At 70.0% G+C, this 112,884-nt stretch carries 102 protein-coding genes, 1 tRNA gene and 1 pseudogene (1 of these 104 only partly in view); 37 read left to right on the forward strand and 67 right to left on the reverse strand.

From position 1 onward, the window contains the following. From ACIQPR_RS00005 to glgB, 4 genes and pseudogenes are all read left to right on the forward strand, one after another. A pseudogene (locus tag ACIQPR_RS00005) lies at positions 1-795 on the forward strand (alpha-1,4-glucan--maltose-1-phosphate maltosyltransferase); the annotation flags it as partial. Next, entirely contained in the window at positions 792-2,492 is a 1,701-nt protein-coding gene (gene treS / locus ACIQPR_RS00010; RefSeq protein ID WP_403639486.1) for a maltose alpha-D-glucosyltransferase, read from the forward strand. The pseudogene ACIQPR_RS00005 and the gene treS, both read left to right, overlap by 4 nt. A 96-nt stretch (positions 2,493-2,588) precedes the next feature. Beyond that, positions 2,589-3,956, forward strand: a complete 1,368-nt coding sequence (locus ACIQPR_RS00015; RefSeq protein ID WP_403639489.1) for a phosphotransferase — start codon at positions 2,589-2,591, stop codon at positions 3,954-3,956. Positions 3,957-3,985: 29 nt separating this feature from the next. Continuing rightward, the gene (gene glgB, locus ACIQPR_RS00020; RefSeq protein ID WP_403639492.1) at positions 3,986-6,439 is read left to right on the forward strand and encodes a 1,4-alpha-glucan branching enzyme; all 2,454 of its coding nucleotides are present in this window, start codon (positions 3,986-3,988) and stop codon (positions 6,437-6,439) included. Here the strand turns inward: glgB and ACIQPR_RS00025 are convergent. From ACIQPR_RS00025 to ACIQPR_RS00040, 4 genes are all read right to left on the reverse strand, one after another. After that, positions 6,436-8,673, reverse strand: a complete 2,238-nt coding sequence (locus tag ACIQPR_RS00025) for a HelD family protein (protein WP_403642781.1) — start codon at positions 8,671-8,673, stop codon at positions 6,436-6,438. The two genes, glgB and ACIQPR_RS00025, sit on opposite strands and share 4 nt — an antisense overlap. Before the next feature lie 162 nt (positions 8,674-8,835). Continuing rightward, positions 8,836-9,150 (reverse strand): thioredoxin, encoded by a 315-nt coding sequence (gene trxA, locus ACIQPR_RS00030; RefSeq protein WP_403639495.1) that lies wholly within the window; start codon positions 9,148-9,150, stop codon positions 8,836-8,838. Next, complete coding sequence (locus ACIQPR_RS00035; RefSeq protein ID WP_403642782.1) at positions 9,147-9,533, reverse strand: MerR family transcriptional regulator; 387 nt, start codon at positions 9,531-9,533, stop codon at positions 9,147-9,149. Before ACIQPR_RS00035 ends, trxA begins: the two co-directional genes overlap by 4 nt. 29 nt (positions 9,534-9,562) lie before the next feature. Next, positions 9,563-10,072, reverse strand: a complete 510-nt coding sequence (locus ACIQPR_RS00040; RefSeq protein WP_403639498.1) for an Lrp/AsnC family transcriptional regulator — start codon at positions 10,070-10,072, stop codon at positions 9,563-9,565. A 45-nt stretch (positions 10,073-10,117) separates the two neighbouring features. Between ACIQPR_RS00040 and ACIQPR_RS00045 the strand changes: the two genes are divergently transcribed. Beyond that, positions 10,118-11,029, forward strand: a complete 912-nt coding sequence (locus tag ACIQPR_RS00045; RefSeq protein ID WP_403639501.1) for an NAD-dependent epimerase/dehydratase family protein — start codon at positions 10,118-10,120, stop codon at positions 11,027-11,029. Position 11,030: 1 nt separating this feature from the next. Continuing rightward, entirely contained in the window at positions 11,031-11,930 is a 900-nt protein-coding gene (locus tag ACIQPR_RS00050) for an aldo/keto reductase (RefSeq protein ID WP_403639503.1), read from the forward strand. On the opposite strand, the gene ACIQPR_RS00055 is transcribed toward ACIQPR_RS00050, so the two are convergent. Together ACIQPR_RS00055 and ACIQPR_RS00060 are read right to left on the reverse strand one after the other, a co-directional pair. Beyond that, positions 11,920-12,684, reverse strand: coding sequence for a DUF2127 domain-containing protein (locus ACIQPR_RS00055; protein WP_403642785.1), 765 nt, complete (start codon positions 12,682-12,684; stop codon positions 11,920-11,922). The genes ACIQPR_RS00050 and ACIQPR_RS00055 overlap by 11 nt on opposite strands. A 203-nt stretch (positions 12,685-12,887) precedes the next feature. Continuing rightward, positions 12,888-14,315 carry a cation:dicarboxylate symporter family transporter gene (locus ACIQPR_RS00060; protein WP_403639506.1) on the reverse strand — a complete coding sequence of 476 codons (1,428 nt, stop codon included), beginning with the start codon at positions 14,313-14,315 and terminating at the stop codon, positions 12,888-12,890. Between the two features lie 172 nt (positions 14,316-14,487). Here ACIQPR_RS00060 and ACIQPR_RS00065 point away from each other — a divergent pair, with 172 nt between their 5' ends. Both ACIQPR_RS00065 and ACIQPR_RS00070 read left to right on the forward strand, forming a co-directional pair. Then, entirely contained in the window at positions 14,488-16,179 is a 1,692-nt protein-coding gene (locus tag ACIQPR_RS00065; RefSeq protein WP_403642787.1) for an ATP-binding protein, read from the forward strand. Beyond that, positions 16,176-16,859, forward strand: coding sequence for a response regulator (locus tag ACIQPR_RS00070; RefSeq protein ID WP_390156958.1), 684 nt, complete (start codon positions 16,176-16,178; stop codon positions 16,857-16,859). Before ACIQPR_RS00065 ends, ACIQPR_RS00070 begins: the two co-directional genes overlap by 4 nt. Here the strand turns inward: ACIQPR_RS00070 and ACIQPR_RS00075 are convergent. Both ACIQPR_RS00075 and ACIQPR_RS00080 read right to left on the reverse strand, forming a co-directional pair. Then, the gene (locus ACIQPR_RS00075; RefSeq protein ID WP_403639509.1) at positions 16,747-19,236 is read right to left on the reverse strand and encodes a tetratricopeptide repeat protein; all 2,490 of its coding nucleotides are present in this window, start codon (positions 19,234-19,236) and stop codon (positions 16,747-16,749) included. The two genes, ACIQPR_RS00070 and ACIQPR_RS00075, sit on opposite strands and share 113 nt — an antisense overlap. Before the next feature lie 77 nt (positions 19,237-19,313). Continuing rightward, complete coding sequence (locus ACIQPR_RS00080) at positions 19,314-19,850, reverse strand: hypothetical protein (RefSeq protein WP_403639512.1); 537 nt, start codon at positions 19,848-19,850, stop codon at positions 19,314-19,316. A gap of 26 nt (positions 19,851-19,876) precedes the next feature. Here ACIQPR_RS00080 and ACIQPR_RS00085 point away from each other — a divergent pair, with 26 nt between their 5' ends. Further along, positions 19,877-20,749: a nucleosidase gene (locus ACIQPR_RS00085; RefSeq protein ID WP_403639515.1), complete on the forward strand. Its 873-nt coding sequence runs from the start codon at positions 19,877-19,879 to the stop codon at positions 20,747-20,749. Between the two features lie 103 nt (positions 20,750-20,852). Continuing rightward, complete coding sequence (locus tag ACIQPR_RS00090; protein WP_403639519.1) at positions 20,853-22,805, forward strand: tetratricopeptide repeat protein; 1,953 nt, start codon at positions 20,853-20,855, stop codon at positions 22,803-22,805. Positions 22,806-22,931: 126 nt separating this feature from the next. Here ACIQPR_RS00090 and ACIQPR_RS00095 read toward each other — a convergent pair whose 3' ends face one another. The 6 genes from ACIQPR_RS00095 to ACIQPR_RS00120 form a co-directional block, all read right to left on the reverse strand. Next, a complete protein-coding gene (locus tag ACIQPR_RS00095) occupies positions 22,932-23,585 on the reverse strand; it encodes a class I SAM-dependent methyltransferase (protein WP_403639522.1) in 654 nt (217 codons plus the stop codon). Positions 23,586-23,678: 93 nt separating this feature from the next. Then, a complete protein-coding gene (locus tag ACIQPR_RS00100; protein ID WP_403639525.1) occupies positions 23,679-24,179 on the reverse strand; it encodes a hypothetical protein in 501 nt (166 codons plus the stop codon). A 214-nt stretch (positions 24,180-24,393) separates the two neighbouring features. Then, on the reverse strand, positions 24,394-24,930 hold the full coding sequence (locus ACIQPR_RS00105) for a hypothetical protein (protein ID WP_403639528.1): 537 nt from the start codon (positions 24,928-24,930) through the stop codon (positions 24,394-24,396). Positions 24,931-25,078: 148 nt separating this feature from the next. Continuing rightward, a complete protein-coding gene (locus ACIQPR_RS00110; protein ID WP_403639531.1) occupies positions 25,079-25,387 on the reverse strand; it encodes a hypothetical protein in 309 nt (102 codons plus the stop codon). Beyond that, positions 25,388-25,933: a hypothetical protein gene (locus tag ACIQPR_RS00115; RefSeq protein ID WP_403639533.1), complete on the reverse strand. Its 546-nt coding sequence runs from the start codon at positions 25,931-25,933 to the stop codon at positions 25,388-25,390. Positions 25,934-26,369: 436 nt separating this feature from the next. Further along, a complete protein-coding gene (locus ACIQPR_RS00120; protein ID WP_403639536.1) occupies positions 26,370-27,017 on the reverse strand; it encodes an HAD family hydrolase in 648 nt (215 codons plus the stop codon). Between the two features lie 528 nt (positions 27,018-27,545). On the opposite strand from ACIQPR_RS00120, the gene ACIQPR_RS00125 reads away from it, so the two are divergent. Next, a complete protein-coding gene (locus tag ACIQPR_RS00125; RefSeq protein WP_403642789.1) occupies positions 27,546-28,184 on the forward strand; it encodes a helix-turn-helix domain-containing protein in 639 nt (212 codons plus the stop codon). A gap of 76 nt (positions 28,185-28,260) precedes the next feature. On the opposite strand, the gene ACIQPR_RS00130 is transcribed toward ACIQPR_RS00125, so the two are convergent. Both ACIQPR_RS00130 and ACIQPR_RS00135 read right to left on the reverse strand, forming a co-directional pair. Continuing rightward, complete coding sequence (locus ACIQPR_RS00130) at positions 28,261-29,280, reverse strand: phosphotransferase (RefSeq protein ID WP_403639539.1); 1,020 nt, start codon at positions 29,278-29,280, stop codon at positions 28,261-28,263. Between the two features lie 18 nt (positions 29,281-29,298). Then, a complete protein-coding gene (locus tag ACIQPR_RS00135; protein ID WP_403639542.1) occupies positions 29,299-30,324 on the reverse strand; it encodes an ATP-dependent 6-phosphofructokinase in 1,026 nt (341 codons plus the stop codon). A gap of 211 nt (positions 30,325-30,535) precedes the next feature. Between ACIQPR_RS00135 and pta the strand changes: the two genes are divergently transcribed. The 3 genes from pta to pyk all read left to right on the forward strand — a co-directional run bounded on the left by pta (position 30,536) and on the right by pyk (position 35,347). Further along, positions 30,536-32,635 (forward strand): phosphate acetyltransferase, encoded by a 2,100-nt coding sequence (gene pta, locus ACIQPR_RS00140; RefSeq protein ID WP_403639544.1) that lies wholly within the window; start codon positions 30,536-30,538, stop codon positions 32,633-32,635. Next, positions 32,632-33,843, forward strand: coding sequence for an acetate kinase (locus ACIQPR_RS00145; protein WP_403639547.1), 1,212 nt, complete (start codon positions 32,632-32,634; stop codon positions 33,841-33,843). The genes pta and ACIQPR_RS00145 overlap by 4 nt, the downstream gene beginning before the upstream one ends. A gap of 73 nt (positions 33,844-33,916) precedes the next feature. Next, positions 33,917-35,347 carry a pyruvate kinase gene (pyk, locus tag ACIQPR_RS00150; protein ID WP_403639550.1) on the forward strand — a complete coding sequence of 477 codons (1,431 nt, stop codon included), beginning with the start codon at positions 33,917-33,919 and terminating at the stop codon, positions 35,345-35,347. A gap of 101 nt (positions 35,348-35,448) precedes the next feature. On the opposite strand, the gene ACIQPR_RS00155 is transcribed toward pyk, so the two are convergent. The 4 genes from ACIQPR_RS00155 to ACIQPR_RS00170 form a co-directional block, all read right to left on the reverse strand. Further along, positions 35,449-36,762: a hypothetical protein gene (locus ACIQPR_RS00155; RefSeq protein ID WP_403639553.1), complete on the reverse strand. Its 1,314-nt coding sequence runs from the start codon at positions 36,760-36,762 to the stop codon at positions 35,449-35,451. Beyond that, entirely contained in the window at positions 36,752-37,393 is a 642-nt protein-coding gene (locus ACIQPR_RS00160) for a DUF6114 domain-containing protein (RefSeq protein WP_403639555.1), read from the reverse strand. Before ACIQPR_RS00160 ends, ACIQPR_RS00155 begins: the two co-directional genes overlap by 11 nt. 118 nt (positions 37,394-37,511) lie before the next feature. Then, positions 37,512-38,096, reverse strand: a complete 585-nt coding sequence (locus ACIQPR_RS00165) for a DUF6230 family protein (RefSeq protein ID WP_403639558.1) — start codon at positions 38,094-38,096, stop codon at positions 37,512-37,514. A 698-nt stretch (positions 38,097-38,794) separates the two neighbouring features. Continuing rightward, positions 38,795-39,772 carry a tetratricopeptide repeat protein gene (locus ACIQPR_RS00170; protein ID WP_403639561.1) on the reverse strand — a complete coding sequence of 326 codons (978 nt, stop codon included), beginning with the start codon at positions 39,770-39,772 and terminating at the stop codon, positions 38,795-38,797. 249 nt (positions 39,773-40,021) lie between these two features. On the opposite strand from ACIQPR_RS00170, the gene ACIQPR_RS00175 reads away from it, so the two are divergent. Continuing rightward, positions 40,022-40,663 carry a TetR/AcrR family transcriptional regulator gene (locus ACIQPR_RS00175; protein ID WP_403639565.1) on the forward strand — a complete coding sequence of 214 codons (642 nt, stop codon included), beginning with the start codon at positions 40,022-40,024 and terminating at the stop codon, positions 40,661-40,663. A 216-nt stretch (positions 40,664-40,879) separates the two neighbouring features. Here the strand turns inward: ACIQPR_RS00175 and ACIQPR_RS00180 are convergent, their stop codons facing one another. The 4 genes from ACIQPR_RS00180 to ACIQPR_RS00195 all read right to left on the reverse strand — a co-directional run bounded on the left by ACIQPR_RS00180 (position 40,880) and on the right by ACIQPR_RS00195 (position 44,825). Continuing rightward, the gene (locus tag ACIQPR_RS00180) at positions 40,880-42,580 is read right to left on the reverse strand and encodes a methylmalonyl-CoA mutase (RefSeq protein ID WP_403639568.1); all 1,701 of its coding nucleotides are present in this window, start codon (positions 42,578-42,580) and stop codon (positions 40,880-40,882) included. 74 nt (positions 42,581-42,654) lie between these two features. Beyond that, the gene (locus ACIQPR_RS00185; protein ID WP_403639571.1) at positions 42,655-42,993 is read right to left on the reverse strand and encodes a DUF3817 domain-containing protein; all 339 of its coding nucleotides are present in this window, start codon (positions 42,991-42,993) and stop codon (positions 42,655-42,657) included. Between the two features lie 43 nt (positions 42,994-43,036). Further along, entirely contained in the window at positions 43,037-43,546 is a 510-nt protein-coding gene (locus tag ACIQPR_RS00190; RefSeq protein ID WP_317880792.1) for a MarR family transcriptional regulator, read from the reverse strand. Between the two features lie 22 nt (positions 43,547-43,568). Continuing rightward, a complete protein-coding gene (locus ACIQPR_RS00195; RefSeq protein WP_403639574.1) occupies positions 43,569-44,825 on the reverse strand; it encodes an MFS transporter in 1,257 nt (418 codons plus the stop codon). Between the two features lie 85 nt (positions 44,826-44,910). On the opposite strand from ACIQPR_RS00195, the gene ACIQPR_RS00200 reads away from it, so the two are divergent. Then, positions 44,911-45,897, forward strand: coding sequence for a DUF5937 family protein (locus tag ACIQPR_RS00200; protein WP_403639577.1), 987 nt, complete (start codon positions 44,911-44,913; stop codon positions 45,895-45,897). Between the two features lie 87 nt (positions 45,898-45,984). Next, the gene (locus ACIQPR_RS00205; RefSeq protein ID WP_403639580.1) at positions 45,985-46,977 is read left to right on the forward strand and encodes a glycoside hydrolase family 6 protein; all 993 of its coding nucleotides are present in this window, start codon (positions 45,985-45,987) and stop codon (positions 46,975-46,977) included. An 18-nt stretch (positions 46,978-46,995) separates the two neighbouring features. Here ACIQPR_RS00205 and ACIQPR_RS00210 read toward each other — a convergent pair whose 3' ends face one another. Together ACIQPR_RS00210 and ACIQPR_RS00215 are read right to left on the reverse strand one after the other, a co-directional pair. Next, positions 46,996-48,951, reverse strand: coding sequence for a galactose oxidase-like domain-containing protein (locus ACIQPR_RS00210; RefSeq protein WP_403639583.1), 1,956 nt, complete (start codon positions 48,949-48,951; stop codon positions 46,996-46,998). Between the two features lie 3 nt (positions 48,952-48,954). Continuing rightward, positions 48,955-50,739 (reverse strand): glycosyltransferase family 2 protein, encoded by a 1,785-nt coding sequence (locus ACIQPR_RS00215; RefSeq protein WP_403642792.1) that lies wholly within the window; start codon positions 50,737-50,739, stop codon positions 48,955-48,957. Positions 50,740-50,971: 232 nt separating this feature from the next. Here ACIQPR_RS00215 and ACIQPR_RS00220 point away from each other — a divergent pair, with 232 nt between their 5' ends. Then, positions 50,972-51,940 carry a phosphotransferase enzyme family protein gene (locus ACIQPR_RS00220; protein WP_403639586.1) on the forward strand — a complete coding sequence of 323 codons (969 nt, stop codon included), beginning with the start codon at positions 50,972-50,974 and terminating at the stop codon, positions 51,938-51,940. 8 nt (positions 51,941-51,948) lie between these two features. Here the strand turns inward: ACIQPR_RS00220 and ACIQPR_RS00225 are convergent, their stop codons facing one another. Next, positions 51,949-52,242, reverse strand: a complete 294-nt coding sequence (locus tag ACIQPR_RS00225; protein ID WP_019073144.1) for an MTH1187 family thiamine-binding protein — start codon at positions 52,240-52,242, stop codon at positions 51,949-51,951. After that, entirely contained in the window at positions 52,239-52,589 is a 351-nt protein-coding gene (locus ACIQPR_RS00230) for a DUF3817 domain-containing protein (protein ID WP_403639590.1), read from the reverse strand. The genes ACIQPR_RS00225 and ACIQPR_RS00230 overlap by 4 nt, the downstream gene beginning before the upstream one ends. A gap of 130 nt (positions 52,590-52,719) precedes the next feature. On the opposite strand from ACIQPR_RS00230, the gene ACIQPR_RS00235 reads away from it, so the two are divergent. The 5 genes from ACIQPR_RS00235 (at position 52,720) to ACIQPR_RS00255 (ending at position 55,815) form a co-directional block, all read left to right on the forward strand. After that, positions 52,720-53,043 (forward strand): DUF6191 domain-containing protein, encoded by a 324-nt coding sequence (locus ACIQPR_RS00235; RefSeq protein WP_403639593.1) that lies wholly within the window; start codon positions 52,720-52,722, stop codon positions 53,041-53,043. A gap of 124 nt (positions 53,044-53,167) precedes the next feature. Continuing rightward, the gene (locus tag ACIQPR_RS00240) at positions 53,168-53,800 is read left to right on the forward strand and encodes an AIM24 family protein (RefSeq protein WP_403642794.1); all 633 of its coding nucleotides are present in this window, start codon (positions 53,168-53,170) and stop codon (positions 53,798-53,800) included. A gap of 1 nt (position 53,801) precedes the next feature. After that, positions 53,802-54,452, forward strand: coding sequence for an AIM24 family protein (locus ACIQPR_RS00245; protein ID WP_403639596.1), 651 nt, complete (start codon positions 53,802-53,804; stop codon positions 54,450-54,452). Next, positions 54,449-55,246, forward strand: a complete 798-nt coding sequence (locus ACIQPR_RS00250; protein ID WP_403639599.1) for an AIM24 family protein — start codon at positions 54,449-54,451, stop codon at positions 55,244-55,246. The genes ACIQPR_RS00245 and ACIQPR_RS00250 overlap by 4 nt, the downstream gene beginning before the upstream one ends. A 92-nt stretch (positions 55,247-55,338) precedes the next feature. After that, positions 55,339-55,815: a MarR family winged helix-turn-helix transcriptional regulator gene (locus ACIQPR_RS00255; protein WP_403639601.1), complete on the forward strand. Its 477-nt coding sequence runs from the start codon at positions 55,339-55,341 to the stop codon at positions 55,813-55,815. A 173-nt stretch (positions 55,816-55,988) separates the two neighbouring features. Here the strand turns inward: ACIQPR_RS00255 and meaB are convergent, their stop codons facing one another. Then, positions 55,989-56,945 (reverse strand): methylmalonyl Co-A mutase-associated GTPase MeaB, encoded by a 957-nt coding sequence (gene meaB, locus ACIQPR_RS00260; protein WP_403639604.1) that lies wholly within the window; start codon positions 56,943-56,945, stop codon positions 55,989-55,991. 35 nt (positions 56,946-56,980) lie between these two features. Beyond that, positions 56,981-58,183, reverse strand: coding sequence for an acetyl-CoA C-acetyltransferase (locus ACIQPR_RS00265; RefSeq protein WP_403639607.1), 1,203 nt, complete (start codon positions 58,181-58,183; stop codon positions 56,981-56,983). A 149-nt stretch (positions 58,184-58,332) separates the two neighbouring features. Here ACIQPR_RS00265 and mce point away from each other — a divergent pair, with 149 nt between their 5' ends. From mce to ACIQPR_RS00280, 3 genes are all read left to right on the forward strand, one after another. Further along, a complete protein-coding gene (gene mce, locus ACIQPR_RS00270) occupies positions 58,333-58,773 on the forward strand; it encodes a methylmalonyl-CoA epimerase (protein WP_403639610.1) in 441 nt (146 codons plus the stop codon). Between the two features lie 209 nt (positions 58,774-58,982). Then, positions 58,983-62,831, forward strand: coding sequence for a polarized growth protein Scy (gene scy, locus ACIQPR_RS00275; protein WP_403639613.1), 3,849 nt, complete (start codon positions 58,983-58,985; stop codon positions 62,829-62,831). Between the two features lie 193 nt (positions 62,832-63,024). Continuing rightward, positions 63,025-63,960, forward strand: a complete 936-nt coding sequence (locus ACIQPR_RS00280) for a cellulose-binding protein (protein WP_401728820.1) — start codon at positions 63,025-63,027, stop codon at positions 63,958-63,960. A 53-nt stretch (positions 63,961-64,013) separates the two neighbouring features. Here the strand turns inward: ACIQPR_RS00280 and ACIQPR_RS00285 are convergent, their stop codons facing one another. Further along, positions 64,014-64,580: a TetR/AcrR family transcriptional regulator gene (locus tag ACIQPR_RS00285; protein WP_403639617.1), complete on the reverse strand. Its 567-nt coding sequence runs from the start codon at positions 64,578-64,580 to the stop codon at positions 64,014-64,016. A 100-nt stretch (positions 64,581-64,680) separates the two neighbouring features. Between ACIQPR_RS00285 and ACIQPR_RS00290 the strand changes: the two genes are divergently transcribed. The 5 genes from ACIQPR_RS00290 (at position 64,681) to ACIQPR_RS00310 (ending at position 70,072) form a co-directional block, all read left to right on the forward strand. Next, positions 64,681-66,027, forward strand: a complete 1,347-nt coding sequence (locus ACIQPR_RS00290) for an MDR family MFS transporter (protein WP_403639620.1) — start codon at positions 64,681-64,683, stop codon at positions 66,025-66,027. 9 nt (positions 66,028-66,036) lie between these two features. Then, positions 66,037-67,005 (forward strand): ABC transporter ATP-binding protein, encoded by a 969-nt coding sequence (locus ACIQPR_RS00295; protein WP_403639623.1) that lies wholly within the window; start codon positions 66,037-66,039, stop codon positions 67,003-67,005. A gap of 1 nt (position 67,006) precedes the next feature. After that, positions 67,007-67,777, forward strand: coding sequence for an ABC transporter permease (locus ACIQPR_RS00300; RefSeq protein ID WP_403639626.1), 771 nt, complete (start codon positions 67,007-67,009; stop codon positions 67,775-67,777). 151 nt (positions 67,778-67,928) lie between these two features. Beyond that, a complete protein-coding gene (locus ACIQPR_RS00305) occupies positions 67,929-69,203 on the forward strand; it encodes an ATP-binding cassette domain-containing protein (protein WP_403639629.1) in 1,275 nt (424 codons plus the stop codon). Beyond that, positions 69,200-70,072, forward strand: a complete 873-nt coding sequence (locus ACIQPR_RS00310) for an ABC transporter permease (protein ID WP_403639632.1) — start codon at positions 69,200-69,202, stop codon at positions 70,070-70,072. Before ACIQPR_RS00305 ends, ACIQPR_RS00310 begins: the two co-directional genes overlap by 4 nt. Before the next feature lie 13 nt (positions 70,073-70,085). Here ACIQPR_RS00310 and ACIQPR_RS00315 read toward each other — a convergent pair whose 3' ends face one another. Continuing rightward, positions 70,086-70,418, reverse strand: coding sequence for an ATP/GTP-binding protein (locus tag ACIQPR_RS00315; protein ID WP_262063561.1), 333 nt, complete (start codon positions 70,416-70,418; stop codon positions 70,086-70,088). A gap of 221 nt (positions 70,419-70,639) precedes the next feature. On the opposite strand from ACIQPR_RS00315, the gene ACIQPR_RS00320 reads away from it, so the two are divergent. Further along, a complete protein-coding gene (locus ACIQPR_RS00320) occupies positions 70,640-71,668 on the forward strand; it encodes an LLM class flavin-dependent oxidoreductase (RefSeq protein WP_403639635.1) in 1,029 nt (342 codons plus the stop codon). Between the two features lie 79 nt (positions 71,669-71,747). On the opposite strand, the gene ACIQPR_RS00325 is transcribed toward ACIQPR_RS00320, so the two are convergent. Further along, positions 71,748-72,140, reverse strand: a complete 393-nt coding sequence (locus ACIQPR_RS00325; RefSeq protein ID WP_019060740.1) for an SCO5389 family protein — start codon at positions 72,138-72,140, stop codon at positions 71,748-71,750. 308 nt (positions 72,141-72,448) lie between these two features. Between ACIQPR_RS00325 and nucS the strand changes: the two genes are divergently transcribed. Further along, positions 72,449-73,120 carry an endonuclease NucS gene (nucS, locus tag ACIQPR_RS00330; RefSeq protein WP_403639638.1) on the forward strand — a complete coding sequence of 224 codons (672 nt, stop codon included), beginning with the start codon at positions 72,449-72,451 and terminating at the stop codon, positions 73,118-73,120. A gap of 74 nt (positions 73,121-73,194) precedes the next feature. Here nucS and ACIQPR_RS00335 read toward each other — a convergent pair whose 3' ends face one another. The 3 genes from ACIQPR_RS00335 to ACIQPR_RS00345 all read right to left on the reverse strand — a co-directional run bounded on the left by ACIQPR_RS00335 (position 73,195) and on the right by ACIQPR_RS00345 (position 77,239). Then, entirely contained in the window at positions 73,195-75,702 is a 2,508-nt protein-coding gene (locus tag ACIQPR_RS00335) for an ATP-binding protein (protein WP_403639640.1), read from the reverse strand. A gap of 219 nt (positions 75,703-75,921) precedes the next feature. Further along, entirely contained in the window at positions 75,922-76,245 is a 324-nt protein-coding gene (locus ACIQPR_RS00340) for an STAS domain-containing protein (RefSeq protein WP_043683078.1), read from the reverse strand. Between the two features lie 145 nt (positions 76,246-76,390). Beyond that, positions 76,391-77,239: a 3-hydroxyacyl-CoA dehydrogenase family protein gene (locus ACIQPR_RS00345; protein ID WP_403639644.1), complete on the reverse strand. Its 849-nt coding sequence runs from the start codon at positions 77,237-77,239 to the stop codon at positions 76,391-76,393. 193 nt (positions 77,240-77,432) lie between these two features. Between ACIQPR_RS00345 and ACIQPR_RS00350 the strand changes: the two genes are divergently transcribed. The 3 genes from ACIQPR_RS00350 (at position 77,433) to ACIQPR_RS00360 (ending at position 80,363) form a co-directional block, all read left to right on the forward strand. Next, positions 77,433-78,005 carry a cob(I)yrinic acid a,c-diamide adenosyltransferase gene (locus ACIQPR_RS00350; protein WP_403639647.1) on the forward strand — a complete coding sequence of 191 codons (573 nt, stop codon included), beginning with the start codon at positions 77,433-77,435 and terminating at the stop codon, positions 78,003-78,005. Between the two features lie 115 nt (positions 78,006-78,120). Next, positions 78,121-79,947, forward strand: a complete 1,827-nt coding sequence (locus ACIQPR_RS00355) for a glycosyl hydrolase family 18 protein (RefSeq protein ID WP_403639651.1) — start codon at positions 78,121-78,123, stop codon at positions 79,945-79,947. A gap of 206 nt (positions 79,948-80,153) precedes the next feature. Further along, positions 80,154-80,363, forward strand: a complete 210-nt coding sequence (locus ACIQPR_RS00360; protein ID WP_403639654.1) for a hypothetical protein — start codon at positions 80,154-80,156, stop codon at positions 80,361-80,363. On the opposite strand, the gene ACIQPR_RS00365 is transcribed toward ACIQPR_RS00360, so the two are convergent. The 26 genes from ACIQPR_RS00365 to ACIQPR_RS00490 all read right to left on the reverse strand — a co-directional run bounded on the left by ACIQPR_RS00365 (position 80,350) and on the right by ACIQPR_RS00490 (position 108,689). Beyond that, positions 80,350-80,796 carry a DUF2550 domain-containing protein gene (locus tag ACIQPR_RS00365; RefSeq protein ID WP_403639657.1) on the reverse strand — a complete coding sequence of 149 codons (447 nt, stop codon included), beginning with the start codon at positions 80,794-80,796 and terminating at the stop codon, positions 80,350-80,352. The genes ACIQPR_RS00360 and ACIQPR_RS00365 overlap by 14 nt on opposite strands. Positions 80,797-80,936: 140 nt before the next feature. Beyond that, on the reverse strand, positions 80,937-81,311 hold the full coding sequence (locus ACIQPR_RS00370) for a F0F1 ATP synthase subunit epsilon (protein ID WP_403639660.1): 375 nt from the start codon (positions 81,309-81,311) through the stop codon (positions 80,937-80,939). Positions 81,312-81,421: 110 nt separating this feature from the next. Next, the gene (gene atpD / locus ACIQPR_RS00375; protein ID WP_403639663.1) at positions 81,422-82,858 is read right to left on the reverse strand and encodes a F0F1 ATP synthase subunit beta; all 1,437 of its coding nucleotides are present in this window, start codon (positions 82,856-82,858) and stop codon (positions 81,422-81,424) included. After that, on the reverse strand, positions 82,858-83,775 hold the full coding sequence (locus ACIQPR_RS00380; protein ID WP_403639665.1) for a F0F1 ATP synthase subunit gamma: 918 nt from the start codon (positions 83,773-83,775) through the stop codon (positions 82,858-82,860). Before ACIQPR_RS00380 ends, atpD begins: the two co-directional genes overlap by 1 nt. A 21-nt stretch (positions 83,776-83,796) precedes the next feature. Then, complete coding sequence (gene atpA, locus ACIQPR_RS00385) at positions 83,797-85,386, reverse strand: F0F1 ATP synthase subunit alpha (protein WP_403639668.1); 1,590 nt, start codon at positions 85,384-85,386, stop codon at positions 83,797-83,799. A 129-nt stretch (positions 85,387-85,515) separates the two neighbouring features. Then, a complete protein-coding gene (locus tag ACIQPR_RS00390) occupies positions 85,516-86,331 on the reverse strand; it encodes a F0F1 ATP synthase subunit delta (protein WP_403639671.1) in 816 nt (271 codons plus the stop codon). After that, positions 86,328-86,870 (reverse strand): F0F1 ATP synthase subunit B, encoded by a 543-nt coding sequence (locus ACIQPR_RS00395; RefSeq protein ID WP_093629142.1) that lies wholly within the window; start codon positions 86,868-86,870, stop codon positions 86,328-86,330. Before ACIQPR_RS00395 ends, ACIQPR_RS00390 begins: the two co-directional genes overlap by 4 nt. 53 nt (positions 86,871-86,923) lie before the next feature. Beyond that, complete coding sequence (locus ACIQPR_RS00400; protein WP_043683105.1) at positions 86,924-87,160, reverse strand: ATP synthase subunit C; 237 nt, start codon at positions 87,158-87,160, stop codon at positions 86,924-86,926. 74 nt (positions 87,161-87,234) lie between these two features. Beyond that, positions 87,235-88,071, reverse strand: coding sequence for a F0F1 ATP synthase subunit A (gene atpB, locus ACIQPR_RS00405; RefSeq protein ID WP_403642797.1), 837 nt, complete (start codon positions 88,069-88,071; stop codon positions 87,235-87,237). A gap of 210 nt (positions 88,072-88,281) precedes the next feature. Next, the gene (locus ACIQPR_RS00410) at positions 88,282-88,695 is read right to left on the reverse strand and encodes a hypothetical protein (RefSeq protein ID WP_381242762.1); all 414 of its coding nucleotides are present in this window, start codon (positions 88,693-88,695) and stop codon (positions 88,282-88,284) included. Between the two features lie 294 nt (positions 88,696-88,989). Then, positions 88,990-90,309: an MraY family glycosyltransferase gene (locus ACIQPR_RS00415; RefSeq protein WP_403639676.1), complete on the reverse strand. Its 1,320-nt coding sequence runs from the start codon at positions 90,307-90,309 to the stop codon at positions 88,990-88,992. 129 nt (positions 90,310-90,438) lie between these two features. Continuing rightward, complete coding sequence (glyA, locus tag ACIQPR_RS00420; RefSeq protein WP_403639679.1) at positions 90,439-91,677, reverse strand: serine hydroxymethyltransferase; 1,239 nt, start codon at positions 91,675-91,677, stop codon at positions 90,439-90,441. Between the two features lie 96 nt (positions 91,678-91,773). Then, a complete protein-coding gene (locus ACIQPR_RS00425) occupies positions 91,774-92,442 on the reverse strand; it encodes a protein-tyrosine-phosphatase (protein ID WP_359602192.1) in 669 nt (222 codons plus the stop codon). Then, positions 92,439-93,086, reverse strand: a complete 648-nt coding sequence (locus ACIQPR_RS00430) for an L-threonylcarbamoyladenylate synthase (RefSeq protein WP_403639682.1) — start codon at positions 93,084-93,086, stop codon at positions 92,439-92,441. The genes ACIQPR_RS00425 and ACIQPR_RS00430 overlap by 4 nt, the downstream gene beginning before the upstream one ends. Before the next feature lie 55 nt (positions 93,087-93,141). Then, a complete protein-coding gene (gene prmC, locus ACIQPR_RS00435) occupies positions 93,142-93,987 on the reverse strand; it encodes a peptide chain release factor N(5)-glutamine methyltransferase (protein WP_403639685.1) in 846 nt (281 codons plus the stop codon). 38 nt (positions 93,988-94,025) lie between these two features. Then, positions 94,026-95,102, reverse strand: coding sequence for a peptide chain release factor 1 (prfA, locus tag ACIQPR_RS00440; protein ID WP_403639688.1), 1,077 nt, complete (start codon positions 95,100-95,102; stop codon positions 94,026-94,028). A gap of 108 nt (positions 95,103-95,210) precedes the next feature. After that, complete coding sequence (rpmE, locus tag ACIQPR_RS00445) at positions 95,211-95,435, reverse strand: 50S ribosomal protein L31 (protein WP_030049623.1); 225 nt, start codon at positions 95,433-95,435, stop codon at positions 95,211-95,213. A 147-nt stretch (positions 95,436-95,582) separates the two neighbouring features. Beyond that, positions 95,583-96,722, reverse strand: coding sequence for an LCP family protein (locus ACIQPR_RS00450; protein WP_403639691.1), 1,140 nt, complete (start codon positions 96,720-96,722; stop codon positions 95,583-95,585). A gap of 196 nt (positions 96,723-96,918) precedes the next feature. After that, positions 96,919-98,754: a trypsin-like serine protease gene (locus tag ACIQPR_RS00455; protein WP_403639694.1), complete on the reverse strand. Its 1,836-nt coding sequence runs from the start codon at positions 98,752-98,754 to the stop codon at positions 96,919-96,921. Positions 98,755-98,905: 151 nt separating this feature from the next. After that, entirely contained in the window at positions 98,906-100,972 is a 2,067-nt protein-coding gene (gene rho / locus ACIQPR_RS00460) for a transcription termination factor Rho (protein WP_403639697.1), read from the reverse strand. Positions 100,973-101,374: 402 nt separating this feature from the next. After that, on the reverse strand, positions 101,375-102,316 hold the full coding sequence (gene thrB / locus ACIQPR_RS00465; protein WP_403639699.1) for a homoserine kinase: 942 nt from the start codon (positions 102,314-102,316) through the stop codon (positions 101,375-101,377). Positions 102,317-102,607: 291 nt separating this feature from the next. After that, positions 102,608-103,666: a threonine synthase gene (thrC, locus tag ACIQPR_RS00470; protein ID WP_403639702.1), complete on the reverse strand. Its 1,059-nt coding sequence runs from the start codon at positions 103,664-103,666 to the stop codon at positions 102,608-102,610. 6 nt (positions 103,667-103,672) lie between these two features. Beyond that, positions 103,673-104,965, reverse strand: a complete 1,293-nt coding sequence (locus tag ACIQPR_RS00475) for a homoserine dehydrogenase (protein WP_403639705.1) — start codon at positions 104,963-104,965, stop codon at positions 103,673-103,675. 161 nt (positions 104,966-105,126) lie between these two features. Then, positions 105,127-106,524 carry a diaminopimelate decarboxylase gene (lysA, locus tag ACIQPR_RS00480; protein ID WP_403639708.1) on the reverse strand — a complete coding sequence of 466 codons (1,398 nt, stop codon included), beginning with the start codon at positions 106,522-106,524 and terminating at the stop codon, positions 105,127-105,129. Between the two features lie 62 nt (positions 106,525-106,586). Beyond that, complete coding sequence (gene nrtL / locus ACIQPR_RS00485) at positions 106,587-107,858, reverse strand: ArgS-related anticodon-binding protein NrtL (RefSeq protein WP_403639711.1); 1,272 nt, start codon at positions 107,856-107,858, stop codon at positions 106,587-106,589. A 234-nt stretch (positions 107,859-108,092) separates the two neighbouring features. Beyond that, positions 108,093-108,689, reverse strand: a complete 597-nt coding sequence (locus tag ACIQPR_RS00490) for a response regulator (RefSeq protein ID WP_403639713.1) — start codon at positions 108,687-108,689, stop codon at positions 108,093-108,095. 59 nt (positions 108,690-108,748) lie between these two features. Between ACIQPR_RS00490 and ACIQPR_RS00495 the strand changes: the two genes are divergently transcribed. After that, positions 108,749-108,820, forward strand: a tRNA-Arg gene (locus tag ACIQPR_RS00495). A gap of 265 nt (positions 108,821-109,085) precedes the next feature. Here the strand turns inward: ACIQPR_RS00495 and ACIQPR_RS00500 are convergent. From ACIQPR_RS00500 to ACIQPR_RS00520, 5 genes are all read right to left on the reverse strand, one after another. Further along, entirely contained in the window at positions 109,086-110,471 is a 1,386-nt protein-coding gene (locus ACIQPR_RS00500; protein ID WP_403639716.1) for a tyrosine-type recombinase/integrase, read from the reverse strand. Beyond that, the gene (locus ACIQPR_RS00505) at positions 110,468-110,680 is read right to left on the reverse strand and encodes a helix-turn-helix transcriptional regulator (RefSeq protein WP_403639718.1); all 213 of its coding nucleotides are present in this window, start codon (positions 110,678-110,680) and stop codon (positions 110,468-110,470) included. Before ACIQPR_RS00505 ends, ACIQPR_RS00500 begins: the two co-directional genes overlap by 4 nt. After that, positions 110,670-112,040: a replication initiator gene (locus ACIQPR_RS00510; protein WP_403639721.1), complete on the reverse strand. Its 1,371-nt coding sequence runs from the start codon at positions 112,038-112,040 to the stop codon at positions 110,670-110,672. The genes ACIQPR_RS00505 and ACIQPR_RS00510 overlap by 11 nt, the downstream gene beginning before the upstream one ends. Before the next feature lie 361 nt (positions 112,041-112,401). After that, positions 112,402-112,692, reverse strand: coding sequence for a hypothetical protein (locus ACIQPR_RS00515; protein ID WP_403639724.1), 291 nt, complete (start codon positions 112,690-112,692; stop codon positions 112,402-112,404). Between the two features lie 35 nt (positions 112,693-112,727). Then, a protein-coding gene (locus ACIQPR_RS00520; protein WP_403639727.1) for a hypothetical protein crosses the window boundary here: on the reverse strand, positions 112,728-112,884 show its 3' portion. It continues 38 nt past the right edge of the window; the window shows 157 of its 195 coding nt (coding positions 39-195); the start codon falls outside the window, past its right edge; it ends in the stop codon at positions 112,728-112,730.

The raw sequence follows: 112,884 nt of genomic DNA on the forward strand, positions 1-112,884 counted from the left end.
GTCAACGCCACCGACCCCGACGTGATCTTCCTGGCCGAGGCGTTCACCCGCCCGGCGATGATGGCCACCCTCGCCCAGGTCGGCTTCCAGCAGTCGTACACCTACTTCACCTGGCGCAACACCAAACAGGAACTCACCGAGTACCTGACCGGGCTGGCGGGCGAAGCCGCCGCCTACATGCGGCCCAACTTCTTCGTCAACACCCCCGACATCCTGCACGAGTTCCTCCAGCACGGCGGCCGGCCCGCCTTCGAACTCCGCGCGGTCCTCGCCGCGACCCTCTCCCCGACCTGGGGGATCTACAGCGGGTATGAGTTGTGCGAGAACACTCCGCTACGGCCCGGTAGCGAGGAGTATCTGGACTCCGAGAAGTACCAACTCCGGCCGCGCGACTGGGCGTCGGCCGAGCGGGAAGGACGCAGCATCGCGCCGTTGCTGGGCAGGCTGAACGACATCCGGCGCCGGAGCCCGGCGTTGCGGCAGTTGCGCGACCTGCACTTCCACGCCGTGGACCAGGAGGCGGTGATCGCCTACTCGAAGCGGAGCGGTTCGAACACGGTTCTGGTGGTCGTCAACCTCGACCCCCACCACACCCAGGAGGCCACGGTCTCGTTGGACATGCCGCAACTCGGCCTGGAATGGGACGAGTCGGTGCCGGTGCGCGACGAGCTCACCGGTGAGACCTATCACTGGGGCAGGGCCAACTATGTGCGCCTGGAACCGGGCAACCGGCCCGCACACATCCTCACCGTCCTGCGACCGTCCCCGCAGATCGGAGGGTCACCCACAATATGATCGTCAACGAGCCCGTCCCGGACACCTTCGAGGACACTCCCGCCAAGGACCGGGACCCCGAGTGGTTCAAACGCGCCGTCTTCTACGAGGTCCTGGTCCGCTCCTTCCAGGACAGCAACGGCGACGGCATCGGTGACCTCAAGGGCATCACCGCCAAACTCGACTACCTCCAGTGGCTCGGCATCGACTGCCTCTGGCTCCCGCCCTTCTTCAAGTCCCCCCTGCGCGACGGCGGTTACGACGTCTCCGACTACACCGCCGTCCTCCCCGAGTTCGGCGACCTCGCCGACTTCGTGGACTTCGTCGACTCCGCCCACCAGCGCGGCATGCGGGTCATCATCGACTTCGTCATGAACCACACCAGCGACCAGCACCCGTGGTTCCAGGAGTCCAGAAAAGACCCCGAAGGCCCCTACGGCGACTACTACATGTGGGCCGACGACGACAAGCAGTACCCCGACGCCCGCATCATCTTCGTCGACACCGAAGCCTCCAACTGGACCTTCGACCCCGTCCGCAAGCAGTACTACTGGCACCGCTTCTTCTCCCACCAACCGGACCTCAACTACGAGAACCCGGCCGTGCAGGAAGAGATCATCTCGGCGCTGAAGTTCTGGCTGGACCTGGGCATCGACGGCTTCCGCCTCGACGCCGTCCCGTATCTGTACGCGGCCGAGGGCACCAACTGCGAAAACCTTCCGGCAACCCATGAGTTCCTGCGCCGGGTGCGGAAGGAGATCGACGCCCAGTACCCCGACACGGTGCTGCTGGCGGAGGCGAACCAGTGGCCCGAGGACGTCGTCGACTACTTCGGCGACTACCGGAGCGGCGGCGACGAATGCCACATGGCGTTCCACTTCCCCGTCATGCCGAGGATCTTCATGGCCGTACGCCGCGAGTCCCGCTACCCGGTGTCCGAGATCCTCGCCAAGACCCCGGCCATCCCGTCGAGTTGCCAGTGGGGCATCTTCCTGCGCAACCACGACGAGCTGACCCTGGAGATGGTCACCGACGAGGAACGCGACTACATGTGGGCCGAGTACGCCAAGGACCCCCGCATGCGCGCCAACATCGGCATCCGCCGGCGCCTGGCCCCGCTCCTGGACAACGACCGCAACCAGATCGAGCTGTTCACCGCCCTGCTCCTGTCGCTGCCCGGCTCGCCGATCCTCTACTACGGCGACGAGATCGGCATGGGCGACAACATCTGGCTCGGCGACCGCGACGCCGTGCGCACGCCGATGCAGTGGACACCTGATCGCAACGCAGGTTTTTCGTCCTGTGACCCCGGCCGGCTGTCGCTGCCGACCATCATGGACCCCGTCTACGGCTACCAGGTCACCAACGTCGAGGCGTCGATGTCGTCGCCCTCCTCGCTGCTGCACTGGACCCGCCGCATGATCGAGATCCGCAAGCAGAACCCGGCCTTCGGCCTCGGCACCTACACGGAGCTGCCGTCGTCCAACCCGGCGGTGATCGCGTTCCTGCGCGAGTACGAGGACGACCTCGTGCTGTGCGTGAACAACTTCTCCCGGTTCGCGCAGCCGACGGAACTCGACCTGCGGGCGTTCAATGGAAGGCACCCGGTCGAACTGTTCGGCGGGGTGCGCTTCCCGGCGGTGGGAGAGCTGCCGTACCTGCTGACCCTGGCGGGGCACGGCTTCTACTGGTTCCGGCTCCGCAAGGAAGCGGCCTAGTCGCCCCGTGGGGCGGGGTGGATCCGGTTTCCCCCGCCCCGACCGGGGCACGCAACAGTGACACCCCGACCACCCCGGGGAAAGGAGCGTGACGTCATGGCGGAAACAGTCACCCTGTCCGGCCGGACCAGTCCCGGCCTCCTCGCGTCCCTCGACCCCCTTCTGCGGGAGTGGCTGCCGAGGCAGCGGTGGTTCGCGGGCAAAGGCCGCCCCGTCACCGGTTTCTCGTTGGTCGCCGCCACCGAGCTGCTGCCCGTGGACGGCCCGCTCGGCCTCTACCACCTGCTGGTCCGCGCCCGGCAGTCCCCCGCGCCCGGCGACTGCTACCAGCTCCTCATAGGGGTGCGCGAGGCGCTGCCGCCCCGGCTCGCGCCCGCGCTGATCGGACATGTCGAGGAGGGCCCGCTCACCGGCCGCACGGTGTACGAGGCCCTGTACGACCCCCGGCCCGCCGAAGTGCTCCTGGAGGCCCTGCGCACCCAGGCCCACATCGGCGGGCTGCGCTTCGAACGGGACCCGGACCAGGACATCGCAACCGGCCTGGCCCCCCGCCTGATAACCGCCGAACAGTCCAACTCGTCCGTCGTCTACGGCGACTCGTTCATCCTGAAGCTGCTGCGCCGGATCGTCCCCGGCACCAACCCCGACCTGGAACTCCCGCTCGCCCTCGCCCTGGAGGGCTGCCCCCGGGTGCCCGCGCCCACGGCGTGGCTGCGGGCGGAGTTCGCCGAGGAGCCGTACGTCCTCGGGGTGCTCCAGCCGTTCGTGCGGGGCGCGTCCGACGGCTGGGAACTGGCGCTGCGCGAACTGCGCAAGGGCGAGGACTTCGGCGCGCAGGCGCGGGCGCTGGGCCGGGCCACGGCCGAGGTGCACGTGGCCCTGGCCCGCGCCCTGCCGACCACGACCCTGGGCCATGCCCAGCTGGACCTGCTGGTGACGGGCATGACCGAGCGGCTCGACGCGGCGGCCCAAGCGGTGCCCGCGCTGCGGCCGTACGCGCCCGGACTGCGTACGGCGTTCTCGGCGCTGGCCGATCTCGCGGCCGAGGGCCACACCTGGACCGCCCAGCGCATCCACGGCGATCTGCACCTCGGCCAGTGCCTGCGCTCGCCGTCCGGGGAGTGGTCGCTGATCGACTTCGAGGGCGAGCCGTCCCGGCCGCTGGCGGAACGCCGGCTGCCGCAGCCGCCGGTGCGGGACATCGCGGGGATGCTGCGGTCCTTCGACTACGCGGCCCACTCCGCCGACCCGCCGGCCCCGGGCTGGGCGGCGCGCTGCCGGGCCGCCTACTGCTCCGGGTACGCGGAGGTCGGCGGCGCGGACCCGCGCACCGACCCCGTCCTGCTGCGCGCGTACGAGACGGACAAGGCGGTCTACGAGGTCGTCTACGAGGCCCGGCACCGCCCCGACTGGCTCCCGGTCCCGCTCTCCGCCGTCCGCCGCCTCGCCAACCCCACCACCTGACCCACCCCGCCGCCCAGGAGGCCCCGCCCGTGACCCCGCGCCCCCCGTCCAACGGTCCGGACCCGAAGAAGGCCGCCGCGAAGAAGCCTTCGGCCAAGAAGGGTGCCGGTGCCGCTGCCAGTGCCGGTACCGGTGCCGGGAAGAAGGGCTCCGGGAAGAAGAACTCGACGAAGAAGAACGCGCTGAAGAAGGCGGCGGTGAAGAAGACCTCGGTGGAGAAGGCGCCGGTGAAGAAGACGGCGGTGAAGAATCCCCCGGCCGAGAGGCCCCCGGCCGAAACGGCGCCGGTCGGGGCGGTCGCGCCCGAGATCGCCGTCTCCCCCGCGCTCGACGCCGTGGACCGCGACCGGCTCCTGCACGGCACGCACCACGCGCCCCACTCCGTGCTCGGCGCCCACCCGGTGCCCGGCGGTGTCGCGTTCCGGGTGTTCCGTCCGTTCGCGCTCGGCGTGAGCGTCGTGGTGGACGGGTCGACGGCCGGGCTGCACGACGACGGTGACGGGTTCTTCTCCGGGCTGCTCCCGCTCCCCGACGTCCCCGCGTACCGGCTGCTCGTGGCCTACGACGGCACCGCGCAGGACGTCGAGGACGCGTACCGTTTCCTGCCCGCGCTCGGTGATCTGGACCTGCATCTGATCGGCGAGGGCCGGCACGAGCAGCTGTGGCGGGCGCTCGGCGCGGAGCCGATGACCCACCAGGGGGTCACCGGCACCCGGTTCACGGTGTGGGCGCCGAACGCCCGGGGCGTCCGGCTGGCCGGCACCTTCAACTTCTGGGACGGCACGGGCGCCCCGATGCGCTCGCTCGGCGGCACCGGGGTCTGGGAACTGTTCATGCCGGGCATCGGCGAGGGCGAGCTGTACAAGTTCGAGATCACCCGGCCCGACGGTTCCCGGACACTGCGTGCCGACCCGATGGCCCGCCGCACCGAGGTCCCGCCCGCCACGTCCTCCATCGTGACGGCCGCGCACCACGAGTGGGACGACGCCGAGTGGCTGGCCCGCCGCGCCGAAGTCCCGGTCCATGAGGCGCCGTTCTCCGTCTACGAGGTCCATCTCGCGTCCTGGCGCCCGGGTCTGACGTACCGTCAGCTCGCCGAGCAGCTGCCCGCCTACGTCAAGGACCTGGGCTTCACGCACGTGGAGCTGATGCCGGTCGCCGAGCATCCCTTCGGCGGCTCCTGGGGCTACCAGGTCACCGGCTTCTACGCCCCGACCGCCCGCCTGGGCACCCCGGACGACTTCAGGTTCCTGGTCGACGCCCTGCACCGGGCCGGCATCGGTGTGCTGATGGACTGGGTGCCGGCCCACTTCCCGCGCGACGACTGGGCGTTGGCCGAGTTCGACGGCCGCCCCCTGTACGAGCACGAGGACCCGCTGCGGGCCGCGCACCCCGACTGGGGCACCCTGGAGTTCGACTTCGGCCGCCGCGAGGTGCGCAACTTCCTGGTGGCGAACGCCGTCTACTGGTGCGAGGAGTTCCACATCGACGGCCTGCGCGTGGACGCGGTCGCCTCCATGCTCTACCTCGACTACTCGCGCGAGCCGGGCCAGTGGACCCCGAACGAGCACGGCGGCCGGGAGAACCTGGACGCGGTCGCCTTCCTCCAGGAGATGAACGCGACCGTCTACCGGCGGGTGCCCGGTGTCGTGACGATCGCCGAGGAGTCCACCGCGTGGGACGGCGTCACCCGCGCCACCGACACCGGCGGACTCGGCTTCGGCTTCAAGTGGAACATGGGCTGGATGCACGACTCGCTCGACTACATGACCCACGAGCCGGTCCACCGTCGGCACCACCACGGCGAGATGACGTTCTCGATGGTGTACGCGTACAGCGAGAACTACGTGCTGCCCATCTCGCACGACGAAGTGGTGCACGGCAAGCGGTCGTTGGTGTCGAAGATGCCCGGCGACTGGTGGCAGCAGCGCGCGAACCTGCGCGCCTACCTCGCCTTCATGTGGGCCCACCCGGGCAAGCAACTCCTCTTCATGGGCCAGGAGTTCGCCCAGGGCGCCGAGTGGTCCGAGACGCACGGCCCCGACTGGTGGCTCCTCGACCCGGCCTACGGCGCCGAAGCCGACCACCGGGGCGTGCGCGACCTGGTCCGCGACCTCAACACGGTCTACCGCACGACCCCCGCGCTCTGGCAGCTCGACACCAGCCCCGCCGGCTTCCGGTGGACGACGGGCGACGCGGCCGAGGACAACGTCCTCGCGTTCCTGCGGCTCGACGCCGAGGGCGTGCCGCTGCTCGCCGTCAGCAACTTCTCCCCCGTCGTCCGCCACGACTACCGCCTCGGCGTCCCGGACGACACCCCCGCCTGGCACGAGACCCTCAACACGGACTCCGTCGCCTACGGCGGCAGCGGTGTCACCAACCCCGACCCGCTCAAGCCCGAACCGACCTCGTGGCACGGCCACGCGGCCAGCATCCGACTGACACTGCCACCACTGGCGACGATCTGGCTGCGGCCCGCCTAGGCCGTGTCCGCCACCTCGGCCAGCGCTCGCGGCAGCGCCCCGGTGTGCACCACCCCGAGCCGTTGTGTCGCCCGGGTCAGCGCCACGTACAGGTCGCTCGTGCCGTACCGACCCGGCTCGACGACGAGGACGGAGTCGAATTCGAGGCCCTTGGCCTGGCGCGGGTCGAGCAGGACGACGGCGCGGGTCAGGTCGGGCTCCGCGCCCGCCGTCACTCCGTCGAGTCGCGCGGCCAGCCGCCGGTGCAGGTCGCGCGGGGCGATGACGGCCAACCGGCCTTCGGAGGGGGTCAGTTCGCCGACGGCCTTCGCGACCGCGCCGGGCAGGTCGTCGGTCGCGCGCACCCAGGGCCGTACACCTGTGGACCGTACCGAACTCGGCGGTTCGAAGGACGGGTTCTCGGTGCGGACGACCGCTGCCGCGAGGTCCATGATCTCGGCGGGGGTGCGGTAGTTGACGCCGAGGCGGGTGTGGGTGAAGCGGTCCTCGACGTAGGGGGCGAGGATCTGCGACCAGGAGCCGACGCCCGCCGCCTCGGCCGTCTGGGCCGGGTCGCCGACCAGGGTCATCGAGCGGGTGGGGCTGCGCCGCATGAGCAACCGCCAGGCCATCGGGGAGAGTTCCTGTGCCTCGTCGACGATGATGTGGCCGAACGCCCAGGTGCGGTCGGCCGCCGCGCGCTCGGCGGCGCTGCGGTGGTCCTCCTCCTCGTGCCGCTCGGCGAAGCGTTCGGCGTCGATGATGTCGTGCGCGGACAGCACCTCGGAGCCCTCGGGGTCGTCCTCCTCCTTGTCCTCGAACTCGAAGGTCCGGGAGGCGAAGGACACGTCCAGCACGCCCTGCGCGAACGACACCTGTTCCGCGCGCTCGCGTTCGGCCCGCGCCCGCACCACCCGGTCGTCGGTGCCGAGGAGTTCGGCCGCCTCGTCGAGCAGCGGTACGTCCGCCACGGTCCACTCGCGGGTCACCGGGCGGCGGATGGCGTCCGCGTCGTCGTCGGAGACGTGGCCGACGGGGTCGGCGAGGAAGTCCGCGACGAGGTACTGCGGGGTCAGCCGCGGCCACAACTGGTCGATGGCGGCCCAGACTTCGGGGTTCTCGGCGAGTTCGTCGCGGATCTGGGTGATGTCGCTGGGGTCGAGGAGGTTGCCGCCGTCGAAGGGGTCGGTGCCGATGCGTTCGGCGACCATCTCGGTGAGCGTGTTGAGGATGTGGCCCTCGAAGTGCTCGCGGGCCGCGTTGTGCGGGAGCCGGGCCTCGCGGGTGCGGTCGCGGGCCACGCGGACCAGGCCGTCGTCGAGCATCAGGATCTCGCGGTCGTGCTCGATGGCGATCACCGGGTCGGGCAGGGACTGCCAGTCGCGGACGACCCTCGCGAGGACGTCCGCCATGTCGGCGCGGCCCTTGACGGCCGCCGCCGCCCGGCTGTCGACGGCCGTCGCCCGCACACCGGGGAACAGTTCTCCCACGGTCGCCAGCAGGACGCCGGTCTCGCCGAGGGAGGGCAGCACCTCGCCGATGTAGCCGAGGAACGCGGGGTTCGGGCCGACGATGAGGACGGCGCGTTTGGCGAGCAACTCCCGGTGTTCGTAGAGGAGATACGCGGCCCGGTGCAGCGCGACGGCGGTCTTGCCGGTGCCCGGCCCGCCCTCGACGACCAGGACCCCCCGATGGGGTGCCCGGATGATCTCGTCCTGTTCGGCCTGGATGGTCTGCACGATGTCACTCATCCGGCCGGTGCGCGCGGAGTCGAGCGCGGCGAGCAGCACCGCGTCGCCGGTCGGGTCCTCGTGGCCGGTCCGCTCCCGGTCCCCCAGGTCGAGGATCTCGTCGTGCAGGGCGGTGACCCGGCGGCCGTCGGTGGTGAGATGCCGGCGGCGGCGCAGGCCCATCGGGGTGTGGCCGGTGGCGAGGTAGAAGGGGCGGGCGACCTCGGCCCGCCAGTCGATCAGGATCGGGGTGAGGTCGGCGTCGTCGGCGCGGATGCCGATCCGGCCGATGTGGTGCCGGACCCCGGAGGTGAGGTCGATCCGGCCGAAGCAGAGCGAGCCGTCCACGGCGTTCAGCGCGGCCAGCAGCCCCGAGCGCTCGGCGACCAGGATGTCCCGCTCCAGCCGGGCCTGCATGGGGGTGTTGCCCTGTCCGAGCGCGTCCGTGACGGAGTCCTCGGTGGCGCCGCGCAGCGCGTCCACGCGTGCGTAGAGACCGTCGATGAATTCCTGCTCACCGCGAATTTCATCGCTGTTTGACAATTCCACTCCCGGGCCTATATACTGTGCTCACTAAACCTCTTCACGACCTAATTCCCGTGAAGTCGCGAACCATTGAATATACGCAGAAGAATCCCCCGAGCGCAATTGCTCAGGGGATTTTTTCGTGCCCGCGGGTCCAGTTGTTCAGATCACCTCGGCCAGTTCCTCCAGCAGCCGTCGCTTCGGCCGGGCTCCCACCATGGCCTTCACCGGCTCACCGTCACGGAACACCATGAACGTGGGCATCGAGAGAACCTTGTACGCGTTCGTGGTCTCAGGATTCCGGTCCACGTTCAGCTGCACGACCTTCAGCCGCTCGCCCTCCTCCGCGGCGAGAGCGCGCAGCACCGGCGCCATCTGCCGGCACGGCGGGCACCAGTCCGCGGTGAACTCCACCAGCACCGGCACCTCGGCCCCGATCACCTCGGCCGCGAAATTGCCGTCCGTCACATCGATCACAGTTCAGACCCTCCCAGTTCGCACAACGGCACCGGCTCCTCGACGGTCGCCAGCCGCACCCCGATCTCCGCCCGCACCGCCTGCAACTCCCCGATCAGGGAATCCAGTTCGGCCAGCTTGCGGCGGTAGACGGCGAGCGACGCCGGGCACGAGTCGCCCTGCGGGTGCCCGGCCCGCAGACACTCCACGAAGGGCCGCGTCTCCTCCAGGTCGAACCCGAAGTCCTGCAAGGTCCTGATCTGCCGCAGCAGCTTCAGGTCCCCCTCGTCGTACGTCCGGTACCCGTTGCCACCGCGCCGCGCGGGCAGCAGCCCCCGCGACTCGTAGTACCTGAGCGTTCGCGTCGTGGTCCCGGCCCGCGCGGCCAGCTCGCCGATTCGCATGTCCACGACGGTAGTCCTTGACGTCGGCGTCAGGGCAAGAGCGGTTTGCGCTCCAGCGGCGAGGTCAGCACGATCGACGTCGTGGTGCGCCCGAGCGCGGAGACCGCTTCGAGGACGTCCTCCAGGTGGACGGTGTCCCGGACGGCGACCTTGAGGATCCAGCAGTCCTCGCCGACGACATGGTGGACCTCGGTGATCTCCGGGCGCTCGATCAGCTCCAGGGTCCTTGGGTGCTTCAGGGTGTAGCCGCCGTGCGGGTTGACCCGGATGAACGCCTGGATGCCGTAGCCGAGCCGGCCCGGGACCACCTGGGCGCCGTAGCCGCTGATCACGCCCGTGCTCTCCAGCCGCCGCACCCGCTCGGTGACCGCCGCCGGGCTCAGCCGGACGCGTCGCCCCAGCTCGCTGAGCTTGATCCGGCCGTCGGTCTGGAGGAGCTGGAGGATCTGCCGGTCCAGCGCGTCGAAGGCCACCGAGGTTTCGTCGGCACCGGCCCGCGAATGCCGTGGTTCTTTCGGTACGGAGGCCGCAACTCCCATGTCTTCCCCTTCAAGCCGCCCGGGTACGCCAGCAGAATTATGGTCATGGAAAAGGCGCGAGAGGTACTGGTCATCGGCGGCAACCGCTACTTCGGCAAGCGGCTGATCGCCCGGCTGCTGGCCGCCGGGGACCGGGTCACGGTCCTCAACCGGGGTTCGTCCCCGCCGCCCGCCGCGGCCACGCACCTGATCGCCGACCGCGACGACGAGGACGGGCTGCGCACCGCGCTCGGCCCGCGCCGCTTCGACGTCGTCGTCGACCAGGTCTGCTACACCCCGCACCAGGCGGCGGTCGCCCGCCGCGTGTTCACCGGCCGCACCGGCCGCTATGTCATGACGTCGACGGTCGAGGTGTACGAGTACGAGGACTCCGCCGACCTCGTGCCCGAGACGGCCGTGGATCCGCTCACCGTCCCCGTCGACCTCGAACTCCCCTGGGACCAGCCGGAGTTCCGCGACGCGCACTACGGCGAGGGCAAGCGGCAGGCGGAGGCGGTGTTCGCGGCGGGCGGGGACTTCCCGTTCACCGCCGTCCGCGTGGCCCATGTGCTGGGCGGCGCCGACGACTTCACCGGCCGCCTCGCCCACTACGCGGACCGCATCCGCGCCGGCGAGCCGATCGCGGTGCCCACCACCGACCACCCGGCGACCTACATCCACGTCGAGGAGATCGCCGACTTCGTCGCCTGGACGGCAGGCCAGGACTTCACCGGCCCGGTCAACGCGGCCTCCCACGGCCTGCTGACCACACGGGAGTTGTGCGCGGCGATCACCGCACACCTCCCCACCGGCCGCACGGTCCTGCGCACGGTCGAGGTCGGTGAGACGTCCCCGCTCTCCTTCACCCGCCGCTACGGCATGGCCAACTCCCGCGCGGAGCGGCTCGGTTTCGCCTTCGGCGACGTACGGCGGTGGCTGCCGCGGGCGGTCGCCGAGACCATGGGAAAGGACAACTGACATGCGCCACCGCGCACTTGGCGATCTGCGGGTGAGCGCCGTGGGACTCGGCGCGATGCCGCTGTCGGTGGAAGGCCGCCCGGACGAACGACGCGCCCTGGCCACGGTGCACGCCGCGCTGGACGCGGGCGTGACCCTGCTGGACACCGCCGACTCCTACCACCTCCCGGGCGCCGAACCCGGCCACAACGAGGCGCTGATCGCCCGCGCGCTCGCGGCGTACGGCGGCGACACGTCCGACGTGCTGATCGCCACCAAGGGCGGACGCGGCCGACCGGCGGACGGCGGCTGGACGGTGACCGGCTCGCCACGCCGTCTCAAGGCCGCCGCCGAGGCCTCCCTGAAGCGGCTCGGCGTCGACGCCATCGGCCTCTACCAGCTGCACAAACCCGACCCGGCCGTGCCCTTCGAGGAGTCGGTGGGCGCCCTGCGCGAGCTGCTCGACGAGGGCAAGATCCGGCTGGCCGGTGTCTCCAACACGGACACCGGACTGATCCGGCGGGCCCGCGCGATCCTCGGCGACCGCCTGGTCTCGGTGCAGAACCGGTACTCGCCCGCCGTACGGGACAGCGAGCCGGAGCTGCGGCTGTGCGCCGAACTCGGCCTGGCCTTCCTGCCGTGGAGCCCGCTCGGCGGCATCTCCCGCAGCTCGCTGGACGGCCCGCCGGACCCGAACCGCGAACCCGGCTCCACCGCGTTCCACGCCGTGGCCCGCGAGCACGGCGTCAGCCCCCAACAGGTCTGCCTGGCCTGGCTGTTGGCGAAGTCGCCGACCGTGATCCCGATTCCCGGCGCCGGCCGCCCCGAGTCGATCCGGGACTCGGCACGGGCGACGGACCTGACCCTGACGACGGCCCAACTGACCCTGCTGGACCGGGATGTCGTGGGCGTCAGACCATGACCCCGGCGGACGTCTCCACTTCCAGCAGGGAGGCGCTCTCGCGCTCCTCGTCGAAGGCCTTCCGCCCGCCGCGCAGGCCGAACAGCCGCTTGGCGAGCGCGATGTAGACCACGGCGAGGACGTTGAGGACGAGGGTGGCGATCTTCAACCAGCTGATGTGCTCGGTGAGTTCGTAGATCTCCAGCGGCAGGAACGCGGCGGTGGCGACCACCGTCAGATACTCCGCCCAGCGCTTGGCGTACCAGAGCCCGCCGGCCTCGACGAGTTCGATCAGCGCGTACGCCAGCAGCAGTACGGCGACCAGGACCAGCGTGGAGTGCTTGTAGCCGAAGGTCTTCTGGATGGAGCCGACGACCGGCGAGTGGTCGAGGTCGTAGTGGAAGTGCTTGAAGACCGGGCGGAAGACGTCGAGGTACTCGTCGAAGAGCTTGCGCACGGAGTCCTGGCTGTTGCTGAACTTCCACACGGCGGCGGCGACCAGCACGATGAACACCCCGCGCACGGCCCGCTCGATCGCCAGGAACCGCAGGATGAACAGGTCCCGCAGCACCTTCCCGCGCGGCACCAGCGGGGCGTTCTCGGCGGGCCCCGAGGCGTGCGGGTCGCCGAGCGCGAAGTCGCCGCAGCGCAGACAGCGCCAGGCCACCCCGAGCTTGGTCTCGGCGCGCAGCCGGTCCCGCAGCACCGTCTCGTCGGGCGCGTACGTCACATGGCCGTGCCGTGCGCAGTGCCGCCGGTCCCAGTCGATCTTCATGCCCATGTCCCCCGAGACTCCCGCCGAACGCGAACGTGCCGTGCCGGAGTTTTCCGGCACGGCACGGCACGCTAGTGCATCCCCCACCAGCGCGGGGAGGTGGTCCGGGCGGCTGAGCGACGGGGGGACACCCAGCCGCCCGGAGTCCGTGGGGCGTCCGGACCTTGTTCAGGTGGGTCCGGGCGCCCCGCTCGGGGGGCCGGTCAGGCCTTGGCGAGTTCCTTCTCGCCGCCCTGCTCGGGCACACCGTCGAGGTGCTCGTCGGTGTCCGCCTCGTCGAGCAACGTCTTCTCGTCGAAGGGCAGTTCACCCGCGAGGACCCGGTTCACCCGCTCCTTGTCGACCTCGCCGGTCCAGGTGCCGATGAGCAGGGTGGCGACGGCGTTCCCGGCGAAGTTGGTGACCGCGCGGGCCTCGCTCATGAAGCGGTCGATGCCGATGATCAGACCGACACCGTCGACCAGGGCCGGCTTGTGCGACTGGAGACCGCTGGCGAGTACGGCGATGCCGGAGCCGGAGACACCGGCCGCGCCCTTCGAGGCGACCATCATGAAGAGCAGCAGCCCGATCTGCTGGCCGATGCTCATCGACTGGTCCATCGCGTCGGCGATGAACAGCGAGGCCATCGTCAGGTAGATCATCGTGCCGTCGAGGTTGAAGGAGTAGCCGGTCGGCACGGTGATGCCGACGACCGGGCGGCTGACACCCAGGTGCTCCATCTTCGCGATGAGCCGCGGCAGCGCGGACTCGGACGAGGAGGTGGAGACGATCAGCAGGAACTCCCGGCCGAGGTACTTCAGCAGGTGGAGGAGGTTGACCTTGGCGACCAGCTTGGTCAGCGTGCCGAGCACGATCACGATGAACAGGAAACAGGTGACGTAGAAGCCGAGCATGATCGTGCCCAGTGCCTTGAGCGCGTCCATGCCGGTCTCGCCGATGACGGCGGCCATCGCGCCGAAGGCGCCGACGGGCGCGGCCCACATGATCATGCCGAGGATGCGGAAGACCAGCTTCTGGATGTACTCGACCCCGCGCAGCACCGGCTCGCCGGTCCGGCCCATGGCCTGGAGCGCGAAGCCCGCGAGGAGCGCGATCAGCAGGGTCTGGAGGACCTGGCCCTCGGTGAAGGCCGACACGAAGGTGGTCGGGATGATCCCGAGCAGGAAGTCGACCGGGCCCTCGGCGGCGGCCTGGGCCTGGGTGTGCCCGACGCCCTTGACCGCCTCGGTCAGGTGCATGCCGCTGCCCGGGTGGATGATGTTGCCGACGACCAGGCCGATGGCCAGCGCCACGAACGACATCGCGATGAAGTAGCCGAGCGCGAGCCCGCCGACCTTGCCGACCTGTGCGGCCTTCCGTACCGAGCCGACGCCGAGCACGATCGTGCAGAAGATGATCGGCGAGATCATCATCTTGATCAGCCCGACGAAGCCCGTGCCGAGCGGCTTCAGCTCCTTGGCGAAGTCCGGCGCGATGAAGCCCACGGCGATACCGAGGGCGACCGCGACGATCACCGCGAGGTAGAGGTAGTGCGTACGGTCCCGCTTCGCGGGGGGTGCTGCGGGTGCGGCAGGTGCGGGAGCGGGGGTGCTGGCCACGGCTGCCCTCCTTGACGACGTCGTCGGCATCATCCGGCGTGCGGCTCACGACCGGCGGAACCCGGGCTGCGAGTGCGGCTCACGTCCGGGAAGATCCGGGAGACGGGGGCTCCCAGGGGGTTTCGGTGACTATCTCCCGGCCTGTGAGCCCGGTCACCCTTCCGTTCATTTAGTTCACGCCATGTCTGAGAGGCACACTGACGGCATGCGCTTCCCGCACGTCCCCCGCCCCCGCAGCCTCGCCGGTCAGCTCTTCGGCATGCAGGCGGTGCTGATAGCGGTCGTCGTCGCCGGGTACGCGCTGTTCACCTACGTCAGCGACCGCAGCCAGGCCGAGGACGCGGCCGGCCGCCAGGCCACCGCGGTGGCCCGCTCGGTCGCCGACTCCCCGTCGGTGGTGGCGGCGATCGGCACCTCCGACCCCACCGCGCACCTGGAGACGTACTCCCTGCGGGTCCAGCGCGACACCCAGGTCGACTTCGTCACGATCATGAACCCGAAGGGCATCCGCTGGACCCACCCGGACCGGTCCCAGATCGGCAAGAAGTTCCTGGGCCACATCGGCCCCGCCCTCAAGGGCAGGTCGTTCACCGAGACCTACACCGGTACCCTCGGCGCGTCCGTCCGCGCGGTCACCCCCGTCTACGACACCGGGCACACCCGGATCATCGGCCTGGTCAGCGCCGGTATCCGGGTCGAGGCGATCACTCAGCGGGTGCAGGACCAGGTAACGGCCCTGATCGGCGTCGCAGCCGGCGCGCTGGCCCTGGGCGCCGTAGGAACGTATGTGGTCAACGCCCGGCTCCGCCGCCACACCCACAACATGAACGCGACCGAGCTGAGCCATATGCACGACTACCACCAGGCCGCGCTGCACGCGGTACGGGAAGGGCTGCTGATGCTGGACGGGCAGTACCGGGTGGCGCTCATGAACGACGGCGGGCGCGAACTCCTCGGCGTCACCGGCGACGTGGTGGGCCGCTCGGTCGCTGACCTGGGCCTGCCCGCGCCGCTGACGGGGGCGCTGCTGTCGTCGGAGGAACGGGTGGACGAGGTGCATCTGACGGCGTCCCGGGTACTGGTGGTGAACACGTCCCCGGTGTCGGGAGGCGAGCGCCGAGGAACCGTCGTCACCCTCCGGGACGTCACCGAACTCCAGTCCCTGATGGGCGAGTTGGACTCCGAACGCGGCTTCACCCAGGCGCTCCGCTCGCAGGCGCACGAGGCGGCGAACCGCCTGCACACGGTCGTCTCGCTGATCGAGCTGGGCCGGGCGGAGGAGGCGGTGGACTTCGCGACGGCGGAACTGGAACTGGCCCAGACCCTGACCGACCAGGTCGTCTCGGCGGTCAACGAACCTGTGCTGGCGGCCCTGTTGCTGGGCAAGACGGCCCAGTCCAACGAGCGGGGCGTCGAGTTGGTGGTCTCGGGAGACAGCGGCCTGGACGACGGCCTCCTACCGGACTCCTTGCCCGCCCGGGACCTGGTGACGATCCTCGGCAACCTGATCGACAACGCGGTGGACGCGGCACAGGGAAGTCTGCGGGCGCGGGTGACGGTGACCGCGCGGACGGAGGCTGGTCCGGGGGCGGGCGGCTCCGCGCTGGTGCTGCGGGTCGCGGACACGGGGGCGGGAGTGGATCCCGCCCACGCGGAGGCGGTGTTCCAACGGGGCTTCTCCACGAAGCCGGCGGGACCGGGCGGCCGGGGCCTGGGACTGGCGCTGGTACGGCAGGCGGTCACCCGGCACGGGGGGACGTTGACGGTGGCGGAGGCGGAGGGCGGCGGGGCGGTGTTCGAGGTGCGGTTGCCGTTGCGGGGAACGGCGAGTGAGGGCGAGGACGGCGTCCGGGCGTCGTCGTCGCGGGGTTCTCTTTCCGAAGGCGGTACCTCATGACCACGGCCGAGCCGATCCGCGTCCTCGTCGTGGAGGACGATCCGGTCGCCGCCGACGCGCACGTGATGTACGTGGGCCGGGTACCGGGCTTCGTGGCGGTGGGCAAGGCGCACACCGGGGCGGAGGCGAGACGGGCGCTGGAGCGGACGCAGGTGGACCTGCTGCTGCTGGACCTGCACCTCCCGGACGCGCACGGCCTGCAACTGGCCCGGTCGCTGCGGGCCGCCGGCTACCACGCGGACGTGATCGCGGTGACGTCGGCGCGGGATCTGGCGGTGGTGCGCGAGGGCGTGTCGCTGGGCGTCGTCCAGTACGTCCTGAAGCCGTTCACGTTCGCGACGCTGCGGGACCGGCTGGTGCGGTACGCCGAGTTCCACGCGGCGGCGGGCGAGGCGAGCGGCCAGGACGAGGTCGACCGCGCACTGGCCGCGCTGCGGGCCCCTTCGCCCGCGGCCCTGCCGAAAGGACTGAGCGCGCCGACACTGGAGAAGGTGACGGTCGCGCTGCGGGACTGCGGGGAGGGGCTCACCGCGGCGGGGGTGGCGGAGGCGGTGGGGATTTCCCGGATCACGGCCCGGCGGTACCTGGAGCATCTGGTGGAGGCGGGGAGGGCTGCGCGGAGTCCGCAGTATGGGACTGTGGGGCGGCCTGAGTTGCAGTATCGGTGGGTGAAGGGGTGAGTGGGGGGTCGGGTTCGAATTCTGCGGCGAGGGTGCGGACCTCGGCGGCTTCGGCGGGCGCATTGGCGAGGGTGTAGGCGTCTATGGACATTAGGAAGGCGGTACGGGCTTCGGCGTGGCGGTGGGCGGCGACAAAAGTAAGCGCCAGGTTGCAGAGCGACAGGCCCACGTTGAACCAGTCCTCGAACTCCCCAAAGATCTCCAAGGATTTGCGAAAAGCCTCGATCGCCTCCTCCGTGCGGCCCAGCTCGCTCAGAGAAACACCGATGTTGTGCCACGCGCTGCCCTCACCAAGGCGGTCCCCGACGGCCTGGTCCAGGTCGCGGGCACGAGTGTGCGCTTCAATCGCCTCCTCCGCTCGGCCCGCCTCCCACAGGGCACCGCCAAGGTTGTCCCAGGCCATGGCTGCGCGGAGAGGATCCTCAGCAGCCTGGAAGAGGTCGCGGGCACGGGTATGCGCCTCGATCGCCTCCTCCGTCCGGCCGTCCAACTGCAGCGCGCCGCCGAGATTGGTCCACGCAGTGGCTTCATTGAGGTGGTCCCCAACGGCTTGGAAGAGGTCTCGGGCACGGATGTGAACGTCAATCGCCTCGTCCACCCGTCCCGCTCCCCGCAGCGCGAGACCCCAGTGGTTCCACGCCGCGGCTTCGCCCAGCTGATTCCCGGCGCGGTGAGTGGCTTCCTGCTCGGCCTCCGTGACGGCGATCCAGTCGTCAAAGTATCGCCGCCAATCCAAGTAGGTCGCCAGGCGCTCGGACAGCCATACCGCTGCGACCGCGAACCGCTCCTCCCGTGCCCACTGCACAGCCGCAACCAGCCCCGCACGCTCTCCATCCAGCCACGCCAAAGCCTGCGCCCGATCCTTGAACCGCTCCGGCTCCGGCCTCCCTGGCAGCCACCGCAACCTGGCATCTGCCTCAACTGCCTGTCGGCGGTAGAACTCCAGCACCCTTCCCCTCGCTGTATCCCCTTCCTCCTGCCACGCCGCGTCCCCCGCCACCACAGTCACTCCGAACGCCCGCACCAGGTCATGCAGCCGCCACCACCCTCGCCCGCTCCCCCGCTCGACGAGATGCGCCCGCGCCAAGGCCCTCAACTCCCGCGACGGTGGCGACTCCGCCCCGACCAGCGCGGCAACGACCTCGTCGCTCGCCTCCGGTCCCGGCGCCAGGGCGAGCAGCCGCAGCAACCGGGCGTGGTCCGGGGGCAGCCGGCGGTAGGAGAGGTCGAAGGCGGCGCGGACGCTCCGCTCACCGTCGTCGAGATGGTCGAGCCGGTCGCGGAACTCCCCCAGTTCCGCGACGAGTTCGGTCAACGGCTTGCCCGAGTCCTCCGCGAGCAACGCGGCCGCGATCTGTAGGGCCAGTGGCAAGTGGCCACAGAGAGAGGCGAGTTGCTCGGCGCAGTCGGGGTCATCGACGATGCGGGAGTCGTCCGGGTCGGCGATCCACAGGGCACGGTCGAGGAGTTCGTACGCCTCCTCCGGCGTGAGCTGGTCCAACGGGACGAGCCTCGCGCCCAGTTGAGGCAGCCGGTCCCGGGACGTGACCAGCACGCGGTGCGGTCCGTCTCCCGGCAACAGGGGCCGCACCTGATCCGGCGACGAAGCGTTGTCGGCCAGCACAAGCACCGGACCCCGCTCCCGCGCACGCCCCGCCAACGTCGACCGATAGAGCGCGACCCGTTCGTCCGCCGTAGCGGGAATGTGCTCCGGCGGAATGCCAAGGGCCCGCAACAACGCCTGGAGCGCCCGGTCGGAGGTCACCGGCTCCTGGTCGTACCCGTGCAGGTCGATGAACAGCACCCCACCCGGAAACCACCCCCGCCCACACGCCAGATACGCGGTCTCGACAGCGAGCGCGGTCTTGCCGATGCCGCCGAGACCGGACACCGCGGCGACGAGAACGGCCGACGTTTCCTTCGACTCCCCCGCCGGATCCAACGCCCGCAACAACGCCGACGTCTCGCTCTCCCGCCCGGTGAACCCAGCGGGCCTCGGCGGCAACCCGGCCAATGCCTCAGGCACAGCGCCCCCACCCCGCTGAATCACGACCTGTACACCGACGACCTCCCGCAGAAACACCCCACCTCGGAAGTCCGCGTGATCCCCGTCGTACCAGGAAGCCGCACCCTCACTCCCCATGGCCCGCGCAACCGCGCCGGCCACACCACCCGGATCAGCGGACAGTAGTTCGGCCAGCGCCTCCCCCCACTCCCGTACGGCGGCACGTCGAGCGGGATCATTCGCCGCCTCGGCGATCTCCCGCCCGGACGCCCCGTCGTCGAGCCCCACCTTCCGCGCGAGTTCCGCCACCGCACGACGCCCCGCGCCCCCTCCGGCCCCCGCCGACAGAGCCTCCAACAGCGCAGCCTTCATGCACCCGTCCCACCGTTCCGTACCAGGCTCCCGCCACCCGCCCCCGGAGCGTCAACGGTAGAGGCTGGGACGGGAGTTCACGCGGCCTTCGCGTACCAGACGACCTGCCAGGCCAGCCCCGCCACGGCGACCGTCTCCACCGCCGAGATCCCGACGAGCAACCCGCTCCCCGCATCCACCCAGAACACCACCAAGGCGGCCAACGGCACCGCGCAGAACGCCGTCAGGTCCACCACGACCTGGACCGCCTTCCGGGACCTGCGCCGCCGGTCCCCCCGGTGCGCGGTCTCCCACCCGAACGCCTCGAACCCACCGCCCGGCTGCGCCAACACCGCCAGCCGCGGCCCGAGTTGATCGCGGACGTACGCCCCGATCGCCGAGATCTTCTGGTCGTTCACGAGGTACGTCCACCCAAGCACGACACACACCGGCGGCAACGCCAGCAGCATCGACGCCTGCTTGGCCTGCGCGGCGGCGGCGATGACGGCGGCCACCACGCCCAAGGTGACGTAGAGCAGGTTGTCGCGGAACCCGATCCGCGCCTTCTGCTCGTCCTTGATGCTCTGGTACTCGGCGAGCAGCAACTGCCCGACCGTCACGTCCTGTTCCGGCACTCGATCCCCTTCCCCCGCAGTACCTTATGAGTGTGCCGGAGCCGCAGCCCATCGTCCTGATCCTGACCGCACTCCCTCTCGAATACGCCGCCGTTCGCGCATACGTCGAGGACCGGCGGGAACGTGTCCACACCGACGGAACCCGCGTCGAACAGGGCCGACTCGCCGACACCGCATGGCAGGTCGCCCTCTGCGAATTGGGCATGGGCGCCGACCGGGCCGCCTCCCTCACCACCCAACTCATCAACTGGCTGCGCCCACAAGCCGTGTTGTTCGTCGGAGTCGCCGGCAGCCTGAAGGACGACGTCGAGATCGGGGACGTCGTCGTGGGAACGCAGGTGTACGAGATCTACGGCGGGAAGCGGGAACCCGGGGGATTCCGGGTCCGCCCCAAGGCCCTGCCGGGTTCGCACGCGCTCGAACAGGCGGCCCGTTCCGCGGTACGGGACATGCCCGACGTGCGGGCGCACTTCATGCCGATCGCGACGGGTGATGTGGTCCTGGCGGACGCCAAGTCCGAGATCGCCCGGTTCATCCACAGCAACTACAACGACGCCGGGGCGATCGAGATGGAGGGCTTCGGGGCACTCCAAGCAGCCCATCTCAACGGCCAGTTGAACGCCCTGGTCGTCCGAGGCATCAGCGACCGCGCCGACGCCGCCAAGCACCAGGCCGACGCATCGGGTTCCCAGCAACGGGCGGCCGAGCAGGCGGCGTCGGTGACGGTGGCGCTACTGCGGAAGCACCGGCCGCGCGAGGGTTCCGGCGACGCCGAGGAGGAGCCCCATCGGGGTGGTCGGGGGGAAGCCAGAGCAACGTACGGCGGAGATCACATCGACTTCCGGGGTGGGACCTTCGACGGGCCCGTCGTCGGGAAGTGGGTCGACGGGCGGGGGTAGGGGTACGGCTCACGGGCCGGTTCCCAGTGCGAGCGCGACGTTGCCGCCGCGGCCGTTGGGGTTCATCGGGCGTACGGCCGAACTGGATCGTCTGCTCTCCCACTTGGCCCCCGGCACCAGCGACGACCCCGGGCTCCCACTGCTTGTCTTCGCCGTCACGGGGATGGGCGGCATCGGCAAGACCGCGTTGGCGGTGGAGGCGGCGCATCGGGCACGGGGCGAGTTCCCTGGCGGGACGCTCTTCGTGGATCTGCGGGGATACGACGACGATCCGGTCACGGCCGATCAGGCAGTACTGGCGCTGCTCGACGCGCTGGGTGTGCGGGGCCTGGATCTGCCGCCGACAACGGACCGGCAGTACGACGTGTACCGGGAGTTGTTGGCCGCGCGGCGGGAGCGGATGCTGCTGATCCTGGACAACGCGTCGGAACCGTCGCAGTACGTGCCGTTGCTGCCGGGCACGGATCACCACCGGGTACTCATCACGTCCCGGGACCGTCCCAACGCCCTGCCGGTGCGTCTCATCGACCTTGAGACGCTCGCCCCGGAGGAGTCCGTCGGCTTGGTGACGCGAGCTCTGCACGACACCGACGAGCGGGACGACCGGCCGGAGCAAGAGCCGGGTGCGCTACGCGAACTGGCCGACCTTTGCGGACACTTGCCGCTGGCTCTTCAGATCGCGGCGGGGATGATGCGCATGCGCAGACACCGTGACATCGCTTCGCTGGTGACCGAGATCAGGGAGGCCGGGGATCCGACGGTCGTACTCGACAAGGGTAGCCCCGGGGCGGACCTGTACGGCCGGTCACTCGTGTTGCGCCCTGTGCTGGAGACGTCGTATCGGCGACTGCGGCCCGAACAGGCCCGGCTGCTGAGGCTGTTGTGTCTTGCTCCGGGGACGGACAGCGGGGTGGAGACGGTAGCTGCGTTGGCTGATCTCGAACTGGAGCCTGTGCTTTGCCTGTTGGAGGAGCTGGCGGCAACGCATCTCGTTTCGCCCGTGCGACACACAGACGAGCTGCGGTGGCGGGTGCATGACCTGGTGCGGGCGTTCGGGGTGGGTGTGGTCGAGGGGGACGCGGGATTGTGGGAGGAGAGGGAGGCGGCGCGGGGGCGGGTGCTGGAGTTCTATCGCGGGTGGGCGAGGATGGCAGATCGCTGGCTGCGGTGGCTGCCGGGGACGCCGATGCCGGAACAGTTCAGGGACCGGGCCGAGGCGTTGGCGTGGCTGGACTCAGAACGAGCGGGACTGGTGGCGGCGGTGCAGTGGGCGCGAGAGGAGCGGTACGCGGACGGAGCGGTACGGCTGTCGCAGTACTTGGCGGAGTATCTGGACTGGCGGCGCTCTTTCGACGACAAGATCACGGTATGCGATGCCGCGAGAGAGGCCGCCCACCGCGCCGGCAACCAGGTGGGCGAGGCCATCGCGTGGAACAGCCTCGGCATCGCCCTGCGGGAGACAGGCCAGGTGGAGAAGGCAATCGACGCGAACACCCAGGCCCGCGACCTGTTTCAGTCCATCGGGGACCGCCACTACGAGGCTTGCGCGTGGAGCAACCTCGGCAACGCCCTGCAGGGGACGGACCGGGCAGGGGAGGCGATCGACGCCCACACCCGCGCCCGCGACCTGTTCCAGGCCACTGGAGACCGTCACCGCGAGGCCTCGGCGTGGGACAACCTTGGCATCGCCTTGCGGGAAGCAGACCGTGCAGGGGAAGCGATCGACGCCCACACCCGCGCCCGTGACCTGCACCAGGCCGTCGGGGACCACTATGGCGAGGCCAGGGCGTGGAACAACCTCGGCGGAGTCCTGTGGGAGGCGGACCGGATGGACGAGGCGGTCGAAGCGTGCGAGAAGGCTCTGGAGGGCCTCCGAGAGTTCGAGGACTGGTACGGGACGGGCCGTACCCTCTACAACCTGGCCCTCGCCCACCATCACGCCGCTCGCCTCGCCGAAGCCCGCACCCACTACCTCCAGTCCGCCGACGCCTACACCCGAGCCAACGCCCCCACCGAAGCCGCTCTCGCCCAATCCGCCGCAGACTCGTTGACCTGACTAGACCACCCCGTGCGCCCCACCGCCGCCCGCCCCACCGAACTGCCTTCCAAACACCCCTGGTTGGCCTCTCCCTTGCCGTGACTGCTCTCACCGCATGGCCGTCCCATCAGCCATGGACTGGCGCTAAGCCTCACCGCGTACGATCAACGTCCCGATATGGCCGGGCTCAGGCGCGTCAAGAACAGTCGCCACAGCCGATGAGAACCCGGCCCGAGTCAGCAGCCGTTCCCAGACAGCAGGCCGATAGCTGTACCGGTACGTGAACATGGCCCTGCCCGCGAAGCCCCCCTTGTACCTGCCCTGCGGACCGTACGCGCCGGGGATGGCCGACGGCTGGGAGAACACGAAGGCGCCACCTGGGTTCAACCGTGCCCGTACGAGCGGGAAAAGCCGACTCGGGTCGGTGAACCAGGCCGCACCGAAGATCGAGTAGACCGCGTCGTAGCTGTCCTCGCACGAGCCGAGATACTCCAGGACCTCCCCGCAAACGAACTTGGCGCCGGTGCCGCCCCACCGTTCGCTCACCTTCTCGACCATGACGGGTGAGAGGTCGAGACCCTGCGCGTTGACGCCCCGCTCTGCGAGGTGCGCGAGGGCACGACCGGTCCCGCACCCGATCTCCAGCACGCTGCTCGGGTCGCCGAGCAGTTCGGGACCGGGGCCATGACCGGCGTACTGCGTCCAGCAGAACGTGGGCTCGACGTCACGCTTGAACGCGGACTCGGCGAAGGCGTCCCACAGTTCGGTCTCCGCCGGGATGTCGTGGGGTACGGGCACGGCGTCGGTCCTCCGTCCTCTGCGTCATGTCGGAAGGCTGAGGCCCGCGCTCTCCTGGGGAACGGGAGGGCGCGGGCCGACTGTAGCGGGCCGTCAGTGGCTGTCGGGGACCTTGTCGTCGCACGGCGAGCAGTCCGCGCCGTCGATGGCCCACAACTCCTCGTCCACGGGCCAGCCTTGCCCCTTCAGGAAGTCACCGGTGCGCAGGCACAGGCCGTCGTTGCGGCGGTGGACGAATGGGGCGTGGTGCTTGTACCGGCCGTCGTCGTACAGGCGGCAGATACCGAACCAGACAGGGGTGTCGAGGATGAGCTGGTGCACGCCGATGTCGACCAGCCTGCCGACGCCGAGGTGTTCGCTCGGGTTCTCGATGGAGCCCATCACGTACATGACGGCGTTGCCCAGAACGCGTTCGGCCATGTCTCGGACCATTGTGTGATCCCGCAGCAGCAGGGCTGTCTCGCGATCCCAGATGCTCATGCCCGAGTCGAAGACGTTCAGGGTCAGTTCGGTGATGTGCGGAGCGACGGCGTTGAGGAGTTCTTGCGGGTCCCGGGTGCGGGTGCCTGCGGAGTGGTCGAGGGTCACGCTCATGAACATCTCCTTCTTGCCGGAAAGGGGCATCAGGCCTTGGATTTGTGGCTGGCGTGACAGGAACAGGCGCAGCGGGACTGGAGCAGGATGCGGGTGATCCCCGGCAGCGGAATGTCCTCGGTCTCACGACTGTCGCCGTGGAGCCCTTCGTAATAGGGGTGTTGAGCGAGCGTGCATTCCGCCGACCGTCGCGGGTCCTCGGCCGCGGACGTGCTCAAGGCTCGTCCTCGCTCACCAGGGAGTGGCCCACCCGTACCAAGGCCAGCACCTCGGCGGCCGTGCGCAGACCGTTCGGCCGGGACATCGGGACCGACCAGTACGAGGTACTCGTTCCGCCGTTCGACTCGACCCGGTCGGTTCGGGGTACGCCCAGGTAGGTACCCGCGGCAATGCATTCCGCGACCGGGGCACGCCAGACCGCGGCTGTGCCAGGCGGTACGAGGGCGTAGTAGCGGCGGAATCCGGGGTCACGGATGACCGGGCCGCCGTTGAGGCCCTCGGCGAGACGGGCGTTCACCGTGGCAGGGCTGTCGCTTCCCACAAAGGCGTGCACGATGTCTTCGGGAATGCGGACGGCCTCGAAGCCGCGCCCGAGCGGGATGAGTGCGAGCTGCGCATTGCCGTCCCATTCCTCCAACGCCGTGCGCGGCGACGGGTGGGCCGAGGCCAGCCATTTTTCAACAACCCCGCAGAACGGCCGGATTCTCGACGAGGTGTTTCGCGTGCTTTCAAGTCCGCTGGTCTCTGTCATGTCAGTGCTTCTCGGTGGCATACCCGGTCGCGGCGGGAGCGCATCGGACATACACGTTTCCCATCTGGTGGTTACTGCGTGTGCGACAGATGGTGAGGGAGCGAGAAGGCCGCAAGTACCCCGCACAGGGGTGGTCGGGGTGGTTCGCTCAGGTGGCGGCGCACCATTCGGTGAAATTGGTGAGGGTCTCCGAGTCGGCTCGCTTCAACCGGCGCAGCGTCGCGGCGTCTTCACGGACCCAGGGGTGCTGGCGGGTGTGTTGCGGCGCGATCCGCCGAGCGGTCTGCAACGACTCGAAGGCGTCATCGGCGAGGCCGGACCAGAGTTGCGCTCGGGCGAGTTCGATGGAGAACCCGGATCGTCGCTCGGCAGGCAGATCGAGTGACGGTTTCCATTCGGCGGCGATGTCGAGCGCGCGGCCGACATGCCCGTCACCGAGGCTGACCGCGACGGACACCTAGTGGATGCGCACCGAGTCGGGGCCGAACGCGGTGCCATAGCGCACGCCCTCGGTGACCTGGTCCGCGAGAGCGCGGGCCTCGCGCAGGTGGGTGGTCGCGGCGGCGGCGTCTCGTGCTCGTCCGGCGATCACTGCGGCTCTCATGTGGAGCGCCCCGCGGGTCGCGATCTCCGGCGGCTCATCGAGGGCAGGCGCGGCATCCAGCGCGTATTCCAGGGCCCGCAACCCGGCGGCATAGCAGCGGGCAGCGAAGAAGGTCTCGGTACGGACGTAGGCGACGGACGCGGACAGCAGAGCGTCCTCAGCCTCGGGAGCGGCCCACCGCATCAGTTCGACCAGGCGTGAGGACAGATCCCTGGCACCGTGCTTGTAGGCGACGGCGTCAGCGGAGCGGTAGGCACTGACCAGGAGGGCGGCCAGTTCAGACCGCTGATGGCCGGCGGTTCGGTGGTAGGCGCGCGTGAGTTCGGCGATCAGCTCGGGAAGTGTGCGGACGATGCGCGTGTATTGGGCACCCAGTCGCCAGGCGACAGCCTCGTCCACGGCTGCGCGTAAGCTCCGCAGCGAGCGTGTCGGGCCGTCCTCGGGTACGTCGTAGGCGGCGATGACGGCGGAAAGCGTGGGCAGCGCGTCACGGACGGCCCCCTGTGCGGGACGTCGATCAGCCCGTGGTCGGGCCGGATCGACTCCCAGCGCCTGCGCGATGGCTTCGAGTGTGGTGTCCGTGACTCCGCGTTCACCGCGTTTCGATCTTGCGGATGGTTCCGAGAGCGACGCATGCACGATCGGCGAGCTGTCGCTGCGTCATCTTCGGACGGACGACACTGCGGTAGTAGGCGATCCGCCTGCCTACTCCGTCGCTCCCGATCACGGTCATACAGGCTCCAGTTGAGAGCGTTCGCTCCGAACCGTACTCGCGTCGGCACAGGACGTGTGCGCGAACGGCCCCCACCGGGCGCACCGTCTCCGAACCAGGATGTCACGACCGGTCCACCACGATCGAAGTGAGTTGGCGCAGGGTGTCGATGCGCCAATCCGCCGCCGCCACGACCTCGAAGTCATCCGCCCACAGATGCCCCCATGGACCACGGCGGATATGCGCGACGCGCAGCCCCGCTCGCTTGGCGGGGAAAATGTCGTTGGCCGGATGGTCTCCGACGTAGACCGTCCGGTCCGGCGCCGCCTGGGCCACCTCAAGTACCCGTGCAAAGAACTCCGGCTGCGGCTTCGCGACGCCCCACTCTCCCGACGTGACGACCAGGTCCACCGGCAGGTCGAGGGCACGCAGCAACTCACCGGCGCGGGAAGTCTGGTTCCCGGCCACGACGACACGCACGCCGAGTTCGCGAAGTGCCGACAGGGCCGGGCGGACGTCGTCGTAGAGGTCGCGCTCGTCGATGCGCTCGCCGCGGCCGGCCGTTTCGCGAGCGCGGTATTCGGCTGCGATGTCGATACCCGGCCGGACCAGACGGAGCGCCTCCGCATTGTCCTGCCCCTTGGCCACCACAGCCCCGACGAGCGCGGAGACGGTATGGCGGGGAACGTCCAACCAGTCGGCCCACGACGCCCAGTACCGGTCGTCTCGGGTGATCGTCTCGCCCACGTCGAACACGATGGTCTCCATCACCCCTCGAAGCCTAGGCCGTCACAACTCCTGCCTCCGCCTCCGCCGCAACCCGTCGGCTCGAAGCCCGACTCCGCTACGGCACCGACGACTTTGCGCCACCCCTCACTTCCCCCCACACCCGATCATCACCCCCACCACAAACGCACTCCCCTTCGACCCCCGCCCACACTCCCGAGCCCGCCCCATCGACCCCCCGCCCGCCCGGCCAGTGCCCCGAACCCCTGCGAATGGCAAGGTAGATCGGCATATTCACGTCTCCTTGGCCACCGTCCGGCGCTTCCGACCGCCACGCGCCGTCACGCACCGTCACCACACAGGCCCACTCCGGCCCCCGTCGATCTCCCCCGCCCGACCGAATCCGTACGTTCCCACAATCCGTATTCCTGGCCGAACAGACCGTAGTCACCGCACTCCGGCGCCCCTAGCTTGTGGCGCGTGCGCCGACCCCCAGCTCAGTCCAGCCAGTCCACGCCGCCCACGCCACCGTTCAACGCCCCCGCCGCCCGCCGGCTCCGGACCGCGCTCGACATGGGTCCCGAACACGTCGCGTACGCGATGCGTGTCTCGTTCGGGCTGCCCTACGTCACACCGGACCTGGTCATCGCCTGGGAGCGCGGGCTCACCGCTCCGTCCAGTCCCGAACTCACCGCGCTCGCGGGCGTGTTGTGGTGTTCCGCGAGTGAACTCATCGGCAGGCCACGCACGCTGCGTGAGCATCGCCTCGCCCGCGGTCTCGCGCCGGAGGACATCGCCCGTGCCGTCGGGCTCGAACTCCTCGTGTATTTACGGATGGAGGAGAACGACGAGTGGCGCGGCACCGAGCGCCAGTCCGCCGCGCTCGCCGATCTGCTCGACCTCTCGATCCCCGACTTCATCAGCATCACCGGACGCGACGCGAAACTCGCCGAGCTGCTGCGCGGGGCTGCCACCGCACGCTGGCAGGCCTACGTCCGGCCGATCGGCAAAATGGTGCCCCTGGAACGGCATGTCCTGGAGCGCTCCCTCAAGGAACTCCACCAGGACTACCAGGGCCAGATGCTCGCCACCCTCAGCTGGGCCGGCGGCAACTCCCCCGGCGGCGCGGGCGAGCCCGACGACGCAGGCCGCGACTTCCTCGACCAGATCATCGACCGTTTCTGGGCCATGGTCGAGAGGGGTAGCTACTAGGAACAGGAACGGAACAGGAACACAGCAGGAGCAGGAGCAGGAGCAGGGCCAGCCAAGGGGTGGATCGTCCCACCGGCTACGCGTTCGCCCTCCGCAGTCGTTCCGGCCCCTGCTCCCTGACCTCGTCGCCGCACACCGGAGCGTCCCCGAACAGCGCCTCCCAGCGGGCGTTGTGCAGCGCCGGCCACAGGCTGGCCGCCCACGCGACCTCCCGCTCCCGCGCCGTGAACGTACGTCCCCGGAACTCCTGATACGCCGTCAGGAACGCGGCGGAACTCTCGACCGGGGCCAGCGTCGGCGGTGACACCGTGGAGAACGTCCCGCACGCCGCGCCCACCAGCGCCGCCTCCGGCTGCCACGCCAGGCTGTCCCAGTCGTGCACGGCCCACACCTCGCCGTCGCGCCAACGGAGGTTCTGCGCCTCGAAGTCGGCGTGCCCCAGCACACACGGCAGCTCGGCCGCCAGCAGGCACGCGCGGGCCCGCTCCGCGGTCTCGACGACGTACGCCGGTACGGCGCTCTGGTCCCGCTCGTCGAGAACGGCGATCGACGGCCACAGTCCCGGATCCGTGTGGTCCCAGCGCGCCCAGCGCGGATTCGGCAACGGCGGCACGAATGGCCCGAATGGACCGAATGGCACGAACGGAGCTTCGGACGGCTCCGCCAGCTTCGCCAACCCCGCCAACCCCGCCAACCCCGCCAATTCCCCCAGCTCCGCCAGCTCCGCCAGCTCCGCCATCAGTCGGGCGAAAACCTTCGCGTACCGCACCGCGATCTCCGGCGAGTCACCCCGCAGCATCTCGCCGCCGGGCCGGAACTCCTCGGCGTGCACACCGAGTTCACCGACCGCCGACACCGGCGTGATCGGCAGGGGGCACGGAAATCCGCGCCGCGCCAGCCGGACCTGCACGGCGACGCACGTGGCGGTCCGACCGTCGTCCTCCCGCGCCTTCACCACGACGTCCCGGCCGTCCGTCAGCCGCAGCCCGAACACCGCCGAGATCGACCGCTGTTGGAACAGCACGCTCTCCGGCTCGTGGCCCAAGTGCCGCGCGCACCAGCCGCCCAGCCACTCCGGCAGCTCCTCCGAGGTCATGGCGACGACTCTCTGGAACTAGAAAACCGACTCCGCCTCGTCCATCCGGTCCTTCGGGACCGTCTTCAGCTCGGTGACCGCCTCCGCCAGCGGCACCATCACCACGTCCGTGCCGCGCAGCGCCGTCATCCGCCCGAACTCGCCCCGGTGCGCGGCCTCCACCGCGTGCCAGCCGAACCGCGTCGCCAGCACCCGGTCGTACGCGGTCGGTACGCCGCCGCGCTGGATGTGGCCGAGGATGACCGGCTTGGCCTCCTTGCCGAGGCGGCGTTCGAGTTCGTACGCCAGTGCCGTGCCGATGCCCTGGAAGCGCTCGTGGCCGAACTGGTCGATCTCACCCTTGCCGTAGTCCATGGAGCCCTCGGCGGGGTGCGCGCCCTCGGCGACGCAGACGACGGCGAACTTCTTGCCGCGCGCGAAGCGCTCCTCGACCATCTTGACCAGGTCGGCGGGGTCGAAGGGGCGCTCGGGCAGGCAGATGCCGTGGGCGCCGGCGGCCATGCCGGACTCCAGGGCGATCCAGCCCGCGTGCCGGCCCATGACCTCGACGACCATCACCCGCTGGTGGGACTCCGCCGTGGTCTTGAGGCGGTCCATCGCCTCCGTGGCGACGCCGACCGCCGTGTCGAAGCCGAAGGTGCGGTCGGTCGCCGAGATGTCGTTGTCGATCGTCTTGGGGACGCCGACCACGGGCAGGCCCGCTTCGAACAGCATGTGCGCGGCCGTGAGCGTGCCCTCGCCACCGATGGGGATCAAGGCGTCGATACCGAAGGCCTCGACCATGTCCTCGGCGCGCTCGCAGGCCTCGCGCAGCCGGTCGCGCTCCAGCCGGGAGGAGCCGAGGATGGTGCCGCCGCGGGCCAGGATGCCGCTGACGGCGTTGAGGTCGAGGGTTCGGTAACGGCTCTCCAGCAGACCGGCGTAGCCGTCCTCGAAGCCGATGACCTCGTCGTCGTAGTGATCCACCGCTCGGTGCACGACCGATCGGATCACTGCGTTCAGGCCGGGGCAGTCGCCGCCTGCGGTGAGGACTCCGATGCGCATCGTGCTGTGTCTCCTGCTCGCTGTTGAGACCGGTGAGCCGGATCCGATTGTTTCACGTCCCCCAGGGCGGTGCCGCTCCCGTCGGACCGGCGGGCGCCTTAACCACCCTCAGAGGTATTGTCAAGAGGATTCCGCTCACCCCGGTGGGCGATTTTTATGACCACCGATACGACCACCGACACGACCACAGAAACGAAGCGAGGGAGCACGCGTGACCCGCAGCGTGTACGTGACCGGGATCGACCGCGGCGACGGCCGTCAGGTCGTCGAGCTGGGGGTCATGGAGCTCCTGACCCGGCAGGTCGACCGGGTGGGGGTGTTCCGGCCCCTCGTCCACGACGATCCCGATCGGCTGTTCGAACTGCTGCGCGCCCGCTACCGGCTCTCGCAGGACCCGGCGACCGTCTACGGCATGGACTACCACGCGGCGTCCACCCTCCAGGCCGAGCAGGGCACGGACGAGCTGGTGTCGACGCTCGTCGACCGGTTCCATCTGGTCGCCCGGGACTACGACGTCGTCCTCGTCCTCGGCACCGACTTCGCCGACACCCAGTTCCCGGACGAGCTGGCCCTCAACGCCCGTCTCGCCAACGAGTTCGGCGCCTCCGTGATCCCGGTCGTGGGCGGCAGGAAGCAGACCGCCGAGTCCGTGCTCGCGGAGACCCGCAACGCCTACCGGGCCTACGACGGGCTCGGCTGCGACGTCCTCGCCATGGTCACCAACCGGGTCGCCCGCGAGGACCGGGAGGAGATCGCCCAGCGGCTCACCACCCGGCTGCCGGTGCCCTGTTACGTCGTACCGGACGAGCCCGCGCTCGCCGCGCCGACCGTCGCGCAGATCACCCACGCGCTCGGCGGGCGGGTACTGCTCGGGGACGACTCGGGGCTCGCGCGGGACGCGCTGGACTTCGTGTTCGGCGGGGCGATGCTGCCCAACTTCCTCCGGGCGCTGACCCCGGGCGCGCTCGTGGTCACCCCGGGCGACCGCGCCGACCTGGTCATCGGGGCGCTGGCCGCGCACAGTGCCGGCACCCCGCCGATAGCCGGCGTCCTGCTCACCCTGAACGAGGTGCCGAGCGACGAGATCCTCACCCTCGCCGCCCGGCTCGCCCCGGGCACCCCGGTGATCTCGGTGGCCGGGACGTCCTTCCCCACCGCCGCCGAACTCTTCTCCCTGGAGGGGAAGTTGAACGCGGCCACCCCGCGCAAGGCGGAGACCGCGCTCGGCCTCTTCGAGCGGTACGTCGACACCGGCGACCTGCTCAGGCGGGTCTCCGCGCCGAGCAGCGACCGGCTCACCCCGATGATGTTCGAGCACACGCTCCTGGAGCGGGCCCGCGCCGACAAGCGCCGGATCGTCCTGCCCGAGGGCACCGAGCCGCGTGTCCTGCACGCCGCCGAGGTGCTGTTGCGCCGGGGCGTCTGCGAACTCACCCTCCTGGGGCCCGAGGACCAGATCCGCAAGCGGGCCGCCGACCTCGGCATCGACCTCAGCGCCGCCCGGCTGATCGACCCGCAGACCTCCGAACTGCGCGACCGCTTCGCCGAGACGTACGCCGAACTCCGCGCCCACAAGGGCGTGACGGTCGAGCTGGCCTACGACGTCGTCGCCGACGTGAACTACTTCGGGACGCTGATGGTGCAGGCCGGGCTCGCCGACGGGATGGTCTCCGGCGCCGTGCACTCCACGGCCGCCACCATCCGCCCCGCCTTCGAGATCATCAAGACGAAGCCGGACGCCGGCATCGTCTCGTCCGTCTTCTTCATGTGCCTCGCCGACAAGGTGCTGGTGTACGGGGACTGTGCCGTCAACCCCGACCCGAACGCCGAGCAGTTGGCCGACATAGCCATCCAGTCGGCCGCCACCGCCGAGCAGTTCGGGGTCGCCGCGCGGATCGCGATGCTGTCGTACTCGACCGGTACGTCCGGCTCGGGCGCCGACGTCGACAAGGTGCGCGAGGCCACGGAGCTGGTGCGGCTGCGGCGGGCCGATCTGCGGATCGAGGGGCCCATCCAGTACGACGCGGCCGTCGAGCCGAGTGTCGCCGCCACGAAGATGCCGGAGTCCGAAGTCGCGGGCCGGGCCAGCGTGTTGATCTTCCCCGACCTCAACACCGGCAACAACACCTACAAGGCCGTGCAGCGTTCGGCCGGCGCCATCGCCGTCGGGCCGGTGCTCCAGGGGCTGCGCAAGCCGGTCAACGACCTGTCCCGGGGCGCCCTGGTCTCGGACATCGTCAACACCGTCGCCATCACGGCGATCCAGGCCCAGAACCCCAAGTCCTCGAACGAGAAGGCCGCCCAGCAGTGACCGCGACCCGTGTGCTCGTCCTCAACTCCGGCTCCTCGTCGGTGAAGTACCAGCTGCTCGACATGCGCGACGGCGAGCGGCTGGCCCTGGGGCTGGTCGAGCGCATCGGCGAGGGGACCTCCCGGCTCAAGCACACCGACGTCACGACCGGCGCCGTACGGGAGTCGGCCGCGCAGGTCGCCGACCACGAGGCCGCTCTGAAGGCCGTGGCGGAGCAACTCGCCACGGACGGGCTCGGGTTGGACTCTCCCGAACTGGCCGCCATCGGGCATCGGGTGGTGCACGGCGGGCAGGCCTTCACCGCGCCGACCGTCGTCGACGCCGTCGTGCTCGCCGAGATCGAGCGGCTGGTGCCGCTGGCGCCGTTGCACAATCCGGCGAACGTCGTCGGGATCAGGACCGCCATGGCGTTGCGGCCGGATCTGCCGCAGGTGGCCGTGTTCGACACCGCGTTCCACACCACGATGCCGGAGGCGGCCGCGCGGTACGCGATCGAGGCCGCGACCGCCGACGCGTACCGGATCCGGCGGTACGGGTTCCACGGGACCTCGCACGCGTATGTGTCGCGGGCGACGGCGAGGCTGCTGGGGAAGGCGCCCGAGGACGTCAATGTGATCGTGCTGCATCTGGGGAACGGGGCGTCCGCCTCGGCGGTGCGCGGCGGGCGGTGCGTGGACACCTCCATGGGGCTGACCCCGCTGGAGGGGCTGGTGATGGGGACCCGGTCGGGAGACCTGGATCCGGCCGTCATCTTCCATTTGATGCGTGTTGGCGAAATGTCCACCGATGAGATCGACACTCTTCTCAACAAGAAGAGCGGTCTGATCGGCTTGTGCGGGGACAACGACATGCGGGAGATCCGGCGCCGGATCGACGAGGGTGACGAACAGGCTGAGTTGGCCTTCGACATCTACATTCACCGATTGAAGAAGTACATCGGTGCCTACTGCGCGGTTCTCGGCCGGGTGGACGCGGTCGCCTTCACGGCGGGGGTCGGGGAGAACGCGGGCGCGGTGCGGGAGGCGGCCGTGGCGGGGCTGGAGCCGCTGGGGCTCGCGGTGGACGGGGCGCTGAACGCCGTACGGAGCGACGAGCCGCGGCTGATCTCGCCGGTGTCCTCGCGGGTCGCGGTCGCGGTGGTGCCGACGGACGAGGAATTGGAGATCGCCACACAGACCTATGCGCTGGTCGGAAATTCCAACGCCTGAGCGCCCGCCCGCCCATTTGTATCTTCCGCCAGACGGAATATTCCGTAGCGAAACAAACCGATAGGATCGCCCCATGCGCCGTTCGAAAATCGTCTGTACTCTCGGCCCCGCGGTCGACTCCCACGAGCAGTTGGTGTCGCTGATCGAGGCCGGCATGAATGTGGCCCGTTTCAATTTCAGCCACGGCACCCACGCCGAGCACCAGGGCCGGTACGACCGGGTCCGTGCCGCGGCCAAGGAGACGGGCCGCGCCATCGGCGTCCTGGCCGACCTCCAGGGCCCGAAGATCCGCCTGGAGACCTTCGCCGAGGGTCCCGTCGAGCTGGTGCGCGGTGACGAGTTCACCATCACCACCGAGGACGTCCCGGGCGACAAGACCATCTGCGGTACGACGTACAAGGGCCTGCCCGGTGACGTCTCCCGCGGCGACCAGGTCCTCATCAACGACGGCAACGTCGAGCTGAAGGTCCTCGGCGTCGAGGGCCCCCGGGTGAAGACGATCGTCATCGAGGGCGGCGTCATCTCCGACCACAAGGGCATCAACCTGCCCGGCGCGGCCGTCAACGTGCCCGCGCTGTCCGAGAAGGACGTCGAGGACCTGCGCTTCGCGCTGCGGATGGGCTGCGACATGGTCGCCCTGTCCTTCGTCCGCGACGCCGCCGACGTCTACGACGTCCACAAGGTGATGGACGAGGAGGGCCGCCGGGTCCCCGTCATCGCCAAGGTGGAGAAGCCGCAGGCGGTCGCCAACATGGAGTCCGTGGTCGCGGCCTTCGACGCGGTGATGGTGGCCCGCGGCGACCTCGCCGTGGAGTACCCGCTGGAGAAGGTCCCGATGGTGCAGAAGCGCCTGGTGGAGCTGTGCCGGCGCAACGCCAAGCCGGTGATCGTGGCGACCCAGATGATGGAGTCGATGATCACCAACTCCCGCCCCACGCGCGCCGAGGCCTCCGACGTGGCCAACGCGATCCTGGACGGCGCGGACGCGGTCATGCTGTCCGCCGAGTCCTCGGTGGGCGCGTATCCGATCGAGACCGTGCAGACGATGTCGAAGATCGTCCAGGCGGCCGAGGAGGAGCTGCTCAGCAAGGGCCTCCAGCCGCTCGTGCCGGGCAAGAAGCCGCGTACGCAGGGTGGTTCGATCGCCCGTGCCGCCTGCGAGATCGCCGACTTCCTCGGCGGCCGGGCCCTGGTGGCGTTCACGCAGTCCGGTGACACCGCCCGCCGGCTGTCCCGCTACCGCGCCGCCCAGCCGATCATCGCCTTCACCACCGACGAGGGCACCCGCAACCAGCTGGCGCTCAGCTGGGGCGTGGAGTCGCACGTGGTGCCGTTCGTCAACACCACCGACGAGATGGTCGACATGGTCGACGGCGAGATCGCCAAGATCAACCGCTTCAACCCGGGCGAGACCGTCATCATCACCGCCGGTTCGCCCCCCGGCGTGGCCGGCACGACTAACATGCTCCGCGTCCACCACCTCGGCGGCGGCGAGGGCAACTGACGTACCGCCGAAGGCTTTTGCACAAGAACTGAGGGCGCCCCCCTGTGGCAGGGGGCGCCCTCAGTTCTTGTGCGGCTCCCGGAATGGCTCTGGTGGGGGGCTCAGTCGATGTAGTTGTGGAGCCCCGGGACGGTGAGCGTGCCGCCGAACTGGCCGGCCTGGACCACCTTCACGTTGGTGAAGTAGATCAGCGGGATGTTCAACGGCGGCGGGTTGTCCGGGTCGAACGTGATCGGGATCAGTCCGAACAGGTTGCCCGAGATGGACTCCGTGTACATCACCGTGTCGCCGTCGCGGATCGTCGACGTCGAGCCCTTGGCCGCCTGCACGTGGTAGGTCTTGCCGGACTGCTTGTCGTCCACCGTCTGGTGCAGGTCGCCGATGTCGGTCCCGCCGGAGATGACGTACTTCAGGACCTTCTTGACCTTGCCGCTGGCGGTCTTCACCTCGACGACGCCCTGGTAGTCGGCGCCCTTGAGCAGCAGCGAACTGGCACTCAGGTACCAGGGGTCGTCGGGCACCAGGATCTTGTTGTCGACGCCGCTGGTGTCGTCCGTGGCGACCGGGCAGTCCGAGGTGTCGGTGCTCGCGGACGCGCTCGGGGTGGCGGTGGCCGTGTCCTCGGCCGCCTTGGTGGCCTCGTCGGCCGCCTTGGTCGCCGTGTCCGTGGTGTCCTTCACGGTGTCGTCGACCGTGTCGGCGGCCTTCTCGACGGTTTCCTTGACGGTGTCGGACGCCTTGGAGGAGTCGTCCGAGGACGAGCCCGAGGTGGCGCTCGCCGAGGCGGACGCGGTCGGCGTCGGCGTGGCGGTCGCCGTGGAGTCCGAACTCGACGAGCTGGAACCGCCGGTGAGGATGCCGGTGATCGCGTCGCCGATGGTGTCCAGCAGGCTCTCGCTGCTCGCGGTCGCCGAGGGCGTCGCGGTGGCGGTGCTCTCCGACGAGTCGCTCGACTGCGCCGACTTGCTCGCCGTGGCGGACGGCGTGGACGTCGCCGTGTCGTCGGAACCTGAATCCGACGACGACGTCTTGTCCGTGTCCTTCGTGGCGGAGCCGGTCGCCGTGGCCGACGGCGTCGCGTCGTCCGTGGCGGAGTCCGAGGACTCGCTCGCGGACGGCGTGGCCGTGGGGCTCGCCGTCGACTCGGCGAGCGCCGAGACGCAGTCCTTGTACTCCTCCGCCGTCAGGCTCTTCGACGACGGCGAGGTCGTCGAGTTGTTGTCGGCGAGTGCCAGCGAGGACGTGAAGCCCATCCCCATGATGACGGCGGTCGGCATCGCCACCGTGGCTATCGCCTTGCCGGCGGGCATGTGGAGCCTGGTGAACAGCGGCTTCTTGGGCGCCGCGTGGCGCGGCCCGGTTCTCACACGGGACGCGTCCACGTCAGTCCCGTGGGTCACCTCGTCAGCCGGCACTGTGCCTCCCGTCCGCCCCGATGTTCACCGGGCTCGTTCCTGACAGATCCTTGGGCTCGTCCGCGTCGTCCGCGTCCTTCACGTGGTCCGCGTCCTCGGCGGACTCGTGCGACGTCGGCTCCTTGGGCGCGGCTTCGTAGTACGCGGCGGACTCGTGCGGCGCGGCCTCGTACGGTGCGGCCGCGGGCGCGCCGCCCGCTCCCTGGGTGTCCTCCGGTACCGCCTGCGGCTCCGGCGGCGCGCCCGGCGCCCACGACACGGCCAGCGCCCCGCCGACCATGGCGAGGAGGAAGCCGATGAGGAAGCCGCCGAGGTTGGACACGGGGATGGACACCAGCGCCAGCAGAATCGCCGCGACACCCGCGAAGGTGCGCACGTGCTTCTGGAACCAGAGGCTGAAGCCCAGTACGACGAGCAGCACGCCGATGATCAGGGACCCGGCGCCCGCCGTGGTGGCCATCGCCAGCGTCAGATGCCCGATCTGGAGATGCGCGTACGGGAAGTAGGCGATCGGGAGTCCGCCGAGCATGACGTACAGACCGGCCCAGAACGGCCTCGTGCCACGCCAGGCGCGGAACTGCAACCTCCGGCGGGTGAACTGACCGGGTGCGGCAGGAGTCTCGGCGCTCATGGAAAACAGCTCCCTGGTACGGCGTTGCTGTGGTGGAGAGGTGCACCTCGCGTGAAGGTGCGGTCGGAGAGATGGACGGGCGGGGGCGCCACCGGCTCCCCCGCCCGCCGTCACGTGCCTAGTAGCACTCGTGGGTGCCCGTGGACACCGACATCTTCAGCCCGCTGAGCTTGAAGGTTCCGGCAGTGGTGGCCCACGCCGTCTGCTTCACGTTGGTCAGCGTGGCCGACTCGGCCTGCTGCGCGAATCCGTACGGGTTGGCAGCTTCGCTGCCGCCCTTCATGCCCGGACCCTTGGTCGCGTTTCCGGCGGCCACACCGATGTCGATGTTGTGGAACACCGCGTCGGCGCTGAGGTCCTGGACGTCGATGTACAGGTTCTCGGCCTCGACCGGCGTACCGTCGCCGCCCGCCTTCAGCATGAGGCTGACCGATCCGAAGATCGGGATGTTGGGCGTGACCACCGACTGGCACATGTTGGTGATCGAAGCGGACTTGAACGCCGAGACGGCGACGGGGTGAGCCGTCTTGCTGCCGTCCAGGTTGTAGCCCGAGTCCAGGGCTCCGTACTGCGTGAAGCCCGTGCCGTCGAGCTGGTCGGCCGTCACCTTGAACGACTGGCCGGAAACACTGAACGACGCGGCAAGAGCGCCCTGCGCGAGGGCGACACCTATACACGCCGTAGCGGCGACGCTGGGCACCATGACCACAGCGAAGCGCTTCCATCTCGTCCCGCCACGCACCTGGGACTCCATATTTCCTCCTTCTCGGACGTACATCTCCTGGCCCTGACTGCCCCCAGATGGCGGCTCAGCCGGGCAGGGATGGGAGAAGTGCTACGTCCTCGGGAAGGGGAGCGCCTGTACCCGGAGGCGCGAACCCGCGCACCGATCACCGGCGATCACCCCCGAGCGACAACCACTGGTCGCGCCTGACGCACATCACGCACAACCTTGCTGGACAGGCTCCGCCGCACGGCGAAGACCCCCCTGCCCAAGAGCCGGCTCCACTGTCTCCGGCTCTACTCGGTGGGGACCCAGGAAACTCCGCGGACCCGACCGGCTGTCGGGGTACGGAAACGGACCGAGCGTCGCCGATCGTGGTGCATTCTCGCCGCCCGCACAAGGGGCTTCGTTACTCGGTAGTAACGACCGGATAACCGAACAACGACCCGCGGGTATCGGCCGACGACGCTGGGTGTCATCCTGGGCCAGGACAAAAACGTTGATGTCCGGACGGAATCCGACAGAACCACGCCTTCGGCTTACTCCAAGTAACAGCGACCGCGATTACCAAGATTTGGTAAAGCGCGGTCGCGGTGACACACCGTCGGCAAATCTTTCACACCGGCAACACTGTTCCCGAGGTTTACCGACTGGTCAGAACCGGCCTCGCACCCCGCTCAGAACAGCGCCCGCGCCAGTGCCCGCCGGGCCGCCGTCACCCTCGGGTCGTCGGCCCCGACGACCTCGAACAGCTCCAGCAGCCGCACCCGTACGGTGTCCCGGTCGTCACCCACCGTGCGCCGCACGGTCTCGATCAACCGGCCGAAGGCGTCCTCGACATGACCGCCCACCAGATCCAGGTCGGCGGCGGCGATCTGGGCCGGCACGTCACCCGGCTTCTCGGCGGCCTCCGTCCGCACCTGCTGCGGGTCGAGCGCCGACACCCGCTGCAACAACTCGGCCTGCGCGAGCCCGAGTTTCGCCTCCGAGTTGGCCGGGTCGTCGCTCAGCACGTTCTTGTAGGCCTGTACGGCCCCGCCGAAGTCCCCCGCGTCCAGCGCCTGTACGGCCGCTTCCAGCAGGCCGTCGTAGGGGCCCGCCGGTACCTCGGAGACGGCCTCGGGGCGGTCGCCCGGCACGGCGTCCGGGTCGACGGTCAGCCCGGTGAGACCGAAGCGCTGCTCGGCGACCTGGATCAACTGGTCGAGGGTCTGGCGGATCTGCGGCTCGGCCGCGGCCCCCTGGAAGAGCGGCAGCGCCTGTCCGGCGACCACCGCGAAGACGGCCGGGATGCCCTGCACCCCGAACTGCTGCATCAGCATCTGGTTGGCGTCGACGTCGATCTTGGCGAGGACGAAGCGCCCGTCATAGTCGAGCGCGAGCCGCTCCAGGAGCGGGCTCAGCTGCTTGCACGGCTCGCACCACTCGGCCCAGAAGTCGATGACGACCGGGACCTCGGTGGACCGCTGGAGGACCTCGTTCTCGAAGCCCGCCTCATCTACGTCGATCACAAGATCGGCCGGCGAGACGGCCCCGCCACCGCCCTGCCGGGCGGATTCGGCGCGCGCCTGCTCCGCCTTGGCCTTGGCCTCCTGGGCCGCCTTCACCGCGGCGAGGTCGACGACTCCGCTCATGGACATGTTCCGTGGCTGCATGCGTCTATCCTCCCCCGTCCGCCCGTGTGAATGAAAAGCGTTGTGAAAGCCGGTCCGGTCAGTGCTGTTCCGCAGGTCTTGTCCGGCAGGTGTTGTTCGTCAGGCGCTCGCGCCGTCCGGCGTCGGGTCCCCACCCAACACCCTGGTTTCGCTACGGGTCGTAGCGTAATCGTGCCGGGTCCCTCGCGGGAAGCAATACCCCGTGATCTCCCTCACTGCACCACAGGAACCGCCGGTTATGGTCAAGGGATGCAGAGCCGCACTCCCGTTCCCCGCGCCGCGGGCCGTCCCCGCAGCACCACCGCGGACACCGCGATCCTCGCGGCCACCCGGGAGGCCCTGGTCGAACTCGGCTGGTCCAAGCTCACGTTGGGAGACGTGGCGACCCGCGCCGGGGTCGCGAAAACCACCCTCTACCGCCGCTGGGCGGGCAAGAACGAACTCGTCGTCGACGCCGTCGCCGAACTCTTCGACGAACTCCGCCTCCCCGACCGCGGCACCCTCGCCGCCGACATCGAGGGCGTCGTCCTCCAGTTCGCCGCGATCCTGGCCCGCCCCGAGGCCAAGAGCGGCCTGATGGCGGTGGTCGCCGAGTCCGTCCGCGACGACGCCCTGCGCGAACGCATCCGCGCGTCGATCGTCGACCGGCAGAAACGCCTCGTCCTGGAGGGCAGGACACGCGCCCAGGCACGCGGCGAACTCCCCCCGGAGACCGACCCGGAGGAGGCCGCGCGCACGGCCGACCTCATCTTCGACATGGTGGCGGGCGCGGTCGTCCACCGCACCCTGGTGAGCGCGGAACCCGCCGACGAGACCTGGGTCCGCAACTTCACCCAGGTCCTGCTCCTCGGCCTGACCTCACTGAGCCAGACCGGGGTCCCGCCGACCTAGGCCCTGTCGTCACATCCCCGCCGTCCGCCCGGAGACCGGGCCGGGCCGGACCGGGCGGCGCCAGCGCATGGGGCCCGCGCACTGGATGTACGAGGGTCCGCGCGGGGTACAGCCGGCGCGGGGGCGCACCTCCCACGCCCGTCGGACAGTGCGGGAGCCCGCACGGCGCCGCGAGGCCCACCTCCCGGGCGGACGACGGGACTTCGCGGACACGGCCTAGAACCCGGCCGGCTCGGTGTACACCCCCCACTCCTCCCGCAGCACCCCGCAGATCTCGCCCAGCGTCGCCTCCGCGCGCGCCGCGTCCAGCATCGGGCGGATCATGTTCGAACCGTCCCGCGCCGCCGCGAGCATCGCGTCCAGGGCCGCCGCCACGGCCGCCTCGTCGCGGACACCCTTGCGCGTGCCCAACTCCCGGATCTGCTCCCGCTCCACCTCGTGGCTGACCCGCAGGATCTCCAGATCCCCGGTGACCGACCCGTGGTGCACATTGACCCCCACGACCCGCTTGTCGCCCTTCTCCACGGACCGCTGGTATTGGAACGCGGCCTCGGCGATCTCACCGGTGAACCAGCCGTCCTCGATCCCGCGCAGGATCCCGGAGGTGATCGGCCCGATCAGGTGCCGCCCGTCCGGATGCGCCCGCAGCCCCCGCTCCCTGATCTGCTCGAAGATCTTCTCGGCGTCCGCCTCGATCCGGTCCGTGAGCTGCTCGACGTACCACGAACCCCCCAGCGGATCCGCCACGTTGGCGACCCCGGTCTCCTCCATCAGCACCTGCTGCGTGCGCAGCGCGATCTCCGCCGCCTGCTCGCTCGGCAGCGCGAGCGTCTCGTCCAGGGCGTTGGTGTGCAGCGAGTTGGTCCCGCCGAGCACGGCCGCGAGCGCCTCCACGGCCGTCCTGACCACGTTGTTGTACGGCTGCTGCGCGGTCAGCGAGACCCCGGCGGTCTGCGTGTGGAAGCGCAGCCACTGCGCCTTCTCCGACTTCGCGCCGTAGACGTCCCGCATCCACCGGGCCCAAATGCGGCGCGCCGCGCGGAACTTGGCGATCTCCTCGAAGAAGTCGACGTGCGCGTCGAAGAAGAAGGACAGACCGGGCGCGAAGACGTCCACGTCCAGGCCCCGGGACAGGCCGAGTTCGACGTACCCGAAGCCGTCCGCGAGGGTGTACGCCAGCTCCTGCGCGGCCGTGGAACCGGCCTCGCGGATGTGGTAGCCGGAGACCGACAGCGGCTTGTAGGCGGGGATGCCGCTCGCGCAGTACTCCATGAGGTCGCCGATCAGGCGCAGGTGCGGCTCGGGCTGGAAGAGCCACTCCTTCTGGGCGATGTACTCCTTGAAGATGTCCGTCTGGAGCGTGCCGTTGAGGACGGCGGGGTCGACGCCCTGCCGTTCGGCCGCGACCAGGTACATGCAGAAGACGGGGACGGCGGGCCCGCTGATGGTCATGGACGTCGTCACATCGCCCAGCGGGATGTCCTTGAACAGGACCTCCATGTCGGCGGCGGAGTCGATGGCGACCCCGCAGTGCCCGACCTCGCCCAGCGAACGCGGGTCGTCGGAGTCGCGGCCCATGAGGGTCGGCATGTCGAAGGCGACGGAGAGGCCGCCGCCGCCGTTGGCGAGGATCTTCTTGTACCGCTCGTTGGTCTGCTCGGCGTTGCCGAACCCGGCGAACTGCCTGATCGTCCAGGTCCGCCCCCGGTAGCCGGTCGCGTGCAGTCCGCGCGTGTACGGGTACTCGCCCGGCCAGCCGATCCGCTCGAAGCCGTCGTACGTGTCCCCGGGGCGTGGCCCGTAGACCGGCTCCACGGGATCCCCCGAGAGCGTGGTGAAGTCAGCCTCACGGGTACGTGCGGCGTCGAACCTGGCCTGCCAGCGTCGGCGGCCCTCTGCGATGGCGTCAGCGTCCATGCCTTCGAATTTACTAGGACGTCCTACTAAATGTCGATGGGCGACCGCCGTACGCGACCCGTACGGCGGTGGGGTTACGCCTTCGCGGTGACCGGGGCCGACTCGACGATCTTCGGCTCCAGCTCGCGGCTGATCTTCCGCTCCACGAAGAACGCGGCCGTCGGGACGGTCCCCGCGAGCAGCACCCAGAGCTGCTTGCCGACCGGCCACTTGGCCTTGGAGCCCAGGTCGAACGCGAAGAGCAGGTACACGACGTACAGCCAGCCGTGCGCGATGGCGACGACCTCGGTGAAGCTCCCGGCACCGTCGATCTTGAGGAGGTACTTGGCGACCATGCTGAGGCACAGCAGGACCAGCAGGACACCCGTGACGTACGCCATGACGCGGTAGCGGGTCAGCACGCTCTTTTTCATGAGGACGAGCGTAACGACCGGTTCCGGGCGATCTTTCCCCGGGTCAGTCCTCGTCGAAGTCGGCGGCGGCGACCCGCAACGGCCGCAGCATCGCGAAGATCTCCGCGCACTCCTCCGCGTCGTAGGCGCCGAGTCCGAAGTCCATCTCCATCAGGTCGCGGGTGGCCGCGTCGCAGACCTCGCGGCCCTTGTCGGTGATGGAGGCGAGGGTGCCGCGGCCGTCGTTGGGGTTGGGGCGCTTGTCGACGAGCCCGGATCTGACCAGCCGGTCCACGGTGTTGGTGACGGACGTCGGATGCACCATGAGCCGCTCGCCGATCTTGGACATCGGCAGTTCGCCCGCCTTGGAGAAGGTGAGCAGCACCAGCGCCTCGTACCGCGCGAAGGTCAGTCCGTACGGTTTGACGACCGCGTCGACCTCGGCGAGCAGGATCTGCTGCGCCCGCATGATCGAGGTGATGGCGGCCATCGACGGTACGTTTCCCCAGCGCTGCTTCCAGTGTTCGTCGGCGCGGGCGATGGGGTCGAAAGGGAGACTGAGGGGCTTCGGCACGGCACCAGACCTTACCGGCCGGTCACATCGTGGTCAGCCCCGTCTCGCCTTTCGGTCCCGCGGCCGTAGCCCCGGCGGTCCTGCGGGCTTCCAGCGCGAGCAGGACGCAGCACACCGTGCCGAGCGCCCCGGCCCCCGCGACCGCCGCCCGCACCCCGGCGAACTCGGCGGCCACACCGGCCAGGGCCATACCCACGCCCTGGATGGTCATCAGCCCGGCGGTGAGCAGGGTCATGGCCCGGCCGCGCAGTTCCTCGGGCACGTCCCGTACGAACCACTGGTCGAGGCCGAGCGTGTACGCGGACCCGGCGCCCGCGAGCACCAGCAGCACCAGGGAGAGGGCGAGTCCGGGCCGGCCGGCGTAGCCGAGGTAGGGCAGCAGGGTGCAGCAGACCAGGGGCAGGGCGATCCGCGCGCGGGTGGCGGGGCGCAGCCGGGAGCCGGCGTACAGCTCGCCGGCGACGGTGCCGACGGGCAGGGCGCACATCAGCAGCCCGAGTCCGGTGGAACCGGCGCCGAGTTCGGCCGCGTAGGGGGCGGCCAGCGCCTCGGGCGCGACGGAGAACATCGCGGGGATCCAGAACAGCAGGAGCAGCGCCCGCACCCGGCGGTCGGCGAGGACCTGGCGGGCGCCCCTGAGGGAGTCGGCCAGCAGGGCGCCGCCGCCGCTCGCGCGGGCGGGGCGGCGCCGGGTGCCGAGGCGCAGCAGGGTCGCGGAGGTGAGGAAGGTGCCCACGGTGATCAGCAGGGCGTGCCGCGGGGAGACGGCGGTGAGCAGCAGGCCGCCCAGTCCGTAGCCGGCGAGCAGCGCGCTCTGCGAGACGATCCGCAGCAGCGAGCGGCCGAGGACGAAGAGGTCGCCGTCGCCGAGGATGTCGGCGAGCGTGGCCATGCGGGTGCCGGCGAACACGGGTGACACGACGGCGAGGGCGCAGCGGAGCAGCAGCAGTACGGCGATGCCGGTGCCGGGCGCGACCATCGCGGCGACGCAGCCCGCGCAGACCAGGTCGCAGACGACGAGCACGCGCCGGGCCGGATAGCGGTCGGCGACCCCGGCGAGCAGCGTCCCGCCGACGAGGTACGGCAGGAAGCCCACGGCGAACGCGAGGGCGCTCATCAGGGGTGAGCCGGTGAGGTCGTAGACGAGGACGGAGAGGGCGATCTCGGTGACGACCACGCCGAGCAGGGAGAGCGCGTGGGCGGCGAAGACGGCGCGGAACTCGGGGACGGCGAGGACGCGGCGGTAGCCGGTGGGCGGTGCGGGTGGGGCCTGGAGCATGGGCAGCAGCGTGCTCGGCGGCGGCCCCGCACCCTAGAGTTTCGGCCAGGGCCGAATCTCGTGGCCGATTCCTGGAGGGCTGGGCATGCCGTCGCGGCTGTATTTCGGGGAGGACGACTTCCTCCGGTGCCGGTTCGCGGTGTCGCCGCTGTGGGAGACGCAGGAGGTGGTGCGCACGTTCAAGCGGCCGGAGCGGCAGGGGTATCACGTGCCCTGGCTGCGGCGGGCCGGCGCGGCGGCGGCCGGTCTCGATCTCGCGCCGCTGTGGCTGCTGATGCCGCAGCGGGGTCACTGTCCCGGCTGGCTGTGCCCGCCGCCGATCGGTCCTGCGGCCACTTTCGAGGAGGAGATCGCGGCGGTCCGGGCGGCCGATCCGGTCCGGGCCCGGGCGGACACGGCGAGGTCGCTGGCGGCCACTCCGGGCGCGCTGGAGTCCGAGCGCGGCCGGGCCTGGCTGCGTGAACCGGCCCGCATGATCGAGGAGTTGGCGGACACGATGGAGTCGGTCTGGCACACGCTGGTGGCGCCGGACTGGCCCCGGCTGCGTGCCCTGCTGGAGGCGGACATCGCCTTCCACTCCCGCCGGCTCGCCGAGGTCGGCCTGGGGGTGCTGCTGCCGGAGATCAGCGGGCATTGCGCCTGGGAGACGGGCGGCACGCTGACCGTGCGCTTCCGGGGCGAGCACGAACGGCTGCTGGGCGGCCAGGGCCTGGTGCTGCTCCCGAGCGTCTTCATCTGGCCGAACGTGGTGAGCACCTTCGAGCACCCCTGGCAGCCGACGCTGGCCTATCCGGCCCGGGGCATCGGCGCCCTGTGGGCCGAGCCCGCCGCCCGCACACCGGACGCGCTGCTCCGGCTGTTGGGGCGCGGCCGGGCCGCCGTGCTGGCCGCGCTCGACGAACCCGCTTCCACGACCGCCCTGGCCCATCGGCTGCGGCTCGCGCCGTCGTCGGTGTCGGCGCATCTGTCGGTGCTGCGTGACGCGGGGCTGCTGACGACGCGGCGCTACGGCCATCAGGTGCTGTACGAGCGGACGCCGCTGGGGATCGCGCTGGCCTCGGGCGGGGGCTGACCGGCGCGCCAGGGCCCGGCGCGGTGACGGATCGTCCACAATTGCCGACGAATCGTCACTTAATGTCCCCGCGCGCAAGGGAGTGGCATGTCCCGGCTGATCCGCATGTCCGTGGTGGTCTCGGTGTTCGGGCTGGCGGTGGGGTGTTCGTCCGCCGGCGGTGTCGACGAGGCCTCCGTCGCCGGTGGCCGCTCGAAGGATCCGGCGCGTGCCACGTCCTTCTGGGTCGACCCGGCGAGTCCGGCGGCCGAGCAGATCCAGCTGTGGGAGCGGGCGGGGCGCGAGCAGGACGCCGCGTTGCTCAAGCGGATCGCCGATCAGCCGACCGCGCTGTGGCCGGCCGGTGAGCTCGACCCCGGGCCGGTGATCCGGGCGGCCACGGCGGCGGCACGGCAGGAGGGCCGTACGGCGCTCTTCGTGGCGTACGACATTCCGCACCGGGACTGCGGTCAGCACTCGGCGGGCGGGGCGGCGGACGCGGACGCCTACCGGGCCTGGATCGGGAAGTTCGCCGAGGCGCTCGGGGACTCCAAGGCGCTCGTCGTGCTCGAACCCGACGCCGTCGCGCACATGGTGGACGGCTGCACGCCCGGTGAGTACCAGGGCGAGCGGGAGCAGTTGCTGAGCGAGGCGGTGGTCCGGCTGAAGCGGCAGTCCGGTACGACGGTGTATCTCGACGCGGGCAACCCGGCCTGGATCAGGGACCCTTGGAAGCTGGTGGAGCCGTTGAAGCGGGCCGGGGTGGAGGAGGCCGACGGGTTCTCGCTCAACGTCTCCAACTTCCAGACGGACGCGGTGACGAAGAAGTACGGCGTCCGGCTGTCCAGGGAACTCGGCGGCAAGCACTTCGTCGTCGACTCCAGCCGCAACGGCAACGGGCCGCTGGCCGGCGCCTGGTGCAATCCGCCGGGGCGCGGACTGGGCACCCGGCCGACCACCGACACCGGGGAACCCGCCCTGGACGCCTACTTGTGGATCAAGCGGCCCGGCGCCTCGGACGGCACCTGCGAGGGCGGTCCGGACGCCGGGCAGTGGTGGCCGGAGTACGCCCTGGAGCTGGCGCGCAACTCCAAGGCGTAGCACGGCGGTTCACCGGCGTCAGGGCACCTGGATCCACTTGGCCTCCGAGGGCGTGCCCTGCGCGTCCGTCACGAACAGCATGTACCAGCCGGGCGGCACCAGCGCCCGGTCGTCCGGTACGTCCACCGTCACCGACTTCCCGTCCTTGACGAGGCCGAGTTCGATGGAGCGCTGCTCGACGTCCGTCGTGTGCGTGACCGAACTCGGGCGCATCAGGCGGGCCTTGACGACCCGGTCGGGGTGATCGGTGCGGAAGGTCGCCCGGTGGTGGCGGTCCAGGGTCTGCGGACCGTCCTGGAGCACGGGCCTGTTGGCGCCGTTCTTGTGCAGCGCGGGCGGGGTGAAGATCTCCATGCGCTGCTCGAAGTGGCCGAGCTTGGTGTTGGCCTGGTCGTCGAAGAGGGGGTCGGAGCCGAAGGTGACGACCCGGCCGTCGGGCAACAGCAGTGCCTCGGAGTGGTAGTTGCGGCCGACCATCGGGGCGGCGGCCTCGCGGAAGGCGTTGCCCTTCGGGTCGTAGAACTGTGCCTTGAAGATGTTGCTGGCGCTGCGGCCCCGGTAGTCGGAGGAGCCGTTGGTGGTGAAGACGGAGTCGTCCGGCATGATCACGCTGTTCAGGTACCGGGTGCCCTGCGGGAGGTCGGGGCCGTCCTTGAAGACCGGGCTGTCCTGCTTGAGGTCGACGACGGCGGTGCGCGGGGTCGACTTCTTGGACTCGCCGACGCCTCCGCCGCCGAGGATCATCACCTTCTGGTCCTGCGCGGGCGGCAGCAGGAGCGAGGACGAGGTCTCGGTCTCGTCGGGGTCGCGCAGGCCCGCCACCGTCGTGAACTTGTTGGTCTTGAGGTCCCAAATGCCGGGCTCGCGGCCCTTGTCGGCGGGTCCGTAGCCCGCGTTGGAGGCCGGGTAGAAGAGCTTGCCGCCCTTGGTGAGGAACAGGGCCGGGTAGGTGGGGAAGTAGCGCTTGGGGCCCGGGGTCCACTTCTTGGTCCTCGGGTCGTAGATCTCGTTGTCGCCCTGGTCGATGACCCCGACGTCGTCGAGGCCGGAGACGGCCAGGACGCGGCCGTCGTCGAGGCCGACGAGGGTCGGGTACCAACGCGCCTTGTCCATCGGGTCGACGGCGATGTACCGCTCGGCCTTGGGGTCGAACTCGTAGGCGGCGCGGATGCCTTGGTAGTCCTGCTTGTCGAGGGTGATCTTCTCGGAGAGGCCGTACGTGTTGTTCGCGTCGACGCCCTTGAGGCCGACGATGTCGTACTGGGCCTGCTTCTCGGTGACCGACATCGGGCCCGCTTCGGTGGCCTCGACGAAGACGCGGACCTCGCTCGCGGTGACCTTGGTCTGCCAGGGCTGCATGACGCCACGGGCGTTGTACGTCACCTTGAACTCGCGCTTGGCCTTGGGGACGGTGACGTCGAACTTGCTGACGTAGTCGACGCCGGCCGGGGAGCGGAAGACGGTGCCCTTCTTCAGGAACATCGCCTTGTTGGGGCTCTCGTTCTTGACGCGCATCCCGCCGCCGGCCCGTTTGACCTCGCCGTCGAGGAGTTCGTAGCGGGCGGTGCCGCCGGCCACCAGCAGGTTGCCGCTGGGGAGTTGGCTGTGTCCGCCGCAGAAGAAGTCCACCGGGGTGGGGATCTTCTTGAAGGTGTTGGCCTTCGGGTCCCACAGGACGGTGTCGAAGGACCCGGCGTTGAATTTCTTCTGCTCGTTGCCGGAGCCCGCCACGATCAGGACCTTGCCGGTGTGCAGCAGCGAGGCGTGGATGGCGTTGGTGCGGTACTCCTTCGGGATGTCGATCTGGTCCCAGGAGCCGTACTTGGCCATGTAGTCGGGCCGGGTGATCTTGTACTCGTGGTACTGCTCGCCGGCGAATTCGAGGGCGGCCGGCGCGTTGAGACCGGCCAGGACGGCGATGCCGCCGATGCCGAGCACGGTCTTCCTGGTCTTCTGGGACGGCTGGTACGCCATGGTCTAGTTGCCCCCTGTCGTGGTGCCGGAGACGGACGGGCCGGCCCCGGTGGTGGCGAGAGCGGGTTCGGCGGTATCGAGGGTGCGGGTGGCGCCGAGCAGCGCGTGCCGTTCCCGGCGCTCCCGAACCAGCGAGCCGACCCAGACTCCCAGCGGCGCGAGGGAGATGACCGTCGCCAGGACGGCCCAGGTGCGCATCGCCGCGTGGGTGTGGTCGAGGACGACGGACGCGGCCAGCGAACTCGCGAGGAGGATCGCCCAGAAGAGGTGGATACGGAAGGTCAGCACCCGGTCCGGGCTGGCGTCGCCGCCCTTGGGGGTGACGACGAACCGGCTGGGCCTGCGGATCAGCGCCTCGCCGAAGGACTTCAGATAGATCGGCGCGGAGAGCGCCGACATCGCCATGCCGGCCAGTCCGCCGGACCCCTCGGGTTCGTGCGGGGAGACGTTGTGCCGCCGGTTCCAGAGATAGAGCCCGATCTGGAGGGCCGCGGCATCGCTGTAGAGCATCAGCCACACGGACGCGGCGACCTGCGTGCCGGAGGCCCCGAACCACAGGAACAGGACACAACTCAGGATGCCCAGCAGCCAGTTGACGGCCGTCATCGGGTAGTAGACGAGCATCATCGTGTACGAGAACAGCCGCCCGGGAGGCATCGTGAACGGTGCCTTCCAGTACTGCTTGATCAGCGTCTCGTAGGTGCCGCGCGACCACCGCATCTGCTGGGTGAAGAAGTCGGTCCAGGAGGCCGGCCCCTCCCCCACCGCCAGCACGTCCGGGGTGTAGACGGACCGCCAGTGCGTGCGGGTCGACGGGTTGCGGTGCCGGTGGAGTTCGAAGCCGGTGGCCATGTCCTCGGTGATCGAGTCGTAGAGCCCGCCGATCTGCTTGACGGCGGCGATCCGTACGACGTTGTTGGTGCCGACGAACATGGGGGCGCGGTAGCGGTTGCCGGCCCGCTGGATCAGCGCGTGGAAGAGGAACTGCTGCGACTCGGCGGCCTTGGTGACGGGGTTGTGGTAGTTCCCGTACACCTGCGGTCCCACGACGAAGGCCACGTCCGGGTCGCGGAAGTAACCCATCATCCGCTCAAGGAAGTTGGGGAGCGGAACGTGGTCGGTGTCGACGGAGGCGAAGAACTCGTAGTCGCCGCCGTGCATCGCGATCCAGGCGTTGTAGTTCCCGTGCTTGGTACGGGCCTTGTGGACGCCCTTGGGGCGGTTCCACTCCGGGACGCCGTGCCGGGTGAAGTGCCGTACGCCCAACTCGGCGCACAGCGCCTTGGCCTGTTCGTCGTCGCCCTCGTCGAGGAGCCAGACGTCGACCGGACCGGTGTGCGTGACCCTGACCGCGCCTTCGAGGGTGGCGCGGACCATGGACAGGGGTTCCTTGCCCGGGACGTACGTCGTGAGGAAGGCGACGCGGGTGCCGGGGGCGGGGACGACGGGGACCGGGTCGCGGGCGACCAGCGTGGCGTGGGCCACGGAGGCGACGTTGACGACCATGAACAGCTCGATCAGTCCGATGGCTATCAGCATCGTGATGTCGAGCCCGACCATCCACTCCTGGCCTCCCTCACGCTCCACCCAGTGGGTGGGCCACACGAGGTAGACGAGCAGGGCGGCGGTCAGCACCGGGGCGAGGCTCATCAGGAGGATGGCGCGTATTCGGTGGGGCTCGCGCGAGAGGAGCGAGGTGTACTGCACCTGGTACGACGCACCGGACGGCTCCGTGAGCGGTCCGGCCAGTCGGCTGTAGGTGTCGTAGTCGTAGCCCTCCGGCCGCACAGCGCCCTCCATTGATTGAGGAGTGATCGACGCCCGGAGGCCGCCGGAACCGCTGGGTTCCGAAGATCGACCGGGCCGATACCCACACACAAGTGGAGATTTGAGGGCGTGTCGAACTGGGTGCGTCCAGGTGGGTGGGCGGTTGCCCCCGGCGGCGGAACGGGCGCGGAACCGGGGGCGGAGACGGCTCCGGGAGAATGCGGCGACGATCAGCACTCCGGAAGGCACCCGCATGCACGACACCGCCGATGTGATTGCCGAGACCTACGCGCTCGGCGCCGGACCGTGGACGTTGACGCCGGTCACCCGGGGCGCGCTCGGCCAGATCTGGAGACTCTCGGGAGCCGGCACCTCCTGGGCGGTCAAGGAGCTCCTCTTCGGCTGCGACGAGGAACAGGTCGGCCGCGAGGCCGCGTTACGGCGGGCCGCCGAGGACCTGGGCATCGCGTCCCCGCGCCTGATGCCCGACCGGCAGGGGGCGTACGTCACCCGCCTCGGCTCGGGCTCCCACATCAAGCTGTACGACTGGATCGACGGCACCGACGCTGACGCCTCCGACCCGGGTGTCCTGGACTGGTTCGGGCGGACCATGGCACTGCTGCACCGGGCGGGAGCGGGCGGGACCCAGGCACCGGGCGACTGGTACGAACGGTGCCCGCGGGACGCCGAGTGGCGGGAGCTGCACGGGCGGGTGCGGCGGGCGGGGCGGCCGTGGGCGGACGCGCTGGGGCGGTTCATCACCGGCTCCGCCGTGGAGCTGGCGGAGTGGGTGACGCCGTCCGGCCCCGACGAGGAACTGGTGACGTCCCACCTCGATCTGCGGCCCCAGAACGTACTGGTCGGCCCGGACGGTCCCGTCCTCCTCGACTGGGACAACGCCGGACCGGCCCGCGCGGAACGGGAGTTGGCCCGCGCGCTGTTCGTCTGGTCGGGCGGCAACGAGGGGGACGCCGAGGCCGCGGTGCGGGTCGCGCGGGCGTACCGGAGCGCCGGGGGCCGTGCCGCCGTAGCGGGGCCGCGGTCGTTCTCGATGCTCTTCGCGACCGAGCTCAACTACGTGCGGGTGCAGGCCGAGTGCGCGATCGACCCCGCGGTGACCGCCGCGCAACGGGAGTTCGCCGGCGGCCAGGTGGTCGCCTCGCTGGCCCGGGTGCCGGACCTGGCGGCCGTGTCGCGGTTGTGCGAGGCGTTGGCGGAGTGAGGTTCGGGCTAGTCGGCCAGGTGTCGTTCGACCGTCTCCACCTTGGAGGTGAGGCCGTCCGTCACTCCGGGGCGGATGTCCGCCTTGAGGACCACGGAGACGCGCGGGGCACGCGCCTCGACGGCGGCGACCGCGCGCTTGACGACGTCCATGACCTCGTCCCACTCGCCCTCGATGGACGTGAACATGGCGTCGGTGCGGTTGGGCAGGCCCGACTCGCGGACCACGCGGACGGCGTCGGCGACGTACTCGCCGACGTCCTCGCCGACGCCCAGCGGTGTCACGGAAAAGGCGACGATCATGCCTGCACGGCACCCTTCTGCTCCTGGCGGGCGCGGGAGGCGATGACCGCGTCCTCCGACTCGCGGCGCAGCTTCCGCTCGGCGAAGAAGCCGCCGGTGGGCAGCACGGAGAGCACGAAGTAGAGGGCCGCCGTCTTCGCGCCCCACTTGGTGCGGTTCCAGGCGTCCGCCCAGAAGATGACGTAGAGGATGAAGAGGACGCCGTGGACCATGCCCATCACGGGCACCGCGTTGAAGTCCGTGGTCCGCTTCAGCACCGAGCAGACGAGCAGCAGGAGGAAGGACACGGCCTCGGGGGCCGACACCAGGCGGAGGCGGCGGATTGCGGTGGCGGTCTTGATGTCCACAGGTCACCTTCGGTGAGTTCGGTGAGAGACGTCCACAGCTTGTGAACGCGAGCACAAACGTTCGTCCATTGTGGCAAACGGCTGAGCGGGCCGAGACTGGGGGTCCGTCGTCGAGGCCCCGGGAGTGCTCGTGCAGTTCGTGTTCTTCATGACGCTCCCCGGGCTGGTGGTCCTGCTGACGCTCCTCGCCTTCCTCGACCAGCTGTTGTTGCGGGCCGGCCGGGCCGGGGTGCTGCCCTGGCGGAACGCCGGCCGCCAGGGGCAGATCTCCGCGACCGGCTTCGAGCAGCTGCACGCGAGCCTGTCGCCGGGCAAGCAGACCGAGTTGAAGGAACGGCAGAGCGCGCTGGTGATGCGGGACGACGAGGAGGACGGGGACCCGCCGTGGTCGACGGTCGACCTGCGCGCGGGCACGGCCGTGATACGTCTCGGCACGCCCCGCGACACGCCCTGAGCCGTGGCCCGGCTGTTCCCTGGCCGTGCCCTGGTCGTGTGCCCTAGGGGGCAGGTCAGGGTCGTTCTCCACCCGTGGGCCCTGTCCGGGGGCGCGCCCGTGCCGTTACCTTCGCACCGTGGCGATGTTTCGACTCCAGGGCAGCAAGGTGCTCGCCGTCGACATGACCGGGGACGCCGTGAAGGCGAAGAACGGCTCGATGGTCGCGTACGACGGGCAGATGGCCTTCAAGAAGATGACCGGCGGCGGCGAGGGCATCCGGGGGATGGTGACCCGGCGGCTGACCGGTGAGCAGATGACGGTGATGGAGGTGAAGGGGCAGGGCACCTGCTGGTTCGCGGACCGGGCGTCCGAGATCAACCTCGTGAACCTCCAGGGCAACAAGCTCTACGTCGAGTCGAGCAACCTGCTCGCGACCGACGCGGGGCTGAGAACGGGCACGACGTTCACCGGACTGCGCGGCGCCTCGCAGGGCAACGGGCTGTTCACCACGACCGTCGAGGGGCACGGCCAGGCGGCGATCATGTCGGACGGCCCGGCGGTGGTGCTGCGGGTGAGCCGGCAGTACCCGCTGACCGTCGACCCCGGCGCGTACATCGCGCACCAGGGGAACCTGAAGCAGTCCTTCCAGTCCGGTGTGACCTTCCGCACCTTCTTCGGGGAGGGCGGCGGCGAGGCCTTCCAGATCCGCTTCGAGGGGGACGGGCTGGTCTACGTCCAGCCCAGCGAGCGGAACACGATCGCGGGGGACGTGTGACATGACGTTCACGGAGATCAACTCGAAGATGATCCAGGCCACGGTGGTGCCGGGGCAGCGGGTCTACAGCCAGCGCGGCGCGATGCTCGCCTACAAGGGGGACGTCTCCTTCACCCCGAACATCCAGGGCGGCCAGGGCGGTGTGATGTCGATGCTGGGGCGCCGGGTGGCGAACGAGGCCACTCCCCTGATGACCGTCGAGGGCAGCGGCACCGTGATGTTCGGTCACGGCGGCCACCACATCCAGATCATCGAGCTGACCGGGGACACCCTCTACGTGGAGGCCGACCGTCTCCTCGCCTTCGAGGGCACCCTCCAGCAGGGCACGATGTTCATGGGTTCGCAGGGCGGCGTCATGGGCCTGGTCCGCGGCCAGGTCACCGGCCAGGGACTGTTCACGACCACCCTCCAGGGGCGGGGCGCGGTCGCCGTGATGGCCCACGGCGGGGTCTTCGAGGTGCCGATCACCCCCGGCAGACCCGTCCACGTCGACCCGCAGGCCTACGTCGCCCACCACGGGGACGTCCGCAACAAGCTGTCCACGGCGCTCGGTTGGCGCGACATGGTGGGCCGGGGCTCCGGCGAGGCGTTCCAGCTGGAGCTGAGCGGCAGCGGCGCGGTCTACGTCCAGGCCTCGGAGGAGAAGCTGTGAGCCAGTACGCGGGGTCCGGCCCCACGGTCTTCGACCCGATGACCCTGCCGGTCGACGACAACGTCAACAAGTACACCTTCTGCGTGGAGCTCAAGGGGAGCCAGTGGTTCCTCCAGAAGGGGAAGATGATCGCCTACTACGGCTCGATGGAGTTCAACGGCATCGGGCACGGCCGTCTGGACCGGCTCGTCCGTACGTCCTTCCATTCGCCTCTGCACGCGAGCGACTGGGTCGTGGCGGACGGCTCGGGCAAGATGCTGCTCGCCGACCGGGCCTTCGACGTCAACGCGTACGACCTCGAAGACGCCAACATGACCATTCGCTCCGGCAATCTGCTCGCTTTTCAGCCAAGTCTCGCTCTCAAGCAGTCGATCGTCCCCGGCTTTCTGACCCTCATCGGAACCGGCAAGATCGTGGCCGCCTCCAGCGGCCCGGTGGTGTTCGTGGAACCCCCGATCCGGGTCGACCCGCAGGCGCTCGTCGGCTGGGCCGACTGCCCCTCTCCGTGCCACCACTACGACCACGCGTACATGACCGGTGTGCTGGGCGGTCTACGTGCGATGACGGGCATCGGCGGGGCCTCCGGGGAGGAGCACCAGTTCGAGTTCGTCGGGGCGGGCACGGTACTGCTCCAGTCCTCCGAGAATCTGATGCCCGAGCAGGCCACAGGGGTTGTGCCGCACGAGCCGGGGGTACCGGGTGGAGGCGGGGCGCGCACAGGCCCCTCACAGCAAGCGGGCGCACCGCGCCTTCCCGGACAGCTGGGAGATCTCCAGCGTCGCTTCGGGCTGTGAGCGGTAGTCTGCGGAGTGTGACGTCGAACGTGTGCGCGCCGTCACGCCACCCTCACTAGTTCGCCTTTCAACATTTTAGGTAGACTTCATTCATGGAGACCGAGACGGCCACGCGCTGGCTGACCGATGAGGAGCAGTGCGCCTGGCGCACCCACCTGGAGGTCAACAGGCTGCTGACGTACCAACTCGAAAAGGACCTACAGCCGTTCGGCCTGACGATGAACGACTACGAGATCCTGGTGAACCTCTCCGAGGCGGAGGACGTACGGCTGCGGATGAGCGACCTGGCCGCCGCCACGCTCCAGTCCAAGAGCCGCCTCTCGCACCAGATCACCCGCATGGAGAACGCGGACCTGGTGCGCCGGGAGAACTGCGAGTCGGACCGCCGGGGCCTGTACGCCGTCCTCACGGAACACGGCCTGGAGACGATGAAAAAGGTCGCACCCCACCATGTGGCGTCCGTACGACGCCACTTCATCGACCTGGTGCAGCCGGAGGACCTGTCGGAACTCGACAAAACCCTGAAGCCGATCGCGGAGCATCTGCGGGGGCAGCGGGGGCGTCCCTAGGCCTGGGGGACGTCTGGGGGCGCCGTCCCCCAGGCCCCCGCTTCCGCCCTGAAGGGGCCTCGTCCTCGAACGCCGGACGGGCTGACTTCCACCGGCCCGAACCGAACAGCGCGACCGGAACCGACCCACCGGCACACAACCGACGGTCGCACCACCCCTCGCGCTCCCGCGCCTCAGCTCTCCGTGATCCCCGCGATCAGCTCGTCCGCCGCGCGGTACGCGTCCAGCTCGCCCGCCACGACCCGTTCCGCGAGGGCGCCCACCCGCCGGTCGCCGTGCAGGTCGCCGATCCGGGCCCGCAGGGCCGTGACCGCGATGGTCTCGATCTCGCGGGCCGCGCGGGCCGCGCGGCGCTCCGCGAGGACGCCGTGCTCCTCCATCCACGCCCGGTGCTTCTCCAAGGCCTCCACGACCTCGTCGATGCCCTCGGCGCGGGAGGCCACCGTCTTGACGATCGGGGGGCGCCAGTCGCCCGGACCGCGGGCCTCGCCCAGGCCGAGCATGTGGTTCAGCTCGCGGGCGGTCGCGTCCGCGCCGTCCCGGTCCGCCTTGTTGACGACGTAGACGTCGCCGATCTCCAGGATCCCCGCCTTCGCGGCCTGGATGCCGTCGCCCATTCCGGGGGCCAGCAGCACCACGCTGGTGTCCGCCTGGGAGGCGATCTCCACCTCCGACTGGCCCACCCCGACCGTCTCCACCAGGATCACGTCGCAGCCCGCCGCGTCGAGGACACGGATCGCCTGCGGAGCCGACCACGCGAGGCCGCCGAGATGGCCGCGGGTCGCCATCGAGCGGATGTAGACGCCGGGGTCGGAGGAGTGGTCCGACATCCGGACCCGGTCACCGAGCAGCGCGCCCCCCGAGAACGGCGAGGACGGGTCGACGGCCAGGACGCCGACCCGCCTGCCCTGCTTGCGGTACGCCGTGACCAGCGCGGACGTCGACGTCGACTTGCCGACGCCCGGCGAGCCCGTGAGGCCGACGACGTACGCCCCGCCGGTCAGCGGTGCGAGGGTCGCCATGACCTCCCTGAGCTGGGGGGACGCCCCCTCCACGAGGGAGATCAGCCGGGCCACGGCCCGTGGCCGGCCTTCCCTGGCCTGGTCCACCAGCGAGGCGACGTCCTGCATCACGGCTCCGTTCCGTAGCGAGAAGGTACTGCTGCTCAGGCCTTGGCTACCCGCACGATCAGCGCGTCACCCTGACCGCCGCCGCCGCACAGCGCCGCCGCGCCGACCCCGCCGCCGCGCCGCTTGAGCTCCAGGGCCAGGTGCAGCACCAGACGGGCACCGGACATGCCGATGGGGTGGCCCAGGGCGATGGCTCCGCCGTTCACGTTCACCTTTTCGGTGGTCACGCCGAGGTCCTTCATTGACTGGACGGCGACGGCGGCGAAGGCCTCGTTGATCTCGATCAGGTCGAGGTCGCCGACCTCCAGGCCCTCCTTCTTCAGGGCGTGCAGGATCGCGTTGGACGGCTGCGACTGGAGCGAGTTGTCGGGTCCCGCCACATTGCCGTGGGCGCCGATCTCGGCGATCCAGTCCAGGCCCAGCTCCTGCGCCTTGGCCTTGCTCATCACGACCACGGCCGCCGCGCCGTCCGAGATCTGCGAGGCGGAGCCGGCGGTGATCGTGCCGTCCCGGGTGAACGCGGGCCGCAGCTTGCCGAGCGACTCGGCCGTGGTCTCGGCGCGGATGCCCTCGTCCTTGCTGAAGACGACCGGCTCGCCCTTGCGCTGCGGGATCTCGACCGGGGTGATCTCGGCCTCGAAGAGACCGTTCTTCTGCGCGGTCGCGGCCCGCTGGTGGGAGAGCGCGGCGATCTCGTCCTGCTCGGGGCGCTGGATGCCGAGCCGCGTGTTGTGCTTCTCCGTCGACTCGCCCATGGCGATGTTCTCGAAGGCGTCGGTGAGGCCGTCGTAGGCCATCGCGTCGAGCATCTCGATGGCGCCGTACTTGTAGCCCTCGCGGGACTTGGGGAGCAGGTGCGGGGCGTTGGTCATGGACTCCTGGCCGCCCGCGACGACGATGTCGAACTCGCCCGCGCGGATGAGCTGGTCGGCGAGCGCGATGGCGTCGAGGCCGGAGAGGCACACCTTGTTGATGGTGAGCGCGGGGACGCCCATGGGGATGCCCGCCTTGACGGCGGCCTGGCGTGCCGGGATCTGCCCTGCCCCGGCCTGGAGCACCTGGCCCATGATCACGTACTGCACCTGGTCGCCACCGATACCCGCACGGTCGAGGGCGGCCTTGATCGCGAAGCCGCCGAGGTCGGCTCCGGAGAAGGACTTCAGGGAGCCCAGCAACCGTCCCATGGGCGTCCGGGCGCCCGCGACGATCACCGAGGTCGTGCTGTTCGTTCCAGACATGAGGTGCGATCCCCTTCCAGCGTGTTTCAGCTGAGGAGTGAACGAGGGTTTACTCGAAATGTACTGAGCGGTAGACCGCCCCGTCATCGGGCCGTCGGTGTGATCGCGCGCACGTTGCGTAACCACCCGGTGCGCGCTGCACTACATACATGCTGACGCGAATCGACCACATCGGGATCGCCTGCTTCGACCTCGACACGACCGTCGAGTTCTACCGGGCCACGTACGGCTTCGAGGTGTTCCACTCCGAGGTCAACGAGGAACAGGGCGTGCGCGAGGCCATGTTGAAGATCAACAACACGGACGACGGCGGCGCCTCCTACCTCCAGCTCCTCGAACCCACCCGCGAGGACTCCGCCGTGGGCAAGTGGCTGGCGAAGAACGGGGAGGGCGTCCACCACATCGCCTTCGGCACGGCGGACGTCGACACGGACTCCGAGGACATCCGGGAGAAGGGCGTGCGCGTTCTCTACCAGGAGCCCCGGCGCGGCTCCATGGGGTCACGGATCACGTTCCTGCACCCAAAGGATTGCCATGGCGTACTGACAGAACTGGTCACTTCGGCGCCTGTTGAGTCACCTGAGCACTGACCCTCGTACATATGGGCCGGTAGGGTTGGGGTCGGTCGTCGCTCGCAACCAGGGCAACGGCATGCCGGGGTCCGGTTTCGGGGGGCGAGCGTCGGGGCAGCAGCCCGTGCTCCGCCGTTGATCTGACACCATTCCCCGGGAGCACCGTTCGGCGGATGGACGGAGCTCGTTGGAGTAAACCGCGACCAGGGGACGGATGGGACCGCGCAGTGCGGGGCTACGAACGCCAGGAGCGAGAGCCGGCGGCTGACGTCGACCACCTCTCTCGGTTCGAGGCCGAGATGGAGCGGCTGAAGACCGAGCGGGAAAAGGCGATCCAGCATGCCGAGGACCTCGGCTACCAGGTCGAGGTGTTGCGCGCCAAGCTCCACGAGGCGCGCCGCACCCTCATGTCCCGGCCGGCCTACGACGGCGGTGACATCGGCTACCAGGCCGAGCAGATGCTCCGCAACGCCCAGGTCCAGGCCGACCAGCTGCGCCAGGACGCCGAGCGGGAGCTGAGCCAGGCCCGCGCGCAGACCCAGCGCATCCTCCAGGAGCACGCGGAGAACGCGGCCCGCCTCCAGGCCGAGCTGCATCAGGAGGCGGTGACCCGGCGCCAGCAGCTCGACCAGGAACTGGGCGAGCGCCGGCAGACCGTCGAGTCCCACGTCAACGAGAACGTGGCGTGGGCCGAGCAGCTGCGCGCCCGCTCCGAGGCGCAGGCCCGCCGGCTCGTCGAGGAGTCCCGCGCCGAGGCCGAACAGGCGCTGGCCGCCGCCCGCGCCGAGGCCGAACGGGTCGCCGCCGAGGCCCGGCAGCGGCTGGAGATGGACGCCGAGGCGGCCCGCGGTGAGGCCGAGCAACTCCTGCGCCGGGCCCGCACGGACGCCGAACGGCTGCTGAACGCGGCCTCCTCGCAGGCCCAGGAGGCCACCGACCACGCCGAGCAGCTGCGCAGCTCCACGGTCAACGAGTCGGACTCCGCCCGCCGGCAGGCCACCGAGCTGAGCCGCGCCGCCGAACTGCGGATGGCGGAGGCCGACACCTCACTGCGCGAAGCGCGCCTGGAGGCCGAGAAGGTCCTCACCGAGGCCAAGGAGGCCGCGGCCAAGGCCCTCGCGAGCGCCGAGTCGGCCAACGAGCAGCGCACCCGTACGGCCAAGGAGCAGGTCGCCCGGCTGGTCACCGAGGCCACCAAGGAGGCCGAGACCACCAGGTCGGACGCCGAGCAGATCGTCGCGGACGCCCAGGCCAAGGCCGAGAAGATCGTCGCGGAGGCCGAGGAGAACGCCCGCAGCCTCACCGCCGAGGAGACCGCCTCCCAGCTCGCCAAGGCCGCCCGGACCGCCGAGGACGTCCTCGACAAGGCGTCCGAGGAAGCCAAGAACACCACGAAGGCCGCCGCCGAGGAGGCCGAGCGGATCCGCTCCGAGGCGGAGGCCGAGGCCGACCGGCTGCGCGCCCAGGCGCACGACATCGCCGAAGGACTCAAGGGCGCGGCCAAGGACGACACCAAGGAGTACCGCGCCAAGACGGTCGAGCTCCAGGAGGAGGCGCGCCGGTTGCGCGGCGAGGCCGAGCAGCTGCGCGCCGACGCGGTCGGCGAGGGCGAGCGGATCCGCGCCGAGGCCCGCCGCGAGGCCGTCCAGCAGATCGAGGAGGCGGCCAAGACCGCCGAGGAGCTGCTCTCCAAGGCCCGCGTCGACGCCGACGAACTGCGCCAGACCGCCACCACCGACAGCGAGAAGGTCCGCACCGAGGCCATCGAGCGCGCCACCACCCTGCGCCGGCAGGCCGAGGAGACCCTCGACCGCACGCGCAAGGAGGCCGAGCGGCACCGCGCGGAGGTCGTCGAGCAGTCCGAGGGGATCAAGGCCGACGCCGAGCAGGCCGCGCGCGAGCTGCGCGAGGAGACCGAGCGGGGCATAGAGGCGCGCCGCGAGGAGGCCGCCGAGGGCCTGACGCGGCTGCACACCGAGACCGAGGAGCGGCTCGCCGCGGCCGAACAGGCCCTGACCGACGCCCGCGAGGAGGCCGAGCGGATCCGCCGCGAGGCCGCCGAGGAGTCGGAGCGCCTGCGCAACGAGGCCGCCGACCGCATCCGCTCGCTCCAGGCACAGGCCGAGGCGGAGGCCGACCGGCTGCGCAACGAGGCCGCCGCCGACGCGTCCGCCTCCCGCGCCGAGGGCGAGTCCGTCGCCGTACGGCTGCGGTCCGAGGCGTCCGCCGAGGCCGAGCGGCTGAAGACCGAGGCGCAGGACACCGCCGACCGGGTCCGCGCGGAGGCGCAGGCCGCCGCCGAGCGGCTGGCCATCGAGGCCTCGGAGACGCTGGCCGCCGCCCAGGAGGAGGCCGTACGGCGTCGTCGGGAGGCCGAGGAGCTGCTCGGGTCGGCCCGTGAGGAGGCCGGGCAGGAGCGCGAGCGGGCCCGCGAGCAGAGCGAGGAGCTGCTGGCCTCCGCCCGCAACCGGGTGGAGGAGGCGCAGGCCGAGGCGGTCCGGCTGGTCGAGGAGGCCGACCGGCGCGCCACCGAGATGGTGTCGGGCGCCGAGCAGCACGCGCAGCAGGTGCGGGAGTCGGTCGCCGGGCTGCACGAGCAGGCCCAGGAGGAGATCCAGGGGCTGCGCTCGGCCGCCGAGCATGTCGCGGACCGGGTCAGGCGCGAGGCGCAGGAGGAGGCGGACCGGGTCCGCGCCGACGCCTACAGCGAGCGGGAGCGGGCCACCGAGGACGCCAACCGCATCCGGCGCGTGGCCGGTGAGGAGACGGACGCCGCCAAGGCCCTCGCGGAGCGGACCGTCGCGGAGGCCATCGCGGAGTCCGAGCGGATGCGTTCGGAGTCCGCCGAGCACATGCAGCGGGCGCGCACGGAGGCGGCGGACGCGATCGCGCAGGCCGACCAGGACGCGGCGCGGGCCCGGGCGGACGCCCGCGAGGACGCCAACCGGATCCGTTCGGACGCGGCGACGCAGGCCGACACCCTCGTCACCGAGGTGACGGCGGAGGCGGAGCGGCTCCAGACGGAGACGGCGGCCGAGGCCGAGCGGGTACGGACCGAGGCCGTGGCCAAGGCCGAGAAGCTGATCGCGGACGCGACCGGGGACGCGGAGCGGCTGCGCGCCGAGGCCGCCGAGACGGTCGGGGCCGCGCAGCTGCACGCCGAGCGGACCCGGGCCGAGGCGGCACGGCTGCGCTCGGACTCGGAGGCGGAGGCCGAGCGGGTCACCGCGGCGGCCCGCGAGGAGTCCGAGCGGACGCTGGACGAGGCCCGCAAGGAGGCCAACAAACGCCGTTCGGACGTGGCCGAGCAGGTCGACACGCTCATCACGGAGACCGCGGCGGAGGCCGACAAACTCCTCAACGAGGCGCAGCAGCAGGCGCAGAAGACCACGGCGGACGCCGAGGCGCAGGCCGACTCCATGGTGGGCGCGGCCCGCAAGGAGGCGGACCGGCTGGTGTCCGAGGGCACCGTCGAGGGCAACTCCCGGGTGGAGCAGGCCCGTACGGACGCGGACGAGCTGCTGGTCGGCGCGCGCCGGGACGCCACCGCCATAAGGGAGCGGTCCGAGGAGCTGCGGGACCGCATCACCGCGGAGATCGAGAGCCTGCACGAGCGGGCCCGGCGTGAGTCCGCGGAGACGATGCGGTCGGCCGGCGACCGCTGCGACGCGCTCATCAAGGCGGCGGAGGAGCAGCTCGGCAAGGCCCAGGCGAAGGCCAAGGAGCTGGTGTCGGAGGCCAACTCCGAGGCGGGCAAGGTCCGTATCGCCGCCGTGAAGAAGGCCGAGGGTCTCCTCAAGGAGGCCGAGCAGAAGAAGTCCACGCTGATCCGTGAGGCCGAGGACCTGAAGGCGGAGGCGATCCGCGAGGCGCGGCGCACGGTGGAGGAGGGCAAGCGCGAACTCGACGTGCTGGTCCGCCGCCGCGAGGACATCAATGCCGAGATCTCCCGTGTCCAGGACGTCCTTGAGGCGTTGGAGTCTTTTGAGGCCCCGGCGGCGGCCAAGGACGGCGGGGTCAAGGCGGGAGCCGCCGCGGGCGCAACTCGTTCGGGTGGCAAGTCCGTTGAAGGCTAGCGAAGGTCAAGAATCTGCTGTGAGGTTCGGGCGTTCTGGGGCCTTTGACCCGGTCTTTGGCAAGCGCTCGGACGGTTAGCCACTCAAAAGGGGTGTCATTCTCCAGATCAAACACGCATCCGCTCGATGACACACCGCTTCGGCCCCTAGGATTCCACCTATCACCTCACCGGTCTCATTCGACAGGAACCCCATGAGCGACACTTCCCCCTACGGCTTCGAGCTTGTGCGGCGTGGGTACGACCGCGCTCAGGTGGACGAACGCATCTCGAAGCTCGTCTCCGACCGTGACAGCGCTCTGGCTCGTATCACCGCTCTCGAAAAGCGCATCGAGGAGCTCCACCTCGAAACGCAGAACGCCGCGGCCCAGGTAAGCGACGCCGAGCCGTCGTACGCCGGTCTCGGCGCGCGGGTCGAGAAGATCCTCCGCCTCGCCGAGGAAGAGGCCAAGGACCTGCGCGAGGAGGCCCGGCGCGCGGCCGAGCAGCACCGCGAACTCGCGGAGTCCGCGGCCCAGCAGGTCCGCAACGACGCAGAATCGTTCGCTGCGGAGCGCAAGGCCAAGGCGGAGGACGAGGGCGTCCGGATCGTCGAGAAGGCCAAGAGCGACTCCGCCCAGCTGCGTGGCGAAGCCCAGAAGGACGCCCAGCAGAAGCGCGAGGAGGCCGACGCCCTCTTCGAGGAGACCCGCGCCAAGGCCGCGCAGGCCGCCGCCGACTTCGAGACGAACCTCGCCAAGCGCCGTGAGCAGTCCGAGCGCGACCTGGCGTCCCGTCAGCAGAAGGCGGAGAAGCGTCTCGCGGAGATCGAGCACCGCGCGGAGCAGCTCCGGCTGGAGGCCGAGAAGCTGCGCACGGACGCGGAGCGCCGCGCCCGCCAGACGGTGGAGACGGCTCAGCGCCAGGCCGAGGACATCGTGGCCGACGCGAACGCCAAGGCCGACCGCATCCGTTCGGAGTCCGAGCGCGAGCTGGCCGCCCTCACCAACCGCCGCGACAGCATCAACGCCCAGCTGACGAACGTGCGCGAGATGCTCGCCACGCTCACCGGCGCCGCGGTGGCCGCCGCCGGCTCCCCGGTCGAGGACGAGCCCATCTCCCGCGGGGTCCCGGCTCAGCAGTCCCGGTAGCCGTCAGGCAGTTCGCACGGCTGAGGCCCGCATTCCCTCCGGGGGTGCGGGCCTCAGCCGTGTCCGGTCACCAGCGGCAGGAACACGTCGTCCACGATCTCCTCCAGCGTCGCGTCCGTGACCGGCCGGTCGCTCAGCACGATCTCGTGGCGCAGGAGGTCCGTGGGCAGGGTGACGATCCGTTCGGGGAGGTCGGCGGTGGGCACCTCGCCGCGCGCGGCGGCCCGCTCCAGCACGGTCGCCATCACGCCGTGCATGACCTCGACGGCTTCGGCTTTCCGGTCGCCCGCCTCGGCCATCAGACCGTGGACGACGTCCGGGCCGAGTTCGCGCTGCCGCTCGGACATCAGCCGCAGCACGGCGAGGACGTCCTCGCGCAGCGCACCGGTGTCCGGGGCCCGGTCGGCGATGGACCCGCTGTGGTGGCGCATGGCGGCGATGACGAGGTCCGCCCGGTTGCGCCAGCGCCGGTAGAGGACCTGTTTCCCGGTACGGGCGCGGGCGGCGACGCCTTCCATGGTGAGCCTGGCATAGCCGACCGCCATCAGCTCGGCCCAGGCGGCGTCCAGGATGTCGGCCTCCAGGGCGGCCCCCCGGCGCCGCGTGCCTTCCACGGTCATCCGCACACCTCCACCAAGAGACCTTGCGTCTCCAATCCCGGTCACCCTATCCTCCCCATTAGAGACGCAACGTCTCTAAAACTCTCCAGGGGAGATCCGCATGCCCGAGGAACGCCTCGACCCGGCCGTCCGCAGACTCGCCGGCATCCTCGTCCTGGGCGCCCTCGCCCCGCTCCTCGACAGCACGATCGTCTCCATCGCCCTGCACACCCTGGGCCAGGACCTCGGCGCCTCGACGGCGAGCCTGCAATGGGTGAGCACCGCCTACCTCCTGGCCCTGGCCACGGTCGTCCCGATCTCCGGATGGGCCGTGGACCGCTACGACTCCCGGCACGTCTGGCTGGGCGCGCTGACCCTGTTCCTCACCGGTTCCCTCCTCTGCGGCCTCGCCCGGAACATCGACACCCTGATCGCCTTCCGGACCGTCCAGGGCATCGGCGGCGGACTGCTGCTCCCGGTCCTCCAGACCCTGGTGATGCGCGCCGCCGGAGGCCGCGGCCTCGGCCGCCTGATGGCCGCCATCACCCTGCCCGCCGTGGTCGTACCGATCCTCGGCCCGGTCCTCGGCGGCCTGATCGTCGGCCACCTCAGCTGGCGCTGGATCTTCTACGTCAACCTGCCCGTCTGCCTCCTGGCCCTCGCCCTGGCTTGGCGCGGCGTCCCGAAGAGCACCCCCCGCCCCGGCCACCACCTGGACCTGACGGGCCTGCTCCTCCTCTCCCCCGGCCTCGCCGCCCTCGTCTACGGCCTGTCCGAGACCGGCACCGCGCGGGCCACGGCGATCCCGGCGGGCGCCGTACTGATCGCGCTGTTCACTCACCACGCACTCCGCGCCCGCGACCCCCTGGTCGACCTCCGGCTGTTCCAGGACCGTGCCTTCGCCGTCTCCTCGATCCTCACGTTCCTGAACGGGCTCGCCCTCTTCGGCGGGATGTTCCTGCTCCCCCTCTACTACCAACAAGTGCGCGGCGAGGGTGTGATCGCGGCCGGCCTGCTCCTGGCACCGCAGGGTCTGGGCAGCCTGCTGGCCCGGACCACCGGCCCCCTCACCGACCGTCTCGGACCGCGCCCGGTGGCCGTGACGGGCATGCTGCTGTGCGCGCTGGGCACCCTCCCCTTCCTCCTCCCGCACCCGGGCGCCGCGCTGCTCGCCCTCGCCCTGACCGTGCGCGGCCTCGGGGTGAGCGCGGCGAACATGGCCGTCATGGTGGGCGCCTATCAGGGTCTGGACCACGCCCGTATCCCGCACGCCGGCACCACCGTCCGGATCGTGCAGCAGGTCGGCGGCGGCGTAGGCACGGCCGTACTGGCGACGGTCCTCGCCCACGCCCACGGCAGCGCGGCCTTCCCCCACGCGTTCGCCTGGGCGACGGCGTTCACGGTTGTTGCCTGCGGCGTCGGACTCTGTTTGCCCGTCCGGGTGGCATCCGCCCAACAGCGGTCCTAACGTGGCCGCATGATCGAGCTTGAGGGGCTGACCAAGCGGTACGGCGAGAAGGTGGCGGTGAACAACCTCACCTTCTCCGTCAGACCCGGCATCGTCACGGGCTTCCTCGGCCCGAACGGCGCCGGCAAGTCGACGACGATGCGCATGATGCTCGGTCTCGACCGGCCGACCGCCGGTGACGTACGCATCGACGGCCAGCGCTACGACCAGCTCAAGGACCCGCTGAAGTACATCGGCGCCCTCCTCGACGCGAAGGCCATGCACGGCGGACGCAGCGCCTTCAACCACCTGCTGTGCCTGGCACAGAGCAACGGCATCCCGAACAGCCGGGTCCACGAGGTGCTCGACACGGTCGGACTCACAGCCGTGGCGAAGAAGAAGGCCAAGGGCTTCTCCCTCGGCATGGGCCAGCGACTGGGCATCGCCGCCGCGCTCCTCGGCGACCCACGCATCCTCATGTTCGACGAGCCGGTCAACGGCCTCGACCCCGAGGGCATCCACTGGATCCGCAATCTGATGAAGTCCCTTGCCGGGCAGGGCCGTACGGTCTTCGTCTCCTCGCACCTGATGAGCGAGATGGCGCTGACGGCCGACCACCTCGTGGTCATCGGCCAGGGCCGGCTCCTCGCGGACACCTCCATGGCCGACTTCATCCAGCAGAACTCGCGGTCCTACGTCCGTATCCGCACCCCGCACCGCGAGCGGCTGCTGGACGTGCTGCACCAGGCCGGGATCACCGTCGTCGAATCCGGCAACGGGACGCTTGAGGTGGACGGCGGCAAGTCCGAGCAGATCGGCGAACTGGCCGCGCAGCACCAGCTCGTCCTGCACGAGCTGAGTCCCCAACAGGCCTCCCTGGAGGAGGCGTTCATGCAGTTGACCGCGGAGTCGGTGGAGTACCACGCGCATTCCGACGCACCCCCCGCCGTACCCGCCGAGCAGCGGCGGGGCTGGGGCGACGGCTGGAAGAAGGACTGACATGGCGGCGACCCAGGTCATCCGGTCGGAATGGACCAAGATCCGCTCCGTGGCGTCGACGGTATGGACGCTCTCCCTCGCCCTGGTGGTGACGATCGGACTCGGCATGCTGATCTCGGCACTGTCGAAGAACCAGTTCAACGGCATGAGCGAGAAGGACAAACTCTCCTTCGACCCGACCTTCATCAGCTTCGCCGGGATGAGCCTCGGGCAGCTCGCGATGATCGTGTTCGGGGTGCTCGTGGTGTCGAACGAGTACAGCACCGGCATGATCCGCACCTCCCTAGCGGCGGTCCCCCAGCGCGGCACCTTCCTCTTCGGCAAGATCGCGGTGGCCACCGGCCTCTGCCTCGTCGTGGGCCTGGTGACGAGCTTCGTCACCTTCTTCCTCGGCCAGGCGATGCTCGGCTCCCACAAGGCGCAGATCGGCGACCCGGGCGTGCTGCGCGCGGTGATCGGCGGCGGCCTCTACATGACCCTGATCGCGATGTTCTCCATGGGCGTCGCGTCGATGCTGCGCTCCCCGATGCTCTCCCTGGGCATCCTGATGCCGTTCTTCTTCCTGATCTCCAACATCCTCGGCAACGTCTCCGCGACGAAGAAGATCGGCCAGTACCTCCCCGACCAGGCCGGCAGCAAGATCATGCAGGTGGTCACCCCGGTCGACGACTCGGCGCCGTACGGCCCCTGGGGCGGCCTCGGCATCATGGCCCTGTGGGTGGCCGCGGCCCTGCTGGGCGCCTACGTCCTGCTGAAGCGCCGGGACGCGTAGAACCGTCGACCCCGACACCCCCACCACCCCGCCCGAACCCAAGCCCACGGCTTTACTTTCTCTTGAGCGGAACCGTCAGCGCCCCGATATCCTCCTAACCCTTACGGGGGCGTGCGCCCTGTTGTCCTGATCCTTTCGATGGGTGCGGAGCATGATCGAGGCTGTCGGCCTGACCAAGCGCTACGGCGACAAGACCGCCGTGTACAACCTTTCCTTCCAGGTGCGGCCCGGTGCCGTCACCGGCTTCCTGGGGCCCAACGGCTCCGGCAAGTCGACGACGATGCGCATGATCCTCGGCCTGGACAACCCCACCTCGGGACAGGTGACGATCGGCGGCTTCCCCTACCGCAAGCTCCCCAACGCCCCCCGCCAGGTCGGCGCCCTGCTCGACGCCAAGGCCGTGCACGGCGGCCGGAGCGCCCGCAGCCACCTGCTGAGCCTGGCCCAGCTCTCGGGCATCCCGGCCCGCCGGGTGGACGAGGTGCTCGGGGTCGTGGGCCTCCAGGACGTGGCGAGAAAGCGCTCCAAGGGCTTCTCCCTCGGCATGGGCCAGCGACTCGGCATCGCCGCCGCGCTCCTCGGCGACCCGCAGGTCCTGCTCTTCGACGAGCCGGTCAACGGCCTCGACCCCGAGGGCATCCTCTGGGTCCGCAACCTGATGAAGGCGCTCGCGGCGGAGGGCCGTACCGTCTTCGTCTCCTCGCACCTGATGAGCGAGATGGCGCTGACCGCCGACCACCTGATCGTGATCGGCCGCGGGCAGCTGCTCTCCGACATGAGCGTGCGGGACTTCATCTCGGCCAACTCCGCCGACTTCGCGCGGGTGCGCACCCCCGACACCGAGCCGCAGCTGCGCGAGAAGCTGACCTCCGCGCTCACCGAGGCGGGCGGCCACGTACTGCCCGAGCAGGACGGCGGCCTGCGCGTCACGGGACTCCCGCTGCCGCGCATCAGCGACATCGCGCACGCCACGGACGTACGCCTGTGGGAGCTGTCCCCGCATCAGGCCTCGCTGGAGGAGGCGTACATGCGGATGACGCAAGGGGCCGTCGACTACCGCTCGACGATCGACCAGAAGGCCGGTCTGATGCAGCCGCTGCCGCCGGGCGCGCAGCCGCCGATGCCGATGCCGGTCCCCGGGCAGGGCCAGCCGGGCTGGTACGCGCCGCCGCCACCGGCTCAGGGCGGCCGGCCGTTCGCGATGGACGGGCCGCCGGCGAATCCTTACGGCGCCCCGAACCCGTACGCCGCTCCTGCGGCGCCCGGCGCGGGCGTACCGGGCCCGTACGGCACCCCGCCCCCCGCGGGCCCGCAGACGCCGACACAGCCGCCCCAGACGCAGCCCCCGGCCGCTCCGGCCACCCCACCGGTCGACACGACCCCGGCAGCCACCCCCGACCTGACCAAGCCCGAGGACGCCCGATGAGTACGCCCCAGCTCCCGCTGCCGCCGGCCGCCGCGCCCGACCGGCAGGCGGCGAACGGCCCTTCGTACGGTGGGTACACCTCGCCGATCCCGGTGGTGCGGACGCATCTCGGGCATGCGCTGGCCTCCGAGTGGACGAAGATCAAGTCGGTGCGCTCGACGATCTGGACGCTCGGGGTGTTCGTGGTCCTGGTGCTCGGCATCGGACTGCTCGCCGCCCTGGTCGTCAGCGACTCCTCGTCCGAGATGAACGGCGAGAACCCGCTCTCCCTGGGCTTCTTCGGACTGCTGCTCGGCCTCATGTGCATCATCACGCTCGGCGTGCTGACCACCGCCTCCGAGTACGGCACCGGCATGATCCGCACGACGATGACGGCCTGCCCGAGCCGGGCCCGCGTGCTCGCGGCGAAGTCGATCGTGTTCTTCGCGGTCGCCTTCGTGGTCACGCTGGTGGCCACGTCGTTCATCGCCTTCGTGGACGCGGCGCTGCTCCAGAACAACGGCGCGAGGGACCCGTCCACCGGGGAGTGGCTGAAGGGGACCGTCGGGGTCTCGCTCTACGTCGCGCTGCTCGGGCTGCTGTCGCTGGTCGTCGGCTCGATCATCCGGCACTCGGCGGGCGCGATCACCGTCATGATCGGCGCCGTGCTGGCCCCGCTGGTCGTCGCGCTGTTCATGTTCGCGCAGTCCCTGGAGAACGTGCGGCAGGCCCTGTTCGAGTACTCGATCCCGAACCAGCTGAGCGTCTTCTACTCCAACTCCCTCAGCGAGTCCGGTCCTTCGGGCTGGGACCCGCTGTGGATCATCCTGGGGGTGACGGCCGCCGCGTTCGTGGGCGCCCTCGCGCTGCTGGACAAGCGGGACGTGTGACCAGGAACACCTTCTAGAACTTCGGCGCGTTCCGGGACCGCTGCACCCGTGTGGTGCGGCGGTCCTTCGCGTTCCAGCACGCCTTGTGCCAGTGTCTGCGGTCGTCCACGCCCGCGTGCTCCGGCCAGGCCACCACATGCGGGACACCGGAGGGAATCTGCTGGTCGCAGCCGGGGCAGCGGTAGGTCTTGCCCTCGGCGCTGGCCCCCGCGACATGGCGCACGCTCCACTCCTCGCCCTGCCAGTGCTCCGTGGACTGCCAGCCGCCGTAGCGGCCGGAGCGGTCGTCGTCGGCGCTGGGACCGGAGGAACCGGACTCCTTGGGTCGGTTGCGACGCGGGGACACAGAACACCTCACGGGGCTATACAGGAGGCACGGGCTGTGTCCAGCCTACGTGTCCCGCAGAGGGGTACGCGAAGGGCATCAACCCACACAAGTCCCCCTCAGGGCCGCACATTCTGAAGACAATCCGCAAATCTCTCCGCAAGGCCGTGTCCTAGGCACGTGTCGGACGGTTATGCCCGCTGGGGGAGCTCCCTGTCGGAGCCGAGGAAGCAGGAAGAACCATGCGCGTCGGAAGTTTTGTGTTGGCGGCCCAGTTCCCGGGCCAGGGCCAGGGGGAGGCCCTGCACCGCGCGGTCCGCTCGGTGGAAGTGGCCGAGGAGGCCGGTCTCGACACGGCCTGGCTGGCCGAGCACCACTTCGTGCCCTACGGCACCTGCCCGTCCGCGGTCACCCTGGCGGCGCTGCTGCTGGGCCGCACCCGGCGCATCCGCGTCGGCACCGCGGTCAGCGTGCTGCCCACCGTCCACCCGGTCGCCCTCGGCGAGCAGGCCGCGCTGCTGCATGTGACGAGCGGGGGCCGCTTCTCGCTGGGCGTGGGGCGCGGCGGGCCGTGGGTCGACCTGGAGGTGTTCGGCGCGGGCCTGTCGGCGTACGAACAGGGGTTCCCGGAATCACTGGATCTGTTGATGAGCTGGCTGCGCGAACCCTCGGTCGCGGGCACCGGCGACCGCTACGCGTTCCGCGAAGTCCCCGTCGTACCAAGGCCGTCGGAGGCGCTGTCGGACGCGCCGGGCCCCGAGGTCGTCGTCGCCTGCACCTCCCCCTCGACGGTGCGGCTGGCGGCCGAGCGGGGTCTGCCGATGCTGCTCGGGATGCACGTCGGGGACGAGGAGAAGGCCGAGATGGTCGCCCAGTGGCGGCAGTTGGCGCGGGCGGCCGGACGGCCGGAGGAGGAGATCCGGGACGCGGCCCATGTGTCGGCCGGGGTCTGCCAGATCGCGGACCGGCGGGCCGACGCGGTGGAGGCCCTCGTGAAGGCGATGCCCGGCTGGCTCAGGCAGGGGCTCGACGCCCATGTGACGGTGGACGACCGCGAGCGCCAGATGCGCGACCCGCTGGCGTACACCGAACTCCTCTGCGGGCTGCACCCGGTGGGCACCCCGCGGCTGTGCGTGGACCGGCTCGCGGCGACCGCCGAGCGGACCGGCATCTCCCGCTTCGCGCTGCTCGTCGAGGGCTCCGGGGACCTGGCGTCGACCGAGGAGAACGTACGGCGGCTCGGTGCCGAGGTACTCCCCCACCTCGGCTGAGCGACCCGCGGGGAGCTTGCCGCCCCAGTACAGAAGCACCTCCCGCGTACGGAGCGGCAAGCAAATGCGCGTCGCCTCCTCAGCAGTCCCTGAACTCCGGGGACTGGTTGAGCAGTTGACTGCGCACCGAGGTGAAGCGAGCCAGCGTCTCGTCGACCGAGCCGTCCAACGGGAACACCGCCACCCGGTGGCAGTTCTGGAAGGCCAGCCGCACACCGAAGTGCCGCTGCAGCGCGCCGCGTATCGCGTCACTCGCGAGCGCACGCAGCAACTGACCGCGTGCCTGCTCGTCCGGCGGCGGCGTCTGGTTGTCGGCGAACGCACCGCCGTCGACCTTCAGCTGAGCCACCAGGGAGCTGATCATCTCCCATGCGTAAGGCAGGGAGGTCCGGACGCAGTCGACGAATTCAGCTTCGTCGACCTCGCCTCGCTCGGCCTTTTCGAGTAGGGCCGGTGAGACGTCGAGCGACATGGGTTCTCCTCTCGCACCCCCAACCAGCGGGGGTTGCCGGACAGATAAGGGAGCCCGCGATTGCGAACACGCTGCGTACACGCCTCGCGACCTCCCGTTTATACGGTAGGCAACGGAAGGTGGCGGCACCAGGAGAATGCGTACATAGGGAACTCCCAATAGGCCCACAATCGGCCACGAATGAACAACGGGCGTCACGGGGCTTCCAGGACAACAGGGGCGGCCCGCAGGGCCCCGGTCGAGAGCGGCGGCGGGAGACGGGTGGGCGAATCGCGTGGACCTGCGCCCGTCGAGTAGCGTTGCCGACCATGCGTCTCGTCATTGCCCGGTGTTCCGTGGACTACGCGGGCCGGCTCACCGCCCACCTCCCCTCCGCCCCCCGTCTGATCCTGGTGAAGGCGGACGGCAGCGTCTCGATCCACGCGGACGACCGGGCCTACAAGCCCCTCAACTGGATGTCGCCGCCCTGCACGCTGAAGGAGGGTTCCGGGGACGACGACGGCGTCTGGACCGTCATCAACAAGGCGGGCGAGAAGCTCATCATCACGATGGAGGAGATCCTCCACGACTCCTCGCACGAACTCGGCGTGGACCCCGGCCTGATCAAGGACGGTGTGGAAGCGCACCTCCAGGAGTTGCTGGCCGACCGCATCGACACCCTCGGCGACGGCTACACGCTCATCCGCCGCGAGTACATGACGGCCATCGGACCGGTCGACATCCTGTGCCGGGACGCGGACGGGCAGACCGTCGCGGTCGAGATCAAGCGGCGCGGCGAGATCGACGGCGTCGAGCAACTCACGCGCTACCTGGAGCTGTTGAACCGCGATCCGCACCTCGCGCCGGTGCGCGGCATCTTCGCCGCCCAGGAGATCAAACCGCAGGCCCGCGTCCTCGCCACGGACCGCGGCATCGGCTGCGCGGTCCTGGACTACGACGCCCTGCGCGGCATCGAGGACGACAAGCTCCGCCTGTTCTGACCGACGCCGATCCACTCCACCGAAAAGGGCCGGTTCCGATCATCGGAACCGGCCCTTCGGCGTCGTACGGAGCGTCAGATCACGGTGCCCGGGGCGACGCTGCTCGCGGGCGCGGCCGAACTGGTCGTGTCCATGGGGGCACTTGAGGAGGCGATGCCGCTCGCCGTGGTCCCCGTGGAGGGGTTGGTGGACGAATCCGTCGGTGTGGGTGTGGCGGTGGACGAGTCGGACGGAGTCGGCGACGGACTCGGCGAACCGGACGACGAGTGCGAGGTGCTCGGAGTCGGCGACGTCGGCCGCGACGTCGTGGACCTGGACGGCGTGGGCGACGTAGGCCTCCCGCTCGTCCCGCTCGGCTTCGCCGAAGGTGTGCTGCTCGACGGTGGGGTCGGGTCGTCCGACGTGCCGTAGGTGCCGTCCGGGCCCGGGTCGGTCGGGCTGCTGCTGGCCGTGCCGGTGGCGCCGTCGTCGCCCTTCTTCGCCGGGTCGGCGCCGAGGCTGTCGTCGGAATTGCCCTGGCTGGCGGACGGGTTGACGCCGACCTTGTCGGACGGGTCGTCGGCGTTGTTGTTGGACGTGGCGCCGAGGGTCACCACCGTGCCGAGGACGGCGGCCAGCAGCGCGCCCGCGCCGGCCGCGACGAGGTTGCGCCGGGCGTAGCCGCGCAGGCCGCCGCGCGCCTTGTTGTGCGGCGTGGGGGTGGCCGAGGCCTGGTGGGCGACGACGGTGTAGGTGTCGCCGGGCAGCTGGACCGGCGGGAAGGGCGCCGCCGGAGTGCCGCCGGGCGGCGGGGCGGACTCCTCGTAGCGGGCCTCGGGCACTTCCTCGCCGGCCGCGGCGCCGAGGCCGAACGCGGTGCCGGAGCGGTCGGCGACCAGGGCGAGGGCTCGGCGGCCCGCGACGGTGCCGCGCTTGTCGGCGGCGGTGTCGCGCAGGCCGATGGAGGACTCCAGTTCGGCGCGGGCCAGGTCGAGGTCGCCCTCGCACAGCGCGAGGATTCCCGACTCGTGCTGGAAGTAGGCCTGTTCGCCCGCGCTGCCGGCAAGTTGGGCGGCCTCCGCGCCGGCCCGCAGGGTCCGTTCCCAGGCGCTCCAGTGGAGTCCGGCGGCGAAGGCGGGCGCGGCCGTGCGGGCGAGTTCGACGGTGGCGCTCTCCTCGCCCTCGCCGGGCGGGCTGGTCGCCGGCAGGAGGGCGGTGAGCGCGGCGAGGAGCGCGTCGGCCTCGGCGCAGACCCGCTCGGGGGTGACCGAGGGGTGGCCGGCCCACCAGGAGTAGTGCAGTCCGGCGATGAGGGCGCCGGCCTCGATCTCGTCGCCGTAGCCGGCGGCCTCCAGCTGGGTCTGGACGCCGGTGGCGAGCCGGTAGCGGGCGCCGACCGGGGAGACCAGTCCGCAGGCGGCGAGTTCGCCGAGGGCGGCGTCCGCGTGGGTGTCGCCGACGAGTGCCGGCAGATGGGCCTGGTGCGGCACCTCGCCGCCGAGCGCGACGGCGAAGCGCAGGGTGGCGCGGGCCGAGGTGCTGAGCCGGGAGGCGAGCAGCGGGGCGGGCGCGGCGGCCTCACCGAGGGACGGCAGGGGTACGGCGTCGGCCTCGTCGGAGTCGAGGGGCGTGATGGGGGGCGCGTCGGCCGGGACCATGTCCTGGAAGACGCCGAACTCCTCCACGGCGCTGGTGCCGATGCGCTGTTCGTCGCGCTGCCGGAGCAGGGCGCCGGCCTGGACGAAGCGCAGCGGCAGGCCCTCGGACTCGAAGTAGAGGTCGCCCGCCCAGTTCGCCTCCTCCTCGGTGAGGACGCGGCCCACGGCGTGCTCCAGGACCTCGACCGCGCCGGCCCGTTGCAGACCGCCGAGGAAGACCTCCTCGATGACGGAGTCGGCGGCCGGTGCGGGGATCTCGGGGGTGGCGGCGACGAGGAAGGCGCACTCGGGGGTCGCGTCGAGGAGTTCTTCCAGGGCGGCGCCGCCGAACTCGATGTCGTCGAGGACGACGACCGCGCCGATCTCCCGCACCAGGGCGCGCAGTTCGTCCCGGCCGGGCCGGTTCAGGGGGGCGTCGTAGACGGCGTGGAAGAGGTCGTGGAGGAGGTCGGTGGTGGTGCGGTGGAAGCCGGTGAGGCGGATCACACCGTCGGGGGCGAGGTCGAGGCAGTCCTCGGCGACGAGGTCGAGGAGGCTGGTGCGGCCCGAGCCGGAGGGGCCGGTGAGGCGTACGGAACGGCCGCGGGCGAGCAGCCGTACGAGGCGCTCGCGCTCCTCCTGGCGTTCCAGGAGCGGGAGGGCGGGGCGGTTCAGGCCGGGCGGGACGGGCGGTCTGGCGGCGCGGGCGGCCTCGGCGCGTTCGGCGGCGGTGCGCTTGGCGGGCCGGACCGGCCGCTGTCCGGGCGGGCAGGTCTCGATCTCGCTGCCGTCGACGGGGTTGACGGTGAGCAGGAAGTCACCGGCGACCAGCTGGACGGTGCGGGCGAGCGCGGGTGTGTGCTGGCCGAAGTCGGGCGTGAGCGGTTCCCGGGGCGGGCGTTGGCGCGACGACGTGTCGTCGCCGTCCTGGCCGTACTCCTCGGGTTCCCGGTTGATCGGGTCCATAGGTCCAAGCCCCCCAAAAGCGTCGTGTGCGGGTCGACAGGACCCGGGCCCCTCCCGGCCTTGCTGCACACCGCGCTGTCGCTTCTGGTCCGGGCCCGCTCGAAGGGTTGTCACACAGCGGGCGACCGAACCCTAAACCTTCGCACAGTATCTACGACAGCCCGGGGTACCGGGCCGTCCGAGACGTCACAGTCTCATGAGGATTGTGTGCGGCGGGATTCACACCCGGGGCAGGGATTCGACCCCGATGCCGCCCTCGATGGCGAGGATGCGGTGCAGCCGGGTGGCCACGAGCAGGCGCTGCATCTGCGGCGGTACGTCGCGCAGCACCAGGCGCCGGCCGCAGCGGCCGGCCCGTCGATGGGCTCCCATGATGACGCCGAGGCCGGTGGCGTCCCAGGAGTCGAGCTCGGACAGATCGAGCACCAGATCGCCGACTCCGTCGTCGACGGCCGAGTGCAGGACCGTACGGGCGTCCGCCGCGCTGCGGACGTCGAGGCGGCCCCCGACGACCAGCTCGACGTGGTCGCCCCTGATGTACATATGCGCTCCCCGTGAGTGCGGTGGCGTACTCCGTGATGTAGGTGATGCAACCTCTGACTGTGTGAAACGCCGGGAGGTTGCCGTCTGTGAGCGAACCGATACCGAATTCACCCCTGGGTGTGATGCCACCGGGGCGTGTGCGGTTTCAGTGCTTGTAGAAGCCCTGCCCGCTCTTGCGGCCGATGTCACCGGCGTCCACCATTCGGCGCATCAGCTCCGGCGGGGCGAACTTCTCGTCCTGCGACTCGGTGTAGATGTTGCCGGTCGCGTGCAGCAGGATGTCGACGCCGGTGAGGTCCGCGGTGGCCAGTGGGCCCATCGCGTGACCGAAGCCCAGCTTGCAGGCGAGGTCGATGTCCTCGGCGGTGGCGACGCCCGACTCGTACAGTTTCGCGGCCTCGACGACGAGGGCCGAGATGAGACGGGTCGTCACGAAGCCGGCCACGTCCCGGTTGACGACGACGCAGGTCTTGCCCACGGATTCGGCGAACTCCCGCGCGGTGGCGAGGGTTTCGTCGCTCGTCTTGTAGCCGCGGACGAGTTCGCACAGCTGCATCATCGGTACCGGCGAGAAGAAGTGCGTGCCCACGACGCGCTCCGGACGCTCCGTCACGGCCGCGATCTTCGTGATCGGGATGGCGGAGGTGTTGGAGGCGAGGACGGCGTCCTCGCGGGCGATCCTGTCGAGCGCGCGGAAGATCTCGTGCTTGACTTCGAGCTTCTCGAAGACGGCCTCGACGACGATGTCCGCGTCGGCGACGGCGTCCAGATCGGTGGTCGCGGTGATCCGTCCCAGGGCCGCGTCGGCGTCGTGCGCCTCCAGCTTCCCCTTGCTGACGAACTTGTCGTACGAGGCCTTGATGCCGTCGGTGCCACGCTTCAGGGCCGCGTCGGTGACATCGCGCAGGACGACGTCCCAGCCCGCCTGCGCGGAGACCTGGGCGATACCGGAACCCATGAGTCCGGCGCCGATGACGGCAAGCTTCCGTGCCACTGTGCGACTCCCCTTTGAAACGCTTACAGCGTGTATCCGTATGCCTCTCGGCGGACACTAGCGAAGCTGACGCGCTGTGTGACCGGTAAGTAACGCGCGTCACGTCTCATCTGACGGACATCACACCGGCGCGGCCATACGAGCGCCCGTACGGCGTAGTTGAGCATCGGCCGGGCCTGACTACGCTGGCCGCATGGTCAATCTGACGCGCATCTACACCAGGACCGGCGACCAGGGCACGACCGCCCTCGGGGACATGAGCCGGGTCGCCAAGACCGACGTCCGGATCTCGGCGTACGCCGACACCAACGAGGCGAACGCGGCGATCGGCACCGCCGTCGCGCTGGGCGGTCTGGACGAGGACATCGTCGCCGTCCTCATCCGCGTCCAGAACGACCTGTTCGACGTGGGCGCCGATCTCTCGACCCCGGTCGTGGAGAACCCGCAGTTCCCGCCTCTGCGGGTCGAGCAGTTCTACGTCGACAGGCTGGAGGCGGACTGCGACCGCTTCAACGAGCGGCTGGAGAAGCTCCGCTCCTTCATCCTCCCCGGCGGCACCCCGGGGGCGGCCCTCCTCCACCAGGCCTGCACGGTCGTACGCCGGGCCGAGCGCTCGACGTGGGCGGCCCTGGAGACCCACGCGGAGGTGATGAACCCGCTGACGGCCACCTACCTCAACCGGCTGTCGGACCTCCTGTTCATCCTGGCCCGCACCGCCAACAAGGCGACGGGGGACGTCCTTTGGGTTCCGGGCGGGGAGCGCTGACACCCAACTCCCAAGTGGTCCAGACCTATTGACCGCTGGTCCGGACCTTCCTATCCTCACGGGACTGTGGGTGCGAAGGCTCAGTCGCGCCCCCTTATCCCCGAGGAGGCGCTCAATGCGCTTCAGAACCAAGGCAGTTGCCGGGTTCACCACCCTGCTGCTCCCGCTCGCCGCCCTCGTCGGACTGGCGGCCCCCGCCGAGGCCGCCTCGACCGCCACCGCCACCTTCACCAAGTCCAGCGACTGGGGCACCGGCTTCGGCGGTCAGTGGACCGTGAAGAACACCGGTACCAGCGCCATCAGTTCATGGACGGTCGAGTGGGACTACCCCTCCGGAACGTCCGTCACCTCGGCCTGGGACGCGGACGTCACCAGCTCCGGCAACCACTGGACCGCGAAGAACAAGTCCTACAACGGCACCATCGCCGCGGGCGCCTCCGTCTCCTTCGGCTTCAACGGCGCCGGCTCCGGCTCGCCGTCCAACTGCCTCCTGAACGGCGGCAGTTGCGACGGCGGCACGACGGTCCCCGGTGACGCGGCCCCCTCCGCGCCGGGCACCCCGACCGCCTCCGGGATCACCGACACCTCGGTGAACCTCTCCTGGTCGGCCGCCACCGACGACAAGGGCGTCAAGAACTACGACGTGCTGCGCGACGGCACCAAGGTCGCCACGGTCACGACCACGTCGTACACCAACACCGGTCTGACCGCCGGCACCGACTACTCCTACACCGTGCAGGCCCGGGACACCGCCGACCAGACAGGACCGGTCAGCGCCGCGGTCGCCGTGCACACCACGGGCGGTACGACCACTCCCCCGACCACCGGGAGCAAGGTCAAGCTCGGCTACCTCACCGAGTGGGGCACCTACCAGCGCAACTACCAGGTCAAGAACCTGGTGACCTCCGGTTCGGCCGCGAAGATCACGCACATCAACTACGCCTTCGGCAACGTCACCAACGGCCAGTGCGCGATCGGCGACGCCTACGCCGACTACCAGAAGACGTTCACCGCCGACCAGTCCGTCAGCGGCGTCGCCGACACCTGGGACCAGCCGCTGGCCGGCAACTTCAACCAGCTGCGCGAGCTGAAGGCCAAGTACCCGAACATCAAGATCCTGTGGTCCTTCGGCGGCTGGACCTGGTCCGGCGGCTTCGCGCAGGCCGCGGCCAACCCGACCGCGTTCGCGAACTCCTGCTACAACCTGGTCGAGGACCCGCGCTGGGCCGACGTCTTCGACGGCATCGACATCGACTGGGAGTACCCGAACGCCTGCGGCCTGAGCTGCGACACCAGCGGCGCGGCGGCCTACAAGAACCTGATGCAGGCACTGCGCGCCAAGTTCGGCGCCAACTACCTGGTCACCGCCGCCACCACGGCGGACGGCACCTCCGGCGGCAAGATCGACGCCGCCGACTACGCGGGCGCGGCCCAGTACGTCAACTGGTACAACGTGATGTCGTACGACTTCTTCGGCGCCTTCAACCCGACCGGCCCGACGGCCCCGCACTCGCCGCTGACCTCCTACACCGGCATCCCGACCCCGGGCTTCACCACCGCCGACGCCATCGCCAAGTTCAAGTCGAAGGGCGTCCCCGCCAACAAGCTGCTCATCGGCATCGGCTTCTACGGCAGAGGCTGGACCGGCGTCACCCAGGCCGCACCGGGCGGCTCGGCGACCGGACCGGCGGCGGGCACCTACGAGCAGGGCATCGAGGACTACAAGGTCCTCAAGACGACCTGCCCGGCCACCGGCACGATCGCCGGCACGGCGTACGCCTACTGCGGCAACAACTGGTGGTCGTACGACACCCCGGCGACCATCGGCACCAAGATGGCGTGGGCCAAGACCCAGGGTCTGGGCGGCGCCTTCTTCTGGGACTTCAGCGGCGACACCAGCAACGGTGAGCTGGTGACGGCCATCAACAACGGGCTGAGCTGATCCCCACACGGCTCGCCACACCACCGCGGGCAGACCTCCTCCGGTCTGCCCGCGGCGCGTTGCACTAGGCGCGCGCCCCCCCGGCGTACACCTCCAGGGGCCGTTCGGCCCGGGGCCGGAGGCCGGACGGCTGCGAGAACAGGCCGGTGAACCTGGGCATCGTTGTCTCACAGCAGCGAGCAGGATGTCGCACCACGGGGGAAGCCATGAAGCGCAGGTCCACCACGTCCCACAGCACCAGGAAGGCCGTCCGCGCCTGGGCCGCGCCGGCCGGCGCCCTCGCCACCGCGGCCGTCGCCGCTCTCCTGTCCGCCTGCCCGGTGGACGTCACCGTGACCGTCGGTGCCCCGGCCCACACGGTCGTCGTCAGTCAGGCCGACATCCCCGACCCCGTGTGCGAGGTCAGGCCACGTTGACCCGCTGGCCGGGGGGTGCCGCCTCCAGCCATGCGAGGAAACCGGTCAACGCGTCTTCGCTCATGGCGAGTTCGAGGCGGGTGCCGCGGTGCAGGCAGGTGAGGACGACGGCGTCGGAGAGGAGGGCGAGTTCCTCCTCTCCCTCGGGGAGGCGGCGGCCGGCCACCTCGATCGCCGAGCGTTCCAGGGTGCGGCGCGGGCGGTAGGCGTAGGAGAAGACGCGGTACCACTCGATGCGGTCGCCGTTGTAGCGGGCGACGCCGTAGCTCCAGCCCTTGCCGTTGGTGTCGGGTTTCTCCGGGACGTCCCAGCGCAGGGAACAGTCGAAGGTGCCGCCGGAGCGCTGGATGAGTCTGCGGCGCAGGCCGAAGACGAACAGCCCCACCGCCACCAGGGCGACAACAATTCCGCACACAGTCAGAGCGAGGACCATCGACACCGACCTCCTCGTCTCCTAGGCAAAACAGGTAACGGAACGGAAAAAACACCCACATTCGCCTCAGCCGCGGCTGGGTCCGGATTCCTCCGGTCCCAGCCGCGGCTGAGTCACGTCATCGCGTGGTGCGCCAGGTTTCAGTTGGTCGCCACCGCACGCAGTCGGACGTCCGCGCGACGCTCGGCGGAGGCGTCGCCCGCCGCCTTCGCCTGCTCCAGCTCGCGCTCCACGCGCTGGACGTCGATCTCGTCCGACAGTTCGGCGATCTCGGCGAGCAGCGACAGCTTGTTGTCCGCGAACGAGATGAAACCGCCGTGCACCGCGGCGACGACCGTTCCACCATCGCTCGTACGAATGGTCACCGGGCCCGACTCCAGCACACCGAGCAGCGGCTGGTGACCGGGCATGACGCCGATGTCGCCGGACGTGGTGCGCGCGACGACCAGGGTGGCCTCGCCGGACCAGACCTGGCGGTCCGCGGCGACGAGCTCGACATGCAGCTCAGCAGCCAAGGTGGGCTCCTCGGGTCACCACCCGGCGGTCGTGCCGGGTGTGGGTTCAATTCTAGTAGGCATGGAAGAGGGGGTGGGACACGCCCCACCCCCTCAGGTGAAGCAGGGGGTCAGGAGACGCCCAGCTCCTTCGCGTTGGCCTTCAGGTCCTCGATACCGCCGCAGAGGAAGAACGCCTGCTCCGGGAAGTGGTCGTACTCGCCGTCGATGATCGCGTTGAACGCGGTGATCGACTCGTCCAGCGGGACGTCCGACCCGTCGACGCCGGTGAACTGCTTGGCGACGTGGGTGTTCTGGGACAGGAAGCGCTCGACGCGACGGGCACGGTGGACGGTGAGCTTGTCCTCCTCGCCCAGCTCGTCGATACCGAGGATCGCGATGATGTCCTGGAGGTCCTTGTACTTCTGGAGGACCGTCTTGACGCGCATCGCGGTGTTGTAGTGGTCCGCCGCGATGTAGCGGGGGTCCAGGATCCGGGACGTGGAGTCCAGCGGGTCCACGGCCGGGTAGATGCCCTTCTCGGAGATCGGACGGGACAGCACCGTCGTCGCGTCGAGGTGGGCGAAGGTGGTGGCCGGGGCCGGGTCGGTCAGGTCGTCCGCGGGGACGTAGATCGCCTGCATCGAGGTGATCGAGTGACCGCGGGTCGAGGTGATGCGCTCCTGGAGGAGACCCATCTCGTCGGCCAGGTTCGGCTGGTAGCCCACCGCGGAGGGCATCCGGCCGAGCAGGGTCGAGACCTCGGAACCGGCCTGCGTGAAGCGGAAGATGTTGTCGATGAAGAACAGCACGTCCTGGTTCTGCACATCGCGGAAGTACTCCGCCATGGTCAGACCGGCCAGGGCCACGCGCAGCCGGGTCCCCGGGGGCTCGTCCATCTGACCGAAGACCAGCGCGGTCTTGTCGATGACGCCCGAGTCGGCCATCTCCTCGATGAGGTCGTTGCCCTCACGGGTGCGCTCGCCGACACCGGCGAACACGGAGACACCGTCGTGGTTGTTGGCGACGCGGTAGATCATCTCCTGGATGAGCACCGTCTTGCCGACGCCGGCACCGCCGAACAGACCGATCTTGCCGCCCTTGACGTACGGGGTCAGCAGGTCGATGACCTTGACGCCGGTCTCGAACATCTCGGTCTTCGACTCAAGCTCGTCGAAGCGGGGGGCCTTGCGGTGGATGGACCAGCGCTCGCCCTCGTAGGCGTCCTCGCTGTTCAGCACCTCGCCGAGGGTGTTGAACACCTTGCCCTTGGTGAAGTCGCCGACCGGGACGGTGATGCCGTCGCCGGTGTCGGTGACCGGGGCCTGGCGGACCAGACCGTCGGTGGGCTGCATCGAGATGGTGCGGACCAGGCCGTCACCCAGGTGCTGGGCGACCTCCAGGGTCAGCGTCTTCTTCGCGCCGTCCAGGGCCGGGTCGGCCACCTCGACGTGCAGAGCGTTGTAGATCTCCGGCATCGCGTCGACGGGGAACTCCACGTCGACGACCGGGCCGATGACCCGGGCGACGCGGCCCGTGGCAACGGCCGTCTCAACTGTCGTCGTCATTACTTGTCACTCCCCGCGGTCGCGTCGGCCAGGGCTGCGGAGCCACCGACGATCTCGCTGATTTCCTGGGTGATTTCGGCCTGGCGGGCCGCGTTGGCAAGACGGGAGAGCGTGGTGATCAGGTCTCCCGCGTTGTCGGTCGCCGACTTCATCGCGCGGCGGGTGGCCGCGTGCTTGGAGGCGGCCGACTGGAGCAGCGCGTTGTAGATACGGCTCTCGACGTACCGCGGCAGCAGGGCGTCCAGGACGTCCTCCGCCGACGGCTCGAAGTCGTACAGCGGCAGGATCTCGCCCTGGGGGGCGGCCTCCTCCGCGACCTCTTCGAGGCTGAGGGGCAGCAGCCGGCTGTCGACCGGCGTCTGCGTCATCATCGAGACGAACTCGGTGTAGACGATGTGGAGTTCGTCCACGCCGCCCTCCGCCGTGTCCTTCTCGATGGCCTCGATGAGCGGACCCGCGACCTTCTTCGCGTCCGAGTACGTGGGCTCGTCGGTGAAGCCGGTCCACTGCTCCGAGATCTTGCGCTCACGGAAGTTGTAGTGGGCGACACCGCGGCGGCCGACGATGTACGTGTCGACCTCCTTGCCCTCGGCCACGAGACGCGCGGTCAGCTGCTCCGCCGCCTTGATGGCGTTGGAGTTGAAGGCGCCGGCCAGACCGCGGTCGCTCGTGAGGAGCAGCACCGCGGAACGGGTCGGCGTCTCCGCCTCGGTGGTCAGCGGGTGCTTGGTGTTCGAACCCGTGCCGACCGCCGTGACCGCACGCGTCAGTTCCTTCGCGTACGGCGTCGAGGCCTGCACCTTGCGGTGCGCCTTGACGACGCGCGAGGCGGCGATCATCTCCATCGCCTTGGTGATCTTCTTGGTCGCGGTGACGGATCGGATGCGACGCTTGTAGACCCGGAGCTGGGCTCCCATGAGTCAGGTCCCTTCCTTACGTCACTTGGCCGCGGCCGGGGCGTCCTCGCCGAGAAGCTTGCCGTCCGAGGTCTCGAACTGCTTCTTGAAGTCGGCGATGGCGTCCGCGGCGGCGGTGAGGGTGTCGTCCGACATCTTGCCGCCCTCCTTGATGGAGGTCATGAGGCCCTGCTCCTTGCGGTGCAGGTACTCCAGCAGCTCCTTCTCGAAGCGGCGGATGTCCTCGACCGGTACGTCGTCCATCTTGCCGGTGGTCGCGGACCACACGGAGACGACCTGGTCCTCGGTGGGCATCGGCTGGTACTGCGGCTGCTTGAGCAGCTCGACCAGGCGCTGACCGCGCTCCAGCTGGGCCTTCGACGCGGCGTCCAGGTCGGAACCGAAGGCGGCGAACGCCTCCAGCTCGCGGTACTGGGCGAGGTCGAGGCGCAGTCGGCCGGAGACCTGCTTCATCGCCTTGTGCTGCGCGGAACCACCGACTCGGGAGACGGAGATACCGACGTTCAGCGCGGGGCGCTGACCGGCGTTGAAGAGGTCCGACTCCAGGAAGCACTGGCCGTCGGTGATGGAGATGACGTTGGTCGGGATGAACGCCGAGACGTCGTTGGCCTTGGTCTCGACGATCGGGAGGCCGGTCATCGAGCCCTTGCCCATCTCGTCGGAGAGCTTCGCGCAGCGCTCCAGCAGACGGGAGTGCAGGTAGAAGACGTCACCCGGGTAGGCCTCGCGGCCCGGCGGACGGCGCAGCAGGAGGGACACGGCGCGGTAGGCGTCGGCCTGCTTGGAGAGGTCGTCGAAGATGATGAGGACGTGCTTGCCGTCGTACATCCAGTGCTGGCCGATGGCCGAACCGGTGTACGGCGCCAGGTACTTGAAGCCGGCCGGGTCGGACGCCGGGGCGGCGACGATGGTCGTGTACTCCAGGGCGCCGGCCTCTTCGAGCGCACCACGCACGGAGGCGATGGTGGAGCCCTTCTGACCGATGGCGACGTAGATGCAGCGGACCTGCTTGTTCACGTCGCCCGAGCGCCAGTTGTCGCGCTGGTTGATGATCGTGTCGACGGCCAGCGCGGTCTTGCCGGTCTGGCGGTCGCCGATGATCAGCTGGCGCTGGCCGCGGCCGATCGGGGTCATCGCGTCGACGGCCTTGTAGCCGGTCTCCATCGGCTCGTGCACCGACTTGCGGACCATGACGCCCGGGGCCTGAAGCTCCAGCGCGCGGCGGCCGGTGGTCTCGATCTCGCCGAGGCCGTCGATCGGGTTGCCGAGCGGGTCGACGACACGGCCGAGGTAGCCCTCGCCGACGGCGACGGACAGGACCTCGCCGGTGCGGGTGACCGGCTGGCCCTCCTCGACACCGCTGAACTCACCGAGGATGACGGTACCGATCTCACGCTCTTCGAGGTTGAGCGCGAGACCGAGGGTGCCGTCCTCGAACTTCAGCAGTTCGTTGGCCATGGCCGAGGGCAGGCCCTCGACCTTCGCGATGCCGTCGCCGGCAAGGGTGACCGTACCGACCTCCTCGCGCGAGGCCGCGTCCGGCTTGTACGACTGGACGAAGTTCTCCAGCGCGTCCCGGATCTCCTCCGGCCGGATCGTGAGCTCCGCCATCTGGGTTCCCTGCTCTCCTTGTTGGGCCCGAAGTTTCACTTGGGGGGATGGGGGACTCCCCCCTGAACGAGGTGAATCCTCTGCACGGCCCAACTCGGGCCGCCTTACTACGTCTTTGTTGTGGTACTGCTAGCTCGCCATGCGGCGGGTGGCGTCATCGAGGCGGTCCGCGATGGAGCCGTTGATGATCTCGTCGCCGACCTGCACCCGGATACCGCCGACGACCACGGGGTCGACGTCGATGTTCAGGTGCATGTGACGGCCGTAGAGCTTCGCGAGGGCGGCGCCCAGGCGCTGCTTCTGCGGGTCGCTCAGCGGGACCGCCGTGGTGACGACCGCGACCAGGCGACTGCGGCGCTCGGCGGCGAGCTTGGACAGGGATTCGAGTCCCGCTTCCAGGCTACGTCCACGCGGCGCGGTCACAAGGCGCGTCACCAGCCGTTCGGTGGCCGGCTTGGCCCGGCCGCCGAGCAGGCTGCGCAGCAGTTCGCTCTTGGCCGTGGCGCCCGCCGCGCGGTCGGTCAGCGCGGCCCGCAGCCCGGTGTCCGAGGAGACGATCCGGCCGAACCGGAACAGTTCGTCCTCGACGTCGTCGAGCTGGCCCGACTGCTGGGCGGCGGTGAGGTCGGCGGTGGCCGCCAGTTCCTCCAGCGCGTCCACCAGGTCGCGGGACTGCGACCAGCGGGAGCGCACCATGCCGGACAGCAGGTCGAGGGCGGGGCCGCCGACCTGACCGCCGAGCAGGCGCTCGGCGAGCTGGGCCTTGGCCTCGCTGTCCTGCGCCGGGTCGGTGAGGACCCGGCGCAGGGACACCTCACGGCCGAGCAGCGCGGTGACGGCGGCCAGTTCGTCGGCGAGCTGCGTCGCGTTCACGGACGTGGAGTCCGTGAGCGCGTCGAGACGCTCGCGTGCGGCTGCCAGGGCCTCGCGGCTCGCTCCATTCATCGCGCGGCCTCGGCCTTCTCCTCGAGCTCGTCGAGGAAGCGGTCGATGACGCGGCTCTGCCGGGCGTGGTCCTCAAGGGACTCGCCGACGAGCTTGCCGGCCAGGTCGGTGGCGAGCTTGCCCACGTCCTGGCGCAGTGCCTGCGAAGCGGCCTTGCGGTCGGCCTCGATCTGGGTGTGACCGGCGGCGACGATCTCCTCGCGCTGCCGCTGGCCTTCCGCGCGCATCTCCGCGATGAGCGTGGCGCCCTGCTCCTGCGCTTCCTGGCGCAGGCGCGCGGCCTCGTGCCGGGCCTCGGCGAGCTGAGCCTTGTACTGCTCAAGCACGCTCTGCGCCTCGGTCTGGGCGGCCTCGGCCTTCTCGATACCGCCCTCGATGGCCTCGCGGCGCTCGTCCAGAACCTTGTTGATGTTCGGGAGGAGCTTCTTGGCGAGGAAGCCGAAGACGATGACGAAGGCGATCAGGCCGATGACAAGCTCGGGGATCGGCGGGACGAGAGGGTTCTCCTTCTCGGCCGCCAGAATGAGCAGCTGGCTCATGTCCTGGCTCATGTCAGTGCCTTTCGTCTAGGGGGCGGTTGCTGATCGACGGATCAGGTGCCGTAGACGAACGGCATGACCAGGCCGATGAGGGCGAGCGCCTCACAGAAGGCGAAGCCGAGGATCTGGTTGGCGCGGATCAGGCCGGCAGCTTCGGGCTGACGGGCAAGGGCCTGGGTGCCGTTACCGAAGATGATGCCGACGCCGACGCCGGGACCGATGGCGGCGAGGCCGTAGCCGATCGAGCCGAGGGAGCCGGAGACGGCGGCGAGGGTCTCAGTGGCAGCCATGCTGATTCTTCCTTATCTGTACGGACCGGCGGGGGTTGGCCACCGGACGCTAAGGGGGGTTCGGGAGGGGGTGCTCAGTGGTGCTCGGCGAGCGCGCCCTGGATGAAGGTGCAGGTCAGCAGCACGAAGACATACGCCTGCAGGGCCTGGATGAACAGCTCGAAGGCCGTCATGACGATCACCATGACGAAGGAGACACCCGCGTAGGCGATGCCGATGCCGTTGAGCAGGTACCAGCTGGCGATCGTGAAGAGCAGCAGCAGGGTGTGGCCCGCGAACATGTTCGCGAAGAGTCGGACCGCGTGCGTGAACGGCCGGACGATCAGGTTCGAGAGCAGCTCGATGCCCATCGCCAGCGGGAGGACCGCGCCGAGCGACTTGTCGTAGCCGGTGAAGTTCTTGAAGGCGCCGACGAATCCGTGCCGCTTGAAGGTCAGCGAGACCCAGACGATGTACACGATCGCCGCGAGGACGATGGGGTACGCGATGATCGAGGTCACCGGGAACTGGGCGACCGGGACGATCGACCAGAGGTTCATCATCCAGATGAAGAAGAAGAGCGAGACGACCAGCGGTACGTACTTCTCGCCTTCCTTCTTTCCGATGGTCTCGTAGACGACACCGCGGCGGATGAAGTCGTAGCCGGACTCGGCGACCATCTGCAGCTTGCCGGGGACGACCTTCGGCTTGCGGAAGGCGGCCCAGAAGAAGCCGACAACGATGACCGAGCCGATCAGCGCCAGCAGCATCGGCTTGTTGAAGTACACGTTGCTGTCGCCGTCCCCCAGAAGGGGCTTGAACAGGAACGAGTGCAGGCCGGGAGCCGGGAAGCCACAGCCGTCGAAGATGTGGCAGTCGGTCTCGAAGGCGAGCACCTGCGTCGGGTCAGCACTCACCGCGGGCTCCTTCAGCGTGGCGCATAGGTACGGCAACCTCGTTGTGTCGGCGCGGCGCGCAGCCGCGGTTCGGCACTGGACTGGTGTAACGGATGTGGGGGCGGCAGTGGGGCATCGAGCCTCGCGTGTGAGCAGGCGTCAGCTCAGATGCCCGCGCCCGCGATGCCGCAGTTGGCACCGGACGATAGCAGGGTCGCTTACGTGCTCTTATCCCGGCCCTACCTCTCACGACGAGTGCCCCGACTTCTCGGGCTCGACGTAGAGGATCTTGGCCTTCATGTGTGCACGGGTCTGCGCGGCGGTCCAGACGATGGTTCCGGCGAGCAGGGTGAACGCGAAGGCCTTGGGATTGAACAGCGTGGTGTGCTTGAACGCGGCGAGGAAGATGAACAACAGCAGGATCTGTGCCGCGAAGAGCATGAGGCCCATCGCCTGGAACAGGTGCGGAAGCGATTTCGCGGTGCGCTGCAGAACGTAGAGCCCGATTCCCATGAAGAGGATCACGATCAGCGTCCCAACGGCTGCCCCAATGGCTCCTTCGCCGCCGGCGACCACACCACTGACGACGGCGGCAATCGCGCCGACGGCAGCTGTGGGCACAGCGGCCTGAAGGAGAATCCGGGCGTCATTGGACGGCATGGCGGCAACTCCGCTTGCTAAGGGGGGCGTGTCGTCATGGACGAGCGTAGTCCCGGGATGAGAGAGAACCTCACGCCAATGGACCGTCGCACTACGGTCCTTCGGCTCTGTCCCGGGTTCTCGTGAACCGTATCACAAACTATTTGATGCGGTCTTTACCTAGAAGGTGTGCTTGCTGTCACACATGAGAGTGATAGCGCGCGTCTGTGCAAAATAGCGGCCAACTTGTCTGGTATGGGGAGGCTTTGTCTGCCCACGAGATGGCAACGCTTTAGTCAGATTCTTACCTTGGCGTCAGCGCGAGGACTCGGCTTTACGCCCGTCCAGGAGCCGCGAACGGGCGCCGACAGCGGTCGCTCCGTTGACTCCTGACACACCGGCGACAACCGGCGGACGCGGATCGCGGTCCTCCTCCGCCAGCACCGCCACGGGCTCGACCGCCGCCCTGCGACGCCGGTAACGCGGCGGCACCAGGTGCTCGGCCCAACGCGGCGCACGCGGGGTAAAGCGCGGCAGCAGAAGCAGCACCAGCCCGATCGCGCTCAGGAAGACGATGCCCAGGACGATCCACATCGAGGCCGAGTTGACCGAGTAGGACAGCGCGCCGAACGCGATCAGCGCCGACCAGAAGTACATGATCAGCACCGCCCGGCTGTGCGAATGGCCGATCTCCAGCAGCCGGTGGTGCAGATGGCCGCGGTCCGCGGCGAACGGCGACTGACCGCGCCAGGTGCGCCGGACGATGGCCAGCACCAGGTCGGCGGCCGGCACCGCGATGATCGTCAGCGGCAGCAGCAGCGGGATGTAGACCGGCACCGTCGAATGCACGGCCGCCTTCTCGGACTTCAGGAACAGCTGGAGCGCGTCCGGGTCGACCTGGCCCGTGATGGAGATCGCACCCGCGGACAGCACCAGCCCGATCAGCATCGAGCCGGAGTCGCCCATGAAGATCCGCGCCGGGTGCATGTTGTGCGGCAGGAAGCCCAGGCACATGCCCATCAGGATCGCCGAGAACAGCGTGGCCGGGGCGGCGGCCTCGATGCCGTACGAGTACCAGATGCGATAGGCGTACAGGAAGAACGCGGCGGCGGCGATGCAGACCATGCCGGAGGCGAGCCCGTCGAGGCCGTCGACGAAGTTGACCGCGTTGATCGTGATGACGACCAGGGCGACCGTGAGCAGGGTGCCCTGCCACTGGGTCAGCGCCACGTTGCCGACGCCCGGGATGGGCAGCCACAGGATCGTCAGACCCTGCATGACCATCACACCGGCGGCGATCATCTGACCGCCCAGCTTGATCAGGGCGTCGATCTCGAACTTGTCGTCCAGGACACCGATCAGCCAGATCAGGGCGGCGCCGGAGAGCAGCGCGCGCGGCTCGTTCGAGTTCTGGAAGACCTCGCTGAGGTTGGTCAGATGGTCCGCGACCAGCAGACCGGCGCACAGTCCGAAGAACATGGCGATACCGCCGAGCCGCGGAGTCGGTTCCCGGTGCACGTCACGGGCCCGGATCTCCGGCATCGCCCCGGCCACGATCGCGAACTTCCGCACCGGCCCGGTCAGCAGATACGTCACCGCGGCCGTCACGCAGAGCGTCAGCAGGTATTCACGCACAGGCTTCCCCACAGGTCTCGCTGGCCATCTCAGCCCCACACCCTAGCGAGGGACGCATATGGTTGGGGACTTCCGGGTAGCGACGATGGTTGCACGTGTGGCTGTGTGCCTGAGTACGGCTACCCCCGTTCAGCCCGGATACGGCGGGAATCCACCCACAAGATCCCGCACTTCGTCACGCGCCTCGCGGCTCTCCGCTCTTCCTCGCAGCACCCCCGCGAGCAGCGCGCCGATCCGCGCCATCTCCTGCTCCCCCATGCCCTGCGTGGTCACCGCGGCGGTGCCGAGCCGCAGGCCCCGGGTGTCGCCGTGCGGGAGCGCGCAGCAGTCCAACACCATTCCCGCGGCGGCGAGTCGACCGCGGGCGGTGCGTCCGTCGACGCCCAGCGGCAGCGGGTCGACGGTGATCAGATGGGTGTCGGTGCCGCCCGTCGTGACGACCAGCCCCTCCGCCGCGAGACCCGCGGCGAGCACCCGGGCGTTGGCGACCACCTGATGGGCGTACGCCGTGAAGGCGGGCGTCGCCGCCTCGCCGAACGCGACGGCCTTGGCGGCGATGGTGTTCATCTGCGCGCCGCCCTGCGTGAACGGGAAGACGGCCCGGTCCACCCGTTCGGCCAGCTCGCTCCCGCACAGCAGCATCCCGCCGCGCGGCCCGCGCAGCACCTTGTGGGTGGTGGCGCACACGACGTCGGCGTACGGCACCGGGTTCGGCGCCGCTCCCCCGGCGACGAGGCCGATGGGGTGGGCGGCGTCGGCGATGAGATAGGCGCCGACCTCGTCGGCGACCTCGCGGAAGAAGGCGTGGTCGATGTGCCGGGGGTAGGCGATGGAGCCGCAGACGATCGCCTTGGGCCGGTGCGTACGGGCGAGGGCGCGCACCTGGCCGTGGTCGATGAGCCCGGTCTCGGCGTCGACCCCGTACGCCACGAAGTCGAACCACCGCCCGGAGAAGTTCGCGGGCGAGCCGTGGGTGAGATGACCGCCGTACGGGAGCCCCAGTGCGAGGACGGTGTCACCGGGGCGCAGCAGCGCGGCGTACGCGGCCAGTACGGCCGAAGAGCCGGAGTGGGGCTGCACGTTGGCGTGCTCGGCGCCGAACAGTGCCTTGGCGCGGTCCACGGCGACGCGCTCGGCCACGTCGACGATCTCGCAGCCGCCGTGGTGGCGGGCGCCGGGGTAGCCCTCGGCGTACTTGTTGGCGAGCGGGGAGCCGAGCGCGGCCAGCACGGCGGGCGAGGTGAAGTTCTCGGCGGCGACCAGCTGGAGCGTCGTCGACTGCCGGGTCAGCTCCCCGAGCAGGATCCCGGCCAGCTCGGGGTCCTGCCGGCGCAGGACATCGGCCTCAAGGACAGGGGTGACCGACATGGTGGACTCCGAGCCGTCGACGATGACGTACGTCCAATGTAGGCCCGGGGCGGGTGGGACGCGCGGTCGTTGTCAGGTCTTCGCGGGCCCGCCCGGTCAGGTCTTCGCCGGTACGCCCGTCAACGCCGTGACCACCGGATCGATCGCCTGGTTTATCTCGTCGCCGATGGAGCGGAAGAACGGGAGGGGGGCGCCGTAGGGGTCGAAGACCTCGTCGGCCTCGGCGGTGGGGGCCAGCAGCCAGCCGCGGAGGGCCGCTGCCGCGCGGACCAGGGCGCGGGCGCGGGCCACCATGCCGTCCTCCAGGGGCGGGAGGGTGGCCGGGTCGATCGCCTTCACCAGGCGGGTGAACTCCTTGAGGGTGAAGGTGCGCAGGCCCGCCGAGTGGCCCATGGAGATGACCTGCTGGCGGTGGTCCCGGGTCGCGGTCAGCACCAGGTCGGCGCGGATGACGTGGTCGTCGAGCAGCTCGCGGCCGGTGAACCCGGAGGGGTCCGCGCCGAAGTCGGTGAGGACGGTCGCCGCGTTGGTCTCCATGGGCGCGCCCTCGTGGCCCCAGGTGCCGGCGCTCTCCACGATGAGCCCGCCCCACAGCGGGTCGCCGAGCCGGTCCGCCAGGGCATGGCGGGTCAGCCGCTCGGTGATCGGCGAGCGGCACACATTGCCGGTGCTGACGTGGAGGATGCGGAAGCTGTCCATGGGGAGCCCGAAGGTCCCCGTCACTTCCCCGTTGCCTATGCCACGCCCCGCGTCAGGGGCTGTCAATTCGCCACCTCGAGGTCGGGGACGACCTTCCGCAGCTCCTCGGCCGAGATCGCGCCCGCCCGCAGCAGCAGCGGCACCTCGCGGGTGACGTCGACGATCGACGACGGCACGTTGCCGGGCGTCGGACCGCCGTCGAGGTACACGGAGACGGAGTCCCCGAGCATCTCCTGGGCCGCGTCGCAGGTCTCCGGCGAGGGGTGGCCGGTGAGGTTCGCGGAGGACACCGCCATCGGGCCGACCTCCGTCAGCAGCTCGATGGCGACCGGGTGCAGCGGCATGCGGACGGCGACCGTGCCCCGGGTGTCGCCCAGGTCCCACTGGAGGGACGGCTGGTGCTTGGCCACCAGGGTGAGGGCGCCGGGCCAGAACGCGTCGACGAGTTCCCAGGCCAGCTCGGAGAAGTCCGTGACGAGGCCGTGCAGGGTGTTCGGGGAGCCGATGAGGACGGGGGTGGGCATGTTGCGGCCCCGGCCCTTGGCGTCGAGCAGATCGGCGACGGCCTCCGAGGAGAACGCGTCGGCCCCGATGCCGTAGACCGTGTCGGTCGGCAGGACCACGAGTTCGCCCCGGCGGACGGCGGACGCGGCCTCGCGCAGACCCGTCGTGCGGTCGGTCGCGTCATTGGTGTCGTATCGCCGTGCCATGTCTAACAGGCCTCCTCGTACGCGTACTGCTGCGGGTCGAAAGTCGGGGCGGCGGTCACGGCGTCGCCCGGCGGGCGGTCGCGAAGCGCGGGCGGTTGTTGAGATCGGGGTGGTCGGCGGCGTCGGCCCAGCCACGTTCCTCGGTGAAGATCCACGGCACCTGGCCGCCCTGGGTGTCGGCGTGCTCGATGACGACGACACCTCCGGGGCGCAGCAGCCGGTGCGCGGTGCGTTCGATGCCGCGGATCAGGTCGAGGCCGTCCTCCCCCGAGAACAGGGCGAGTTCGGGGTCGTAGTCCCGGGCCTCGGGCGCCACGTACTCCCACTCCGTGAGCGGGATGTACGGCGGGTTGGAGATGACCAGGTCGACATGGCCGTCGAGGTCGGGGAAGGCGTCCAGGGCGTTGCCCTGCCGCAGGTCGACGCGGGAGCCCTCCATGTTCTTGCGGGTCCACTGGAGGGCGTCCTCGGACAGCTCCACGGCGTGCACCCGGGAGCGCGGGACCTCCTGGGCGAGGGCGAGCGCGATGGCGCCGGATCCGGTGCAGAGGTCCACGATCAGGGGCTCCACGACGTCCATCGCGCGGACCGCGTCTATGGCCCAGCCGACCACCGACTCGGTCTCGGGGCGCGGCACGAACACCCCCGGCCCGACCTGGAGTTCCAGGTAGCGGAAGAAGGCGCGGCCGGTGATGTGCTGGAGCGGCTCGCGCTGCTCGCGGCGGGCGATGGTCTCCCAGTAGCGGGCGTCGAAGTCCGCGTCCTTCACGGAGTGCAGCTCGCCCCGCTTCACACCGTGCACGAACGCGGCGAGCTCCTCCGCGTCGTTGCGCGGCGAGGGCACGCCGGCGTCGGCCAGCCGCTGAGTGGCCTGTGCCACCTCTGCGAGCAGCAGGTTCACGCATTCCTCCGTGTCGTACTGGGTCGTGCGTATGTTCCTTATGCCGCCGCGAGCTTGGCGGCCGAGTCCGCGTCCACGCAAGCCTGGATCATCGCGTCGAGGTCGCCGTCCAGGACCTGGTCCAGGTTGTACGCCTTGAAGCCGACGCGGTGGTCGGAGATGCGGTTCTCCGGGAAGTTGTAGGTACGGATCTTCTCGGAGCGGTCGACCGTGCGGACCTGGCTGCGGCGGGCGTCGGCGGCGTTCTTCTCCGCTTCCTCCTGTGCCGCGGCGAGCAGCCTGGAGCGCAGGATACGCATCGCCTGCTCCTTGTTCTGCAGCTGGCTCTTCTCGTTCTGGCAGGAGGCGACGACTCCGGTGGGAATGTGCGTGATGCGCACCGCGGAGTCGGTCGTGTTGACGGACTGGCCACCCGGGCCGGAGGACCGGTACACGTCGATGCGGAGGTCGTTCGGGTTGATCTCGACGTCGACCTCCTCCGCCTCGGGGGTGACGAGGACACCGGCGGCGGAGGTGTGGATACGGCCCGCGGACTCGGTCGCGGGCACCCGCTGCACGCGGTGCACCCCGCCCTCGTACTTCAGGCGGGCCCACACGCCCTGGCCGGGCTCGGTGGCACCCTGGCCGCCCTTGGTCTTCACGGCGACCTGGACGTCCTTGTAGCCGCCCAGCTCGGACTCGGTGGCGTCGATGATCTCGGTCTTCCAGCCGACGCGCTCCGCGTACCGCAGGTACATGCGCAGCAGGTCGCCGGCGAACAGGGCGGACTCGTCGCCGCCCGCGCCCGCCTTGACCTCAAGGATCACGTCCTTGTCGTCGTTGGGGTCACGCGGCACCAGCAGCAGCCGCAGCTTCTCCGTGATCTCCTCGCGCTGCTTCTCCAGCTCCTTGACCTCGGCCGCGAACTCCGGGTCGTCGGCGCCGAGTTCACGCGCGGTGTCGATGTCGTCGCCGGTCTGCTTCCAGGAGCGGTACGTGGCGACGATCGGGGTCAGCTCGGCGTAGCGCTTGTTCAGCTTGCGCGCGTTGGCCTGGTCGGCGTGGACCGACGGGTCGGCGAGCTTCTTCTCAAGGTCGGCGTGCTCGCCGATGAGGTCCTCGACAGCCTCGAACATCTTGGGCTCCTGAAATGCGGTGAAGAAAGGGAAGGCGGGCGACCAAAAACGCCGGTCCCGGCACGCCTGTGGAGGGGCGTGGCCGTGGACCGGCGAAATTGAGGCTCGCTACTTCTTGGAGCCGGCGGCAGCCTTGCCGAAGCGGGCCTCGAAGCGGGCCACGCGGCCACCGGTGTCGAGGATCTTCTGCTTGCCCGTGTAGAACGGGTGGCACTCGGAGCAGACCTCGGCGCGGATGGTGCCGCTCGTGATCGTGCTGCGGGTGGTGAACGACGCGCCACAGGTGCAGCTGACCTGGGTCTCGACGTACTCGGGGTGGATCTCGCGCTTCAAGGTGTCTCCTAGGTTCGGGAGGGCGCCGGGTCGCCGTCCGCGGATGCGGGGGCGTGAACCGGGGCCGACTGTCCAGTCTGCCAGGACTGGCGCCATCCCCCAAAACGGGGTCCGTCCGTGATCTATTCCCCTGGCCCCGCGCGCGGTCTACGACGAGGTCACGACACCCTTGGCCTGACCGGTGGCCGTGCCCTTCGTCGCCGCCGCCGGGATCGCCAGGTCGTTCTTGAGGGCGTTCCAGACCAGCTGGGCCTTCGCCTTCTCGATGATCACGCGGTTCGGGTTGGCCGGGTCGTACTCGACCGGCATGGTGACCATGGTCATGTTGGCGGAGCTGATGCCCTTGAGGCCGTTGGCGAAGGACGTGAGGGAGTTCACCGAGCCGAGGTCGGAGTCGGTGGTGACGGCCTGGGTGGCGGTGTTCGCGAGATCGAAGAGCTTGGTCGGGCTGGTCAGCAGGCCGACGTGCTTGACCTGGTTGACCAGGGCCTTGATGAACGCCTGCTGGAGCTGGATGCGGCCGAGGTCGGAGCCGTCGCCGACGCCGTGCCGGGTGCGGACCAGGCCGAGCGCCTGCGAGCCGTTGAGCGTGTGCTCGCCGGCCTTGAGGTCGAGGTGGCTCTGGGTGTCCTTGATGTCCTTGGTGGTGGTGATCCGGACCCCGCCGAGCTCGTTGATGAGCTTCTCGAAGCCGGCGAAGTCGACTTCGAGGTAGTGGTCCATGCGCAGACCGGAGATGGACTCGACGGTCTTCACCGTGCAGGCGGCGCCGCCGGTGGAGTACGCCTCGTTGAACATCACGCCGGAGGCCGCGTCGTGCGTGACGCCCTTGGTGTCGGTGCACGCGGGCCGTTCGACGAGGGTGTCGCGCGGGATGGACACCACGCTGGCCCGCTTGTGGCCCTTGTAGACGTGGATGATCATCGCGGTGTCGGAGCGGGCGCTGCCGTCGTCGGTGCCGCCGCCCAGCTTCTTGTTGCTGCCGGAGCGCGAGTCGGAGCCCAGGACCAGGATGTTCTCGGAGCCGTTGTCGACCTTGACCGGCCGGTCGGTGCCGAGGGCCTGGTTGATGTCGACGCTCTTGATGTTGCCGTTGAGCTTGAAGTACACGTATCCGGCGCCGGTACCGCCCAGCACCAGGACGCCGCCCGCGACCCAGGCCGTGATCATCAGGGCCTTGTGGCGCGGACTGCGGTTCTTCTGCTTGCGGCCCTTGGCGCGGTGGCGCGGGCCGCTGTTGCCGTCCTTGCCCGGTATGCCGGGCTCCGGCGTGCTCTCGGCGGACATGGGCTCCTCGGTCTCTCGTCCGGTCGGTTACCCCCTGCTTTCAGGGTGAGGCGCGGTGGGTACCGCTCCATTTTCGTCCGCCTGGTCAGACGGGGAAACTCGACAAAGGGTTGCACAACGCAGAGTGCCCATCGCGTACGGCGATGGGCACTCTGTGTAGTCGAGTCAGCGGGTCAGACCACGCTCACCTGGGATTTCACCCGAAGATGTCGTACTGCTGGAAACCGGTGCCCAGAGACTTCGCTGTGCCGAAGATCTCGCTGGTGGCCTTGCCGGTGCCCGGGTACAGGTACAGCGAGCCGCTCGCGTTGCGGATCAGGAGGTCCGCCTTGCCGTCGCCGTTGAAGTCGCCGACCGCGTCGAACGCGTTGTAGCTGGGCCAGCTGCGCACCTTCACGCGGGCCGCGAAGGCACCCGTGCCGGACTTGCCGGCGCCCTTGTAGAGGTAGACGGCGCCGGTGCTCTTGTTGCGGGCGATGAGGTCGGCCTTGCCGTCGCCGTTGAAGTCGCCGTGGCCGACCACCGCGTTGTACTGGCTCCAGCCGCCGCCGACCCGCGAGGGCGAGGCGAAGGTGCCGTTGCCCTTGCCCGGATAGATCCACAGGACACCGGAGCTGTCGACCGAGATCAGGTCGGGCAGGTAGTCGCCGGTGACATCGCCGGGGGCGATGATCCGGGTGCGGGTCTTCCAGTTGGCGAAGATCTTCGTGCTGGCCCAACTGCCGTCGTCCCGGGCGCTGTTGAGCACGAAGTGGTCCCAGTAGACCGCGCCGGACGTGGTCCGGTAGATCCAGTCCTGGTAGCCGTCCCGGTTCAGGTCGGCCGAGCGGACCAGGTTGACGCCGCCCCAGTCGCCCAGGGAGACGCGGGTGGCCAGCGAGGTGCCCTTGGAGTCCAGCTCGTAGCCCACCTTGCTGGAGGACTTGCGGGCGAAGACGTCGGCCTTGTTGTCGGTGTAGCTGAGGTTGCCGTCGTCGACCTGCGCGTAGGCCGCGCCGACGTACGCGCTGACCTTCGCGAAGACGCCGTAGGACCCCTCGACGACGCAGTCGTGGCCGGCGACGCCGTCGTCGGCGCTCCAGGAGACGACACCGACGATCCGGCCGGCGACGACCAGCGGGCCGCCGGAGTCGCCGTTGCAGATGGCGGTCGTGCCCGTGTCACTGCCGGTGGCGGGCTCGCCCGCGCAGACGTTGTGACCCTTGATGTACAGGCTGCCGTAGGCGCCGGAGCAGGTGGCGTCCGACTGGATCGGCAGCGAGGCCGTCTTCAGCGTCTCGGAGATGTCCTGCGTGGTGGAGCTGGTGCGGCCCCAGCCGTAGACCTTGGCGGTCTTGGCGGCCGTGCCCGTGTACGACGTGGTGTCGGTGTTCGTCGTCATCCGGATCGGGGTCGCCTTGACGGGCGCCGCCAGGGTGAGGACCGCCACGTCGTTGTCGATCGTCGTCGCGTTGTACGACGGGTGGTTCCACTGGCGCAGCACCGCGGTGGCCTGGCCGCCGTGCAGGTCGACGTTGTTGTCGGCGTCGGTGGTCGGCAGCACGGTGGCGCTGGTGACGACCGTGCCGTTCTTGGCCCAGTTGTAGCCCTTGACGCAGTGCGAGGCGGTGAGGATCTTCGACGGCGAGATGACCGAGCCGCCGCAGAAGAAGCCGATGTCGTCGGCCTCGCTGGTGGTGCCCTTGTCGTCGTAGTACCAGAGCTGCGCCATGTACGGCGCGGTGCTGATGGTGGTCGTCGTACCGCCGATGATCTTCGGGCTGGCGGTCGTGGCCGTGGTGCTCGCGCTCCGGGACGACTTCTTGGTCGTCTGACCGGCGATGTCGTCACCGGCCTCGGCGCCCGCGATGCGCTTCTTCAGCGTGTCGAGCGACGGCTGGCTGACGACGGGCTTCGCGGTCGGCGTCGGCAGCGCGGTGGCCGCGCCGGCGGACGTCGTCATCAGCGCGGCGGCCACGGCGGCGGCGACACCGACCGCGGCGACCGGCAGACCGAAACGGATCCGGCGTCTGTGCCGACCGGCCCCAGGCATGGGCGTACCCATTCAAGTCCCCCCTCGGGATCAGAAGTTCGGACGATCGTCGAAAACGAGTCCGAAGGGCGTGATCCTACAGCGGGGCACCGACAACGCGGAGGGCCGCCCCCGGAGCACGGGGACGGCCCTCCTAAGACGCTGACTTCCCTCAGTCCCCGTTGCCCGGAGTCGGGGTCGTCTTCTGGATCTGGAGCAGGAACTCCGCGTTCGACTTCGTCTGCTTCATCTTGTCGAGGAGCAGCTCGATCGCCTGCTGCTGGTCGAGCGCGTGCAGCACCCGGCGCAGCTTCCAGGTGATGGCCAACTCGTCGCTGCCGAGCAGGATTTCTTCCTTACGGGTACCGGACGCGTCGACGTCCACCGCGGGGAAGATGCGCTTGTCGGCGAGCTTCCGGTCGAGCTTGAGCTCGGCGTTGCCGGTGCCCTTGAACTCCTCGAAGATGACCTCGTCCATGCGCGAGCCGGTGTCGACGAGCGCGGTCGCGAGGATGGTCAGCGAACCGCCGTCCTCGATGTTGCGCGCGGCGCCGAAGAAGCGCTTGGGCGGGTACAGCGCCGTCGAGTCGACACCACCGGAGAGGATGCGGCCGGAGGCGGGCGCGGCCAGGTTGTAGGCACGGCCCAGACGCGTGATCGAGTCGAGCAGGACGACGACGTCGTGGCCCAGCTCCACCAGGCGCTTGGCGCGCTCGATGGCCAGCTCCGCGACCGTGGTGTGGTCCTCGGCCGGGCGGTCGAAGGTCGAGGAGATGACCTCGCCCTTCACCGACCGCTGCATGTCGGTGACCTCTTCCGGACGCTCGTCGACCAGGACGACCATCAGGTGGCACTCGGGGTTGTTGTGCGTGATCGCGTTGGCGATGGCCTGCATGATCATGGTCTTGCCGGTCTTCGGCGGGGCCACGATCAGACCGCGCTGGCCCTTTCCGATGGGCGCGACGAGGTCGATGATGCGGGTCGTCAGCACGCCCGGGTCGGTCTCCAGACGGAGCCGGTCCTGCGGGTACAGCGGCGTCAGCTTGTTGAACTCCGGCCGCCCGCGGCCGTGTTCGGGCGCCATGCCGTTGACCGAGTCGAGGCGCACCAGCGCGTTGAACTTCTCGCGGCGCTCGCCCTCCTTCGGCTGGCGGACCGCGCCGGTGACGTGGTCGCCCTTGCGCAGGCCGTTCTTGCGGACCTGGGCGAGGGAGACGTAGACGTCGTTCGGGCCCGGCAGGTAGCCGGAGGTACGGATGAACGCGTAGTTGTCGAGGATGTCGAGGATGCCCGCGACGGGGATCAGCACATCGTCGTCGGCGACCTGCGGCTCGCCCGCGGCGCCACCGAACTCGTCACGGCCGCGACGGCCCCGGCGGTCGCGGTACCGGCCGCGACGGCCACGGCGTCCGCCGTCGAAGTCGTCGTCGTCCTGCGGGCCGTTGTCGCGCGGCTGCCGGTCCTGACGGTCCTGGCGGCCACCGCTCTGCTGCTGGCCCTGCTGCTGGCGGTCCTGCCGGCCGCCGCCCTGCTGGCGGTCCTGCTGCTGGCCGCCGCCCTGCTGCTCGTCGCCCTTGCGGCGGTCGCCGCGCTCGCGGTCCTGGCGGCCACCGCGCTCGCGGCGGTCCCGGCGGCCCTGGCGGCCGTCGTCACCGGCGTCGCCCCTGGCCTCGCCCTGCGCGGCGGCGGGCGTCTCGGCCCTCGGCTCGCTCTTGACCTCGGCGACGACCGTCTCCGGGCTGCCCGCCTCGGCGGTCGCACGGCGCCGACGACGCTCGACCGGAGCGTCCTCTCCCCCACGCTCGACTTCGCTCGCGCGGGAGGGGCCCCCAGCGGGCTGGCCGGGGATCTCGATCTGCTGCTGGGCCACGGCCTTCTCGGCGGCGACCTTCTCGGCCTTCTGCTCGGCCGGGGCAGCCGTCTCCTCGCCCGTACGGGTCTTGGAGGTGGCGCGGCGCTTGGGCTTGGTCTCGGTGGCGGTCTCGGCCTTGGCCGGAGCACCTCCGCCCGCCTGCGCCTCCTTGATGACCTCGATCAGCTGGCTCTTGCGCATGCGCGCGGTGCCCCTGATGCCGAGGCCGGATGCGACCTGCTGAAGCTCGGCCAGCACCATGCCGTCGAGGCCGGTACCGCGGCGCCGCCGGGAGCCGGCACCGGTGGCAGGCGCGGAGGCGTCCGTGGCGGGCGCGGCAGCGGTCTCCTCGACACGTGCGCCCATCAGATCGGTGGTGTCGCTCACGAAGGGTCCTTCCCTGGAGCGGACGTCGGCCTGTCTGGCTCGGCGACCGGTTGTGCTGTCCGGCTTCGGTCCTTGCTGTGTGAACCGTGCCGGGGCGGTGGTCCGCCTAAGCGGCGGAAGAGATTTCTGGTGACGGCGCTTCCCAGAGCAGTGGCACCGAGTGGCTGTGTCACGTTGCTTGGTCGCACCAATTCCGGAGCTTTCCCGGCTTCCGGAGCGTGCCCGGCGAACCACTCAGTGCCCGGACGGAACAGAGTGTGGTTTGGGAGGCTCCCGGAAGAATGTCTGTCCCTGACGGGGACAACAAGCACCTCGCCATGGTGGGGTCGGGTGCAGACTTGAGATTAACACTACCGGATCCAACAAACATTCCCCCTCTCGAAATCCGGCGACGGTACGTAGTCAATTGCCGCTCGGGGCGCTGCTCGGGGCCGCGAGCGGCAGCACGCACGCGCCCTGTCCGTCGAGGTCGAGCCGGTTGGCGGCCCAGCCCTCACCGGCGAGATGGGCCACCTTGTCGGCGTTGTCGGCGTCGACGAGGGCCAGCACGGTGGGCCCGGCACCGGAGATGACGGCCGGCACCCCGTCCGCGCGCAGCCGCTCCACGAGCGCGGCGCTCTCGGGCATGGCCGGGGCCCGGTACTCCTGGTGCAGCCGGTCCTCGGTGGCGGGCAGCAGCAGCTCGGGGCGCCGGGTGAGGGCCTCGACGAGCAGTGCGGCGCGGCCCGCGTTGGCGGCGGCGTCGACGTGCGGGACGTTGCGCGGGAGCAGGCCGCGCGCGGTCTCGGTGAGGACGGGCTTCCCGGGCACGAAAACCACCGGAACGATGGAATCGGCGGGGTCCATCCTGATCGCCCGCGCGGCGCCCGCGTCCATCCAGGAGAGCGTGAAGCCGCCCAGCAGACAGGCCGCCACGTTGTCGGGGTGGCCCTCGATCTCGGTGGCGAGCTCCAGCAGGGCCGTGTCGTCGAGCCTGGAGTCCCCGCCTATGGTCACGGCACGCGCGGCAACGATGCCCGCGCAGATGGCGGCGGAGGAGGAGCCCAGGCCGCGGCCGTGCGGAATGCGGTTGGCGCAGACGATCTCCAGGCCGCGCGGCTGTCCGCCGAGCAGGTCGAAGGCGGTGCGCAGGGACCGTACGAGGAGGTGGTTCTCGTCGCGCGGGAGGGTCTCGCTGCCCTCGCCCGCGATGTCGATGAGCAGCCCGGAGTCGGCGACACGGACGACGACGTCGTCGTAGAGCCCCAGCGAGAGGCCGAAGGCGTCGAAGCCCGGGCCGAGGTTGGCGCTGGTGGCGGGGACGCGCACCCGGACGGCGGCGGCGCGGAAGGCTGGACCGGCCATCGCTCGATGACTCTCCTTGAGCTGCGTGATTGTCGAAGACATTCGATGAAGTGCGATGAAGTTCGATGACATCCGATAGGTACGTGGAGACCCTCGGGCCGTGGAGACGGCGCGGTGCCGAGCCATGCGCGCAGGCATATGCGGCGGGCGGGTTCGGTACAGCCTATCGAAGGAAGGTTCTGTGGCGACATAGGGCGCACAGGAGGCGCACGATGCGTGTCGTAAGCCCCCTGTGCACCCCCCGTGGGGATCTTCCGGGGATCTCCCCCACGGGGCGGGTCACATGTCGTTCTACGCGAGTCCCAGTCGCTCGGCGGCCGTCGCCGCGTCGACCGGGACGGTGACGGGCTGCGGGGCGCCCGCGACGGCCCAGTCCGGGTCCTTGAGACCGTTTCCGGTCACCGTGCAGACGATGGTCTGGCCCGGGTCGACCTTGCCCTGCTCGGCGGCCTTCAGCAGACCGGCGACGGAGGCGGCGGAGGCGGGCTCGACGAAAACACCCTCCTGCGCGGCCAACAGCCGGTAGGCGCGCAGGATCTCACGGTCCGTCACCTCGTCGATGAACCCGCCGGACTCGTCCCGCGCGGCGAGCGCGTACTGCCAGGAGGCCGGGTTGCCGATGCGGATCGCGGTGGCGATGGTCGAGGGGTCCTTGACGATCTCGCCGCGCACGATGGGCGCGGAACCGGACGCCTGGAAGCCCCACATGCGCGGGGTCTTCGCGGCGATGCCGTCGCCGGCGTACTCCTTGTAGCCCTTCCAGTACGCGGTGATGTTGCCCGCGTTGCCCACCGGCAGGACGTGCACGTCGGGCGCGTCGCCGAGCATGTCGACGATCTCGAAGGCGGCCGTCTTCTGGCCCTCGATGCGCACCGGGTTGACCGAATTCACCAGCGCCACAGGGTAGTTGTCGCTCAGCTCGCGGGCGAGGGTGAGGCAGTCGTCGAAGTTCCCGTCGACCTGGAGGATCTTCGCGCCGTGCACGAGGGCCTGGCCCATCTTGCCGAGCGCGATCTTCCCGCGCGGCACGAGGACGGCGCAGACCATCCCGGCGCGCACCGCGTAGGCGGCGGCGGACGCGGAGGTGTTGCCGGTGGAGGCGCAGATGACGGCCTGCGCGCCCTCCTCCTTGGCCCGCGTGATGGCCATGGTCATACCGCGGTCCTTGAAGGACCCGGTGGGGTTGGCGCCCTCCACCTTGAGGTGGACCTCGCAGCCGGTGCGCTCGGAGAGCACCTGCGCGGGCACGAGGGGCGTGCCGCCCTCACGGAGGGAGACGACCGGCGTGCTGTCGGACACCGGGAGCCGGTCCCGGTACTCCTCGATGATTCCGCGCCACTGGTGGGTCATTGCTGGTTACTCTCCTTCAACCCGCATGATGCTGGCGACACCCCGCACGGTGTCGAGCTTGCGCAGCGCCTCGACGGTCCCGCCCAGGGCGGCGTCGGACGCGCGGTGCGTGACGACGACGAGAGAGGCCTCGCCGTCCTTCCCCTGCTGCCGAACCGTATCGATCGAGACACCGTGCTCGGCGAACACGGTGGCGACCTGTGCGAGAACACCCGGTTTGTCGGCGACGTCGAGGCTGATGTGGTACCGCGTGACGACCTCGCCCATGCCGGACACGGGCAGTCCGGCGTACGCCGACTCGCCGGGCCCGGTGGTCGAGTTGAGCCGGTTGCGGCACACGGCGACGAGGTCGCCGAGCACGGCGGAGGCGGTGGGGGCGCCGCCCGCTCCGGGGCCGTAGAACATCAGCTGCCCGGAGGCGTCGGACTCGACGAACACGGCGTTGTAGGCGCCGCGCACGGAGGCCAGCGGGTGGCTGAGGGGGATCATGGCGGGGTGCACGCGCGCGGTGACGGAGCCGCCGTCCTCGGCCCGCTCGCAGATGGCGAGCAGCTTGATGGTGCAGCCCATGTTCTTCGCGGAGGCGAAGTCGGCGGCGGTGACCTCGGTCATGCCCTCGCGGTAGACGTCGTCGAGACGCACGCGCGTGTGGAAGGCGATCCCGGCCAGGATGGCGGCCTTGGCGGCGGCGTCGAATCCTTCGACGTCGGCGGTGGGGTCGGCTTCCGCGTACCCGAGGGCGGTGGCCTCGTCGAGGGCCTCCTGGTATCCGGCGCCTGTGCTGTCCATCTTGTCGAGGATGAAGTTGGTCGTCCCGTTGACGATCCCGAGCACGCGGTTGACCTTGTCCCCGGCGAGGGACTCGCGCAGCGGCCGGATCAGCGGGATGGCACCGGCGACGGCGGCCTCGTAGTACAGGTCCTTGCCGTGCCGCTCGGCGGCGGCGTGCAGCGCGGCGCCGTCCTGGGCGAGCAGCGCCTTGTTGGCGGAGACGACGGAGGCGCCGTGCTCGAAGGCGGTGGTGATGAGGGACCGGGCGGGCTCGATCCCGCCGATGACCTCGACCACGACGTCGATGTCGCCGCGTTTGACCAGCTCCGTCGCGTCGGTGGTGACGAGGGCGGGGTCGATGCCCTCGCGCACCTTGGAGGGCCGCCGTACCGCGACCCCCGCGAGCTCGATGGGCGCGCCGATGCGGGCGGCGAGGTCGTCGGCGTGCGTCGTCATGATGCGCGCCACCTCTGAGCCGACCACTCCACAGCCCAGCAGCGCCACTTTCAGCGGACGCGTACGCATCATCCGACCTCGTTTCCTCATACCGTCATCGGTTGCACCAGTCTCACTCACCGGACGGGAGTTTCTATCCATGGTCCGGATCGTGAGACATCGATTTCATTTTCACAGGGGCGGAAGACGGAAGATCTTCCGCCCCTGTTTCCGTTCTCCGGACCCGCTCCGGCTCAGCCGACGTCGAGCCGGAGCAGATCCTCCTCGGTCTCCCGCCGCACGATGACCCGCGACTCACCGTCCTTCACGGCGACGACCGGCGGCCGGAGCACATGGTTGTAGTTGCTGGCCATGGAACGGCAGTACGCCCCGGTGGCCGGTACGGCGATCAGATCACCCGGCGCCAGGTCCCCCGGCAGGAACGCGTCCTTGACCACGATGTCCCCGCTCTCGCAGTGCTTGCCGACCACGCGCGCGAGCATCGGCTCGGCATCGGAGCGCCGGGACACGAGAGCGACGCTGTACTCGGCGTCGTAGAGCGCGGTCCGAATGTTGTCGGACATCCCGCCGTCGACCGAGACATAGGTCCGCAACCCGTCAAGAGGCTTGATGGTGCCGACCTCGTACAGCGTGAACGCGGTCGGCCCGACGATGGCGCGCCCGGGTTCGACGGAGATACGCGGCGTCCGCAGCTTCGCCGAGTCGCACTCGCGGGTGACGATCTCGGTGAGCGCCTTGGCGATCTCGTGGGGTTCGCGGGGGTCGTCGTCGCTGGTGTAGGCGATGCCGAGCCCGCCCCCCAGGTCGATCTCGGGCAGCTCGACACCGTGCTCGTCCCGAATGTCCTTCAGCAGCCCGACGACGCGATGCGCGGCGACCTCGAACCCGGACATGTCGAAGATCTGCGACCCGATGTGACTGTGAATCCCGATCAGCTCCAGCCCGTCGAGCTGAAGAGCCCGCCGTACGGCCTCGGCGGCCTGCCCCCCGGCGAGCGGAATCCCGAACTTCTGGTCCTCATGCGCGGTGGCGATGAACTCGTGGGTGTGCGCCTCCACGCCCACGGTGATCCGGATCTGCACCCGCTGCCGCTTGCCGAGGGACTGTGCGATGTGGGCGACGCGCACGATCTCCTGGAAGGAGTCGAGAACGATCCGCCCGACCCCCTCCCGGACGGCCCGCTCGATCTCCTCCGCCGACTTGTTGTTGCCGTGGAAGGCGATGCGGTCGGCGGGCATGCCGGCGGAAAGGGCGGTGGCCAGCTCGCCCCCCGAGCACACATCGAGATTGAGCCCCTCCTCGTGCAGCCACCGCACGACGGCACGGGACAGGAACGCCTTGCCGGCGTAGAAGACGTCGGCGTCGTGCCCGAAGGCGGTACGCCAGGCCCGCGCCCGCTGCCGGAAGTCGGCCTCGTCGAGCACGTAGGCGGGGGTGCCGTGCCGCTCGGCGAGCGTCTTCACGTCGATCCCGCCGACGGTGACGACACCGTTCGCGTCGTCGTCGCGGGTGACGGTCTGGGCCCACACCTTGGGGTCGAGTTCATTGAGATCGGCGGCGGGACCGGAGTAGTGCCCCTCGGGCAGGACATCGGCGTGACGGGGCCCGGCGGGATGTGCGGAACGGCTCATGTCGTGTTCTCTTCTGTCTCTTCCTGGCGCTCGGACCGGCCGGCTCTGCGGAGTCCTGGCGCTCAGAGATGTTCGGGTGCGTCGATGCCGAGCAGGGAAAGGCCACCGGCCAGCACCGCCCCGGCGGCTTCGGCGAGCGCGAGCCGGGCACGGTGGGCGGCCAAGGGTTTCTCGTCACCGAGCGGCAGCACCGCGGAAAGCAGCGGAAGCACCGCATCCGCTACGGCGACCAGGTGACGGGCGAGCAGATCGGGTGCACGGTGCGCTGCCGCGCGGGAGAGGACGCGGGGGTGGTCGGCGAGAAGGGGAACGACCTGGTCGAGGCCGTCCGGTGCGTCTCGGATGTTCCGTGCGTTCCGCGTGTTCCGCGTGTCCTGAGCATTTCGCACGTCCTGTGCGTCTCGTACGTCGCCGGGTTCGGCGGTGAAACCGAGGTCCGCGGCGTTACGGCTGACGGCCCGGGTGCGGGCGTAGGCGTAACGGACCCGGAAGAGAGGGTTGGCCTCCCGCTGCACGAGGTGCTGGGTGGTGAGGCGGGGCCGGTCATGACCGGCGGGAAGGAGAAGGGCCCAGCGGGCGGCGTCGGGGCCGAGGGCGAGGAGGGCGGGGAGATCGGGGGTGGGGACGGGGAGGGGGCGTACGTCGAAGTGGGTGGGTTCTGCGAGGCCGCCGGGTTCGTCGAGGCCGGTGGGTTCCTGGGGCGCGCGGTATGAGTCACCGCCGGCGACACCGAGGGCGGCCGCCCAGGCAGGCTCGGGCGACGGGGACTTCTCGGCCCCGGTCTGGACGCGGACGCCCTGTGAGCGCAGGAGACGCGCGACGACGTCCAGGACGACGAGGGCGCGGGGCTCGTAGGGGGCGTGGAGACGCAGGGGGCGGGTGTCGGGGCGGGTGTGGTTGCCGGTGGCGAGGCCGTCGCTGAAAGGGCCGTCGCTGGCGGGCTCGTTGACCTCGGACTCGTTGATCTCGGACTCGTTGATGACGGGGTCGTCGACGAACCCGTACCGGCGTCCACGTCGCAGGATCTCGGCGACGAGCGCGGTGGACGCCGTACTCCCCAGACGGATGTTGAGAAACCCGGGCCCGGTGATCTCGACACCACTGACACCGCGCGCGTCGGCGAGATGCGGCAACAGCAGCTCGGCGACGCGACGGGGGCTCTCTCCGGCGGGCCGGGCGAGCTGAAGGGCGATGTTGGTGGCGTAGTCCCCCGACCCGCCGGCCCCCGGCACGGTCACCGAGACGGCGTCCGGCACGGTCACGCTCAGCTCCCCGTCCTCGACAGCACGACGCACCGCGCGCAGCACGGTACGGGAGAGCTCGACGGGGGTCACGGGACAAGCGTAGGGGAGGAGGGGGGTGGGTAGGCCAGCTGGTTTGGCCATGGTCCGGGATGTGGACGCGGGGGTGCGGGGGGGGGGCAGTGCCGCAGCTGGCGAGAAGGAAGACGGGGAGGAAGAGGAGAAGGAGACGAGACGGAGACGGGACAGGTGGGATAGGTGGGACAGGCGAGGCAGACGGGGTGGTGCGGATGCCGAAGATGCACACACGTCCCGAGGACGCTTCACTCACCCGCCGGTACGGCCACCCCGTCCGGCCCGTTCGGCCTCACCCGCGCCGAAGGGGCCGCCGATGGACAGCCCACCGGTCGCGCCCTGCTGCCCACGCTCGACCAACTGCCGTACGAGCGCGATGAGTTCGGATGGTTCGAAGGGCTTGGCGAGGAACGCGTCGACGCCGACGTCGAGCCCGCTGTCGACCTCGTGCTGAGTGCACGCGCTGACGATGGCGAGGGGCAGATCACGGGTACGGGGGTCGCCGCGCAGCCGAGCGGCGGTACGCAATCCGTCCAGCCGGGGCATGACGACATCGAGGGTCACCGCGTCGGGCCGCACCTGATGGATGACGTCCAGGCACTCGGCACCATCGGCCGCGGTCACGACCTCGAAACCCTCCAGTTCGAGATTGACCCTGATCAACTGCCGGATGACCTTGTTGTCGTCCACAACAAGCACCCGACCCGACGCGCCTGGCACAAGTCGAGAGTAGGTCCGGACCGGCCACCGCGTCCGGGTTTTCCCCACTTCCAACCCCTGCGAGCGACCCGAGCCCCCACTCCGACCACGCGCCTGACCACGCCCCTGACCACTGAGAAACCTGTTCATGAACACCGGTACGGAGCTGGTAGGGTTCTACCCGTCGCAACGAACACCGCGACGAACACGCCCCCGTAGCTCAGGGGATAGAGCAACGGCCTCCGGAGCCGTGTGCGCAGGTTCGAATCCTGCCGGGGGCACCTTGCATGAGGTGCCCAAAGACCCCGCCATCAGTGCTTTCGCTGAGGACGGGGTCTTCGCGTATATGCAGGCGGATGCCGCCGGAAGCAGCCGTTTGTCAGTGATCACGTAATGACGACGTAATGATCTTGGTGGGCTTTCCCGCAGGTCAGCAGCCTTTTCAGGGGCCCCTGGGCGTAGCCGTGTGGACTATACGTGGACTGACGAACGGGAGCCCCGAACCTCTGCGGTCCGGGGCTCCCGTTCGTCGCTCATGCCGTTATGTCAGTCCGGGCCGTCCTCCTCCCCCAGCCCCTGCATGATCCGGTCGTTCATCTCTTGCTCCTGGCCGTCGATGCACTTGGCGTAGATCTTCAGGAGGACGTCCACCGAGTGGCCAGCGCGAGCGGCGACCTCCGGGGCCGACACACCGGAGTTGAGCCACTGGGAGACTCCGGCATGGCGGAGGTCGTACGGCCGGAAGGCCAGGACCGACGACACCTGATCCGGCATGAGCGCCAGTTCCCGAGCCTGTTTCCACGCCCGCGAGTAGGACGAGGCCGCGATCACGTTGCCCCGCTCGCTGGAGAAAAGGCGGCCGTCCTCCGCCGTACCAAACTCCTTCAGATGCTCACGGAGCAGCCGCACGAGCGGAGGCGGAATCGGCACGATGCGCACCTCACCGTGAGCCCGCTGCTTCAGCCCCCGCCGGTCGTGCGCCTCGCCGGAGTCGGTCCACGCCTTCCCAGCGGTCGGACGGGTCTCCGTCAACTCGATACGGCCCCAGCCCGACGCCGGAAGCGTGCAGTCGGAGCGGCGTAGCCCGAGCGCCTCCCCCGGTCGCATGGCCGCGTAGTACAGGCATCCGAAGAACGCCCGTAGCCGCCGCCCGCTCGCCCGGTCGTAGCCGCCCACGTAGGTGAGCGCGGTGAGCAACTCCCGGGCCTGCCGTGGGTTGACCACAACCCGGCGGTCGACTTCCTGTACCGCGCGCTTGCCTCGCTTGCGCCGAACGCGGCTCAGCGGGTTGGAAGTGAGGTGTTCCAACTCCACGGCGTATTCAAGGGAGTTGAAGACCACCGCGCGCCGACGCCGATACGTCTGAGTGGCTGCAGGCTTGCCGTCCAGCCTCCGCCCCAACGCGTCGATCAGCTCATGCACACGAGCGATCTCATGCAACTCCCCCACCGGAAGCGATGCCTTTTCGATCCAGCGCACCACCGAGGCGATCTCGTCGGGCCGCTCCCGCTCCCGACGGGGAACCGGCAGGACATACGAGCGCAGAGCCCGCCGCAGCACCTCGGGAGCAGGCCGCCCCCGCCCTGGCTTGACCAGGGCGGGAACGACCGTCGCCAGTGCATCGGTCATGCTGTCCCGCTGCTTGGCTGACGCTTCGGCCCACCGCACGTCCACGTACTTTCGTGCCAGGTCGAGGAAGGACAGCGCCGCCTTCCCACCGCGCAGCGAGTCGGGCAACCCGGTGACGGTGTCGAACGGTTCGCCCTTGTCAGCGGCTCGAAGCAGCTTGGCCCGGAAACGATCGGCCAGTGCCGTCGTCTTGAACGACTCGTGAAACGGTTCCCCGTCCACGGACCAACGGACGAGATGGGTGGGCTTCTTGGCGGACCGGTTGATGCTCAGTTTCCAGATGACGACCTTGTACGACTTCACGACGCCGCCCCCTCCGCACGGTCCTCCAACCAGTCGTTGAGCACGTCACGCCGTACCCGGAGCTCACCGTTCGGCAGCCGGATGCAGGCCGGAGCGAGGCGCAGTTCCCGCCAGCGGTAGAAGGTGCGCCGGGAGACGCCGCCCAGTTCGTCGAGGACCTGGCGCACGGTGAGCAGCTCGGCCGCCTTGGTACGGGAGTCACGCGCCATGGGGAGCACCGCCCTCCCGCACCGACGCGGCTAGGAGCGCGGCTTCCGGCGAGTAGCCGCGCCCCGCGTAACGCCACTGACCGACCATGACCGTCGGGCGGTCGGCCAGGCCGAGGGAGGCCCGCTGTTGCTCCGCCCGATGGTCGGCACGGGCCCGCCGGAGGGCCGTCAGCGTGGTCGAGTAACGGCGCGACTTGCTGGAGAAGTGGCCGCCGTATCCGAGCATGTGAGCCCAGCGACGCAGCCCGAGCGGCTCGAACTCCGGTAAGCCACCCAGCCACCAGCACGTACCGATCATGCGCAGGACGTGCGCTCGTACCGGCAGCATGACCATGTCGCGCGAATGACGGATACGACCGTCCACCGCACCGGCGGACTCGGCTCCCTTGGTTGCGTACTTGGCGATGTAACCCGCCACGGTGGCCGCGGAGGCAGGCTGCTCCCCCGCGTCCCGCCGGTACGACGTGACCGGACGTACGTCGACCTGGGCACCGAAGCGAAGTACCCGGGGACCGATGACGCGCGCACCGGGAGCGGTCAGGCTGACACGACCGGCCACGGCCCGTACAGCGTCAACCAGGAGCGGGACGGTCCCCCAGGCAGGCGTATCCGAGTCGGGTCCGTCCGGGCCGTCGAGGCGGATCACGGCATGGAAGTGGATCAGACCCCGCCGCTGGTACTCGGCGACCTTCGCGTACGAGAGTCGGGCGACTTCCCCGAACTCCGTACGCGACAGACCGGCCCGCCGTGCGACCTCCCGCCGCAGCTCCAGCCCGAACCGGTGCCACAGCCGACCCGCGAACGCGTGCCAGAGGGCCGCCCCCGCGTAGTCGTAGCAGCGCGGGCAGAGCGGCTCACCGAGACGGGGATCATCCGCCGAGTGCCGCTCGCGGCAGCCGGCCGGAGCCGCATGCGGGCAGCAGTCTCCGACCCGCCGAGGCCGACAGGGCAGCACGCGCCCGTCACGCTCACGGCGCGTGTGGACCGGGCCGAAGCCGGGAGCGGTGAGGGTGGCGAACACCCGCGGGCGACCGCTCACCGCTTCCGGCACCTCCTTGCCTCCGACGAGACCGGCACGAACGAGTTGGTACGTGTCCGCCCGGTACACAGCCGAGCAGGCCGGGCAGACCGTCGCCCGCCGGTTGCCGCATGCAGTGAGCAGGCGACCGCCGTAGACGTCCGAGCCGTAGGAGAGCAGAGCCGCGCCGGTCGTCGTGTCGTAGACGGTGGCCGCGCCGACCAGGTGAATCGGGTTGGTGCAGCCACCGAGACGGACGATGTTCCGGCGCCAGGCCGAGAACTCCGGCTCAGACGCCCTGGCGACGAGAGCGGCAACGTTTTGCGGAAAGACGGTGGTCATCGGCGACCACCCCCGTCGCCGAACGCCTGCCCCATCACGGCCGAGATCCCTTCCGGCCGAGTCTTGGCGCTGAAGCGGAGCGTCGGGTCCGTGAGCCAGACGGCCGCCGCGTGCGCGGGACACAGCCACTGCTCGGTTCCGTCGAGTTCGACGAGGACGATCTGTTCCCGTCCGGCACAGGTCGAGACCTGTGCGTCACGCTGTCTGAGGTCGCAGTCGAGTGGCGGGGATTTGCGCGAATGATGCGCGGTGGACAAAGTGTGAGTGCTCCTTTCACTGCTCATGTGGCGGATGGAGTGGGTTCCTGACGGGGTCGGGTTTGGCGACTTCGCGCCCCGTCGGGAGCCCGTCGTACGGGCGATCACTGCCGTTCCTCGGGAGGAATCCCGAGGGCGCTGTACGAGATCGGTCCGAAGTCGCGGCGTGCGTCGAAGTAGCCCCGGCCGATGTCCTCCGTCGGCACGCCGAGCGGAACGGCGACGAACTCCACCCCGTCGCGGCGAGCGACGGAGTCGGAGGCGTCGACCAGGACGACGACGGATGCGTGACGCGGTACGACGACGGCCGGATTGGCGGTCAGGAAGTCGACCAGCTCCCGCAGGCCGGCCAGGAAGGCGGCGCGGTCACCGGCACGGATGACGTAGTCGGACACAGGAAGTCCCCTTGTCTGGTCTGTAGTGGGGCGTTTCAGAAGCGGAGTTGGCCGAGGAAGCCGTTCACTCCGTCGAGGAATGCCTGAACCACGGGCGCGGCCATGGTCCGGGAGAGCAGGAAGCCGAAGGCTCCGCAGAGCAGCGCCTCGGCCCACCTGAGGTAGCGGATGCGCAGGAGGAACCAGATCAGC

Source organism: Streptomyces sp. NPDC091280 (assembly GCF_044768565.1).
GTDB lineage: Bacteria > Actinomycetota > Actinomycetes > Streptomycetales > Streptomycetaceae > Streptomyces.

Excerpts from the sequence above, each read along its gene's own strand:
- ACIQPR_RS00015 (WP_403639489.1), top strand. The coding sequence starts at position 2,589 with ATGGCGGAAACAGTCACCCTGTCCGGCCGGACCAGTCCCGGCCTCCTC.
- ACIQPR_RS00400 (WP_043683105.1), bottom strand. The coding sequence starts at position 87,160 with ATGGCTGCCACTGAGACCCTCGCCGCCGTCTCCGGCTCCCTCGGCTCG.
- ACIQPR_RS00280 (WP_401728820.1), top strand. The coding sequence starts at position 63,025 with ATGAGCGACACTTCCCCCTACGGCTTCGAGCTTGTGCGGCGTGGGTAC.
- ACIQPR_RS00325 (WP_019060740.1), bottom strand. The coding sequence starts at position 72,140 with ATGTCGCTCGACGTCTCACCGGCCCTACTCGAAAAGGCCGAGCGAGGC.
- ACIQPR_RS00300 (WP_403639626.1), top strand. The coding sequence starts at position 67,007 with ATGGCGGCGACCCAGGTCATCCGGTCGGAATGGACCAAGATCCGCTCC.
- thrB (WP_403639699.1), bottom strand. The coding sequence starts at position 102,316 with ATGGCCGGTCCAGCCTTCCGCGCCGCCGCCGTCCGGGTGCGCGTCCCC.
- ACIQPR_RS00475 (WP_403639705.1), bottom strand. The coding sequence starts at position 104,965 with ATGATGCGTACGCGTCCGCTGAAAGTGGCGCTGCTGGGCTGTGGAGTG.
- ACIQPR_RS00305 (WP_403639629.1), top strand. The coding sequence starts at position 67,929 with ATGATCGAGGCTGTCGGCCTGACCAAGCGCTACGGCGACAAGACCGCC.
- ACIQPR_RS00265 (WP_403639607.1), bottom strand. The coding sequence starts at position 58,183 with ATGTCTGGAACGAACAGCACGACCTCGGTGATCGTCGCGGGCGCCCGG.
- ACIQPR_RS00165 (WP_403639558.1), bottom strand. The coding sequence starts at position 38,096 with ATGGTGCCCAGCGTCGCCGCTACGGCGTGTATAGGTGTCGCCCTCGCG.
- ACIQPR_RS00125 (WP_403642789.1), top strand. The coding sequence starts at position 27,546 with ATGGGTCCCGAACACGTCGCGTACGCGATGCGTGTCTCGTTCGGGCTG.
- ACIQPR_RS00195 (WP_403639574.1), bottom strand. The coding sequence starts at position 44,825 with ATGCTCCAGGCCCCACCCGCACCGCCCACCGGCTACCGCCGCGTCCTC.
- ACIQPR_RS00255 (WP_403639601.1), top strand. The coding sequence starts at position 55,339 with ATGGAGACCGAGACGGCCACGCGCTGGCTGACCGATGAGGAGCAGTGC.
- ACIQPR_RS00290 (WP_403639620.1), top strand. The coding sequence starts at position 64,681 with ATGCCCGAGGAACGCCTCGACCCGGCCGTCCGCAGACTCGCCGGCATC.
- ACIQPR_RS00065 (WP_403642787.1), top strand. The coding sequence starts at position 14,488 with ATGCGCTTCCCGCACGTCCCCCGCCCCCGCAGCCTCGCCGGTCAGCTC.
- atpD (WP_403639663.1), bottom strand. The coding sequence starts at position 82,858 with ATGACGACGACAGTTGAGACGGCCGTTGCCACGGGCCGCGTCGCCCGG.
- ACIQPR_RS00220 (WP_403639586.1), top strand. The coding sequence starts at position 50,972 with ATGCACGACACCGCCGATGTGATTGCCGAGACCTACGCGCTCGGCGCC.
- ACIQPR_RS00455 (WP_403639694.1), bottom strand. The coding sequence starts at position 98,754 with ATGCCTGGGGCCGGTCGGCACAGACGCCGGATCCGTTTCGGTCTGCCG.
- ACIQPR_RS00355 (WP_403639651.1), top strand. The coding sequence starts at position 78,121 with ATGCGCTTCAGAACCAAGGCAGTTGCCGGGTTCACCACCCTGCTGCTC.
- ACIQPR_RS00335 (WP_403639640.1), bottom strand. The coding sequence starts at position 75,702 with ATGGACCCGATCAACCGGGAACCCGAGGAGTACGGCCAGGACGGCGAC.
- mce (WP_403639610.1), top strand. The coding sequence starts at position 58,333 with ATGCTGACGCGAATCGACCACATCGGGATCGCCTGCTTCGACCTCGAC.
- ACIQPR_RS00240 (WP_403642794.1), top strand. The coding sequence starts at position 53,168 with ATGTTTCGACTCCAGGGCAGCAAGGTGCTCGCCGTCGACATGACCGGG.
- treS (WP_403639486.1), top strand. The coding sequence starts at position 792 with ATGATCGTCAACGAGCCCGTCCCGGACACCTTCGAGGACACTCCCGCC.
- ACIQPR_RS00185 (WP_403639571.1), bottom strand. The coding sequence starts at position 42,993 with ATGAAAAAGAGCGTGCTGACCCGCTACCGCGTCATGGCGTACGTCACG.
- atpA (WP_403639668.1), bottom strand. The coding sequence starts at position 85,386 with ATGGCGGAGCTCACGATCCGGCCGGAGGAGATCCGGGACGCGCTGGAG.
- ACIQPR_RS00135 (WP_403639542.1), bottom strand. The coding sequence starts at position 30,324 with ATGCGCATCGGAGTCCTCACCGCAGGCGGCGACTGCCCCGGCCTGAAC.
- ACIQPR_RS00100 (WP_403639525.1), bottom strand. The coding sequence starts at position 24,179 with ATGAGCGTGACCCTCGACCACTCCGCAGGCACCCGCACCCGGGACCCG.
- ACIQPR_RS00170 (WP_403639561.1), bottom strand. The coding sequence starts at position 39,772 with ATGCAGCCACGGAACATGTCCATGAGCGGAGTCGTCGACCTCGCCGCG.
- thrC (WP_403639702.1), bottom strand. The coding sequence starts at position 103,666 with ATGACCCACCAGTGGCGCGGAATCATCGAGGAGTACCGGGACCGGCTC.
- ACIQPR_RS00200 (WP_403639577.1), top strand. The coding sequence starts at position 44,911 with ATGCCGTCGCGGCTGTATTTCGGGGAGGACGACTTCCTCCGGTGCCGG.
- prfA (WP_403639688.1), bottom strand. The coding sequence starts at position 95,102 with ATGTTCGAGGCTGTCGAGGACCTCATCGGCGAGCACGCCGACCTTGAG.
- ACIQPR_RS00180 (WP_403639568.1), bottom strand. The coding sequence starts at position 42,580 with ATGGACGCTGACGCCATCGCAGAGGGCCGCCGACGCTGGCAGGCCAGG.
- ACIQPR_RS00365 (WP_403639657.1), bottom strand. The coding sequence starts at position 80,796 with ATGGTCCTCGCTCTGACTGTGTGCGGAATTGTTGTCGCCCTGGTGGCG.
- ACIQPR_RS00505 (WP_403639718.1), bottom strand. The coding sequence starts at position 110,680 with ATGGCGCGTGACTCCCGTACCAAGGCGGCCGAGCTGCTCACCGTGCGC.
- ACIQPR_RS00310 (WP_403639632.1), top strand. The coding sequence starts at position 69,200 with ATGAGTACGCCCCAGCTCCCGCTGCCGCCGGCCGCCGCGCCCGACCGG.
- ACIQPR_RS00075 (WP_403639509.1), bottom strand. The coding sequence starts at position 19,236 with ATGAAGGCTGCGCTGTTGGAGGCTCTGTCGGCGGGGGCCGGAGGGGGC.
- ACIQPR_RS00510 (WP_403639721.1), bottom strand. The coding sequence starts at position 112,040 with ATGACCACCGTCTTTCCGCAAAACGTTGCCGCTCTCGTCGCCAGGGCG.
- ACIQPR_RS00175 (WP_403639565.1), top strand. The coding sequence starts at position 40,022 with ATGCAGAGCCGCACTCCCGTTCCCCGCGCCGCGGGCCGTCCCCGCAGC.
- nucS (WP_403639638.1), top strand. The coding sequence starts at position 72,449 with ATGCGTCTCGTCATTGCCCGGTGTTCCGTGGACTACGCGGGCCGGCTC.
- ACIQPR_RS00320 (WP_403639635.1), top strand. The coding sequence starts at position 70,640 with ATGCGCGTCGGAAGTTTTGTGTTGGCGGCCCAGTTCCCGGGCCAGGGC.
- ACIQPR_RS00410 (WP_381242762.1), bottom strand. The coding sequence starts at position 88,695 with ATGCCGTCCAATGACGCCCGGATTCTCCTTCAGGCCGCTGTGCCCACA.
- glyA (WP_403639679.1), bottom strand. The coding sequence starts at position 91,677 with ATGTCGGTCACCCCTGTCCTTGAGGCCGATGTCCTGCGCCGGCAGGAC.
- ACIQPR_RS00390 (WP_403639671.1), bottom strand. The coding sequence starts at position 86,331 with ATGAATGGAGCGAGCCGCGAGGCCCTGGCAGCCGCACGCGAGCGTCTC.
- ACIQPR_RS00450 (WP_403639691.1), bottom strand. The coding sequence starts at position 96,722 with ATGTCCGCCGAGAGCACGCCGGAGCCCGGCATACCGGGCAAGGACGGC.
- ACIQPR_RS00085 (WP_403639515.1), top strand. The coding sequence starts at position 19,877 with ATGAGTGTGCCGGAGCCGCAGCCCATCGTCCTGATCCTGACCGCACTC.
- ACIQPR_RS00380 (WP_403639665.1), bottom strand. The coding sequence starts at position 83,775 with ATGGGAGCCCAGCTCCGGGTCTACAAGCGTCGCATCCGATCCGTCACC.
- ACIQPR_RS00395 (WP_093629142.1), bottom strand. The coding sequence starts at position 86,870 with ATGAGCCAGCTGCTCATTCTGGCGGCCGAGAAGGAGAACCCTCTCGTC.
- ACIQPR_RS00070 (WP_390156958.1), top strand. The coding sequence starts at position 16,176 with ATGACCACGGCCGAGCCGATCCGCGTCCTCGTCGTGGAGGACGATCCG.
- ACIQPR_RS00105 (WP_403639528.1), bottom strand. The coding sequence starts at position 24,930 with ATGACAGAGACCAGCGGACTTGAAAGCACGCGAAACACCTCGTCGAGA.
- meaB (WP_403639604.1), bottom strand. The coding sequence starts at position 56,945 with ATGCAGGACGTCGCCTCGCTGGTGGACCAGGCCAGGGAAGGCCGGCCA.
- ACIQPR_RS00205 (WP_403639580.1), top strand. The coding sequence starts at position 45,985 with ATGTCCCGGCTGATCCGCATGTCCGTGGTGGTCTCGGTGTTCGGGCTG.
- ACIQPR_RS00035 (WP_403642782.1), bottom strand. The coding sequence starts at position 9,533 with ATGCGAATCGGCGAGCTGGCCGCGCGGGCCGGGACCACGACGCGAACG.
- ACIQPR_RS00225 (WP_019073144.1), bottom strand. The coding sequence starts at position 52,242 with ATGATCGTCGCCTTTTCCGTGACACCGCTGGGCGTCGGCGAGGACGTC.
- ACIQPR_RS00160 (WP_403639555.1), bottom strand. The coding sequence starts at position 37,393 with ATGAGCGCCGAGACTCCTGCCGCACCCGGTCAGTTCACCCGCCGGAGG.
- ACIQPR_RS00350 (WP_403639647.1), top strand. The coding sequence starts at position 77,433 with ATGGTCAATCTGACGCGCATCTACACCAGGACCGGCGACCAGGGCACG.
- ACIQPR_RS00340 (WP_043683078.1), bottom strand. The coding sequence starts at position 76,245 with ATGTACATCAGGGGCGACCACGTCGAGCTGGTCGTCGGGGGCCGCCTC.
- ACIQPR_RS00430 (WP_403639682.1), bottom strand. The coding sequence starts at position 93,086 with ATGGCACGGCGATACGACACCAATGACGCGACCGACCGCACGACGGGT.
- ACIQPR_RS00285 (WP_403639617.1), bottom strand. The coding sequence starts at position 64,580 with ATGACCGTGGAAGGCACGCGGCGCCGGGGGGCCGCCCTGGAGGCCGAC.
- ACIQPR_RS00295 (WP_403639623.1), top strand. The coding sequence starts at position 66,037 with ATGATCGAGCTTGAGGGGCTGACCAAGCGGTACGGCGAGAAGGTGGCG.
- ACIQPR_RS00130 (WP_403639539.1), bottom strand. The coding sequence starts at position 29,280 with ATGACCTCGGAGGAGCTGCCGGAGTGGCTGGGCGGCTGGTGCGCGCGG.
- ACIQPR_RS00060 (WP_403639506.1), bottom strand. The coding sequence starts at position 14,315 with ATGATGCCGACGACGTCGTCAAGGAGGGCAGCCGTGGCCAGCACCCCC.
- ACIQPR_RS00360 (WP_403639654.1), top strand. The coding sequence starts at position 80,154 with ATGAAGCGCAGGTCCACCACGTCCCACAGCACCAGGAAGGCCGTCCGC.
- lysA (WP_403639708.1), bottom strand. The coding sequence starts at position 106,524 with ATGAGCCGTTCCGCACATCCCGCCGGGCCCCGTCACGCCGATGTCCTG.
- ACIQPR_RS00490 (WP_403639713.1), bottom strand. The coding sequence starts at position 108,689 with ATGAACAGGTTTCTCAGTGGTCAGGGGCGTGGTCAGGCGCGTGGTCGG.
- ACIQPR_RS00210 (WP_403639583.1), bottom strand. The coding sequence starts at position 48,951 with ATGGCGTACCAGCCGTCCCAGAAGACCAGGAAGACCGTGCTCGGCATC.
- ACIQPR_RS00245 (WP_403639596.1), top strand. The coding sequence starts at position 53,802 with ATGACGTTCACGGAGATCAACTCGAAGATGATCCAGGCCACGGTGGTG.
- ACIQPR_RS00055 (WP_403642785.1), bottom strand. The coding sequence starts at position 12,684 with ATGAAGATCGACTGGGACCGGCGGCACTGCGCACGGCACGGCCATGTG.
- pyk (WP_403639550.1), top strand. The coding sequence starts at position 33,917 with ATGCGCCGTTCGAAAATCGTCTGTACTCTCGGCCCCGCGGTCGACTCC.
- ACIQPR_RS00045 (WP_403639501.1), top strand. The coding sequence starts at position 10,118 with ATGGAAAAGGCGCGAGAGGTACTGGTCATCGGCGGCAACCGCTACTTC.
- ACIQPR_RS00040 (WP_403639498.1), bottom strand. The coding sequence starts at position 10,072 with ATGGGAGTTGCGGCCTCCGTACCGAAAGAACCACGGCATTCGCGGGCC.
- ACIQPR_RS00050 (WP_403639503.1), top strand. The coding sequence starts at position 11,031 with ATGCGCCACCGCGCACTTGGCGATCTGCGGGTGAGCGCCGTGGGACTC.